This window comes from Pseudomonas sp. TE3911, from assembly GCF_054062775.1.
Map to the genome: position 1 here is coordinate 5321489 of NZ_JBSSFP010000001.1, position 113962 is coordinate 5435450.

Annotated in this window: 106 protein-coding genes, 2 tRNA genes, 4 rRNA genes and 4 pseudogenes (2 of these 116 cut by a window edge); 55 read left to right on the forward strand and 61 right to left on the reverse strand. The window is 56.8% G+C overall.

What is annotated here, in order from left to right; translation table 11 throughout:
• From ACVWXD_RS24060 to ACVWXD_RS24075, 4 genes and pseudogenes are all read left to right on the forward strand, one after another.
• Positions 1-108: pseudogene (locus ACVWXD_RS24060) on the forward strand (sigma-70 family RNA polymerase sigma factor); it begins 376 nt to the left of the window's first position.
• Complete coding sequence (locus ACVWXD_RS24065; RefSeq protein ID WP_457371410.1) at positions 101-1075, forward strand: FecR domain-containing protein; 975 nt, start codon at positions 101-103, stop codon at positions 1073-1075. Before ACVWXD_RS24060 ends, ACVWXD_RS24065 begins: the two are co-directional and overlap by 8 nt.
• Positions 1076-1158: 83 nt before the next feature.
• Entirely contained in the window at positions 1159-1461 is a 303-nt protein-coding gene (locus ACVWXD_RS24070) for a hypothetical protein (protein WP_457371411.1), read from the forward strand.
• A pseudogene (locus tag ACVWXD_RS24075) lies at positions 1427-1868 on the forward strand (TonB-dependent receptor plug domain-containing protein); the annotation flags it as partial. The gene ACVWXD_RS24070 and the pseudogene ACVWXD_RS24075, both read left to right, overlap by 35 nt.
• Before the next feature lie 355 nt (positions 1869-2223).
• On the opposite strand, the gene rrf (ACVWXD_RS24080) reads toward ACVWXD_RS24075, so the two are convergent.
• The 8 genes from rrf (ACVWXD_RS24080) to ACVWXD_RS24115 all read right to left on the reverse strand — a co-directional run bounded on the left by rrf (ACVWXD_RS24080) (position 2224) and on the right by ACVWXD_RS24115 (position 10653).
• Positions 2224-2339, reverse strand: a 5S ribosomal RNA gene (gene rrf, locus ACVWXD_RS24080).
• A 108-nt stretch (positions 2340-2447) separates the two neighbouring features.
• Positions 2448-2563 (reverse strand): 5S ribosomal RNA (gene rrf, locus ACVWXD_RS24085).
• 169 nt (positions 2564-2732) lie between these two features.
• Positions 2733-5624 (reverse strand): 23S ribosomal RNA (locus ACVWXD_RS24090).
• A 247-nt stretch (positions 5625-5871) separates the two neighbouring features.
• A tRNA-Ala gene (locus tag ACVWXD_RS24095) sits at positions 5872-5947 on the reverse strand.
• Positions 5948-5977: 30 nt separating this feature from the next.
• A tRNA-Ile gene (locus ACVWXD_RS24100) sits at positions 5978-6054 on the reverse strand.
• 83 nt (positions 6055-6137) lie between these two features.
• Positions 6138-7674, reverse strand: a 16S ribosomal RNA gene (locus ACVWXD_RS24105).
• The 16S, 23S and 5S rRNA genes sit together here with 2 tRNA genes alongside, the layout of an rRNA operon.
• A 564-nt stretch (positions 7675-8238) precedes the next feature.
• On the reverse strand, positions 8239-9459 hold the full coding sequence (locus tag ACVWXD_RS24110; RefSeq protein WP_032885010.1) for a CaiB/BaiF CoA transferase family protein: 1221 nt from the start codon (positions 9457-9459) through the stop codon (positions 8239-8241).
• Positions 9460-9471: 12 nt separating this feature from the next.
• Positions 9472-10653 (reverse strand): acyl-CoA dehydrogenase, encoded by a 1182-nt coding sequence (locus tag ACVWXD_RS24115; protein WP_003187423.1) that lies wholly within the window; start codon positions 10651-10653, stop codon positions 9472-9474.
• A gap of 156 nt (positions 10654-10809) precedes the next feature.
• Here ACVWXD_RS24115 and ACVWXD_RS24120 point away from each other — a divergent pair, with 156 nt between their 5' ends.
• The 19 genes from ACVWXD_RS24120 (at position 10810) to ACVWXD_RS24210 (ending at position 31089) form a co-directional block, all read left to right on the forward strand.
• A complete protein-coding gene (locus ACVWXD_RS24120) occupies positions 10810-11709 on the forward strand; it encodes a LysR family transcriptional regulator (protein ID WP_181644023.1) in 900 nt (299 codons plus the stop codon).
• Positions 11710-12161: 452 nt separating this feature from the next.
• Positions 12162-13283, forward strand: a complete 1122-nt coding sequence (locus ACVWXD_RS24125) for a Re/Si-specific NAD(P)(+) transhydrogenase subunit alpha (RefSeq protein ID WP_032885012.1) — start codon at positions 12162-12164, stop codon at positions 13281-13283.
• A 15-nt stretch (positions 13284-13298) separates the two neighbouring features.
• Complete coding sequence (locus ACVWXD_RS24130; protein WP_005783507.1) at positions 13299-13622, forward strand: NAD(P) transhydrogenase subunit alpha; 324 nt, start codon at positions 13299-13301, stop codon at positions 13620-13622.
• Positions 13622-15058, forward strand: a complete 1437-nt coding sequence (locus ACVWXD_RS24135) for an NAD(P)(+) transhydrogenase (Re/Si-specific) subunit beta (protein ID WP_095185312.1) — start codon at positions 13622-13624, stop codon at positions 15056-15058. Before ACVWXD_RS24130 ends, ACVWXD_RS24135 begins: the two co-directional genes overlap by 1 nt.
• Positions 15059-15237: 179 nt before the next feature.
• Positions 15238-16731, forward strand: a complete 1494-nt coding sequence (locus tag ACVWXD_RS24140; RefSeq protein WP_099601843.1) for an acetyl-CoA hydrolase/transferase family protein — start codon at positions 15238-15240, stop codon at positions 16729-16731.
• A gap of 318 nt (positions 16732-17049) precedes the next feature.
• Positions 17050-17265 carry a DUF1127 domain-containing protein gene (locus tag ACVWXD_RS24145; protein WP_032885015.1) on the forward strand — a complete coding sequence of 72 codons (216 nt, stop codon included), beginning with the start codon at positions 17050-17052 and terminating at the stop codon, positions 17263-17265.
• A 283-nt stretch (positions 17266-17548) separates the two neighbouring features.
• Positions 17549-17869 carry a DUF2388 domain-containing protein gene (locus ACVWXD_RS24150; RefSeq protein ID WP_032885017.1) on the forward strand — a complete coding sequence of 107 codons (321 nt, stop codon included), beginning with the start codon at positions 17549-17551 and terminating at the stop codon, positions 17867-17869.
• A 105-nt stretch (positions 17870-17974) separates the two neighbouring features.
• The gene (locus ACVWXD_RS24155) at positions 17975-18283 is read left to right on the forward strand and encodes a DUF2388 domain-containing protein (protein WP_032885019.1); all 309 of its coding nucleotides are present in this window, start codon (positions 17975-17977) and stop codon (positions 18281-18283) included.
• 39 nt (positions 18284-18322) lie between these two features.
• Positions 18323-18643 carry a DUF2388 domain-containing protein gene (locus ACVWXD_RS24160; protein ID WP_027608008.1) on the forward strand — a complete coding sequence of 107 codons (321 nt, stop codon included), beginning with the start codon at positions 18323-18325 and terminating at the stop codon, positions 18641-18643.
• A complete protein-coding gene (locus tag ACVWXD_RS24165) occupies positions 18640-20601 on the forward strand; it encodes a DUF7844 domain-containing protein (RefSeq protein ID WP_095185310.1) in 1962 nt (653 codons plus the stop codon). The genes ACVWXD_RS24160 and ACVWXD_RS24165 overlap by 4 nt, the downstream gene beginning before the upstream one ends.
• A 379-nt stretch (positions 20602-20980) precedes the next feature.
• A complete protein-coding gene (locus ACVWXD_RS24170) occupies positions 20981-22288 on the forward strand; it encodes a CitMHS family transporter (protein ID WP_032885023.1) in 1308 nt (435 codons plus the stop codon).
• Between the two features lie 64 nt (positions 22289-22352).
• Positions 22353-23120 carry a TerC family protein gene (locus ACVWXD_RS24175; RefSeq protein ID WP_032885024.1) on the forward strand — a complete coding sequence of 256 codons (768 nt, stop codon included), beginning with the start codon at positions 22353-22355 and terminating at the stop codon, positions 23118-23120.
• A gap of 214 nt (positions 23121-23334) precedes the next feature.
• Complete coding sequence (locus ACVWXD_RS24180) at positions 23335-24993, forward strand: Na/Pi cotransporter family protein (protein WP_095185309.1); 1659 nt, start codon at positions 23335-23337, stop codon at positions 24991-24993.
• Positions 24994-25050: 57 nt separating this feature from the next.
• Positions 25051-26433: a M16 family metallopeptidase gene (locus tag ACVWXD_RS24185; RefSeq protein WP_286819276.1), complete on the forward strand. Its 1383-nt coding sequence runs from the start codon at positions 25051-25053 to the stop codon at positions 26431-26433.
• A gap of 72 nt (positions 26434-26505) precedes the next feature.
• Positions 26506-27537: a DUF5924 family protein gene (locus ACVWXD_RS24190; protein WP_032885028.1), complete on the forward strand. Its 1032-nt coding sequence runs from the start codon at positions 26506-26508 to the stop codon at positions 27535-27537.
• Positions 27538-27592: 55 nt separating this feature from the next.
• Positions 27593-28741: an ABC transporter permease gene (locus ACVWXD_RS24195; protein WP_260366933.1), complete on the forward strand. Its 1149-nt coding sequence runs from the start codon at positions 27593-27595 to the stop codon at positions 28739-28741.
• The gene (locus ACVWXD_RS24200) at positions 28738-29541 is read left to right on the forward strand and encodes an ABC transporter ATP-binding protein (RefSeq protein WP_095185306.1); all 804 of its coding nucleotides are present in this window, start codon (positions 28738-28740) and stop codon (positions 29539-29541) included. Before ACVWXD_RS24195 ends, ACVWXD_RS24200 begins: the two co-directional genes overlap by 4 nt.
• A gap of 1 nt (position 29542) precedes the next feature.
• The gene (locus ACVWXD_RS24205; RefSeq protein ID WP_032885033.1) at positions 29543-30481 is read left to right on the forward strand and encodes an MlaD family protein; all 939 of its coding nucleotides are present in this window, start codon (positions 29543-29545) and stop codon (positions 30479-30481) included.
• The gene (locus ACVWXD_RS24210; protein ID WP_095185305.1) at positions 30478-31089 is read left to right on the forward strand and encodes an ABC-type transport auxiliary lipoprotein family protein; all 612 of its coding nucleotides are present in this window, start codon (positions 30478-30480) and stop codon (positions 31087-31089) included. Before ACVWXD_RS24205 ends, ACVWXD_RS24210 begins: the two co-directional genes overlap by 4 nt.
• Positions 31090-31182: 93 nt before the next feature.
• Here the strand turns inward: ACVWXD_RS24210 and ACVWXD_RS24215 are convergent, their stop codons facing one another.
• From ACVWXD_RS24215 to ACVWXD_RS24235, 5 genes are all read right to left on the reverse strand, one after another.
• Positions 31183-32412 (reverse strand): nucleoside recognition domain-containing protein, encoded by a 1230-nt coding sequence (locus ACVWXD_RS24215; protein ID WP_048721443.1) that lies wholly within the window; start codon positions 32410-32412, stop codon positions 31183-31185.
• Between the two features lie 97 nt (positions 32413-32509).
• Positions 32510-33841, reverse strand: a complete 1332-nt coding sequence (gene gltP, locus ACVWXD_RS24220) for a glutamate/aspartate:proton symporter GltP (protein ID WP_032885038.1) — start codon at positions 33839-33841, stop codon at positions 32510-32512.
• Positions 33842-34553: 712 nt separating this feature from the next.
• The gene (locus ACVWXD_RS24225) at positions 34554-35021 is read right to left on the reverse strand and encodes an inhibitor of vertebrate lysozyme family protein (protein WP_032885040.1); all 468 of its coding nucleotides are present in this window, start codon (positions 35019-35021) and stop codon (positions 34554-34556) included.
• A gap of 2 nt (positions 35022-35023) precedes the next feature.
• A complete protein-coding gene (locus ACVWXD_RS24230) occupies positions 35024-35188 on the reverse strand; it encodes a DUF1328 domain-containing protein (RefSeq protein ID WP_003170804.1) in 165 nt (54 codons plus the stop codon).
• A gap of 85 nt (positions 35189-35273) precedes the next feature.
• Positions 35274-35573, reverse strand: coding sequence for a hypothetical protein (locus ACVWXD_RS24235; protein ID WP_032885189.1), 300 nt, complete (start codon positions 35571-35573; stop codon positions 35274-35276).
• Positions 35574-35950: 377 nt separating this feature from the next.
• Here ACVWXD_RS24235 and algB point away from each other — a divergent pair, with 377 nt between their 5' ends.
• Complete coding sequence (gene algB / locus ACVWXD_RS24240) at positions 35951-37297, forward strand: sigma-54-dependent response regulator transcription factor AlgB (RefSeq protein WP_032885041.1); 1347 nt, start codon at positions 35951-35953, stop codon at positions 37295-37297.
• A gap of 10 nt (positions 37298-37307) precedes the next feature.
• On the forward strand, positions 37308-39095 hold the full coding sequence (locus tag ACVWXD_RS24245; protein WP_032885043.1) for an ATP-binding protein: 1788 nt from the start codon (positions 37308-37310) through the stop codon (positions 39093-39095).
• Positions 39096-39098: 3 nt separating this feature from the next.
• Here ACVWXD_RS24245 and ACVWXD_RS24250 read toward each other — a convergent pair whose 3' ends face one another.
• The 6 genes from ACVWXD_RS24250 to ACVWXD_RS24275 form a co-directional block, all read right to left on the reverse strand.
• Complete coding sequence (locus ACVWXD_RS24250; protein ID WP_181644027.1) at positions 39099-39875, reverse strand: N-acetylmuramoyl-L-alanine amidase; 777 nt, start codon at positions 39873-39875, stop codon at positions 39099-39101.
• A gap of 88 nt (positions 39876-39963) precedes the next feature.
• On the reverse strand, positions 39964-42003 hold the full coding sequence (locus ACVWXD_RS24255) for a diguanylate cyclase (protein WP_181644028.1): 2040 nt from the start codon (positions 42001-42003) through the stop codon (positions 39964-39966).
• Entirely contained in the window at positions 42000-42881 is an 882-nt protein-coding gene (locus ACVWXD_RS24260; protein WP_032885046.1) for an endonuclease/exonuclease/phosphatase family protein, read from the reverse strand. The genes ACVWXD_RS24255 and ACVWXD_RS24260 overlap by 4 nt, the downstream gene beginning before the upstream one ends.
• A 10-nt stretch (positions 42882-42891) precedes the next feature.
• Entirely contained in the window at positions 42892-43527 is a 636-nt protein-coding gene (gene dsbA, locus ACVWXD_RS24265) for a thiol:disulfide interchange protein DsbA (RefSeq protein WP_032885047.1), read from the reverse strand.
• A gap of 168 nt (positions 43528-43695) precedes the next feature.
• Positions 43696-44322 (reverse strand): c-type cytochrome, encoded by a 627-nt coding sequence (locus ACVWXD_RS24270; protein WP_095185302.1) that lies wholly within the window; start codon positions 44320-44322, stop codon positions 43696-43698.
• A 33-nt stretch (positions 44323-44355) separates the two neighbouring features.
• Positions 44356-44565 carry a cytochrome gene (locus ACVWXD_RS24275; RefSeq protein ID WP_242460938.1) on the reverse strand — a complete coding sequence of 70 codons (210 nt, stop codon included), beginning with the start codon at positions 44563-44565 and terminating at the stop codon, positions 44356-44358.
• 204 nt (positions 44566-44769) lie between these two features.
• Here ACVWXD_RS24275 and yihA point away from each other — a divergent pair, with 204 nt between their 5' ends.
• Entirely contained in the window at positions 44770-45411 is a 642-nt protein-coding gene (yihA, locus tag ACVWXD_RS24280; protein WP_032885049.1) for a ribosome biogenesis GTP-binding protein YihA/YsxC, read from the forward strand.
• Between the two features lie 269 nt (positions 45412-45680).
• On the opposite strand, the gene polA is transcribed toward yihA, so the two are convergent.
• A complete protein-coding gene (polA, locus tag ACVWXD_RS24285; RefSeq protein WP_260366935.1) occupies positions 45681-48458 on the reverse strand; it encodes a DNA polymerase I in 2778 nt (925 codons plus the stop codon).
• A 74-nt stretch (positions 48459-48532) separates the two neighbouring features.
• Between polA and ACVWXD_RS24290 the strand changes: the two genes are divergently transcribed.
• Together ACVWXD_RS24290 and ACVWXD_RS24295 are read left to right on the forward strand one after the other, a co-directional pair.
• Positions 48533-48823 carry a DUF2782 domain-containing protein gene (locus tag ACVWXD_RS24290; RefSeq protein WP_032885051.1) on the forward strand — a complete coding sequence of 97 codons (291 nt, stop codon included), beginning with the start codon at positions 48533-48535 and terminating at the stop codon, positions 48821-48823.
• A 56-nt stretch (positions 48824-48879) separates the two neighbouring features.
• Positions 48880-49833, forward strand: a complete 954-nt coding sequence (locus ACVWXD_RS24295) for a homoserine kinase (RefSeq protein ID WP_122754125.1) — start codon at positions 48880-48882, stop codon at positions 49831-49833.
• A gap of 128 nt (positions 49834-49961) precedes the next feature.
• Here ACVWXD_RS24295 and ACVWXD_RS24300 read toward each other — a convergent pair whose 3' ends face one another.
• Positions 49962-50891, reverse strand: a complete 930-nt coding sequence (locus ACVWXD_RS24300) for a zinc ABC transporter substrate-binding protein (protein ID WP_260366936.1) — start codon at positions 50889-50891, stop codon at positions 49962-49964.
• A gap of 58 nt (positions 50892-50949) precedes the next feature.
• On the opposite strand from ACVWXD_RS24300, the gene zur reads away from it, so the two are divergent.
• From zur to ACVWXD_RS24320, 4 genes are read left to right on the forward strand one after another with little or no spacing between them, the layout of a single operon-like run.
• Entirely contained in the window at positions 50950-51432 is a 483-nt protein-coding gene (gene zur / locus ACVWXD_RS24305; protein WP_032885055.1) for a zinc uptake transcriptional repressor Zur, read from the forward strand.
• A complete protein-coding gene (znuC, locus tag ACVWXD_RS24310; protein ID WP_032885056.1) occupies positions 51432-52217 on the forward strand; it encodes a zinc ABC transporter ATP-binding protein ZnuC in 786 nt (261 codons plus the stop codon). Before zur ends, znuC begins: the two co-directional genes overlap by 1 nt.
• Entirely contained in the window at positions 52210-52998 is a 789-nt protein-coding gene (gene znuB / locus ACVWXD_RS24315; RefSeq protein ID WP_032885058.1) for a zinc ABC transporter permease subunit ZnuB, read from the forward strand. Before znuC ends, znuB begins: the two co-directional genes overlap by 8 nt.
• Before the next feature lie 37 nt (positions 52999-53035).
• Positions 53036-53755, forward strand: coding sequence for a PA5502 family lipoprotein (locus ACVWXD_RS24320; RefSeq protein WP_032885060.1), 720 nt, complete (start codon positions 53036-53038; stop codon positions 53753-53755).
• 102 nt (positions 53756-53857) lie between these two features.
• On the opposite strand, the gene katE is transcribed toward ACVWXD_RS24320, so the two are convergent.
• Positions 53858-55999, reverse strand: a complete 2142-nt coding sequence (gene katE, locus ACVWXD_RS24325) for a catalase HPII (RefSeq protein ID WP_099601834.1) — start codon at positions 55997-55999, stop codon at positions 53858-53860.
• Between the two features lie 265 nt (positions 56000-56264).
• Here katE and ACVWXD_RS24330 point away from each other — a divergent pair, with 265 nt between their 5' ends.
• The 3 genes from ACVWXD_RS24330 to ACVWXD_RS24340 are packed head-to-tail and all read left to right on the forward strand — an operon-like array spanning position 56265 to position 58768.
• Positions 56265-57272 (forward strand): methionine ABC transporter ATP-binding protein, encoded by a 1008-nt coding sequence (locus ACVWXD_RS24330; RefSeq protein ID WP_032885062.1) that lies wholly within the window; start codon positions 56265-56267, stop codon positions 57270-57272.
• A complete protein-coding gene (locus ACVWXD_RS24335; protein ID WP_032885064.1) occupies positions 57272-57946 on the forward strand; it encodes a methionine ABC transporter permease in 675 nt (224 codons plus the stop codon). The genes ACVWXD_RS24330 and ACVWXD_RS24335 overlap by 1 nt, the downstream gene beginning before the upstream one ends.
• 51 nt (positions 57947-57997) lie before the next feature.
• Positions 57998-58768, forward strand: coding sequence for a MetQ/NlpA family ABC transporter substrate-binding protein (locus ACVWXD_RS24340; RefSeq protein WP_457371412.1), 771 nt, complete (start codon positions 57998-58000; stop codon positions 58766-58768).
• Positions 58769-58911: 143 nt separating this feature from the next.
• On the opposite strand, the gene ACVWXD_RS24345 is transcribed toward ACVWXD_RS24340, so the two are convergent.
• Genes ACVWXD_RS24345 through ACVWXD_RS24365 form a run of 5 tightly spaced genes read right to left on the reverse strand, consistent with a single transcriptional unit; the run spans position 58912 to position 62835 of the window.
• Positions 58912-59547 (reverse strand): SCO family protein, encoded by a 636-nt coding sequence (locus ACVWXD_RS24345; protein ID WP_032885068.1) that lies wholly within the window; start codon positions 59545-59547, stop codon positions 58912-58914.
• On the reverse strand, positions 59544-60443 hold the full coding sequence (gene cyoE / locus ACVWXD_RS24350) for a heme o synthase (protein WP_032885070.1): 900 nt from the start codon (positions 60441-60443) through the stop codon (positions 59544-59546). Before cyoE ends, ACVWXD_RS24345 begins: the two co-directional genes overlap by 4 nt.
• Positions 60431-61510, reverse strand: a complete 1080-nt coding sequence (locus ACVWXD_RS24355; protein ID WP_032885071.1) for a COX15/CtaA family protein — start codon at positions 61508-61510, stop codon at positions 60431-60433. The genes cyoE and ACVWXD_RS24355 overlap by 13 nt, the downstream gene beginning before the upstream one ends.
• Positions 61511-61520: 10 nt before the next feature.
• Positions 61521-62105, reverse strand: a complete 585-nt coding sequence (locus ACVWXD_RS24360) for a hypothetical protein (RefSeq protein WP_032885072.1) — start codon at positions 62103-62105, stop codon at positions 61521-61523.
• On the reverse strand, positions 62071-62835 hold the full coding sequence (locus ACVWXD_RS24365; RefSeq protein ID WP_095185321.1) for an SURF1 family protein: 765 nt from the start codon (positions 62833-62835) through the stop codon (positions 62071-62073). Before ACVWXD_RS24365 ends, ACVWXD_RS24360 begins: the two co-directional genes overlap by 35 nt.
• Before the next feature lie 47 nt (positions 62836-62882).
• Here ACVWXD_RS24365 and ACVWXD_RS24370 point away from each other — a divergent pair, with 47 nt between their 5' ends.
• Entirely contained in the window at positions 62883-63086 is a 204-nt protein-coding gene (locus ACVWXD_RS24370; protein WP_032885073.1) for a twin transmembrane helix small protein, read from the forward strand.
• Positions 63087-63092: 6 nt separating this feature from the next.
• Here ACVWXD_RS24370 and ACVWXD_RS24375 read toward each other — a convergent pair whose 3' ends face one another.
• From ACVWXD_RS24375 to coxB, 4 genes are all read right to left on the reverse strand, one after another.
• The gene (locus ACVWXD_RS24375) at positions 63093-63980 is read right to left on the reverse strand and encodes a cytochrome c oxidase subunit 3 (RefSeq protein WP_095185294.1); all 888 of its coding nucleotides are present in this window, start codon (positions 63978-63980) and stop codon (positions 63093-63095) included.
• Between the two features lie 35 nt (positions 63981-64015).
• Positions 64016-64567 carry a cytochrome c oxidase assembly protein gene (locus ACVWXD_RS24380; RefSeq protein WP_032885075.1) on the reverse strand — a complete coding sequence of 184 codons (552 nt, stop codon included), beginning with the start codon at positions 64565-64567 and terminating at the stop codon, positions 64016-64018.
• A gap of 75 nt (positions 64568-64642) precedes the next feature.
• Positions 64643-66232, reverse strand: a complete 1590-nt coding sequence (gene ctaD / locus ACVWXD_RS24385) for a cytochrome c oxidase subunit I (RefSeq protein WP_032885076.1) — start codon at positions 66230-66232, stop codon at positions 64643-64645.
• A gap of 58 nt (positions 66233-66290) precedes the next feature.
• Complete coding sequence (gene coxB / locus ACVWXD_RS24390; protein WP_032885077.1) at positions 66291-67418, reverse strand: cytochrome c oxidase subunit II; 1128 nt, start codon at positions 67416-67418, stop codon at positions 66291-66293.
• 368 nt (positions 67419-67786) lie between these two features.
• Between coxB and ACVWXD_RS24395 the strand changes: the two genes are divergently transcribed.
• Entirely contained in the window at positions 67787-68434 is a 648-nt protein-coding gene (locus tag ACVWXD_RS24395; RefSeq protein WP_260366940.1) for a hypothetical protein, read from the forward strand.
• 129 nt (positions 68435-68563) lie between these two features.
• On the opposite strand, the gene ACVWXD_RS24400 is transcribed toward ACVWXD_RS24395, so the two are convergent.
• From ACVWXD_RS24400 to ACVWXD_RS24410, 3 genes and pseudogenes are all read right to left on the reverse strand, one after another.
• Positions 68564-70111 (reverse strand): SulP family inorganic anion transporter, encoded by a 1548-nt coding sequence (locus tag ACVWXD_RS24400; protein ID WP_181644035.1) that lies wholly within the window; start codon positions 70109-70111, stop codon positions 68564-68566.
• 85 nt (positions 70112-70196) lie between these two features.
• Positions 70197-70928, reverse strand: coding sequence for a carbonic anhydrase (locus ACVWXD_RS24405; RefSeq protein ID WP_095185291.1), 732 nt, complete (start codon positions 70926-70928; stop codon positions 70197-70199).
• A 228-nt stretch (positions 70929-71156) separates the two neighbouring features.
• Positions 71157-71993, reverse strand: a pseudogene (locus ACVWXD_RS24410) (PA0069 family radical SAM protein); the annotation flags it as partial.
• A gap of 36 nt (positions 71994-72029) precedes the next feature.
• On the opposite strand from ACVWXD_RS24410, the gene ACVWXD_RS24415 reads away from it, so the two are divergent.
• From ACVWXD_RS24415 to ACVWXD_RS24430, 4 genes are all read left to right on the forward strand, one after another.
• On the forward strand, positions 72030-73658 hold the full coding sequence (locus tag ACVWXD_RS24415) for a recombinase family protein (RefSeq protein ID WP_074980547.1): 1629 nt from the start codon (positions 72030-72032) through the stop codon (positions 73656-73658).
• Between the two features lie 281 nt (positions 73659-73939).
• Complete coding sequence (locus ACVWXD_RS24420; RefSeq protein ID WP_457371413.1) at positions 73940-74629, forward strand: hypothetical protein; 690 nt, start codon at positions 73940-73942, stop codon at positions 74627-74629.
• 62 nt (positions 74630-74691) lie between these two features.
• Positions 74692-75096, forward strand: a complete 405-nt coding sequence (gene mobC, locus ACVWXD_RS24425; protein WP_457371414.1) for a plasmid mobilization relaxosome protein MobC — start codon at positions 74692-74694, stop codon at positions 75094-75096.
• Positions 75093-76643 carry a relaxase/mobilization nuclease domain-containing protein gene (locus tag ACVWXD_RS24430; protein WP_457371415.1) on the forward strand — a complete coding sequence of 517 codons (1551 nt, stop codon included), beginning with the start codon at positions 75093-75095 and terminating at the stop codon, positions 76641-76643. The genes mobC and ACVWXD_RS24430 overlap by 4 nt, the downstream gene beginning before the upstream one ends.
• A gap of 24 nt (positions 76644-76667) precedes the next feature.
• Here ACVWXD_RS24430 and ACVWXD_RS24435 read toward each other — a convergent pair whose 3' ends face one another.
• From ACVWXD_RS24435 to ACVWXD_RS24460, 6 genes are all read right to left on the reverse strand, one after another.
• Positions 76668-77201: a hypothetical protein gene (locus tag ACVWXD_RS24435; protein ID WP_457371416.1), complete on the reverse strand. Its 534-nt coding sequence runs from the start codon at positions 77199-77201 to the stop codon at positions 76668-76670.
• A gap of 298 nt (positions 77202-77499) precedes the next feature.
• Complete coding sequence (locus ACVWXD_RS24440) at positions 77500-77694, reverse strand: hypothetical protein (protein WP_135499880.1); 195 nt, start codon at positions 77692-77694, stop codon at positions 77500-77502.
• Positions 77691-78338, reverse strand: coding sequence for a hypothetical protein (locus ACVWXD_RS24445; RefSeq protein ID WP_135499879.1), 648 nt, complete (start codon positions 78336-78338; stop codon positions 77691-77693). The genes ACVWXD_RS24440 and ACVWXD_RS24445 overlap by 4 nt, the downstream gene beginning before the upstream one ends.
• A gap of 19 nt (positions 78339-78357) precedes the next feature.
• A complete protein-coding gene (locus ACVWXD_RS24450) occupies positions 78358-79011 on the reverse strand; it encodes a hypothetical protein (protein ID WP_457371417.1) in 654 nt (217 codons plus the stop codon).
• A gap of 17 nt (positions 79012-79028) precedes the next feature.
• Complete coding sequence (locus tag ACVWXD_RS24455; protein ID WP_457371418.1) at positions 79029-79424, reverse strand: hypothetical protein; 396 nt, start codon at positions 79422-79424, stop codon at positions 79029-79031.
• The gene (locus tag ACVWXD_RS24460; RefSeq protein ID WP_074980553.1) at positions 79424-80437 is read right to left on the reverse strand and encodes a hypothetical protein; all 1014 of its coding nucleotides are present in this window, start codon (positions 80435-80437) and stop codon (positions 79424-79426) included. The genes ACVWXD_RS24455 and ACVWXD_RS24460 overlap by 1 nt, the downstream gene beginning before the upstream one ends.
• A gap of 419 nt (positions 80438-80856) precedes the next feature.
• Here ACVWXD_RS24460 and ACVWXD_RS24465 point away from each other — a divergent pair, with 419 nt between their 5' ends.
• Entirely contained in the window at positions 80857-81294 is a 438-nt protein-coding gene (locus ACVWXD_RS24465) for a hypothetical protein (protein WP_074980554.1), read from the forward strand.
• Positions 81295-81634: 340 nt separating this feature from the next.
• Positions 81635-82345: a hypothetical protein gene (locus ACVWXD_RS24470; RefSeq protein ID WP_074980555.1), complete on the forward strand. Its 711-nt coding sequence runs from the start codon at positions 81635-81637 to the stop codon at positions 82343-82345.
• A 307-nt stretch (positions 82346-82652) separates the two neighbouring features.
• Here the strand turns inward: ACVWXD_RS24470 and ACVWXD_RS24475 are convergent, their stop codons facing one another.
• The 7 genes and pseudogenes from ACVWXD_RS24475 to prlC form a co-directional block, all read right to left on the reverse strand.
• Positions 82653-83675, reverse strand: coding sequence for a hypothetical protein (locus ACVWXD_RS24475; protein WP_135499878.1), 1023 nt, complete (start codon positions 83673-83675; stop codon positions 82653-82655).
• A gap of 159 nt (positions 83676-83834) precedes the next feature.
• Positions 83835-84068, reverse strand: a pseudogene (locus ACVWXD_RS24480) (PA0069 family radical SAM protein); the annotation flags it as partial.
• Positions 84069-84138: 70 nt separating this feature from the next.
• On the reverse strand, positions 84139-85437 hold the full coding sequence (locus ACVWXD_RS24485; RefSeq protein WP_401381774.1) for a c-type cytochrome: 1299 nt from the start codon (positions 85435-85437) through the stop codon (positions 84139-84141).
• A 12-nt stretch (positions 85438-85449) separates the two neighbouring features.
• Complete coding sequence (locus ACVWXD_RS24490; protein ID WP_032885087.1) at positions 85450-87234, reverse strand: GMC family oxidoreductase; 1785 nt, start codon at positions 87232-87234, stop codon at positions 85450-85452.
• A gap of 2 nt (positions 87235-87236) precedes the next feature.
• Positions 87237-87989 (reverse strand): gluconate 2-dehydrogenase subunit 3 family protein, encoded by a 753-nt coding sequence (locus tag ACVWXD_RS24495; protein WP_260366942.1) that lies wholly within the window; start codon positions 87987-87989, stop codon positions 87237-87239.
• Positions 87990-88250: 261 nt separating this feature from the next.
• Positions 88251-88526: a YheV family putative zinc ribbon protein gene (locus tag ACVWXD_RS24500; RefSeq protein ID WP_032885090.1), complete on the reverse strand. Its 276-nt coding sequence runs from the start codon at positions 88524-88526 to the stop codon at positions 88251-88253.
• Positions 88523-90574, reverse strand: a complete 2052-nt coding sequence (prlC, locus tag ACVWXD_RS24505) for an oligopeptidase A (RefSeq protein ID WP_457371419.1) — start codon at positions 90572-90574, stop codon at positions 88523-88525. The genes ACVWXD_RS24500 and prlC overlap by 4 nt, the downstream gene beginning before the upstream one ends.
• Positions 90575-90676: 102 nt before the next feature.
• Between prlC and ACVWXD_RS24510 the strand changes: the two genes are divergently transcribed.
• Positions 90677-91219, forward strand: coding sequence for a gamma carbonic anhydrase family protein (locus ACVWXD_RS24510; RefSeq protein ID WP_099601826.1), 543 nt, complete (start codon positions 90677-90679; stop codon positions 91217-91219).
• Positions 91216-91875, forward strand: a complete 660-nt coding sequence (locus tag ACVWXD_RS24515) for an HAD family hydrolase (RefSeq protein WP_122681854.1) — start codon at positions 91216-91218, stop codon at positions 91873-91875. Before ACVWXD_RS24510 ends, ACVWXD_RS24515 begins: the two co-directional genes overlap by 4 nt.
• 76 nt (positions 91876-91951) lie before the next feature.
• On the opposite strand, the gene ACVWXD_RS24520 is transcribed toward ACVWXD_RS24515, so the two are convergent.
• Complete coding sequence (locus ACVWXD_RS24520) at positions 91952-92989, reverse strand: aminopeptidase (RefSeq protein WP_457371420.1); 1038 nt, start codon at positions 92987-92989, stop codon at positions 91952-91954.
• Positions 92990-93063: 74 nt separating this feature from the next.
• Between ACVWXD_RS24520 and ACVWXD_RS24525 the strand changes: the two genes are divergently transcribed.
• Positions 93064-93486, forward strand: a complete 423-nt coding sequence (locus ACVWXD_RS24525; RefSeq protein ID WP_032885099.1) for a PA0061/PA0062 family lipoprotein — start codon at positions 93064-93066, stop codon at positions 93484-93486.
• Here the strand turns inward: ACVWXD_RS24525 and ACVWXD_RS24530 are convergent, their stop codons facing one another.
• Both ACVWXD_RS24530 and ACVWXD_RS24535 read right to left on the reverse strand, forming a co-directional pair.
• The gene (locus tag ACVWXD_RS24530) at positions 93487-93726 is read right to left on the reverse strand and encodes a DUF1161 domain-containing protein (RefSeq protein WP_032885100.1); all 240 of its coding nucleotides are present in this window, start codon (positions 93724-93726) and stop codon (positions 93487-93489) included.
• Positions 93727-93934: 208 nt separating this feature from the next.
• Positions 93935-94366 (reverse strand): OsmC family protein, encoded by a 432-nt coding sequence (locus tag ACVWXD_RS24535; RefSeq protein WP_010207768.1) that lies wholly within the window; start codon positions 94364-94366, stop codon positions 93935-93937.
• A 218-nt stretch (positions 94367-94584) separates the two neighbouring features.
• On the opposite strand from ACVWXD_RS24535, the gene ACVWXD_RS24540 reads away from it, so the two are divergent.
• On the forward strand, positions 94585-95586 hold the full coding sequence (locus ACVWXD_RS24540; RefSeq protein ID WP_032885102.1) for an LLM class flavin-dependent oxidoreductase: 1002 nt from the start codon (positions 94585-94587) through the stop codon (positions 95584-95586).
• A gap of 59 nt (positions 95587-95645) precedes the next feature.
• Here ACVWXD_RS24540 and ACVWXD_RS24545 read toward each other — a convergent pair whose 3' ends face one another.
• Together ACVWXD_RS24545 and ACVWXD_RS24550 are read right to left on the reverse strand one after the other, a co-directional pair.
• A complete protein-coding gene (locus tag ACVWXD_RS24545; protein ID WP_032885104.1) occupies positions 95646-95870 on the reverse strand; it encodes a DUF1161 domain-containing protein in 225 nt (74 codons plus the stop codon).
• Positions 95871-95986: 116 nt separating this feature from the next.
• Positions 95987-96202, reverse strand: a complete 216-nt coding sequence (locus tag ACVWXD_RS24550; RefSeq protein WP_032885105.1) for a dodecin — start codon at positions 96200-96202, stop codon at positions 95987-95989.
• Between the two features lie 156 nt (positions 96203-96358).
• Here ACVWXD_RS24550 and ACVWXD_RS24555 point away from each other — a divergent pair, with 156 nt between their 5' ends.
• Positions 96359-96685, forward strand: coding sequence for a DUF883 family protein (locus tag ACVWXD_RS24555; RefSeq protein WP_457371421.1), 327 nt, complete (start codon positions 96359-96361; stop codon positions 96683-96685).
• A gap of 8 nt (positions 96686-96693) precedes the next feature.
• Here ACVWXD_RS24555 and ACVWXD_RS24560 read toward each other — a convergent pair whose 3' ends face one another.
• The gene (locus ACVWXD_RS24560; protein ID WP_181644039.1) at positions 96694-97590 is read right to left on the reverse strand and encodes a LysR family transcriptional regulator; all 897 of its coding nucleotides are present in this window, start codon (positions 97588-97590) and stop codon (positions 96694-96696) included.
• 110 nt (positions 97591-97700) lie between these two features.
• On the opposite strand from ACVWXD_RS24560, the gene trpB reads away from it, so the two are divergent.
• From trpB to ACVWXD_RS24580, 4 genes are all read left to right on the forward strand, one after another.
• Positions 97701-98927 carry a tryptophan synthase subunit beta gene (trpB, locus tag ACVWXD_RS24565; RefSeq protein WP_181644040.1) on the forward strand — a complete coding sequence of 409 codons (1227 nt, stop codon included), beginning with the start codon at positions 97701-97703 and terminating at the stop codon, positions 98925-98927.
• Positions 98927-99736 carry a tryptophan synthase subunit alpha gene (gene trpA, locus ACVWXD_RS24570; RefSeq protein ID WP_032885112.1) on the forward strand — a complete coding sequence of 270 codons (810 nt, stop codon included), beginning with the start codon at positions 98927-98929 and terminating at the stop codon, positions 99734-99736. Before trpB ends, trpA begins: the two co-directional genes overlap by 1 nt.
• Before the next feature lie 135 nt (positions 99737-99871).
• Positions 99872-100312 (forward strand): anti-virulence regulator CigR family protein, encoded by a 441-nt coding sequence (locus tag ACVWXD_RS24575; RefSeq protein WP_032885113.1) that lies wholly within the window; start codon positions 99872-99874, stop codon positions 100310-100312.
• Between the two features lie 180 nt (positions 100313-100492).
• Positions 100493-102145, forward strand: a complete 1653-nt coding sequence (locus ACVWXD_RS24580; protein ID WP_457371422.1) for an FAD-binding protein — start codon at positions 100493-100495, stop codon at positions 102143-102145.
• A 36-nt stretch (positions 102146-102181) separates the two neighbouring features.
• On the opposite strand, the gene ACVWXD_RS24585 is transcribed toward ACVWXD_RS24580, so the two are convergent.
• The 6 genes from ACVWXD_RS24585 to ACVWXD_RS24610 all read right to left on the reverse strand — a co-directional run bounded on the left by ACVWXD_RS24585 (position 102182) and on the right by ACVWXD_RS24610 (position 107949).
• The gene (locus ACVWXD_RS24585; protein ID WP_179179711.1) at positions 102182-103492 is read right to left on the reverse strand and encodes an MFS transporter; all 1311 of its coding nucleotides are present in this window, start codon (positions 103490-103492) and stop codon (positions 102182-102184) included.
• A gap of 187 nt (positions 103493-103679) precedes the next feature.
• Positions 103680-104828 (reverse strand): galactonate dehydratase, encoded by a 1149-nt coding sequence (gene dgoD, locus ACVWXD_RS24590; RefSeq protein ID WP_003170741.1) that lies wholly within the window; start codon positions 104826-104828, stop codon positions 103680-103682.
• Between the two features lie 47 nt (positions 104829-104875).
• Positions 104876-105496, reverse strand: a complete 621-nt coding sequence (locus tag ACVWXD_RS24595; RefSeq protein WP_181644042.1) for a 2-dehydro-3-deoxy-6-phosphogalactonate aldolase — start codon at positions 105494-105496, stop codon at positions 104876-104878.
• A gap of 1 nt (position 105497) precedes the next feature.
• The gene (locus ACVWXD_RS24600; protein WP_032885118.1) at positions 105498-106463 is read right to left on the reverse strand and encodes a 2-dehydro-3-deoxygalactonokinase; all 966 of its coding nucleotides are present in this window, start codon (positions 106461-106463) and stop codon (positions 105498-105500) included.
• Between the two features lie 177 nt (positions 106464-106640).
• A complete protein-coding gene (locus ACVWXD_RS24605; protein ID WP_032885120.1) occupies positions 106641-106967 on the reverse strand; it encodes a DOPA 4,5-dioxygenase family protein in 327 nt (108 codons plus the stop codon).
• Between the two features lie 31 nt (positions 106968-106998).
• A complete protein-coding gene (locus ACVWXD_RS24610; RefSeq protein ID WP_122754138.1) occupies positions 106999-107949 on the reverse strand; it encodes a choline sulfate utilization transcriptional regulator in 951 nt (316 codons plus the stop codon).
• A 103-nt stretch (positions 107950-108052) separates the two neighbouring features.
• On the opposite strand from ACVWXD_RS24610, the gene betC reads away from it, so the two are divergent.
• From betC to ACVWXD_RS24625, 3 genes are all read left to right on the forward strand, one after another.
• The gene (gene betC / locus ACVWXD_RS24615) at positions 108053-109567 is read left to right on the forward strand and encodes a choline-sulfatase (protein WP_181644043.1); all 1515 of its coding nucleotides are present in this window, start codon (positions 108053-108055) and stop codon (positions 109565-109567) included.
• A 16-nt stretch (positions 109568-109583) separates the two neighbouring features.
• Complete coding sequence (gene choX / locus ACVWXD_RS24620; protein ID WP_032885123.1) at positions 109584-110498, forward strand: choline ABC transporter substrate-binding protein; 915 nt, start codon at positions 109584-109586, stop codon at positions 110496-110498.
• A 159-nt stretch (positions 110499-110657) separates the two neighbouring features.
• Entirely contained in the window at positions 110658-112226 is a 1569-nt protein-coding gene (locus tag ACVWXD_RS24625; RefSeq protein WP_181644044.1) for a SulP family inorganic anion transporter, read from the forward strand.
• On the opposite strand, the gene aroE is transcribed toward ACVWXD_RS24625, so the two are convergent.
• Both aroE and hemF read right to left on the reverse strand, forming a co-directional pair.
• Positions 112227-113048, reverse strand: a complete 822-nt coding sequence (gene aroE, locus ACVWXD_RS24630) for a shikimate dehydrogenase (protein WP_032885125.1) — start codon at positions 113046-113048, stop codon at positions 112227-112229. It abuts the gene before it with no gap.
• A protein-coding gene (gene hemF / locus ACVWXD_RS24635; RefSeq protein WP_032885127.1) for an oxygen-dependent coproporphyrinogen oxidase crosses the window boundary here: on the reverse strand, positions 113048-113962 show its 3' portion. It continues 18 nt past the right edge of the window; 915 of the gene's 933 nt are visible here — the last part of the coding sequence; its start codon lies off the right edge, out of view; the stop codon is at positions 113048-113050. Before hemF ends, aroE begins: the two co-directional genes overlap by 1 nt.

Sequence of the window (113962 nt, forward strand, 5' to 3'; positions counted from 1 at the left end):
TACAAGCTGATCACAAAACAGATGGGTATATCACTGAGGTCAGTTGAGCGTTATGTCGCCGAGGCGCTTTACTACTGCTCCGTCCTGCGTTACGGCGCCAATGAATAACACCACACGCTCCGCGCCAGACTCTAGGGTGGTCAAGCAGGCCATCAGTTGGATGCTGCGCTTACGTCACAACCCCGCCAATACACGGCTGCGCCTGCAATGCGAGCAATGGCGCGAAGCTCATCATGATCACGAACTGGCCTGGCAACGGGTACTGGCGCTACAACAGGAGCTCAATAGCCATCTGACCGCGATCCCCGGGGTACATAAAGCACTGGAAAACAGTACACAAGGCCTGGGACGGCGGCAGGCACTGAAGTTATTGGCCGGCGTACTGCTGGTGGGCTCAACAGTATGGCTAAGCCGGGACCTGACCGGTTTGCAGCGCTGGACTTCTGACCTCGCAACAGCCCCCGGCGAGCGCCGCAGCATGCAATTGCCCGATGGCACTCGCCTGCAACTCAACACAGACAGCGCGGTAGACCTGGACTTCAATCCGCAGCAGCATCTGATCACATTGGTGCGTGGGGAAATCCTAGTGACCTGCAGTGCTGCTTCCTCTGCCCCATTGTTGGTTCAAGCTCAACACGGCTTGCTGGAAGGTATCGAAGGGCGTTTTACAGTTCGCCAGTACAGTGACTGCACACGCTTGAATGTGGTCAGCGGTACTGTAGCGATTCACTCACCGCACAGGCCGGATGGACTTTCGACGCGCGTTCACGCAGGTGAGAGTTACGTCGTGCGTCAGACCGAAGCCATGCTTGCTCCGCCGCCAGATATGGACATTGCTGCTTGGTCAGATGGGCTGCTAGTGACCCGAAATATGCGGTTGATCGACTTCCTTGCAGAAGTTAGGCGTTATCGCCCTGGTTATCTGGGCTGCTCAATGGATATTGCAGATTTAAGGCTGTCGGGTGCATTCCGCCTGGAGGACACCGATAAATTGCTAGCGATACTGCCACGCATACTGCCGGTACACGTGCGCTATCGCACGCGTTGGTGGGTGAGCCTGGAGCGAAGGGTCTAATTTTTCACTTTTTTGGCGGCTTTTTTCCGTGAGTCCGGCTTAGACAGTGAGCCAGTCAATCTGCGCTCACCAGGCATCTACAGATGCTGAACATGCCAGCGTGTTTTCCCCGCAACACGCTCGACTCTTCCTACACGCTATTGGGTCAAGCCATACGCGCAGCATTGCTGTTGACGGCGCTGGGTAGCGGTACGGTACTCATCAGTGTCTCAGCGGCAGAAGCCCGCACCGAGCAGGTCAATCAACCCTACAAGATAGCTGCAGGCCCACTGAGCCAGGTACTCAATCAGTTCTCACGACCGATAGGCGTCACTATGTCCAGCATGCCAGAGCAAACTCAGGACCGGCACTCGGTGGGGTTACAGTGCGATGCGCTGCTTAAATGATCGCTCGGTGGATAACATTTACCTTGATGGCTTGAAGTCCATGAGGGACAGAGGCACCTATAGCACGATGTAAGTTGCATCCGTACTTCCTGGAGCGCGTGGACATTCTCAAGGGTCCTTCCTCACTACTCTATGGGCGCAGATGTCCCGTCTGAGCATCGACTTTACCGATGACACTTCACTGACGTTACAGGCCTATCTCCACTAGGGCGACCAAGCAAACCATGCTGATAGGTGCGGGCTATCAAGGGCGTAAAACAGTGGTGGATTGGACAAGTGGGTCGCTTGAGCCAATCAATGCGTTTAACCCAGCCTATGGTAACTCTGCTATCAGCTATTACAGCCCTACCAGCTTCTTGCGCCGGGTGGAGCAAACCGGGTTTTATCTGCAAGACCTGATCGAATTGATCAGGAAAATCTGGCAACCAAGCTACCGCAGGAAAGCTTTTATCGTGCTGTCGGCGCTGTACGCTCGCTGGGGCTGGAATTGGAAGCATATATGGAGCTAAGTTCCTGAGCAGCTATACCTTTAAGGTAACGTCGACTTGAAGGGCGTGGATGTGAGGCTGAATGCTAACAATCTGACCAATGAAACTTATGTAGCGTCCTATGCCAGTCTGAACTTCTGCTATCTGGGTGAAGAGCGCAGCGTAAGCGCAAGGTAAGTTACCAGTTCTGAGCCACTAGTGCGGCCCCCACCCACCAGCGCCTCTAAACGACAAAACCCCTGTCTGTATAACAGACAGGGGTTTTGGAATTTAATCTTGACGATGACCTACTCTCACATGGGGAAACCCCACACTACCATCGGCGATGCATCGTTTCACTACTGAGTTCGGGATGGGATCAGGTGGTTCCAATGCTCTATGGTCGTCAAGAAATTCTGTGTATCGGATCGTTGCATTCGCATCGCGCCGATGAAATTCATGAGTTTCTACATAAAACAAAACCCCATCTGCTTTCGCAAATGGGGTTTCGGAATTTAATCTTGACGATGACCTACTCTCACATGGGGAAACCCCACACTACCATCGGCGATGCATCGTTTCACTACTGAGTTCGGGATGGGATCAGGTGGTTCCAATGCTCTATGGTCGTCAAGAAATTCGGGTACTGAGTCGTGACCAGTTGGCCTCGCTTCAGCAAATTGGGTATGTGATAGCTTTCGGTGTTTGCAAGAGTCGAACTTTCGGTTCATTTCGTCTTCACACACCGCAATCTGGTGCTCTTTCGCTTTTAAGCTCGAAGCAAGCAAATTGCTTGGGTGTTATATGGTCAAGCCTCACGGGCAATTAGTATTGGTTAGCTCAACGCCTCACAGCGCTTACACACCCAACCTATCAACGTCGTAGTCTTCGACGGCCCTTCAGGGAACTCAAGGTTCCAGTGAGATCTCATCTTGAGGCTAGTTTCCCGCTTAGATGCTTTCAGCGGTTATCTATTCCGAACATAGCTACCCGGCAATGCCACTGGCGTGACAACCGGAACACCAGAGGTTCGTCCACTCCGGTCCTCTCGTACTAGGAGCAGCCCCTCTCAAATCTCAAACGTCCACGGCAGATAGGGACCGAACTGTCTCACGACGTTCTAAACCCAGCTCGCGTACCACTTTAAATGGCGAACAGCCATACCCTTGGGACCGGCTTCAGCCCCAGGATGTGATGAGCCGACATCGAGGTGCCAAACACCGCCGTCGATATGAACTCTTGGGCGGTATCAGCCTGTTATCCCCGGAGTACCTTTTATCCGTTGAGCGATGGCCCTTCCATACAGAACCACCGGATCACTAAGACCTACTTTCGTACCTGCTCGACGTGTCTGTCTCGCAGTCAAGCGCGCTTTTGCCTTTATACTCTACGACCGATTTCCGACCGGTCTGAGCGCACCTTCGTACTCCTCCGTTACTCTTTAGGAGGAGACCGCCCCAGTCAAACTACCCACCATACACTGTCCTCGATCCGGATAACGGACCTGAGTTAGAACCTCAAAGTTGCCAGGGTGGTATTTCAAGGTTGGCTCCACGCAGACTGGCGTCCACGCTTCAAAGCCTCCCACCTATCCTACACAAGCAAATTCAAAGTCCAGTGCAAAGCTATAGTAAAGGTTCACGGGGTCTTTCCGTCTAGCCGCGGATACACTGCATCTTCACAGCGATTTCAATTTCACTGAGTCTCGGGTGGAGACAGCGCCGCCATCGTTACGCCATTCGTGCAGGTCGGAACTTACCCGACAAGGAATTTCGCTACCTTAGGACCGTTATAGTTACGGCCGCCGTTTACCGGGGCTTCGATCAAGAGCTTCGCGTTAGCTAACCCCATCAATTAACCTTCCGGCACCGGGCAGGCGTCACACCCTATACGTCCACTTTCGTGTTTGCAGAGTGCTGTGTTTTTAATAAACAGTCGCAGCGGCCTGGTATCTTCGACCGGCATGAGCTTACGGAGCAAGTCCTTCACCCTCACCGGCGCACCTTCTCCCGAAGTTACGGTGCCATTTTGCCTAGTTCCTTCACCCGAGTTCTCTCAAGCGCCTTGGTATTCTCTACCCAACCACCTGTGTCGGTTTGGGGTACGGTTCCTGGTTACCTGAAGCTTAGAAGCTTTTCTTGGAAGCATGGCATCAACCACTTCGTTAACTAAAAGTTAACTCGTCATCAGCTCTCGGCCTTAAGATCCCGGATTTACCTAAGATCTCAGCCTACCACCTTAAACTTGGACAACCAACGCCAAGCTGGCCTAGCCTTCTCCGTCCCTCCATCGCAATAACCAGAAGTACAGGAATATTAACCTGTTTTCCATCGACTACGCTTTTCAGCCTCGCCTTAGGGACCGACTAACCCTGCGTCGATTAACGTTGCGCAGGAAACCTTGGTCTTTCGGCGTGGGTGTTTTTCACACCCATTGTCGTTACTCATGTCAGCATTCGCACTTCTGATACCTCCAGCAAGCTTCTCAACTCACCTTCACAGGCTTACAGAACGCTCCTCTACCGCATCACTTACGTGATACCCGTAGCTTCGGTGTATGGTTTGAGCCCCGTTACATCTTCCGCGCAGGCCGACTCGACTAGTGAGCTATTACGCTTTCTTTAAAGGGTGGCTGCTTCTAAGCCAACCTCCTAGCTGTCTAAGCCTTCCCACATCGTTTCCCACTTAACCATAACTTTGGGACCTTAGCTGACGGTCTGGGTTGTTTCCCTTTTCACGACGGACGTTAGCACCCGCCGTGTGTCTCCCATGCTCGGCACTTGTAGGTATTCGGAGTTTGCATCGGTTTGGTAAGTCGGGATGACCCCCTAGCCGAAACAGTGCTCTACCCCCTACAGTGATACATGAGGCGCTACCTAAATAGCTTTCGAGGAGAACCAGCTATCTCCGAGCTTGATTAGCCTTTCACTCCGATCCACAGGTCATCCGCTAACTTTTCAACGGTAGTCGGTTCGGTCCTCCAGTTAGTGTTACCCAACCTTCAACCTGCCCATGGATAGATCGCCCGGTTTCGGGTCTATTCCCAGCGACTAGACGCCCTATTAAGACTCGCTTTCGCTACGCCTCCCCTATTCGGTTAAGCTCGCCACTGAAAATAAGTCGCTGACCCATTATACAAAAGGTACGCAGTCACCCAACAAAGTGGGCTCCCACTGCTTGTACGCATACGGTTTCAGGATCTATTTCACTCCCCTCTCCGGGGTTCTTTTCGCCTTTCCCTCACGGTACTAGTTCACTATCGGTCAGTCAGTAGTATTTAGCCTTGGAGGATGGTCCCCCCATATTCAGACAAAGTTTCTCGTGCTCCGTCCTACTCGATTTCATGACTAAGAGATTTTCGCGTACAGGGCTATCACCCACTATGGCCGCACTTTCCAGAGCGTTCCGCTAATCTCAAAGCCACTTAAGGGCTAGTCCCCGTTCGCTCGCCACTACTAAGGGAATCTCGGTTGATTTCTTTTCCTCAGGGTACTTAGATGTTTCAGTTCCCCTGGTTCGCCTCTTACGCCTATGTATTCAGCGTAAGATAACCATCTTATGATGGCTGGGTTCCCCCATTCAGACATCTCCGGATCAAAGTCTGTTTGCCGACTCCCCGAAGCTTTTCGCAGGCTACCACGTCTTTCATCGCCTCTGACTGCCAAGGCATCCACCGTATGCGCTTCTTCACTTGACCATATAACCCCAAGCAATCTGGTTATACTGTGAAGACAACATTCGCCGAAAATTCGATTTGGCTCTTTCGAGCCACTCACAAATTTTACCTTAGCCTGATCCGTTACCAGTGAAAGTAACGTTCAGTCTATCTTTCTATCACATACCCAAATTTTTAAAGAACGATCTAATCAAAGACTAGAAATCAACATTCACCATCATCACAATGGAATGCTCATTTCTAAGCTTTCAACAAACAGAAGCAGTAGTGGTGGAGCCAAACGGGATCGAACCGTTGACCTCCTGCGTGCAAGGCAGGCGCTCTCCCAGCTGAGCTATGGCCCCGTATTTCTACAGGCGTTTCCCACACAAAATTGGTGGGTCTGGGCAGATTCGAACTGCCGACCTCACCCTTATCAGGGGTGCGCTCTAACCAACTGAGCTACAGACCCAATTTCGGGCTGCTTCTTTATCGTCTTCTTCAATGAATCAAGCAATTCGTGTGGGAACTTATGGAGCAGCTGATGTCGTCGATTAAGGAGGTGATCCAGCCGCAGGTTCCCCTACGGCTACCTTGTTACGACTTCACCCCAGTCATGAATCACACCGTGGTAACCGTCCTCCCGAAGGTTAGACTAGCTACTTCTGGTGCAACCCACTCCCATGGTGTGACGGGCGGTGTGTACAAGGCCCGGGAACGTATTCACCGCGACATTCTGATTCGCGATTACTAGCGATTCCGACTTCACGCAGTCGAGTTGCAGACTGCGATCCGGACTACGATCGGTTTTATGGGATTAGCTCCACCTCGCGGCTTGGCAACCCTCTGTACCGACCATTGTAGCACGTGTGTAGCCCAGGCCGTAAGGGCCATGATGACTTGACGTCATCCCCACCTTCCTCCGGTTTGTCACCGGCAGTCTCCTTAGAGTGCCCACCATTACGTGCTGGTAACTAAGGACAAGGGTTGCGCTCGTTACGGGACTTAACCCAACATCTCACGACACGAGCTGACGACAGCCATGCAGCACCTGTCTCAATGTTCCCGAAGGCACCAATCTATCTCTAGAAAGTTCATTGGATGTCAAGGCCTGGTAAGGTTCTTCGCGTTGCTTCGAATTAAACCACATGCTCCACCGCTTGTGCGGGCCCCCGTCAATTCATTTGAGTTTTAACCTTGCGGCCGTACTCCCCAGGCGGTCAACTTAATGCGTTAGCTGCGCCACTAAGAGCTCAAGGCTCCCAACGGCTAGTTGACATCGTTTACGGCGTGGACTACCAGGGTATCTAATCCTGTTTGCTCCCCACGCTTTCGCACCTCAGTGTCAGTATCAGTCCAGGTGGTCGCCTTCGCCACTGGTGTTCCTTCCTATATCTACGCATTTCACCGCTACACAGGAAATTCCACCACCCTCTACCATACTCTAGTCAGTCAGTTTTGAATGCAGTTCCCAGGTTGAGCCCGGGGATTTCACATCCAACTTAACAAACCACCTACGCGCGCTTTACGCCCAGTAATTCCGATTAACGCTTGCACCCTCTGTATTACCGCGGCTGCTGGCACAGAGTTAGCCGGTGCTTATTCTGTCGGTAACGTCAAAACAATCACGTATTAGGTAACTGCCCTTCCTCCCAACTTAAAGTGCTTTACAATCCGAAGACCTTCTTCACACACGCGGCATGGCTGGATCAGGCTTTCGCCCATTGTCCAATATTCCCCACTGCTGCCTCCCGTAGGAGTCTGGACCGTGTCTCAGTTCCAGTGTGACTGATCATCCTCTCAGACCAGTTACGGATCGTCGCCTTGGTGAGCCATTACCTCACCAACTAGCTAATCCGACCTAGGCTCATCTGATAGCGCAAGGCCCGAAGGTCCCCTGCTTTCTCCCGTAGGACGTATGCGGTATTAGCGTCCGTTTCCGAACGTTATCCCCCACTACCAGGCAGATTCCTAGGCATTACTCACCCGTCCGCCGCTCTCAAGAGAAGCAAGCTTCTCTCTACCGCTCGACTTGCATGTGTTAGGCCTGCCGCCAGCGTTCAATCTGAGCCATGATCAAACTCTTCAGTTCAAACATCTTTGGGTTTTTAAGAAACCCTAAACTTGGCTCAGCAATCGTTGGTTACATCTTTGATTTCTCGCGGAGTAACTTGTGATGCTGATAATCTTGTTGACTATCAGTCTGACTCCACAAGCACCCACACGAATTGCTTGATTCAGTTGTTAAAGAGCGGTTGGTTAAGATCTTTCGTCTCAACCGAGGCGCGCATTCTACAGCAGCCTCATTTGCTGTCAAGTGATTATTTTCAGAAGCTTTCGAAGATTTCTTCAACAACTTCAACCACTTGCGCTTCTGATCTCTCATCAGCGGGAGGCGAATTCTACAGCGTTACACGCTGCTGTCAACACCTCTTTTTCAACTTCCTTTTGACTTCGATGAACTGAAGCAACTTACCGCCGAAAACTGCGCAACTCATTGTTTACCAAGGAGTTTTCCGTTTCGACTGCGCCGGAAGTGGGGCGAATTATAGGCTCCCAGAATCTCACGTCAACCTTTTAATTTGCTATATCTATCAATTGGCTATGATTGATTAAAAAATGGTCAACCGAGCGCATTATATATAGAACAGAACATCTAGATGACACCTGCCCCCCTTAAAGCAGCCACATTCGCAGCCCCCAACCCGAGCACACGCTGTAGTACCTGAGCTGTATGCTCACCCAACAGCGGAGGCGCACTGCGGTACTCCACAGGCGTCTTGGACAACCGAATGGGGCTGGCAACCTGAGGCACCATCCCCGCCAGCGCATGTGGTAGCTGCATAGCCAACCCACGCGCCTTGACCTGCGGATCAGCAAACACCTGCGCCAAATCATTGATCGGCCCACAAGGCACACCCACCCGCTCCAGCCGCGACACCCACTCAGCCGTCGTTTTGAAGACAGTAGCCTGGCGAATCAACGGAATCAGCTCTGCACGGTTAGCCACTCGTACCTTATTAGTAGAGAAGCGCGGATCATCCGCCCACTGCGGCTGACCAGCCACTTCGGCGAACTTGCGAAACTGGCTGTCATTTCCCACCGTCAGAATGAAATCACCATCGGCTGTAGGGAAGTCCTGATAAGGCACGATATTCGGATGAGCGTTACCCAGACGCTTTGGGGACACCCCTGTCGTTAGGTAATTCATCGCCTGATTAGCCAGACACGCCACCTGCACATCAAGCAATGCCATATCGATATGCTGACCACCACCGTCGTGATCGCGATGCGCCAGCGCAGCAAGAATCGCCACCGTCGAGTAGAGCCCAGTAAGGATGTCAGTTAACGCCACCCCAACCTTCACCGGCCCCGCACCCTCATCACCCTCCGGTCGACCGGTCAGACTCATCAGCCCGCCCAGCCCCTGGATCATGAAGTCGTAGCCCGCACGGCCGGCATACGGTCCGGTCTGGCCAAACCCAGTGATGGAGCAATAGATCAACTCCGGATTAACGGCCTTGAGTGACTCATAGTCCAGCCCATATGCCGCCAGGCCACCGACCTTGAAGTTCTCGATCAGGATGTCGGACTTGGCCGCCAGGTCCCGCACCAATTGCTGACCCTCCGGTTGCGTAAAATCGATAGTCACCGACTCTTTATTACGATTAGCGGATAGGTAGTACGCCGCCTCACTGGTGTTCTCGCCATAAGCATCCTTAAGGAAGGGCGGGCCCCAAGCACGCGTATCGTCACCGTTACCGGGACGCTCGACCTTGATCACCTCAGCCCCAAGATCCGCAAGAATCTGTCCGGACCAAGGGCCCGCCAACACTCGCGACAAATCCAGTACCCGCAGATGCGAAAGCGCGCCCATACCGCTCTCCTATTAATAGAACGCCTGAAGACCGGTTTGCGCGCGCCCCAGAATCAAGGCGTGAACGTCATGTGTGCCCTCATAGGTGTTAACCACTTCAAGATTCACCAAATGACGCGCCACCCCGAACTCGTCGGAAATCCCATTGCCACCCAACATGTCCCGCGCCATACGAGCGATATCCAAAGACTTGCCGCACGAGTTGCGCTTCATGATCGACGTAATCTCAACCGCAGCCGTTCCCTCATCCTTCATACGCCCCAGACGCAAGCAACCTTGCAGCGCCAGAGTGATCTCGGTCTGCATATCCGCCAGTTTCTTTTGGATCAGTTGGGTAGCCGCCAATGGACGACCGAACTGCTGACGATCAAGCGTGTATTGGCGAGCGGTGTGCCAGCAGAACTCGGCAGCCCCCAACGCCCCCCAGGAGATGCCATAGCGCGCCGAGTTAAGGCAGGTGAAAGGACCTTTCAAGCCACGCACATCCGGGAAAATGTTCTCTTCCGGCACAAACACGTTGTCCATCACGATCTCACCAGTAATAGAGGCGCGAAGGCCGACCTTGCCGTGAATCGCTGGCGCACTCAGGCCCTTCCAGCCTTTCTCCAAGACAAAACCACGGATATCACCGGCGTCATCCTTACCCCACACTACAAACACGTCTGCAATCGGGCTATTGGTGATCCACATCTTGGCGCCCGTAAGGCTGTAGCCGCCGTCCACTTTGCGCGCACGCGTAATCATCGCGCCTGGATCAGAGCCGTGGTTAGGCTCGGTCAAACCAAAACAGCCAATCCATTCGCCGGAGGCCAGCTTGGGCAAGTACTTCTGCTTTTGCGCTTCGGTGCCGAACTCATTGATAGGCACCATTACCAATGACGACTGAACACTCATCATGGAACGGTAACCGGAGTCGACGCGCTCAACTTCACGCGCAATCAACCCGTAACTGACATAGTTCAAGCCACTGCCACCGTACTGCTCAGGAATCATCGCCCCCAGCAAGCCGGTTTCACCCATTTCACGGAAAATCGCCGGATCTGTTTTTTCATGGCGGAAGGCTTCGAGAACACGGGGCGCCAGCTTGTCCTGGGCAAATTGCTCAGCACTGTCACGCACCATGCGCTCTTCTTCGGTGAGCTGTTGATCCAGCAGTAGCGGATCGATCCAGTTAAAGCTTGCCTTGCCAGCCATGAATAAGTCCTCGCAAAGAAATCAGATGTCGTGGGGGGAGCCTAGGCCGAGCGAGCGGGGAGAGCAAACGAGGTTTCCGCATAGCCTTGTGCTAATTTCTCACTCCGTAACACTCAGAAACTGCGCAAGCGCGCTTTATATGTGAGTACAACGTACATGCGCAGAAAAATACCAAGCACAACCGCCCTCGTCAGTTTTGAAGCGGCCGCACGCCACGAGAGCTTTACCAAGGCTGCGCACGAGCTCTCCATTACCCAGGGTGCCATTTGTCGGCAGATAGCCAGCCTTGAGGAGTTTTTGAGTGTCGAGCTATTTCGGCGATCACGGCGTGGGGTAAAGCTGACGGAAGCAGGTCTGTCCTACAGCCGCAGAGTGGCAACTCAGCTGGATGCCGTGGAACGCGACACCCTGTCAGTCATGGGCCAGCAGGGCGCCAACACTATCGAGTTGGCCGTAGTACCCACCTTTGGTACCCAATGGTTGATCCCTCGCCTCAAGGACTTTCAACGGCAGCACCCAGAGGTGACTGTAAATCTGACCAACCGCACACGCCCCTTTCTGTTCGCCGATACCGACTTCGACGCGGCGATCTACTTCGGCGACGCTGATTGGTCCGGCACCGAGTCCCACCGGCTGCTGGGAGAAAATCCCGTCCCCGTGTGCAGCCCGCGCCTTTTGGGTGACCGCAACCGTTTCACGCCACAGGAGATCGGGGAACTGCCATTGCTTCAGCAGACCACCCGTCCGTACGCCTGGCGCCAATGGTTCAACGCTCAGCAGTTGAACGTCCCGCGCGACATGACAGGCCCGCGTTACGAGCTATTCTCGATGCTGTCCCAAGCAGCCATGCACGACATGGGCATTGCGCTGATCCCACCGTTCCTGATCCAGCGAGAACTGGACGAGCATCAACTGGTGATCGCCAACCCTGACGCGCTAACAAGCACCAAGGCTTATTACCTGATGATTCCTGACAGGAAAGTCGAATCAGCCTCATTGCAGGCGTTTCGGGACTGGCTCATTGACCAATCCCAGCGCTATAGCCCCAGCAATTAAAGGCCAAAGCCCTCATGCTGACTTTGTAGTCAGTTAATTTTTGATCCTACAGATATACGTATATGTCGCATTTTCACAGACTGTATCTATCCATCAAAAATAGGGCTTAACACCATGATTTTAGTGGCTTGCAGCGACTCCAACAGGCCAATGCCCGACTATTCACATCAATCATGGGCAAACACCAAAAAAACACCTAGGGCCCTTTAATTACCTGTATTTAAAGAGGTTATTTCAGCATGTTGCGACAATCAGTCACAGGGTGACTTGTAGTTAATTTTTCGTCACCCGTCATAATCCCTTGAAGGCCGTAAAGTTCGCCTGCAAAATGCCGCGCCCCGCTGTCATTTCAGCGGGATCGTGCTGATCGGCCGCCCCAGTTGCGCCACTCGCGGTGCACTGGCCTTTTTACAAAAAGATCAAAAGCAAAAAGATCATGCAGGAGATTTGACGTGCACATTGGTGTTCCTCTCGAAACCCAGACCGGTGAAACGCGGGTGGCTGCCACCCCGGAAACCATCAAGAAGCTGATCGGCCAGGGCCATAAGGTCACTGTACAAAGCGGGGCTGGCCTGAAAGCCAGTGTCGTCGACAGTGCCTATGAAACGGCAGGCGCAACCATTGGCAGTGCCAACGATGCGTTCGGCGCCGAGCTGATCCTCAAGGTGGTAGCGCCCAGCGACAGCGAACTTACGCTGATCAAAAGCGGCACCGTTTTGGTGGGCATGCTCAATCCGTTCAGCAACGAAACCATTGCCAAGCTGGCGGAGAAGGGCATCACCGCTTTCGCTCTTGAAGCCGCGCCACGCACTTCGCGGGCACAGAGCCTCGACGTGTTGTCGTCTCAGGCCAACATCGCGGGCTATAAAGCCGTACTGCTGGCTGCTCATCACTATCCGCGCTTCATGCCGATGCTGATGACCGCCGCCGGCACCGTCAAAGCCGCGCGCGTGCTGATCCTCGGCGCCGGTGTTGCTGGTCTGCAGGCGATTGCCACGGCGAAACGCCTGGGCGCAGTGATCGAAGCGTCTGACGTGCGCCCCGCCGTCAAAGAGCAAATTGAATCCCTCGGCGCCAAGTTCGTCGACGTGCCCTACGAGACTGACGAAGAACGCGAATGCGCCGTCGGCGTCGGTGGTTACGCACGCCCGATGCCAACCAGTTGGATGCAGCGCCAGGCCCTGGCCGTGCACGAGCGCGCCAAGCAAGCCGATATCGTCATCACCACCGCACTGATTCCCGGGCGTAAAGCACCCACACTGCTCAGCGCCGAGACCGTCGCGCAGATGAAGCCTGGCTCGGTGGTCATCGACCTCGCCGCCGCCCAAGGTGGCAACTGCCCGCTCACCGTGGCTGACGAAACCGTCGTGGAAAACGGCGTGATCATCTGTGGCCCGACCAATCTCGCCGGTGCTGTCGCCGCCGACGCGTCAGCCTTGTACGCGCGCAACCTGCTGGACTTCCTGAAGCTGGTCTTCAACAAGGAAGGGCAGTTTGAACTCAACCTCGAAGACGACATAGTCGCCGCGTGCCTGATGTGCCGCGACGGCCAAGTCATCCGCAAAAACGCCTAAGCAGGGATTCAGACGATGGAAGAGCTTATCTCCCCCGGTATCTACAACCTGATCATCTTTGTGCTGGCGATTTATGTCGGTTACCACGTGGTCTGGAACGTTACCCCCGCGCTGCACACGCCATTGATGGCGGTGACCAACGCCATTTCCGCGATTGTGATCGTCGGCGCCATGCTGGCCGCCGCCCTCACAGTGACACCATTGGGCAAGACCATGGGCACGCTGGCGGTCGCTTTGGCGGCAGTCAATGTGTTCGGCGGCTTCCTGGTGACTCGTAGGATGCTTGAGATGTTCAAGAAGAAAGCGCCCAAAGCTGTGAAAGAAGAGGTGCAGAAGTAATGAGCATGAATCTGGTAACGACGCTCTACCTGATCGCGTCGATCTGCTTTATCCAGGCCCTTAAGGGCCTGTCGCACCCGACCACATCGCGACGCGGCAACCTGTTCGGAATGCTTGGCATGGCGCTGGCGGTGCTCACCACTGTGGGCCTCATCTATAAGCTGGGCGCTGAGCTCGCCACCGCCGGTATCGGCTACGTAATCGTCGGCCTGTTGGTCGGTGGTACCGCAGGCTCGATCATGGCCAAGCGCGTAGAGATGACCAAGATGCCGGAGCTGGTTGCCTTCATGCACAGCATGATCGGCCTGGCTGCGGTGTTTATCGCTATCGCAGCAGTGGTTGAGCCGCAATCGTTGGGCATCGTTAAGCACCTGGGCGATTCAATCCCTGCCGGTAACCGCCTGGAACTGTTCCTCGGCGCTGCTATCGGTGCAATCACCTTCTCGGGTTCGGTGATCGCCTTCGGCAAACTGTCGGGCAAGTACAAGTTCCGCCTGTTTCAGGGCGCACCGGTACAGTTCGGCGGTCAGCACAAACTGAACCTGGTGCTGGGCCTGCTGACCCTCGGCCTGGGCCTGGCCTTTATGTTCACTGGCAACCTCACCGCCTTCGCGCTGATGCTGGCCCTGGCCTTCGTGCTGGGCGTGCTGATCATCATCCCAATCGGCGGCGCCGACATGCCGGTCGTCGTGTCGATGCTCAACAGCTACTCCGGCTGGGCAGCGGCGGGTATCGGTTTCTCGCTGAACAACTCGATGCTGATCATCGCCGGCTCCCTGGTGGGCTCCAGCGGCGCGATCCTGTCGTACATCATGTGCAAGGCGATGAACCGTTCCTTCTTTAATGTACTGCTCGGCGGTTTCGGCAATGCGCCGGATGCCGGTGCTGCGGCAGGCTCGAAAGAAGCGCGCCCGGTGAAGTCCGGCTCGGCCGACGACGCAACCTTCCTGCTGACCAACGCCGACACCGTGATCATCGTTCCAGGCTACGGCTTAGCGGTGGCACGTGCGCAACACGCGCTGAAGGAACTGACCGAGAAGCTGACTCACCGCGGCGTGACCGTGAAGTACGCGATCCACCCGGTGGCAGGCCGCATGCCTGGGCATATGAACGTCCTGCTGGCCGAGGCGGAAGTGCCTTACGACCAAGTGTTCGAAATGGAAGACATCAACTCGGAATTCGGCCAGGCCGACGTAGTCCTGGTGCTGGGCGCAAACGACGTGGTCAACCCGGCCGCGAAGAACGATCCGAACTCGCCAATTGCAGGGATGCCGATTCTGGAAGCCTTCAAGGCCAAAACCATCATCGTCAACAAGCGCTCGATGGCCAGCGGTTATGCCGGTTTGGATAACGAGTTGTTCTACTTGGACAAGACCATGATGGTCTTCGGTGACGCGAAGAAGGTCATCGAAGACATGGTCAAAGCCGTCGAGTAACACTGCTTCAGCGCAATACTCAAAACCCCGGCCTGCGATAGGCTGGGGTTTTTTATTACCGCATGAAACCCGACCAAAGGCTCTAAAACACTACTCGGCATTCGACCATGGTAGCGGGCCGAAACTTTTTGAAATCACTACACTGCCCACCTTGCTTCCGTAGCCTGAGATAACAATTCATGTACCGTGATCGTATCCGCTTGCCTTCGTTGTTGAACAAGGTCATGAGCGCGGCAGACGCCGCCGCACTGATCGAGGACGGCATGACCGTCGGCATGAGTGGCTTCACCCGAGCCGGTGAAGCCAAGGCCGTCCCCCACGCCCTGGCCGAACGCGCCAAGACGTCCCCGCTGAAAATCACCCTAATGACCGGTGCCAGCCTGGGTAATGACCTGGACAAGCAACTGACCGAAGCTGGCGTGCTGTCACGACGCATGCCGTTTCAAGTCGATAGCACGCTGCGCAAGGCAATCAATGCCGGCGAAGTCATGTTTATCGACCAGCATCTGTCGGAAACCGTCGAGCAACTGCGCAACAACCAGCTCAAGCTGCCAGACATTGCTGTGATCGAGGCCGTGGCGATCACCGAACAAGGGCATATCGTGCCCACCACCTCTGTGGGTAACTCGGCCAGCTTCGCGATTTTCGCCAAGCAGGTGATCATCGAGATCAACCTGGCACACAACCCGAATCTCGAAGGGTTGCACGACATCTATATCCCAACCTACCGCCCGACTCGCACGCCGATCCCGCTGGTAAAGGTCGATGACCGCATCGGCAGCACCGCGATTCCCATCCCGCCGGAAAAGATTGTCGCCATTGTCATCACCAACCAGGCGGACTCAGCTTCTACTGTTACACCTCCTGACAGTGACACCCAAGGGATCGCCAATCACTTGATTCACTTCCTCAAACAGGAAGTGGATGCCGGTCGCATGACCAACAAGCTCGGCCCCCTGCAGGCGGGTATCGGAAACATCGCCAACGCGGTGATGTGCGGATTGATCGATTCGCCGTTCGAAGACCTGACGATGTATTCCGAAGTGCTGCAGGACTCGACTTTCGACCTGATCGACGCCGGCAAGCTGAGCTTCGCGTCGGGCAGCTCGATCACGCTGTCGGAACGGCGCAACGCCGATGTGTTCGGCAATCTGGAACACTACAAGGACAAGCTGGTGCTGCGTCCGCAGGAAATCTCCAACCACCCCGAAGTGGTCCGTCGCCTGGGCATTATCGGCATCAACACGGCGCTGGAGTTCGACATCTACGGCAACGTCAACTCCACCCACGTCTGCGGCACGCGGATGATGAACGGCATTGGTGGCTCAGGCGATTTCGCGCGTAACGCGCACTTGGCGATCTTCGTAACCAAGTCAATTGCCAAGGGTGGCGCGATTTCCAGCGTGGTGCCGATGGTCAGTCATGTGGACCATACCGAGCATGATGTCGACATCCTTGTCACCGAAGTCGGCCTCGCTGACCTGCGCGGCCTGGCGCCACGGGAGCGCGCACGGGTGATCATCGACAACTGTGTGCACCCGGCGTACCGCGATGCGCTGAACAATTACTTCAATGCGGCCTGCGCCATCGGCGGACACACCCCACACATCCTGCGCGAAGCACTGAGTTGGCACATTAACCTGGAAGAAACCGGGCATATGCTCAAGGCTTGATTGATACAGATCCGGGCTGATGCAAACACACCTTCATCAGCTCGGCTTCCTGATCGTCACTTCTTAATAAAACTGTACTGCTGTACTGGTCTTTTCCGACAGAAAAATCTTACGCATATCCCCATAACTACCAATTTCGCACCATTAAAGTGCAGACAAGTACAGTTGCCCCATTTTCGTACCGTACAGCACCTATAAACAGTTAACTGGCCCCTCACAATACAGGTGAACTGTATCTAGAGAGTCTTGCGCCGGAGGAGGATCATTGGCATCAGTTAAACCACTACCTAATGCCGCCATAAGCGGAAGGATGTCATCATGGAACGTACACTCAGTTCCGAACTGTTCTTCGAAGAAAAAGCTGTAAACACCCAGGCTTCCATGCCTTTGCGCGTTCTGGCCAACCTGATGTTGTGGCAGCGCCGCATCTCCAGCCGCCACCAACTGGCTCGTCTGGATTCGCGTCTGCTGGCTGACGCCGGTATCAGCGAAGCTCAACGCTACGAAGAGCTGAGCAAGCCGTTCTGGCGCTAATTAGCGCTCGCTGGCCCTGACCCACCGGGTCCACTGCCAGCACTGATTTGTCAAAACAAAGCCCGCCCCGGGAGACCGGAGGCGGGCTTTGTTGTTTTAGGCGCGTGCGTTTCCAGTCATGCATTTAGAGGAACAGGTACAGTTTCATCAATCAATAATATAATAGGTACAGTTTTCAGAACTGCACAAAACCTATCCGAACTGATAAGCCGCGGCCTAATATCCAATCAACATTCGGCGAGTCTCTGCGCCACCTTTATTGCTCATCTATAGGAGTCACCCCATGTCCCGTCTTCGCCTGCTCAGCGCCGCCGCCCTGTTGGTCCTGGCTGCAAACGCCAATGCCTCCAGCTTTATAGTGACCACCGACTCCATCGTCGGCGCATTGAAGGCCACTTCAGACGCCACCTCCGATGCCACTTCGTCCCTTCGCGATAACAAAGTCGTGCGTGCCGCCCGAGACGACGCTGCCAGCTTTGTCGCCAGCGAAGGAGCCATTCGTGGTGTGAAGCTGGAAAGCGCCTTGGCCCAGATCCGCCAACAAGCACCACAACTGAATACCGCGACTGACGCACAGCTGGCTCAAGCCATCCTGGCTATCTGATCGCACCTGAAATGAGCGAGCGCCAGTTGCTCTTGAATGCCTCGGCGCTGGCTCTCGCCGGGGCATTGCGCTAGCCTTGGCGCTCGTTTTCAGTTGTCGAGTCCCATGGCTTTTTCATACCGCCTGTTAATTGTCCCTGTCGTGTTTTTCGCTGGCTGGTCGCCACTGGCTTCGGCCTTTGACCTGACCATCCAGAGCACCGTTGCGAGCGCGTATGCCACCAGCAAGGTGACCTCCGCACCGTTCGACCGCAAAGTAGTAGTGGCCGCTCAGGATGACGCCGCCGCGTTCATCGCCACTGACGGCCAATGGCGTGGAGCGCGGCTGGAATCGGCACTGGATTACCTGCGCCGGAACCAACCAAAACTTCATGCAAGCGACCTTGAACTGGCGCAGGCAATTCTCGTCCAATAATCATCTTTGTGTTTCCATCTTTGTATTCGGAGTTCTTCCATGCGTAGCCCGTTGATCGCCGCCACCCTTGGCCTGCTGTTGTTGGCCGACGTTGCCCAGGCGCATACCCTGGTGGCCACCAGTAACATCATTGTCCGCGCCTCCGGCCGCACCATTGATTTCACCTCGGACACCACCACCTCCATCCGCGACTCCAAAGTCGTGCGCGAAGCTCACGATGACGCCGCCAGTTTCGTCGCCACCAATGGCGAAATCCGAGGCGCACAGTTGGAAGCCGCCTTCGATACCCTGCGCACCCGCCTGCCGGAAGCCCGCGACGCCAGCGACCAGACCCTCGCCGAAGCCATCCTCGCTCTGTGAGGCGCCTCGCTGCCTGGCTCCTGGCCGGGACTGTGCTGCTGTGTGCCAGCGCAGCCCAGGCCAGCCTGCAACTGCGGCTCAAGACAGAAGGCTTGAGCCCGGCCGAACAGCAGGCCAGCCAGGCATTGCTCGATGAAGCGATGCGCTCACTGCCGCCGCGCTTTATCGAGCAGTTGGACCGACGCATCGATGTCGGCTGGACCGACAAGATGCCCGAAAATGCCTATGGTCAGGCCTCGTTGGTGTCCGAACTGGACCTCAACCGCAATCTGCTCGCTCCCCTGACCGATGGCAGCGCCGCCACCCAGAAAACCAATCGCCCCCACGGCACCGTGCGCCGGGAAATGCTCGCCACCGTGCTGCATGAATTGACCCATATCTATGACCGTGCGCGCCTGTGGTCCAAGGACGAGCGCGCGCTGATCCAGCGCTGCAGCCGCCAGAACAGCATCACCGGCCTGATCGGCCTGCCCGATCAATGCCGTGGCCAGAATGAACGCCGTTTCACCCTCAGCGATGACCCGCGCCTGCTGGACCTCGCCGGCTGGCCGCAGTACGTCGGCCGGCGCGGTGAGCGCGAGCAGCACAACCGCCAGATCGTGCGCAGCCCAGACATCTACGAAACCAGCAGCCCGCTGGAGTTCGTCGCGGTCAACATGGAGTACTTCCTCCTCGATCCAAGCTACGCCTGCCGACGCCCCGCACTGTTCCGCTATTACCAGCAACACTTCGGCTGGGCACCGCCTGAACAGGATGCCTGCGCCAAGGCCTACCCGTTCCTCAATGCGGGCAACGACTTTGCAAAGACGCCGTTGGGCCACGTGGACCCGGAGCGGGTCTATGAAATCGACTATCTGCTGGCCGAAGCCAACCAGAACTTGGTCAGCCGCTGGGGCCACAGCATGTTGCGCCTGGTGATCTGCGCACCGGGCCGTCCCCGCGGACCAGATTGCCGGCTGGACCTGGACCAGCATCTGGTCTTGTCCTACCGCGCGTTCGTCGGTGACGTACAACTGTCGAGTTGGGATGGCCTGGTGGGCAAGTACCCGTCACGCCTGTTTGTACTTCCGCTGGCCCAGGTGATCGACGAATACACCAAGACCGAGCTGCGCGGCCTGGCTTCCGTGCCGTTGAGACTGTCACGACAAGAGATCAACGACACCGTCGAACACGCTGCAGAGATGCACTGGAGCTACGACGGCAACTACTTCTTCCTGTCCAATAACTGCGCGGTCGAAAGCCTGAAGCTGTTACGCAGCGGCAGCGCGAACCCGCAACTCACCGGCCTGGACAACATCACCCCCAACGGCCTGCTTGAAGTGCTACAAGCCCGGGGCCTGGCCGATACCAGCGTGCTGAATGACAAACGTGAAGCCCTGCGCCTGGGCTATCACTTTGACTCGTTCCGCGAGCGTTATCAGGCGATGTTCGATGTGCTGCGCAAACACCTGCCGATCAAACAGACCCAGGTTGAAGATTGGCTATCGCTCAGCGCAGCGCAACGGCGCCCATGGTTCGACCAGGCCGATCTGCGCACCAGCGCCGCGTTGTTGCTGCTGGAACAGGCAAGCTTTCGCAAGCAGCTGATGCTGGCTCAGGATGAGGTCAAACAGCGCTATCTCGGTGCCCGCGAGCTGAAAAACGGCGGCATGGAAAAAGCCAACGCCACGCTGCAGCAGATCCTCGCCAACAGTGGGTTCCTCAGCAGGCCAGCAGAATTGCTCGGCAGCGGCGGCTACGGCCTGCCACAACCGTCGGAAGCCAAACGCCTGGAGTCGGAAAGCGCCGAACGCCAGAAACAGCTGCAATCGCTGACCGGCGAGCTGGATAAAGAGGTGAGGGCGCTGCTGGACCCTGCTCGCGCCGCAGAAATCGCCGCATGCGAAGCCAACCTCAAGCAGGTGGGCGAACACCTGCGCAAACTGCACAAAGCAGCGGGCGGCCTTGAGCTGCCCTGAAGCAGCCGAAATAAACACATATCAAATGTGGGAGGGGGCTTGCTCCCGATGGCGGTGGGTCAGCTTGCACATGCAGTGACTGACACTCTGCTATCGGGAGCAAGCCCCCTCCCACATTTTCACCTGTGCACCCTTGAAGACCGTGCGTCTTTTCCACATCACCTGTTTAGCCAGCGAAAGCTGGCTGAAAGCTTTCACGTCTAGGATCGCCCCCACTGCCGGCAAAAGACCGGCTGTTTACAACAACAATGGTGATTCCCGATGTCCGTCCGTACCCGCCTGTTCGCCCCAACTCCCCCCGTACGCCTCGTGCCTTTCGTTCTGCGCTGACCCATCCCGGTTCGCCATTCCCTAGCCGCGCTACGCCTGGAGTATTCCTATGCTGACTTTCCTTGGCTTTGCCATGGTCATCACGTTCATGTTCCTGATCATGACCAAGCGCCTGTCTGCGCTGATCGCCCTGATCATCGTGCCAATCCTGTTCGCGCTGTTCGGCGGTTTCGCACCGAAGATCGGCCCGATGATGCTCGAAGGCATCACCAAGCTCGCGCCAACCGGCGTGATGCTGATGTTCGCCATCCTCTACTTCGCCTTGATGATCGACTCCGGCCTGTTCGACCCGGCCGTGCGCAAGATCCTCAAGATGGTCAAAGGCGACCCGCTGAAGGTTTCAGTCGGCACCGCCGTACTGGCCCTGGTGGTGTCCCTGGACGGTGACGGCGCCACCACCTACATGATCTGCGTGGCCGCCATGCTGCCGCTGTACAAGCGCATCGGCATGAGCCCGCGGATCATGGCCGGCTTGATCATTCTCGCCGGTGGCGTGATGAACATGACCCCTTGGGGTGGTCCGACCGCCCGCGCCGCCAGTGCGCTGCATGTGGACCCTTCGGATATTTTCGTACCGATGATTCCGGCCATGGCCGCCGGCGTCGTCGCTATCCTCGCGATCGCCTATATGTACGGTAAGCGCGAACGTGCTCGCCTGGGCGAACTGCACCTGCAGGGCGACGAGATCGACCATAGCGAAATCAGCGTGTCGCAATTTCCAGACGCCCGCCGTCCGAAGCTGATCTGGTTCAACGGCGCACTGACCCTGGCCCTGATGTGCACACTGATCGCCGGCCTGTTGCCGCTGCCGGTGCTGTTCATGGTGGCGTTCAGTATCGCGATGATCGTGAACTACCCGTGCCTGCAACAGCAGAAAGACCGCGTCGCCGCCCATGCTGGCAGCGTACTGGCGGTGGTAGGGCTGATCTTCGCCGCGGGTATTTTTACCGGCATCCTGTCGGGCACCGGCATGGTCGATGCCATGTCCAAGAGCCTGCTGGCGGTCATCCCTGACGCCTTGGGCCCGTACCTGGCCGTTATCACCGCACTGGTGAGCATGCCGTTCACCTTCTTCATGTCCAACGATGCGTTCTACTACGGCGTACTGCCAGTACTGGCCGAAGCCGCCAGCCACTACGGCATCACCGCAGTGGAAATGGCCCGCGCCTCCATCGTTGGCCAACCGGTGCACTTGCTCAGCCCGCTGGTACCGTCGACCTACTTGCTGGTCGCCCTGGCCGGTATCGAATTTGGCGATCATCAGCGCTTCACCCTGAAGTGGGCAGTGCTGGTGTGCCTGTGCATAATGTTCGCCGCATTGCTGATGGGGATTTTTCCGCTGTTCAGCACTCTATAATCGTACAACCCAGCTGCGCCGGCCCTACGCCGGTGCGGCCTAACACACGCTCAAAGGAATACACATGGAATGGCTGACCAATCCGGAAATCTGGATTGCCTTCTTCACCCTGACGGCCCTAGAGATCGTCCTGGGCATCGATAACATCATCATGATTTCGATCCTGGTCAGCCGCATGCCTAAGCATATGCAGGCTCGCACCCGGATATTCGGCCTGGCGCTGGCCATGGTCACGCGCATCCTGTTGCTGCTGTCGATCACCTGGGTCATGCAACTGACTGCCGACCTGTTTGTGGTGTTTGGCCAAGGCATTTCCGGTCGCGATCTGATTCTGTTCTTCGGTGGCCTGTTCCTGCTGTGGAAAAGCTCCCAAGAGATGTACCACGCACTGGAAGGTGAAGACGAAACCCAGGACGAGCCGAAAGGCGCCGGTGGCAAGTTCATCTACACCATCATCCAGATCGCGATCATCGACATCGTGTTCTCCCTGGACTCGGTGATCACCGCCGTCGGCATGGTCTCCCACGTACCGGTCATGGTTGCCGCGATTGTGGTTGCCGTATTGGTGATGATGCTGGCTGCCGGCACCATCAGCGATTTCATCGACAAGCACCCGTCGTTGAAAATGCTGGCGCTGTCGTTCCTGCTGGTGGTGGGTACAGTGCTGATCGCCGAATCCTTCGACGTGCATGTGCCTAAAGGCTATGTCTACTTCGCCATGGCATTCTCGCTGGCGGTAGAAGCGGTGAACATCAAGATGCGCACCGCCATCGCGAAAAAGAAGAAACAGCAGGATCCTGTGAAACTGCGTAAGGACATCCCGGGTCAATAACCCGAGCCAGTCGTAAAAAACGGGGCGCTTGCGTCCCGTTTTTTTTCATCCGCAAAAAGCTGATTTCATGACAGTTTTGTTTCAATCCCCACTTTAGCTATGCGATGCTGGCGCCGAGCCCATTCGCCAACTACAGCTTAAGTACAAGACGTAGAGCGGCACGCGGCAACTTTCCTTCGCTCCTGTTGGAGCACACCTACACGGGGGGCCGAGCATGCTGACCTTGCTCAATCTGCTTTCCGCCGTGACCCTACTTATCTGGGGCACGCACATCGTCCGTACCGGGATCCTGCGGGTCTACGGTTCTAACTTGCGTCAGGTCATCGGGCATAACATGTCCAAACGCTGGCTTGCGTTTGTCGCCGGCATCCTGGTGACAGCCATGGTGCAGAGCAGCAACGCCACGGCCATGCTGGTGACCTCATTTGTGGGCCAGGGCCTGATGGGCCTGATGCCCGCACTGGCGACTATGCTCGGCGCCGACGTCGGTACCGCGCTGATGGCGCGGGTGCTGACCTTTGACTTGTCCTGGCTGTCGCCGCTGTTGATCTTTCTCGGCGTTATTTTCTTTCTGTCGCGCAAACAGACGCGGGCAGGGCAGTTGGGGCGAGTAGGAATAGGCCTCGGTCTGATCATCCTCGCGCTGCAATTGATCGTGGAAGCCGCCGGCCCGATTACCCACGCCCAGGGCGTGAAAGTGCTGTTCGCCTCGCTGACCGGCGACATTTTGCTCGACGCACTGGTCGGCGCCTTGTTTGCGATGATTTCCTACTCCAGCCTGGCCGCCGTATTGCTGACCGCCACCCTCGCCGGCGCCGGTGTGATCGGCTTGCACGTGGCCATCGGCCTGGTGATCGGCGCCAACATCGGCAGCGGCGTGCTGGCCTTCCTCAGCACCAGCATGCAGAACGCCGCCGGGCGCCAAGTGGCCCTAGGCAGTCTGTTGTACAAACTCATTGGCCTGCTGCTGATCATCCCGGTGCTCGACCCGCTGGTACTGTGGATGGACGGCCTGGACTACAACACTCAAGGCATGGTCATCACCTTCCACCTGCTCTACAACGTCAGTCGCTGCCTGATCCTGCTACCGACCATCGGCCCAATGGCGCGCCTCTGCGCGTGGTTGCTGCCCGAGCGAGAAGAGGCCAACGGCAAGGCCAAACCCCGTCATCTGGACCCCACGGCCCTCACCACGCCCAGCTTGGCACTGGCCAATGCAGCCCGCGAAACCCTGCGCCTGGGCGACCTGATCGACAACATGCTCACCGCCATGCAAGAAGTACTGCGCGGCAAGCAAACTGCGATCACCCAGGAGATGCGCAGCCTCAGTGATGACGTCGAAGCGCTCTACAGCGCAATCAAGCTCTACCTGGCGCAAATGCCCCGCGAAGACCTGAGCGAACAGGACAGTCGCCGCTGGGCCGAGATCATCGAACTGTCGATCAACCTGAAGCTCGCCGGCGACCTGATCGAACGCATGCTGCGTAAAGTCCAGCAGCAGAAAACCTCTCAGCGCCGCCAGTTTTCCGAAGTAGGCCTGGAAGAACTCACCGGCCTGCACAGCCAGTTGATAGCCAACCTGCGACTTGGCCTTTCGGTATTCCTCAGCGCCGACCCGGAAAGCGCACGCCAATTGCTACGCGAAAAGCGCCGCTTTCGCGCCCAGGAGCGCCGCTTGGCCCACGCCCATGTGAGCCGTCTGCAACGCAAAATCGTACAGAGCCTAGAGACCAGTTCCCTGCACCTGGAGCTGATTGCCGACATGAAACGCCTCAATTCGTTGTTTTGTAGCAGTGCGTATGTAGTGTTGGAAACGTCCGACACAGGCGCGCTCTCGGCCGAAGATATTGCCGACATCACGCATTCGCCCTGAACGTACGATGGCCCGTGAAGTCAGTTAGAGCTGACCTCACTCGCCAGGAAGCCAGTTATGCGTCGCCTGTTATTCGCCTGCCTGCTTATGGGTTCTGCCCACGCTTTTGCCTTTGACCGCCTGCAAGTCGAGGGCTACACCTTGCCCAACGGCCTGCAATTGCTACTCAAGCCGGGCACCGAACGTGGGCACGTGGCGATCCGTTTGGTGGTCGGTGTGGGCCTGGATGACTTCGGCTGTGAGGAAAAGGAGTTGCCGCACTTGCTCGAACACTTGCTGTTCAGTGGCATCGACGGCGGCGGCGAAGGCGACCTCGAAGAGCGCATGCAGGCCCTGGGCGGCGAGTGGAACGCCTACACCAGCAATGCCGACACCACCTTCGTAATTGAGGCTCCCGCGAAAAACCAGCGCAAGGTGCTCGACCTGTTACTGGCAATCATCACCCGCACTGAGTTGACCGACGCCAATATCAATGCGGCCAAACAAGTAGTAGAGCGCGAAGACGGCGGCCATTACTCGCACCTGCAACGCCTGCTGGACCGTCAGGACCTGGGCCACACCGCCAGCAATCAACTGGCCGTCGAGTTGGGCCTCAAATGCGCCGAACGCGCCGAGGTCGAGCAACTGACCCGCGACCAGTTGCAGACACTGCGCAAGAATTGGTACGCCCCCAACAACATGACCCTGATCGTCGTCGGCGAACTCGACAAACTGCTGCCGGCCTACCTGGAACGCACCTACGGCGAACTCGACCCGGTAGACCCCACCGAGCACAGGCCCCTGCCGGAAATCCAGCACACCGCCAACAGCCACCGCGAACTGATCCACGGCTGGGTAGGCAACAGCGCCAAACTGCACTGGCTGTTCCCAGAACCGGTATTGGACGACCAGCACGACGAAACCTACGACCTGCTTAAGGACTACCTCGACTGGGCGCTGTACCGTCAACTGCGCCTCAAGCACGGTTTGTCCTACGGCCCCTGGAGCGAACGCGAAGTGCTCGGCGGCGTAGGTTTCCTCAGCATGAATGCCGACCTTGAGCGAGAAAACCTCCCTGAGGCCGAACAGGTACTGCACGACCTCACCGCGCAGTTGCTCAAAGACGGCCTCGACCCGGCCACCTTCGCCCGCCTGCAACAGGCCGCCATCGCGCGGCAAGCCTGGGCCGTGCAGGGCAACAGCGCGTTGGCCGACTACTATTGGGCGGCGTTGGCCGACTACGACAAAGGCCGCTTCAGCGACCCGGTCAAACGCATCAAGGCCGTCAACTTGGATCAGGCGAACCAGGCCATGCGCCAGGTACTCAAGCAGCCTGGCTACTGGCGCATCGAAAAACCGCTGTTAAGTTACGACATGCTCAATTGGATCGGCGCCGGCGTGCTTGGCCTGATCGCCATTGTGTTGATCGGCGTGCGGCTTTATCGCAAACGGATCACGTAATCGGGCACCGAACGCCGGGCTAAGACGTTATTCTGTCTGGGATTTTTTCCTACAAAGACTGCGAACCGCCGAATGCAAAACGTAACCCGTTTAATCACCCGCATCCTCGAACTGATGAAGCGCTACCCAGGGGTGATTGCACTCGGCGGCTTCATCTCGGGTGTGTGCAGTTTCATTCTGGTGGACCGTCAGCAGGGCATGGCCAGTTGGATCGCGGTCATCATGCTGGTGAGCTGGTTGTGGCTGATGCTGGAGAACAGCTTTACCCAGCTGTTCACCAAGGTGTTCAAGCGGGAAATTCCCGAACCCCTGCTGCGCTACGCCACCCAGATGATCCACCAGGAAAGTCTGTTCTTCGTGCTGCCGTTCTTTTTCATCACCACCGCGTGGAACAGTGGCCAATCGATATTCACCGGCCTACTCGGCGCAGCGGCACTGGTGTCGATCATCGACCCGCTGTACTACAAATGGCTGGCGCCCAAGCGCTCGCTGTTCCTGGCGCTGCACACACTGACGCTGTTCGCCGCGCTGCTCACCGCGCTGCCGATCATCCTGCACCTGACCACCGCCGAGAGTTACAAGCTCGCCCTCGGCGTAGCCATGGCGTTGTCGATCCCGAGCCTGGCAGTGAGCATGCCGCTGCGCAGCCTCAAGGGCTGGGCGATGCTGCTGGGGGTGACCGCCGCGATTGGTTGCGCAGGCTGGTTCCTACGCAGCTGGGTACCGCCGGCCACGCTGTGGATGACCGAAGTGGCCATCAGCACCCAGTTGCAAGACCGCACGCCAGGCGATGACCTCAAGGAAGTGACCGTCGCTCAACTGCGCAGCAGCGGGCTGTATGCCTATACCGCAATCAACGCGCCACGCGGGCTGAATGAGCGGATCTACCACGTGTGGAAATTCAACGGCAAAGAGGTCGACCGCATTGCCCTGGACATCCACGGCGGGCGCAAGGAAGGCTATCGCGCCTGGACCCACAAACAGAACTTCCCGCCCGATTCGGCGGGGCGCTGGCAAGTTCAAGTGCTGACCGAAGACGGGCAGGTGATCGGCGTGCTGCGCTTCAAAGTGACTGACGCAGCACAAACGGACAACCCGAAGTAGGCTGTATCGTGCTATTACGTAGGAATTGTGGATAGCCAATACAAGCTCGGAGCTTATGACCAGTAGTCCCACGGCCGGCGCAGCCCACCTCGATACCTCCACCGCCCCTCCGTTACTGCGGATTACGGGGGACTGGACGCTGGCCCACTACGCAAACCTAAAGAAGCTGTCGGACAAACTCGACGGCCAATACGACGCCGGCGCACGCATAGACCTCAATGGGCTCGGCGCCCTGGATACCGCCGGCGCCTCGCTGCTGGTGGAACTGCTTGGGCCAACCCGTATCGAGCAATCCGCCGAGCAGACCGATTGCAGTCTGTCCGCTGCCGACCGCGCGTTGCTCAAGACCGTCTACCGCTCACTCAACGATTTTTGCGTACCGGAAAAAGCACCGGAAGAGGCTGCCGGTATCCAGGTGTTGGCACGCATCGGGCGGGCGGTGGATACCGTCTGGCAGGACAGCAAGCAATTATTGGGTTTTGTCGGCCTGATCCTCGAAACCTTTGCCCGTGGCATTTTCCGCCCCAAGCGCTGGCGCCTGACGCCGATGGTTGCCCATCTCGAACAGGTCGGCCTCGATGCTGCGCCTATCGTGGCGTTGCTGACCTTTCTAGTCGGTGCCGTGGTGGCGTTTCTTGGCGCCACGGTACTCAAAAGCTTCGGCGCGACAATTTTTACGGTGGACCTGGTGGCGTTCTCCTTCCTGCGGGAATTCGGCGTGTTGCTCACTGCGATCCTGATCGCCGGCCGCACCGCTAGTGCGTTTACCGCGCAGATCGGTTCGATGAAGGCCAACGAAGAAATCGACGCCATCCGCACACTGGGCCTGGATCCGATGGAGTTGCTGGTACTGCCCCGCGTACTCGCGCTGCTGATCGCGCTGCCGATGCTGACCTTTCTGGCGATGCTCTCGGGGATCGTCGGCGGCGCCGTGGTGTGTGCCGTGGCGCTGGATATTTCGCCCGCGATGTTCCTCTCGCTGCTGCAATCGGACATTGGCGTGCAGCACTTTTTGGTGGGCATGGTGAAAGCACCGATCTTCGCCTTTTTGATCGCAGCCATTGGCTGCCTGGAAGGCTTCAAGGTCAGCGGCAGTGCCGAATCGGTCGGCGCCCACACCACCTCCAGCGTGGTGCAATCGATCTTTGTGGTGATCGTGCTGGATGCGGTTGCCGCGCTGTTCTTCATGGAGATGGGCTGGTGAGTCGTCTACACCGTTCGCCCACCGAGGCGGTAATTGAAGTGCGTGGTCTGTGCAATCGCTTTGGCAGCCAGAGCGTGCACGAGAATCTCGACCTGGATTTGTACAAGGGCGAAATCCTTGCGGTGGTCGGCGGCTCCGGCAGTGGCAAGTCGGTGCTGTTGCGCAGCATCGTCGGCCTGCGCCGCCCCAGCGAGGGCGAAGTGCGGGTGTTCGGCAAGAATCTGCCGAGCCTGCCGGAGCATGAGCGTTCGCTGGTAGAGCGGCGCTTCGGCGTGCTGTTCCAGAAGGGCGCGCTGTTTTCCTCGCTGACCGTGACCGAGAACGTCGCGCTGCCACTGATCGAGCACGCAGGCCTCAGCCGCCGAGACGCCGAGCACTTGGCGGCCGTCAAACTCGCCCTCGCTGGGCTGCCGCTGTCGGCCGCCGACAAATACCCCGCGTCGCTCTCCGGTGGCATGATCAAGCGCGCCGCACTGGCCCGGGCCCTGGCGCTAGACCCGGACATCCTGTTCCTCGACGAGCCCACCGCCGGCCTCGACCCGATTGGCGCGGCGCAATTCGACCAACTGATCCTGACCCTGCGCGACGCGCTGGGCCTGAGCGTGTTCCTGGTCACCCATGACTTGGACACGCTGTACACCATCACCGACCGCGTGGCGGTGCTGGCGCAGAAGAAAGTGCTGGTGGCGGACGCCATCGATATCGTCTCGGAAACGGACGACGCCTGGATTCACGAATACTTCCACGGCCCCCGGGGCCGCGCGGCATTGGATGCCGCTCAACCGCTCAACGAGGTATGACATGGAAACCCGAGCCCATCATGTGATGATCGGTCTGTTCAGCGTGATCGTGGTGGTCGGCGCGATGCTGTTTGGCCTGTGGCTGGCCAAATCCAGCGTCGACAGCGCCTTCCAGGATTACGAAGTGATCTTCAACGAGGCGGTCAGCGGCTTGTCTCAAGGCAGCTCGGTGCAATACAGCGGGATCAAGGTGGGCGACGTGATCAGCCTGAGCCTGGACCCCAACGACCCGCGCCGCGTACTCGCGCGTATCCGCCTGGCCGGGCAGACGCCGATCAAGGAAGACACCCAAGCCAAACTCGCGCTGACCGGCATCACGGGCACGTCGATCATCCAACTCAGCGGCGGGACACCTCAAAGTGCGGTGCTCAAGGGCAAGGATGGCAACCTGCCGCAGATCATCGCCTCGCCATCACCCATCGCGCGGCTGCTGAACAACAGCAATGACCTGATGACCGGCATCAACCTGCTGCTGCACAACGCCAACGAGATGTTCTCCTCGGATAACGTCGAGCGACTGAGCAAGACCCTGGATAACCTGCAACAAACCACCGGCGCCATTGCCGACCAACGCGGCGATATCAAGGTGGTGATGCAACAACTGATGCAAGTCAGCAAACAAGCCACCGCTGCTCTGGAGCAGACCACGGTGCTGATGCGTAACGCTAACGGGTTGCTCAACGATCAAGGCAAACAGGCGTTCGGCAGCGCCGAACAAGCGATGAAATCCCTGGAGCAAAGCACCGCCACCATCAATACCTTGCTGACCAATAACAAAGACTCGGTGAACAGTGGCATGCAGGGCCTCAACGAACTGGCGCCGGCGGTGCGCGAACTGCGCGAAACACTCGGTTCGCTGCGCGCCATCTCCCGCCGCCTGGAAGCCAACCCCAGCGGTTACCTGCTGGGCAGTGATAAGAACAAGGAGTTCACGCCATGAAGCGTGCTTATCAAATGATCGCTCCTGTGGCGCTGGCACTGGTGAGCGCATGCTCGATCCTGCCTAAAGCCGACCCGTCGGACGTCTACCGCCTGGCCTCCGCCCAAACGACGACTCAAGGCACCCCGGTAGGTTGGTCGCTACGCCTGACCAAGCCACAAACCAGCGAGTTCCTCGACAGCCCACGCATCGCCGTGGTGCCCAATGGCGACCTGATCAGCAGCTACGCCAACTCGCGCTGGAGCGATCCCGCGCCGGTACTGTTGCGTAATCGCCTGCTGGACGGCTTCCAGCGTGACGGTCGGGTGACACTGCTGAGCACCGACGACACCAATCTGCAGGCCGACTATGAGCTAGGCGGGCAGTTGCAGGCGTTTCAGAGTGAGTACCGGGGCAGTGCGGTGGAGGTGGTGATCCGCCTCGACGCACGCCTGGTGCGTGGCAGTGATCAGCGGATTATTGCCAGCCGGCGGTTTGAAGTGCACCAAGCGGTGAGCGATACCAAGGTGCCGGCGGTGGTGGCCGGGTTTGGAGTGGCCGGGGATCAGTTGAGCAGGCAGGTGGTGGAGTGGGTTGTTCAGCAGGGCAACGGTGTTGCGAAACGCTGAGGGCCTCATCGGGGGCAAGCCCCCTCCCACATTTTGAATGTGTTCACAGATCAACATGTAGGAGGGGGCTTGCTCCCGATAGCGATCCGAGCCTCAGCCAAAGAACCAGTAGCACACCGCAATCGCCGCCACGACACCCGCAAACTCAGCCAGCAACGCACAGCCCACGGCATGCCGCGCACGCTGAATGCCCACCGAGCCGAAGTACACCGCCAACACATAAAAGGTGGTTTCCGTACTGCCCTGGATCGTCGCCGCCACCAGGGCCGGGAAGCTATCCACACCTTGAGTCTGCATGGTCTCGATCAACATCGCCCGCGCAGCGCTGCCGGAGAATGGCTTGACCATCGCCGTGGGCAATGCATCGACAAAGCGCGTGTCCATGCCGGTCCAAGCGACCAGATGGCGAATCCCCTCAAGGCCAAAGTCCAAGGCCCCGGAGGCGCGTAAAACACCTACGGCACAGAGCATCGCAACCAAGTAAGGCAACAGGTTCTTGGCCACGTCGAAGCCTTCTTTGGCCCCTTCGACAAACGCCTCGTACACCTTCACCTTGCGCAACGCGCCGATCACCAGGAACAGCATGATCAATCCAAATAACGTGAGGTTGCCGAGGATCGACGACAAACCGGCCAGCGCCGTGGCAGATAGCGTGGCCAATAACGCCATAAAGCCGCCCAGCACCAACGCACCCGGAATCAGGTAAGCCAGCACCACCGGATCCCACAGCCGCAGACGCTGCATCACCGCCACCGACAGCAGGCCCACCAGAGTAGAAGCACTGGTGGCCAACAGGATCGGCAGGAACACCAACGTCGGGTCGGCGGCGCCTTGCTGGGCGCGGTACATGAAGATGGTCACTGGCAGCAGTGTCAGAGACGAGGCGTTGAGCACCAGGAACAGAATCTGCGCGTTACTCGCCGTGTTGGGGATGGGGTTAAGTTCCTGCAACGCCTTCATGGCCTTTAGGCCGATTGGAGTGGCCGCGTTATCCAGGCCCAGGCCGTTAGCGGCGAAGTTGAGGGTGATCAGACCGATGGCAGGGTGGCCGGCCGGCACTTCCGGCATCAGGCGGCGAAACAGCGGGCCAAGGGCCTTGGCCAGCCAATCGACGATCCCGGCTTTCTCGGCGATACGCAGAAAGCCCAGCCACAGGGTCAGGGTGCCGAACAGCAGCACCATCACTTCCACCGACAATTTGGCCATGGCGAAAATGCTTTCCACCATCGCCGCAAAAATCCCGGCGTTACCCCCCACCAGCCATTGCGCCAGTGCTGACACCATCGCCACGACAAAGAAGCCAAGCCACAGGCCATTGAGCATCAGTTAAATCCCCCGAAAGATGGGGCGAATGATAGCGGGGCTGGCAGAAACGACAAACCCCGGATTTACCGGGGTTTGTCTTAGAGCCGTCGGACTATCAGCCGCGAGTGGCTTGGGCAGTCGGCAGGGCTTGCTTGGTGCGCCAGTGCGGCAGCGAATTCCAGTAGCGCTCGCCTTTGGCGTCGTCGTACATGCCTTCCCAACGGGAGATGACCAATACCGCCAGGGCATTACCGATCACGTTGAGGGCGGTACGCGCCATGTCCATGATGCGGTCCACACCGGCGATGAACGCCAGGCCTTCCAGCGGGATCCCGACGCTGCCCAAGGTGGCCAGCAGCACCACGAAGGACACGCCCGGCACGCCGGCGATGCCTTTGGAGGTGACCATCAGAGTCAGCACCAGCATCAGTTGCTGACCGATCGACAGGTCAATGCCATACAGCTGGGCGATAAAGATTGCCGCGATGCTCTGGTACAAGGTCGAACCGTCGAGGTTGAACGAGTAACCGGTCGGCACCACGAAGCTGCAGATAGCCTTTGGCGCGCCATAAGCTTCCATCTTCTCGATCACGCGCGGCAGCACGGTTTCGGAACTGGCGGTGGAGTAAGCCAGTACCAGCTCATCTTTGAAGATGCGGATCAGCTTGAGGATCGAGAAGCCGAACAGGCGGGCGATCAGGCCCAATACTGCAAAAGCGAAGAACAGGATGGCGACGTAAACCAGGATCACCAGCTTGGCCAGCGGCAGCAAGGAGGCAAAGCCAAAGTTAGCGACAGTCACTGCGATCAGTGCGAATACGCCGATCGGGGCGTACTTCATGATCATGTGGGTGACTTTGAACATGCTCTCGGACACGCCTTGGAACATGGTCACAAGCGGCTCACGCAGCTCAGGCTTGAGGCTCGACAGACCCAGGCCGAATAGCACTGAGAAGAAAATGATCGGCAGCATCTCGCCACGGGCAACAGCGGCGAAGATGTTCGACGGGATCAGGTTGAGGATGGTCTCGATAAACGCATGCTCATGCTGCACCTCGGCGGCGGTCGCCTGGTACTTGGAGATATCCACCGTACCGAGGGTACTCATGTCGATGCCCGCGCCCGGATGGAACAGGTTGGCCAGCAACAGGCCGACCACAATGGCGATGGTGGTGACGACTTCGAAGTAAAGGATGGTTTTGACGCCGATACGACCGAGCTTTTTCGCGTCACCGACACCGGCAATGCCGACTATCAACGAGGAAATCACAATCGGGATCACGATCATCTTGATCAGGCGGATAAAGATATCGCCCGCTGGCTGCAGCACGTTGCTGATCCACCAGGCCTTTTCAGCACTGAAATGGTTGAGCACTGCGCCGATTGCGATCCCCAGCACCAAACCGATGAGGATCTGCCAGGCGAGGCTTAGCTTTGCCTTCTTCATGTCATTACCCTTACTTCAAGTGAACTTAAGGCAAATGCGCCAGCTGGACCGCTCGAAAGCGAAAAAGTGTGTGCATCTGCCCCCATGAAAGGTCACCGCAGCGTGGCCGAAATGGCTTACTGGCAGGCGAAAAAAGGCGCAACTATTCCGATGCAAGGGAGCGACGTCTAATGCCGTAAACGCCTACCCTATGCCGAATCGGCATGACTTTTTTTCATAATAACTGTCCGAACGGTCAGTTCATATGCGACATATTGTCAGGTGAATATGCCGTGAACCGGCCAATTCAGGCTCGCGCAGAGATTCTGCACGTGTTTGGTGCGTTGGCAGAAATGCCTGGGAATCACGCGGCATTGCGTCAGAAATGTCCTATAGCGTCGACAAAACTTTCTCGATAGATGGTCGTCCCGACACACCAAGTAATGGTTGGGAACAAGCAAAAAGAAAATTCGCAGCTATGGACGGCATAAAAGGCAGGGATGAAAGTCATAAGCCCGCCGCAAGTTCAGCAAGCAGGGGGCTTGTGAACTTGCGTCGCAGCTTTTCGCCTGACCCGGCCCTTGCGCAGGCACTCCCTGTACCCGTAGGTCACGCCGATCCCATTTGATCAGAGCAACCCAGCCCCTTGGTCATGCACCGCTCTTGGCGAGCGGTGCAAACAGAAAGAAGCAAAGGTGCTTCTTTCTATGGACGCTGGCCCCGTAGCCGGGACCTAGTACCAATTCGGATCTTTCTTCAGCTGCTCCATCAGCAGCTTCTGCATGCCTTCATCCGGCTTACCGATAAAACGGTAATCGGCATGGCGTGTTGGGGATTTATCTGCCGGCAAACCGGCGGGCACTTCCACCAACATGGCGTAGGCATCTTCCTTGTCGAAGCTGAAGGCGACGATCAGGCGCTTGTTCTTGCACGTGTCTGCAGTTTCGCAAAGCGGCCCGACCAAGTACTTGTCACCATCTTCTTCAACGGCGTTCATCTGCTCGGCTGTGCCTGACAGGTTCATCACCCACTCCGGCAAGCGCTCTTCTTTTTTCACCACGTCTTGCCAAGTCTCGCGGTACTGCGGGTCCGCGGTCAGCAATTGGTTGGCCCGGGATTGGCCGTCATTGGCGGCCATCGCCAGGCCGCTGCCGCCCAAGAGCAGGGCGACAGCCATGGTTTTAAAGCACAGAGTGGTCATATTCAGCCTCGGCCGCGACGACCAAAGAAGAACGAAGCAATGAACATCACCAGGAAGACTACGAACAGGATCTTAGCGATCCCAGTGGCGGTGCCCGCGATACCACCAAAGCCCAGAACTGCAGCCACAATGGCGATGATCAGAAATGTGATTGCCCAACTCAACATGGTGATTCTCCTTACGCTTCGATAGAGGTAACAGCGGTAGTGCCGTGCCGTACGGCCGCCTTACACAAGCGGCCGCTTTTATTGCCTAAAACACCCAACGTTCTTGGGTTGGCAGCTCGCCCAGGGTGGAATCCTGCTCGGCCACTCTCAATTGCGGTGCGGTTACATCAGCAGAAGCAGCACCGACGGTACGGCTGCCAATGGAACTGAAATGTGTCTGCGTCATCGCCGGACGTTCGAAATGCGGGGTTTGCTGCTGACTCTGCTGCCAATGTTGCATCTGCTGGCCTGCTATCAGCGTGACCATTACGGCCAAGCTGGCAAACATGCCTTGCTGTAAGCGCAGTGGCGATACACACAATTGGCTGAGGATTTGGCGAGTCATGCTGATGTTCTCCCGCATTTTGATTATTCGTTGAGAGAGGTATTGCAGCGTGCATGCCAGCTTTTTTACAAAATAAAACCCAATAAAATCAGTAGCTTATGCATTAAAGACACAATGGCAGTGCAGCATCCTGCACGATCGCCCTTTATAGGCCGTGCGAAATGCACGACGGTCAGTGGTCGGATCAAAGGATCGAAAGCAACGGAGTAGTTGCCGAAGTGGCAAGAAGGCATGAAAACGCCATCAGGCGGGGCTCTGTAGGAAAAGATGCAGATACCTGCACGGCAATGCCTTTTATCAATCAGAATAAACCATGCAACTTGCCCGATTATTCCGGGACTAAACACCATCATTTATAGTTAAGGAGCGCGGGACAGATGGAATCAGCCAAGGAACTTCAAGGCCGCATTCTTTTAGTGGATGACGAGTCCGCGATCCTCCGCACCTTCCGTTATTGCCTGGAAGATGAAGGCTACACCGTCGCCACCGCCAATAGCGCCGCCCAGGCCGATGCCCTGATGCAACGCCAGGTGTTCGACCTGTGCTTCCTGGACCTGCGCCTGGGCGAAGACAACGGTCTGGATGTGCTGGCACACATGCGTATCCAGGCACCGTGGATGCGCGTGGTGATTGTCACCGCTCACTCCGCCGTCGATACCGCCGTGGACGCGATCCAGGCCGGTGCCGCCGATTACTTGGTCAAGCCTTGCAGCCCCGATCAACTTCGCCTCGCTACGGCCAAGCAATTGGAGGTGCGCCAACTGTCCGCGCGCTTGGAGGCTTTAGAAGGTGCAGTGCGCCAGCCCAAAGACGGCCTCGACTCTCATAGCCCGTCAATGATGGTGGTGCTGGAAACCGCGCGCCAGGTGGCGGGGACCGACGCCAACATCTTGATCCTTGGCGAGTCAGGCACCGGTAAAGGCGAACTGGCCCGCGCTATTCACGGCTGGAGCAAGCGCGCGAAGAAATCCTGCGTGACCATCAATTGCCCGTCGCTGACCGCTGAGCTGATGGAAAGCGAGCTATTCGGTCATAGCCGTGGCGCCTTCACCGGCGCCAGTGAGAGCACGCTGGGCCGCGTCAATCAGGCAGACGGTGGCACGCTGTTTCTTGATGAGATCGGCGATTTTCCCCTCACGTTGCAGCCCAAGTTACTGCGCTTTATCCAGGACAAGGAATACGAGCGCGTGGGCGACCCGGTCACCCGCCGGGCCGACGTGCGTATCCTCGCCGCCACCAACTTGAACCTGGAAGACATGGTGCGCGACGGACGTTTCCGTGAAGACTTGCTGTACCGCCTCAACGTCATCACCCTGCACTTGCCGCCGCTGCGCGAGCGCAGTGAAGACATCCTGACGCTGGCAGACCGTTTCCTGGCGCGCTTCGTCAAGGAATACGCCCGGCCGGCGCGGGGTTTCAGTGATCAAGCACGTGAAGCGCTGCTCAACTATCGCTGGCCCGGCAACATCCGTGAGCTGCGTAACGTGGTGGAGCGGGCGAGCATCATCTGCCCGCAGGAAAAGGTAGAAATCGTCCACCTAGGCATGGCCGAACAACCGACCAACAATGCACCGCGTATCGGGGCGGCGTTGAGTCTGGACGAGCTGGAGAAAGCCCATATCGGTGCTGTTCTGGCCACCAGCGACACCTTGGACCAGGCGGCACGCACCCTCGGCATCGACGCGTCGACCCTGTATCGCAAACGCAAACAGTACAACCTGTGAGCTGCACCCTATGAAGTTAGCGATGAAACTGCGCACTCGTTTATTCCTGAGCATTTCAGCGCTGATAACCGTCGCTCTGCTGGGGTTGATCCTGGGCTTAGTCAGCGTGATGCAGATGGCTAAGACCCAGGAATCGCTGATCCGCAGCAACTTTGTCACCCTGGACCTGGGCCTCAAACTGCGCCAGATCCTTGGCGACCAGTTGATCATGATGCTGGAGCAGCGCCCTGACCCCGAGGCGCTGCAAGCCTCCAAAAAACGTTACTTCGACTTGCTGGAACAGGGTATCGCCCACGAACAGCGCGACGGCCATGGCAACGGTTTCAGCCAGGCACGCCTCCAATACCAAGACTTGCTTGAAGCCTTCGACCAATCCCAGCAAGCGTCGCCGCCGCCGGGCAGCAAGGAAAAACTCACCGAAACCTTCAATGTGCTGCGCAACGGGCTGATTACCGAACATAAGCAGGCCCTGGATAACATCAGCGCCAGCGAGCATAAATCCCGTGAGCGGGCGTTGCTGATCGCTGGTTTGCTGGGGTTGGTGGGGCTCGCCGTGCTGATCATCGGATTTGTCACCGCCCATGGCATCGCCCGGCGATTCGGCGGGCCAATTGAGGCGCTGGCCAAAGCGGCGGACAAGATCGGCCAAGGTGATTTCGAGGTGACGCTGCCGATTTCTTCAGCGGCGGAAATGAACCTGTTAACCCGCCGTTTTGGCCTGATGGCCGAGGCGGTTCGCCAGCATCAAGCGACCAACGTTGACGAATTGCTGGCCGGCCAGCAGCGCCTGCAAGCTGTGTTAGACAGCATCGACGATGGCTTGCTGATGATTGACCGCCAAGGCCGCCTGGAACATCTCAACCCCGTCGCGCAGCGCCAGTTGGGCTGGGACGAGGAACGCCTCGGCCAAGGCCTGGGCGAAGCCCTGATGCGTCCCGAACTGGATGAACAGCTGCAAATGGTGCTGCGCGGCGGCAACCTGGAACGGGCGCCGGATGATCTGGAAGTGGAAGTCGAGGGCGAACTGCGCCTGCTGACCTACAGCCTCACACCTGTCAGCCATACCGAGGGGCATATTCTCGGGGCGGTCATGGTGCTGCACGACGTGACCGAACAGCGCGCCTTTGAACGGGTACGCAGCGAGTTCGTCCTGCGGGCATCCCACGAATTGCGCACGCCGGTGACTGGCATGCACATGGCGTTCGGCCTGTTCCGCGAACGTGCGAAATTCCCGGCGGACTCCCGCGAAGCGGACCTGCTGGATACGGTCAATGAAGAGATGCAGCGCCTGATGCAGTTGATCAACGACTTGCTCAATTTTTCGCGCTACCAGAACGGCCTGCAGAAACTCACCCTGGGCCCGTGCGACGTGACCGACCTGCTTGAAAACGCTCGTGCGCGCTTTGTGGAGCCCGCCAATGCGCAGAACATAGAGTTGCTGGTAGAGGTTCAATCCGACCTGCCACGCCTGTATGCCGACCAGGCGCAATTGGAGCGTGTGCTCGACAACCTTTTGGGCAACGCCCTGCGTCACACCGCCGACGGCGGGCAGATTCACCTGCAGGCTCGACGCCATGGCGAGCGGGTAATCATCAGTGTCGAGGACAATGGCGAAGGTATCGCCTATGGCCAACAAGGGCGCATCTTCGAACCCTTCGTCCAGGTGGGCCGCAAGAAAGGCGGCGCCGGCCTTGGGCTGGCGCTGTGCAAAGAGATTGTGCAACTGCACGGCGGTCGCATGGGGGTGTATTCGCGGCCGGGGCAGGGCACTCAGTTCTACATGGCGTTACCGCTTTAACCTTTAGCGCCGGTTGAGGGCACGCAAAATAGCGGCACTTTCGGCGTCCGGCTCCCCAGCAAACAGGGAAGGCCGGAAACGCATCTGGAACGCCGCGATCACATGACGCGTTGCGACATCCAACACACCGGTCTGGGGTGTCGGGTAACCAAGAAGCGCCAATTCTTCCTGGAACCAGGTGATGCTCGGCAGTTCAGCAGCATATTGCACCTGAAAGCGCGAGACCGCCTGAGCATCCGGCCATACACCCAGACCTTCATCGGCCAGGCGCTTCCAAGGAAACAACGGCCCAGGGTCCAGCTTGCGCAGCGGCGCTATATCGCTGTGACCAATGATGTTCTTGGGGTCGATGCCATTGCGCTTGCTGATGTCCTTGAGCAGCACTACCAGCGATTTTACCTGGGCCTCGGAATACGGGTACCACAGGCGACCTGTGGGCGTGTCCTTATAGCCGGGGTTCACAATTTCGATCCCGATGGAGCTGGAGTTGAGCCAGGTACGCCCCATCCACTCGCTTTCGCCCGCGTGCCAGGCGCGTTGGCTTTCATCCACCAACTTGTAGATGGTGGCAGAGGCGTCGTCGCCGATCAGGTAATGCGCACTGACCTCGCCGTGGGTCAGCAGGGCCAGTGATTGTTCAAGATTGGTGGAGGTGTAGTGGACAACCACGAACTGCACGCGATTGTCGTGGTTCGCCGAGGGGTGGCTGGTGTTCAGGCGGGGACCGCTGGCGCAGCCGGCGAGCAGAAGAAGCACAAAGGTGAAGTACAAGAATTTCATGGCGGAAGACAGCACGCTGAAGACGATAATGCAACAGTGTAACGTACGGTCCGTGGCCAAGCGGTCAAGTTACAAAATAGAACAACTTTTATGCCGCTTGCACTTGGTTACGACCTGCCGCTTTAGCCCGGTACAGCGCCTCATCCGCTCGTTTGAGCGCCAGGTCACTGCGTTCTCCCGGTTGGAATTGCGCCACCCCCATGGATACCGTAATCGTCACCGGCTCGCCCTTGAAGTGGAACGGGCAGGCCTCGATCGCCGCACGCAGCACTTCACCCACGCCCAAGGCATCCGACAGGGATGAATCAGGCATCAGCAGCACAAACTCTTCACCGCCAAACCGCGCGATGAAATCGTTGGAGCGCAGGCGCTTGCGCAGCACGTTGGCGATAATCTTCAGCACCTTGTCACCGGCCAGGTGGCCGTAGCCATCGTTGATGCGCTTGAAGTGGTCCAGGTCCAGCATCGCCAGCGACAAATTATTGCCGTGCTGGTGCCAAGCATTGACCTCATGGTCGAGGCGCTCGCTCCAGGCGGCGCGGTTGGGCAAGTCGGTGAGCGGATCGATCAGCGCCTTCTGGCGCTGCACCTCGAGGTGCTCGCGATAGCCCTGGGCCTCCTGCTCCATATTGGCAACCCGCTCGGCCAGCCCTTTCAAGCGCGCCGCCACTTCCTGCTCGCGTTGGTCACGCTGCTGCTGGTGCTCGTCCATGGTGCCCAGCAAGCCCTCAAGATGGCTTTCCAGCACCTGCTTGAGGCTGTCCAAGTCCGCGGCGTCCTGCACACTGCTTTGCAGGCCGTCGACCTGCTCGCGAATCTGCGTGTCCAGCTCCCGGGCTGCGGAGCGGCTGTCGGCATGGCCGTCGCTGGCCACTTGCAGGTGGCCCTGGAAGGCCTCAAGACGCTCGTTAAGCTGTTTCAGGTAGGCCTCGAACTCATGCTGGCCGCTGTCGGTGATCGCCAGCATCAGCACCGCCAAGTCATCAAGGATCGGCAGCAGTTCGTACCAGTTCAGACCGTGGGCCAGGCGCTCGCGCATGGCTTCGGCCTGTGGCCGATGGCGCTCGGGCAGTGACAGCTCTTCCAGCAGGCCGAGCAGGGTGTCTTCAATATGCTTGGCCACGGAGCTGTAGGACGGCTCGGGTGAGTCAGGCAGGGAATAGGGGCCGTCCGATTGCAGCTCGTTGGGGTCAGGCTCATCGACCTCCAACACAGGCGGGAGCGAGAGACTACCAATCACCGTCTCATCCGGCGTCTCGACCGCTACCGGCGGGGTCTCGATTAAGGCCGCGAGGGCGCTTTCGGCCGCTGGCTCTTCCTCCTGAGGCTGTGGCGCCTTAGGCGCTGGAGCTTCGGCGACAGGCGCAACCTCTGCCACCCTCTGCGCAGGCGCCTCGTACACAAACGCTTCGCTGACGGCCTTGGCGGGTTCAGGTTGTGCAGCAACCGGCTCCTGAGTCTGCGGCGCAAAGGCCCGCAGGGCTTGCGTCAGTTCATCGTTTTGCTCAGGTTCCTGAGGCTCGGCGGCGGCGTGGGTCACAACGGGGGACGGCGCTGGGCTGGCAACGGGCTCAGTGGCTACCGTTTCGCTCGCGGCGTCCTTGGCACCAAACAGACGCTGCAACAAACCTGGCCCAGGACGCGGAGTTTCACCCTCCGGCTCCAGGTTATTCAGCGCCTGCCCTTGCAGGCTGCTCAGCTCGCTGAGCAACAAAGGAATCTCTCGAGCCTGGCTGACGCGGCCATCCAACTGCTTGGCAAAGGTTTTCAGCGGACGGGCTACCTCACGGGGCAGCGGCAACTTTTGCAACTGCGTGACCAGAGACGTCAATGCGGTGCTCATCTGGTCAATGCGGGTTTCGCGGCGCTGCTCAGAATCGAGCACGGCTTTTTCCAGGCGCGGCAGCAAGGCCGCGAGGGCGGCGTCCATGTCGTCGGTGCGCACAACGTCGCGCATTTCCTTCATGCATTGATCAACGGCACGGTCGGTACCTTCCGCCGCCAGCGTGCTACGCACCAGCCCGCGGCGCAGCAGATCAAGGCGTGCAGCCCAACGGCGTTCGAGCTTTTCTTGTTGCTCGATACTTAGCAGGTATTTTTCTTTCCAGCGCTGGGCGTCGTCGCTCATGCAAGGGGTCCGCGAGGGCCAGGGCTCAACGCGGGTAATGCATCTGCCGTGAGCGAGCCCGGCAGACGAATCTCTACCGCGACCGGCAGGTGATCGGAAATGGGCTGTGCCAGCACCTGCACACTTTCCAGTGTGAGGCTCGGGCTGAGCAGGATATGGTCAAGACAGCGTTGCGGTCGCCAGCTCGGAAACGTGGCTTCGACTTGCGGCGCCAATAGCCCTAGGTCGCGCAACGGGGAATTCTGCAGCAGGTCGTTGGCATGGGTGTTCATATCCCCCATCAGCACCTGATGCTTGTATTTGCCAATCAAATCGCGCACGTAAGCCAACTGAAGGTTGCGCGTACGCCCCCCGAGCGCCAAGTGCATCATTACCACCACCAAGGCTTCAGGCCCTTCGCCAAAACGCACGAGGATCGCCCCACGCCCCTTTGGACCCGGCAATGGATGGTCTTCGATGGCGGTCGGCTTCAAGCGGCTGAGCACACCATTGCTGTGCTGCGCCAGGCGCCCGAGGTTGCGATTGAGTTGCTGATACCAGTAGGGGAAAGCCCCAAGATGGGCTAGATGCTCGACCTGATTGATGTAGCCCGAGCGAATGCTGCCACCATCGGCTTCCTGCAAGGCGACCAGGTCGAAGTCACTCAACAGGTCGCCGATCTTCTGCAGGTTACCGGCCCGCCCGTTGTGGGGCAGCAAATGCTGCCAACCACGGGTGATGTAGTGACGGTACTTCTCGGTGCTGTTACCCACCTGGATATTGAAACTGAGCAGACGCAGACGATTGTCCGCCGGCAAGCCTGTCGATTCCAGGTGATGCTCATTGACCTGCGGGTCATGCAGGCCAACGACACGTTCGGTGGTGCCCCAGCGGCGCATGGGAAGCCCCTTACTTGGCTGCGCGCTCTTTGGCGATCAGCTGGTCTGCAACGTTGAGGGTATTTTCAGGACCACCAGTAGTGCCCAGGTCGAAACGGTATTTGCCGTTGACGATCATGGTCGGTACGCCTTGTACGCCGTACTTCTGTGCCAGTTCCTTGGCCTGCTTGATCTGGCCTTGGATGGCGAACGAGTTGAAGGTGGCCAGGAACTTGTCTTTGTCGACACCTTGGGTCGCGACGAAGTCAGCCATTTCTTCTGGCTTGGTCAGGCGCTTGCCTTCTTTCTGGATCGCGTTGAATACCGCGTTGTGGACCTTGTGCTCCACGCCCATGGCTTCCAGGGTCAGGAACAGCTGGCCGTGGGCATCCCATGGACCGCCGAACATGGCCGGGATGCGCTTGAAGTTCACGTCTTTAGGCAGCTTCTCGACCCAAGGGTTGATGACTGGCTCAAACGCGTAGCAATGCGGGCAGCCGTACCAGAACAGCTCCACCACTTCGACCTTTCCCGGCACAGAAACAGGCACTGGGTTGGCCAATTCCACATAGGTTTTACCGGCTTCAAGCGGCACGTCGGCAGCCTGTGCGGTCATGCCGAAAAGGCTGACAGTGACGAGAGCGGCGCTGAGGATCAGATTACGCATGCTTTACTCCTGGACAAATAAAGTCGCCTTACGCGACCTTTAGGTGTGACAGGTCTACGCGGGCATGAGTTCGTTAGTGTAACGGCACCGGCCACAAAAAAGGGCGGCCTGGGCCACCCTTTTTATGCTTGCATCGCGGGATTAATCGAGCGTTAACGTTGCAGGCGCTTAGTGCAGGCCCTGGATGTAACTGGAGAGGGCTGCGATGTCTTCATCGCTCAGCTTGCGGGCGATGGTACGCATGATCGCCGCATCGCCATCGTTAGCTCGACCACCTTCTTCCTTGCGGAAATCCGTCAGCTGCTTGGCGATGTATTGAGCGTGCTGACCACTCAAGTGAGGAAAGGCCGCTGCCGCAATACCTGCGCCGTTCGGTGAATGGCAGCCGGTGCAGGCCGGCAGGCCTTTATCCAGATTGCCACCGCGAAATAGCTTCTTGCCGCGTGCCACCAATTTAGGATCAGCAGCTCCCACGCTGCCCTTCTGGCTGGCAAAATACGCCGCGATGTCTGCCAGGTCCTGATCGCTGGAGTTAGCCAGTAGGCCGGTCATTTCCAGCACAGTGCGCTTGCCGCTCTTGATATCCTGCATCTGCTTGGTCAGGTAACGCTCACCCTGGCCAGCGAGTTTGGGGAAGTTCGGCGCCGGGCTGTTGCCATCCGGTCCGTGGCAGGCACCACACACAGCGGCTTTCGCTTGACCGGCAGTGGCATCACCTTTAATGGGGCCCTCTGCAGCGACGGCAGCGCCAGTGATGCCCAAGGTCAACAGCAGACTCACGATCAATTTGTTCATCAGCTAATCCAACTACGGCTAAGGGTTTAAGAGTTATCTACCGGGTTTACTCACCATCAACTCAATGACGGCATGGTAATCCTCAGTACTGCAGTCCATGCACAAACCACGCGGCGGCATTGCCTTGAAACCCTCGCTCACGTGTCGCACTGTCGTGGCCACGCAAACTCGGTTGTACAGCGCTTCCGGTTCCTGTGTAGCCTGAGCGCCGTAAAGCGGGATCAGGGCACCAAAAGCGAGCAACCATCAGGTCATACATCGACCTTTTCAGGGTTTGAGAGCGTTTTGCGTTCTAATGCGCAATAAAGGTCTTTCGCTCCCGTGTACCTCATCCTTCGCTGGGACAAAGCACACACAAAATCTGCGGCATTATATACTGGCGCTACTGAAACGGAAACGACACCGCTTGCCGCACCCTTTCTCGGCACCGCCCACATCGGAAATCTCATGCAACTCAAGAATCCCATCCTAGGCCTGTGCCAACAGTCCACCTTTATGCTCAGCGCCGCCAAAGTAGACCAATGCCCTGATGACGAGGGCTTTGAAGTCGCCTTTGCCGGCCGTTCCAACGCCGGTAAGTCCAGCGCGCTGAACACCCTGACCCACGCCAGCCTCGCGCGCACCTCGAAAACACCGGGCCGCACGCAACTGCTCAATTTCTTCAAGCTAGACGATGATCGGCGTCTGGTCGACCTTCCGGGCTATGGTTATGCAAAAGTACCTATCCCGCTGAAGCTGCACTGGCAGCGTCACCTGGAGGCTTACCTGGGTGGCCGGGAGAGTTTGAAGGGTTTGATTCTGATGATGGACATCCGTCATCCAATGACTGACTTCGACCTGCTGATGCTCGACTGGGCCGTCGCCAGCGGCATGCCCATGCATATCCTACTGACCAAAGCCGACAAGCTGACCTACGGCGCCGCCAAGAACACTCTGCTCAAAGTGCAGGCCGAAATCCGCAAAGGTTGGGGTGACACAATCACCATCCAGCTGTTCTCGGCGCCTAAGCGCATGGGCCTGGAAGAGGCCTACACCGTACTGGCCGGCTGGATGGAATTAGCAGACAAGGGCGCGGAAATCGCCGAGTAACTTTTCTGCGGGCAAAAAAAACCCCGGACTTCGTATGGGGAGGGGAAGTTCGGGGTTCAAGTTCTGGACCGCTAGGGCGGGGCCCAGATATCTGCCAACACTTAACACAACATAGGAGCATTGAAGGGCTTCACCACCCATTCAGTAACTCTGAGTAGCAGTTCACGGGTTAAGTTCCGGCGGTATCAGAAAACTATTGGAAATAACCAACGTCGACTTTTGAACTAAAGCACTCTGCCACCACGCCCGGTGGTGGCAAACGCCCGATATCAGTGTGCTTCGTCCCAGTTATCGCCAACGCCCACGTCGACCACCAACGGCACATCCAACTGTGCCGCCGCGCTCATGTGTTCGCGAATCTTCTCACTGACCTGCTCGACCAGGTCCTCACGCACCTCAAGCACCAATTCGTCGTGTACCTGCAGGATCACCTTGGCATCGAGGCCCGAGTCGGTCAGCCAGTTATCCACCAGCACCATGGCTTTCTTGATGATGTCCGCCGCCGTGCCCTGCATAGGCGCGTTGATCGCGGTGCGTTCTGCAGCCGCGCGCTCCTGAGGCTTATTGGAATTAATATCCGGCAAATACAGCCGGCGACCGAAGAAGGTTTCCACGTACCCCTGATCGGCAGCCTGGGCGCGGGTGCGCTCCATGTAGTCGCGAACCCCTGGGTAGCGAGCGAAGTACACGTCGATGTAAGCCTTTGCAGTCTTGGTATCGACGCCGATGTCCTTGCCGAGCTTCTGTGCCCCCATGCCGTAGATCAGACCAAAGTTGATTGCCTTGGCACTGCGACGCTGATTGGACGTGACCTCAGCCAATTCGACCTTGAATACCTCAGCCGCCGTCGCGGTATGCACATCCAGGTCGTTGCGGAACGCGTTCATAAGCCCCTCATCCTTGGACAAGTGCGCCATGATCCGCAGTTCGATCTGCGAATAGTCCGCCGCCAGCAGTTTGTAGCCCTTGGGCGCCACGAATGCCTGACGAATCCGCCGCCCTTCGGCGGTACGCACGGGGATGTTCTGCAGGTTCGGGTCACTGGAAGACAAGCGCCCGGTTGCCGCCACGGCCTGATGATATGACGTGTGAACACGCCCGGTGCGCGGGTTAATCTGCTCCGGCAGGCGATCGGTGTAAGTGCTTTTGAGCTTGCTCATGCTGCGGTACTGCATGAGTACCTTAGGCAGCGGATAGTCATCTTCGGCCAGCTTGGCGAGCACTTCTTCGGCGGTAGACGCCTGTCCTTTGCCTGTCTTCTTCAGCACCGGCAGACCCAGCTTTTCGTAGAGAATCGCCCCGAGTTGCTTAGGTGAACCCAGGTTGAATTCCTCACCAGCGATCTCGAAGGCCTGGCGTTCCAGCTCAACCATCTTGTTGCCCAACTCAATACTCTGAACGCCGAGCAACTTCGCATCGACCAAAGCGCCCTGGCGTTCGATGCGGGCCAGCACGGGTACCAAAGGTATTTCGATGTCCGTCAGCACACTGGCCAGGCTCGGGATAGCAGCGAGTTGCGCATGCAGTTCCTGATGCAACCGCAAGGTTACATCTGCGTCTTCGGCCGCATAGGGACCCGCTTGTTCAAGCGCAATCTGGTCAAACGTCAACTGCTTGGCGCCTTTGCCAGCGATGTCCTGGAAGCTGACAGTGTCGTAGTCCAGGTACTTCTTGGCCAGGCTGTCCATATCATGGCGCGTCGCGGTGGAGTTCAGCACGTAGGACTCAAGCATTGTGTCGAACGCGATGCCACGCACGGTGATGCCGTTTGCCGGGTCGCCGCCAATGGCGCAGTTGGCCAAGATATTCATGTCGAATTTGGCGTGTTGGCCTACCTTGAGCTTGGACGGATCTTCCAGCAACGGCTTCAAGGCCAGCAGTACGGTGTCACGATCCAGCTGTTCCGGCGCGCCAATGTAGGAGTGGGTCAGCGGGATGTACGCAGCTTCATGGGGCTGCACAGCGAAGGAAACCCCGACCAGTTGCGCCTGTTGGGCGTCGATCCCGGTAGTTTCAGTGTCGAAAGCGAACAACTTCGCGTCGTTTAGCTTCTTCAGCCAAAGATCGAACGTGGCCTGGTCGAGGATTGTGGTGTACGAGGCTTCTACGGGCGCTTGGAGTTCAACAGCTTTCTCAGCCACCGGCACCGCCTTCAGTTCAACACGCTTGGCATCGCGCTGAATCTCATCAATCCAGCTCTTGAACTCCAACAGCGTGTAAAGCTCCAGCAGCTTCTCGCGGTCTGGTTCAATCAGGTGCAGATCGTCCAATCCCACGTCCAGCGGCACATCAATCTTGATCGTCGCCAGTTGGTAGGAAAGAAACGCCATCTCCCGGTGCTCTTCAAGCTTGGCCGGCAGCGTCTTGGCACCACGGATCGGCAGAGTCGGCACAATATCCAACTGTTCATAAAGCTCTTTGAGGCCGCCATTCACACCCACCAGCAAGCCGGAAGCGGTCTTAGGACCAATCCCCGGAACGCCCGGGATGTTGTCGGACGAATCACCCATCAACGCCAGATAGTCGATGATCTGCTCCGGAGCGACGCCAAATTTCTCCTTTACGCCGTCCACGTCCATGGCGCTACCGGTCATGGTATTGACCAAGGTAATGTGCCCGTCGACCAACTGCGCCATGTCCTTATCGCCGGTGGAGATCACCACCGGACGGTCAGCCGCCGCACTGCTGCGGGCCAGGGTGCCGATCACATCATCGGCCTCAACGCCTTCAACGCACAGCAGCGGGAAGCCCAAGGCGATCACACTCTGATGCAGCGGCTCAATCTGCACGCGCATGTCATCGGGCATGCTCGGACGGTTAGCCTTGTATTCGGCGTACATGTCATCACGAAAAGTCCCACCCTTGGCGTCGAACACCACCGCAAAGGGGCTGTCCGGGTACTGCTTGCGCAGGCTTTTGAGCATGTTCAACACGCCCTTGACCGCACCGGTCGGCAGGCCTTTGGAGGTGGTCAGCGGTGGCAGCGCGTGGAAGGCGCGGTACAGGTAAGAAGAACCGTCCACCAGGACGAGGGGCGCTTGGCTCATGAGCAGGATCAACCTTTTCGGCGGGTCTGGCGCTAGAATAGCCGGACCAATGAAAACAAAGGGACAAGGTTATCATGCGTACATTCAATCGCCTGCTGTTGACTGGCTTGATTGCACTCGCTCCGATGGCTGCCATGGCGGCAGACGATGCGCCTTCGGGCGACCCGGAAGTGACCATTCGCACGGAAGGCAACAGGACTATTCAGGAGTACCGTCAAAACGGCTTCCTGTATGCAATCAAGGTGACCGTTAAAGGTGCTCCTCCCTATTTCCTGGTGCGCGCGGACGGAACCGACGCAAACTTCATCCGCTCTGACCAGCCGGATATGCTGATCCCGTCATGGAAGATCTTCGAATGGAAATGATTTCTTAACTTCAATTGGCGCCGCCCACAGCGGCGCCCGTAATGGCAGTTTTAACCATGTCTGTGTTCACCCCCCTGGCTCGGCCCGAGCTGGAAACCTTTCTCGCCCCTTACGGGCTCGGCCGCCTGCTTGATTTCCAGGGGATTGCTGCCGGCAGCGAAAACACCAATTTCTTTATCAGCCTGGAGCAGGGCGAATTCGTCCTGACCCTCGTTGAGCGCGGCCCTGTCGCGGAGATGCCGTTCTTCATCGAACTGCTCGACGTGCTCCACGACGCCGATCTGCCTGTGCCATACGCCCTGCGGACCACCGATGGCATGGCTTTGCGCGAATTGAAGGGTAAACCGGCACTGCTGCAACCACGCCTGGCCGGCAAGCACATCAAAGACGCCAACGCACAGCATTGCGCCCAAGTAGGTGAGTTGCTTGGTCACCTGCACTTGGCGACGCAAGGCGAGAAGGTGCTGGAACGCAAAACTGATCGCGGCCTGGACTGGATGCTCAGCGAAGGTGCGCAGCTAATTTCGCATTTGAACGATGCACAGCAAAGCCTGCTGAACGCTGCATTGACTGAAATCGAAGCCCATAAGGCCGAGATTCTCGCCCTGCCGCGCGCCAACGTGCACGCTGACCTGTTCCGCGACAATGCAATGTTCGAAGGTACACACCTGACGGGCTTGATCGACTTCTACAATGCCTGCTCGGGCCCGATGCTCTACGACGTGGCAATCGCGCTGAATGACTGGTGTTCGGATGACGATGGTGTGATCGACGGACAACGCGCTCGTGCGTTGTTGGGCGCTTATGCTGGACTGCGACCGTTTACAGCGAAGGAAGCGGAGCTCTGGCCGACCATGTTGCGAGTGGCATGCGTGCGGTTCTGGCTGTCACGGCTGATTGCCGCTGAGTCATTTGCCGGCCAGGACGTGTTGATTCACGATCCCGCCGAGTTCGAACATCGATTGGCGCAGCGCCAGCAGGTCAACGTCCACCTGCCATTCGCGCTCTAAGGACCAACCCGGTCAAAAATGTGGGAGGGGGCTTGCCCCCGATGGCGATGCATCAGTCAAATTATCATCGACTGAAGCGCCTTCATCGGGGGCAAGCCCCCTCCCACATTTGATCTTCGTTGTGAGGCTTACAACGACTCCAGGCAACCGGCCAAGTCATTTCCCAGCTTCTCCAGCACCTGCTCATAACCCTGAGCCGTCGCCGGTGTATACCCGCCCAACGCATCCAATTCAGCCAGTTTCACCGGCAGCCCGGCCACCAGCGTCTCTGCCAAGCGCGGGCGCAACGGCGGTTCACTGAACACGCAGGTCTTGCCCACTTCCTGCAAGCGAGTACGCATTGCCGCTACATGCTGGGCGCCTGGCTGTACTTCGGAGGCGACGCTGAACACGCCGGTGTGCTTAAGCCCGTAAGCATCTTCGAAGTAATCAAAGGCTTCGTGGAACACGAAGTAAGGCTTGTCGCCGATGCTCGCCATGCGTTTTTTCAGGCGTTCATCCAGGGCGTCCAGACGGCCGGCAAACGCCTTTGCGTTGCTCTGGTAACGCTCGGCATTCACTGGGTCAGCGGCGCTCAGGTCGGCTGCCATACGTGCAGCAATCACCCGGGCGTTTACCGTGGACAACCACAGATGCGCATCCAGGCTGCCCGGGCGGTGATCGTGGTCATGTTCGTCGGCATCGTCAGCGTGAGAATGGCTATCTTCACCGAAACGACGCAGTTTCATTCCCGGCAAGTCTTGCACCGCTACCGTCGTCGCTGTACGACCTTTCAACACGCGAGGCAGGAAACTCTCCATATCCGGCCCAATCCAGTACAGCAGATCCACCGACTGCACACGCCGTACGTCGGATGGGCGCAACGCGAAGTTATGCGGCGATGCGCCGGGGGGCAACAACACCTCCGGCACGGCCACGCCGTCCTGCACAGCCGCGGCTATCAACTGCAGAGGCTTGATGCTGGTGAGTACCCGTACCTCGGCCTGAACTGTGCCTGCGATGAACAAACTGGTGATGAAAACGACAAAAACGGGAAAAAGTCGGGACACGATGACCACTCAATGACGTAGGAACGGGTAACATAATAACGTCTCTATCAAATATCTGTCGCCGCTCATGCCTAAAACACCGCTTGCCAGCCGTCCCCACGACCACTCTCACTGCGTGCACACCGCGCTGTCGGAAGCCGACACCCTGTGTGCGCAGAAAGGCCTGCGCCTGACCGCCTTGCGTCGCCGGGTGCTGGAGCTCGTGTGGCAGAGCCACAAGCCGCTGGGCGCCTATGACATTCTGGGCGTGCTCAGCGAGCAGGACGGCCGCCGCGCCGCGCCTCCAACCGTGTACCGCGCGCTGGACTTCCTGTTGGAAAACGGCCTGGTACACCGCATCGCATCGCTCAACGCCTTTGTCGGCTGCAACCACCCAGAGCACGCACACCAGGGTCAGTTCCTCATCTGTCGCGAGTGCCACGCCGCCATCGAACTTGAACAAAAAAGCATCAGTGACGCCATTATCACAAGCTCCGCCGACGTTGGCTTCAGGGTCGAAGGGCAAACGGTCGAAGTGGTCGGCCTGTGCGCGGGCTGCCAGGGGGCTTGATGAGCAACGCGTTAATCCGACTGGAGCAGGTTGGGGTCACGTTCGCCGGGCAAAGCGTGCTGGATAACATCGCACTGAGCGTAGAGCCGGGGCAGATCGTTACCCTGATCGGCCCAAATGGCGCCGGCAAGACCACCCTGGTGCGTGCCGTGCTTGGCCTGCTCAAGCCCGACAGCGGCAGCGTATGGCGCAAGCCCAAGCTGCGCGTCGGTTACATGCCGCAGAAGCTGCACGTCGACCCGACCTTGCCCCTCTCTGTACTTCGCTTCCTGCGCCTGGTGCCTGGCGTAGACCGTGTCCGCGCACAGGCTGCACTTAAGGAAGTTGGCGCCGAACAAGTGATCGACAGCCCGGTGCAGAGCATCTCCGGCGGCGAAATGCAGCGCGTACTGCTGGCCCGCGCCCTGCTGCGCGAGCCCGAGTTGCTGGTGCTAGATGAGCCCGTGCAGGGCGTCGATGTCGCCGGCCAGGCCGAGTTGTACAGCCTGATCACACGCCTGCGCGACCGCCACGGCTGCGGCGTGCTGATGGTCTCTCACGACCTGCACCTGGTCATGAGCACCACTGACCAAGTGGTGTGCCTCAACCGCCACGTGTGCTGCTCCGGCCACCCGGAACAGGTCAGCGGCGACCCGGCGTTTGTCGAGTTGTTCGGCAAAAATGCCCAGAGCCTGGCGATCTACCACCACCATCACGACCACGCCCATGACCTGCATGGCGCTGTGGTTGACGATCCGGCCACACCTCATACCCACGTTCATGGAGATAGCTGCAAGCATGGCTGATTTTCTGCTTTACGCCCTGCTGGCAGGCTTGGCTTTGGCGCTAGTGGCTGGCCCGCTGGGCTCATTCGTGGTCTGGCGTCGCATGGCGTACTTTGGCGACACCTTGTCCCACGCCGCGCTGCTGGGCGTGGCGATGGGTTTCCTGCTGGATGTAAGCCCGACCATCGCCGTGACCGTGGGCTGCCTGCTGCTGGCGGTGCTGCTGGTAACCCTGCAACAGCGCCAGCCGCTGGCCTCGGACACCCTGCTGGGCATTCTGGCGCCGAGCACGTTGTCACTAGGCCTGGTCGTACTGAGCTTTATGCATGAAGTCCGCATCGACCTGATGGCCTATCTGTTCGGCGATCTGTTGGCGATCAGCCCAACGGACCTGGCCTGGATCCTCGGCGGCAGTGCTGCTGTTCTGGTGCTTCTGGTAGTCCTGTGGCGCCCACTGCTGGCAATCACGGTGCATGAAGAACTGGCCAGGGTCGAAGGCTTGCCCGTATCGGCTTTGCGCATGGCCCTAATGTTGTTGATCGCCGTGGTGATCGCTGTCGCGATGAAGATTGTCGGCGTATTGTTGATCACGTCGCTGCTGATCATCCCCGCCGCCGCCGCCCAACGCCACGCCCGCTCACCCGAGCAGATGGCCATCGGTGCAAGCCTTCTGGGGATGCTGGCAGTGTGCGGAGGCCTGGCGCTGTCCTGGTTCAAGGACACGCCAGCCGGACCATCGATTGTGGTCGCGGCCGCCGCCCTGTTTCTGCTGAGTTTTGTCCTGCCCCGTCGAGGGGTGTAGACTTGCTCGCTTTTTGCGCAAATAGAGAGTCGCAGGAATGAAGCCGTTCACCTCCCGTTATCTGCTCCTTGCCGCATTTTCCCTGCTGCTGGGCGCCTGCCAAAGCACACCGCCCGCCGCCCCCGAGGCTCCGGACCCACGTGCTGCGGCCATCGCGCAGCTGGAGCAAAACCTCGCCAGCAGCGAGCTTGCCACTGCCGAAGACCAGTTGGCAGCGTTGCAGGCCCAGTCGCCTAACGACCCGACACTAGAGCCTTATCAGCGCCAATTGGCCGAAGCCTACCTGCAGCGCAGCCAGATCGTGCTGCAAAAAGGTGACGTCAATGCCGCCGCCACCGCCCTGAGCCGCGCCCGCGCGCTGATGCCCAAGGCGCCAGCCCTGACCGGCGGCGTCAACAGCGCTATTACCCACGCCCGCAAGGTCGAACTGGATAAAGCCGAAGAGGCGCTCAAGGCCGCCGAGGCCAAGCCCGCCGCCAAGGTCATCGACCCGGCGGCGCCCAGCACCACGGTGGCCTTGAACCTCACCAATATCGAAGAATTGCGCCATCAACTGGATGCGATTGCCACCGACGTGGTGAATTACCAGTGCGACGTGAGCATTCAGGCGCCACGCACCGAGGATTACCCGTGGTTGGCTACGCTGCTGACCAAACGGGTGAAACGCATTGATTCGGCGTATGAGCTGAAGATTCACAGGCAGATTCTGAAACACATCCCGGCGCAGGTTGTGTTGATTCCGCGCAAGGCGCAATAAACGCATCGGGAGCAAGCCCCCTCCCACATTTTGAGTGTATTCACAGTTCAAAATGTGGGAGGGGGCTTGCTCCCGATAGCGGTCTAACAGACACCCAATTAGTTAAGCCGGAATCGCTTTGGCCTTAGGCTCACGATCCCATACCCGATGCTGCCCAATCGCGGCAAAGAACGCTTTGAACGCCTTCGCATCCGACCCCACGATCAGCCCCGCATCCACCTCAAGCTTCAACAGATCCAACAGCGACTTGGCATCAGTGGCGACGGTAATAGCCTTCAAGTGCTTGTAAGCCTCCAGCACGTAGTGCAACGCCACACCATCCGCGCTCAACGCCTTCACTGACTCTTTACCGCCAGGCACAAAGACCGCATCAAACGCGATGGACGGCATTCCTTCCATCGTCGCGTCCACCGGCAGGCTCTTGCCATCCGCCGTGGTGACCGGTGCCGAGGTTGGACCCAGCAATTTGGCGTGCGCACCCTCGGCTTCCAAGGCCTTCTTCAATGCCGCAATCGCCACGCCGTCCACGCCATTCGCCGCCAAGATCGCCACCTTGCGCGTCTTGATATCCGCAGGCAGCAAGTTCGCCTGGCTCAAAGCAGGCGAGCGTGCCAACGCGGTCTCGCGCTCTTCCACTGTGCCCTTTTTCGGTACCGGCAGGCCGAGGTTCTGCGCCACGCGCTTGGCCAGTTCCAGGTCAATATTGGCCAGGATCTCGTTGACCTGCCGCGCACGAATAAACTCACGCTCGACCTTGCCCAGCTCAAAGCTGTACGCCGCAATGATGTGCTCTTGCTCATGCTTGCTCATGCTGCGGAAAAACAGGCGCGCCTGAGAGAAGTGGTCGCCGAACGATTCACTGCGCTCACGCACTTTATTGGCATCAACACGCTCGTAGTACGACTCGAAACCACCGTCCTGCGCCGCAGGTGGCGTTTCTTTCGGCCAACCGCCATCGATCGAATTGGGCTCGTAGGCAGCACGCCCCTTGTCAATCACCGTGCGGTGCATAGCATCGCGCTGGCCGTTATGAAATGGCGCTACCGGCCGATTGATCGGCAACTCATGAAAGTTCGGGCCGCCCAGGCGACTGATCTGCGTGTCGGTGTAGGAAAACAGGCGCCCCTGCAGCAGTGGGTCATTGGAGAAGTCGATGCCCGGAACGATATGCCCAGGGCAGAACGCCACCTGCTCAACTTCAGCAAAGAAGTTATCCGGGTTGCGGTTCAGCACCATTTTGCCCAGCGGCGTAATCGGCACCAATTCCTCCGGAATCAGCTTCGTCGGGTCGAGAATGTCGAAGTCGAAGGCGTGTTCCTTGTCTTCAGGGATTACCTGTACGCCCAGTTCCCACTCAGGGTAATCACCGGTTTCAATGGACTCCCACAGGTCGCGACGGTGGTAGTCGGTGTCTTTACCTGCGAGTTTTTGTGCTTCGTCCCACACCAACGAACAGGTACCGGCGGTAGGGCGCCAGTGAAACTTAACGAAATTGGAGACGCCTTCGGCATTGATAAAGCGGAACGTATGTACGCCAAAACCCTGCATGCTCCGTAGGCTTTTAGGAATAGCCCGGTCGGACATGGCCCAGATCACCATGTGTGCCGACTCCGGTTGCAGAGAGACGAAATCCCAGAAGGTGTCGTGCGCCGAGCCGCCGGTAGGAATCTCGTTGTGCGGCTCAGGTTTTACCGCGTGCACAAAGTCCGGAAATTTGATCGCGTCCTGAATGAAGAACACTGGCATGTTGTTGCCCACCAGGTCGAAGTTGCCTTCATCAGTGAAGAACTTCACGGCAAAGCCACGCACGTCACGCACCGTATCGCCGGAACCACGTGGGCCTTGCACGGTGGAAAAACGCACGAACACCGGGGTTTTATGCCCAGGGTCGCGTAGGAAGCCGGCCTTGGTCAGCGCCGAATGGTTCTCATAGGATTGGAAATAACCATGGGCGCCCGTACCCCGGGCATGCACGATGCGCTCGGGGATGCGTTCATGGTCAAAATGCGTGATCTTTTCACGCATGATGAAATCTTCCAGCAGCGAAGGCCCTCGCGCGCCGACCTTCAAGCTGTTCTGGTTGTCGGAAATCTTCACACCTTGGTTGGTGCGCAAGGCTTGGCCAGTGGCGTCTGAGCGAAACTGTTCCAGGCTGTGTAATTTGGCGTTGGTGTTACCACGATCCAGGGTATCGGTGCCCGCAAGGTCACTCTTCGGCGGTGTGGCTGGCTTCTTGGTACTCATCAGTCAAAACTCCTTATTCAAAGTGGCCAGAGCGGTGCCCGGCTCGTTTGAGCAAAACCCCAGGCACGGCACCTGGGAAATCGAGTTGCTTAAGTAGTGACTGATGGGGTTTTGGGCCGTTCCTTTTTTATGACCTTTGATCGCGTTATTGCCAAATCGCAGGTTGAATGCGAAATAAATGCTAAGAAACACTAGATGGACAGGCTAAAATGCGCGCCCGGCTAACCGCTGATCCCTTTTCAATGCGCCCCACAAGGTTCGCTACGTGATCGAGTTTCAAAACGTCCATAAAACCTACCGCGTCGCCGGTAAGGATATCCCCGCACTGCACCCCACCAGTCTGCGCGTCGAAAACGGCCAGGTGTTTGGCCTGATTGGCCACTCGGGTGCGGGTAAAAGCACCTTGCTGCGCCTGATCAACCGCCTGGAAGAGCCCAGTGGCGGCCAGATCACGGTCGACGGCGAAGAAGTCACCGCCCTGGACGCCAACGGCCTGCGCCGCTTCCGCCAGCAGGTCGGGATGATCTTCCAGCACTTCAACCTGCTGGCGTCCAAGACCGTCGCCGATAACGTGGCATTGCCACTGACCCTGGCCGGAGAACTGTCGCGTAAAGACATCGACCTGCGCGTGGCTGAACTGCTCGCCCGCGTCGGCTTGTCGGACCACGCCAAAAAGTACCCCGCGCAATTGTCCGGCGGCCAGAAGCAGCGCGTCGGCATCGCCCGCGCCCTGGCGACCAAGCCAAAGATCTTGCTGTGCGACGAAGCCACCAGCGCCCTTGACCCACAGACCACCGCGTCGGTCCTGCAACTGTTGGCTGAGATCAACCGCGAGCTGAAGCTGACCATCGTGCTGATCACCCATGAAATGGACGTGATCCGCCGCGTATGCGACCAGGTGGCCGTGATGGACGCCGGCGTGATCGTCGAGCAAGGTTCGGTAGCCGACGTTTTCCTGCATCCCAAGCACCCGACCACCAAACGTTTTGTACAAGAAGCCGAACAGGTCGACGAAGGCGAGCAGCGCGATGACTTCGCCCACGTACCGGGCCGCATCGTACGTCTGACGTTCCAGGGCGACGCAACCTACGCGCCGCTGCTGGGCACCGTCGCCCGCGAAACGGGTGTGGACTACAGCATCCTCGCCGGCCGTATCGACCGCATCAAAGACATCCCTTATGGGCAACTGACCCTCGCGGTCACCGGCGGTGACATGGAAGCGGCCTTTGCCCGCTTCACCGCCGCAGACGTCCACATGGAGGTGCTGCGCTAATGGAAATCTTCCTGAGTTTCTTCGCCAATATCGACTGGTCCGAAATCTGGCTCGCCACCGGCGACACCATGATCATGCTGTTCGGTTCGCTGTTTTTTACCGTGCTACTAGGCCTGCCGTTGGGCGTGCTGCTGTTCCTGACCAGCCCGCGCCAGCTGTTCGAGCAAAAAGGCCTGTACGCGCTGCTGTCGCTGATCGTGAATATCCTGCGCTCGCTGCCGTTCATCATCCTGCTGATTGTGATGATCCCGTTCACCGTACTGATCACCGGCACCTCGCTGGGCGTGGCCGGTGCGATTCCGCCGCTGGTGGTGGGCGCCACGCCATTCTTCGCGCGTCTGGTGGAAACCGCCTTGCGTGAAGTGGACCGCGGCATTATCGAAGCCACCCAGTCCATGGGCGCAACCACTCGCCAGATCATCACCAATGCACTGTTGCCCGAAGCACGCCCCGGCATCTTCGCGGCAATTACGGTGACGGCGATTACGCTGGTGTCCTACACGGCCATGGCCGGTGTGGTCGGCGCTGGCGGCCTGGGCGACCTGGCGATCCGTTTCGGTTACCAGCGTTTCCAGACCGATGTGATGGTGGTCACCGTGGTGATGCTGTTGATCCTGGTGCAAATTCTGCAAACCGTCGGCGACAGGCTGGTGGTGCACTTTTCTCGAAAATAACGGCCATTGCCGGCCAAAAGCCGGCACATGCCCGAACAAGGAGCTTGTTGGATGAAAAAACTACTGGTTGCTTTCGCCGCCGTTGCCGCGTTTTCCGCCCATGCCGAGACCCTGACGGTCGCTGCTTCGCCGGTACCCCACGAGGAAATCCTGGAATTCGTGAAACCTGCCCTCGCCAAAGAAGGCGTGGACCTGCAGGTCAAAGTCTTCACCGACTACGTACAGCCCAACGTACAGGTAGCGGAAAAACGCCTGGACGCTAATTTCTTCCAGCACCAGCCGTACCTGGATGAATTCAACAAAGCCAAGGGCACTCACCTGGTGAGCGTCGGCGCGGTGCATTTGGAGCCTCTGGGCGCCTACTCCAGCAAGTACAAAAAGCTGGACGAGCTGCCAAGCGGTGCCAACGTCGTGATCCCTAACGACGCCACCAACGGCGGCCGCGCGCTGTTGCTGCTGGATAAAGCCGGCGTGATCAAATTGAAGGACTCGACCAACATCCTGTCGACCATCAAAGACATCACCGAAAACCCGAAAAACCTGAAGTTCCGCGAACTGGAAGCCGCCACCCTGCCGCGCGTGCTGACCCAGGTCGACCTGGCGTTGATCAACACCAACTACGCCTTGGAAGCCAAGCTGGACCCGTCCAAGGATGCATTGGTGATCGAAGGCAGCGACTCGCCTTACGTGAACATCCTGGTCACCCGCGAAGACAACAAGGATTCGTACGCGGTGAAGAAGCTGGTAGCCGCCCTGCACACGCCTGAAGTGAAGCAATTCATCGAAGAGAAGTACAAAGGCGCGATCAAGCCGGCGTTCTGATCTACCCGATCTCCAATACACCAGAGATCAAACAATGTGGGAGGGGGCTTGCCCCCGATAGCAGTGGGTCAGTCACCAGATGCAGTGACTGGCACTCAGCAATCGGGAGCAAGCCACCTCCCACATTTGTTTTGGGGGTGCATCTAATTGCGCTGCAACAACCCCGGCAACTGCGCCACCAATTTCTGGTTGTTCAACGGCGAACGAATAAACCCACGCTGCGTGCCATCCGGGCCGATGAGCGCCAGGTTACCGCTGTGATCGACGGTGTAGTTCGGCTTGCTGGTATCTGCCGGAATAAACGGGATGCTCACCGCATTCGACACCTTCTGCACATCCTCCACATTCGCGCCGGTCAGGCCCACAAATTGCGGATCGAAGTAGCCCAAGTACTGCTTGAGCTGAGTCGGGGTATCGCGATGCGGGTCGACGCTGACCAGGATCACTTGCAACTTATCCACAGCCTCTTTCGGCAGTTCGCTTTTGATCTGGCGCAATTGGGCGAGGGTGGTCGGGCAGATATCCGGGCAGAACGTGTAGCCGAAGAACAACAGGCTCCACTTCCCCTTCAACTCATTGAACGCCACCGGCTGGCCGTCCTGATTTGTCATGGTCACAGGCGGTAGCTGACGGCTTTGCGGCAGCAGGATGATGCCGGCGTCGATCAGCGCGGTGGGGTCACCCTGGCCTTTTCCGCTAAGCACTTTGTTGACGGTCAGGCCCATGATCAACGCGACGATGGCCACCAGGATGAAGACGGTTTTTTGAGTTCGAGTCATAGGTTCAACAGTAGGTAGTGGTCTACGAGCAGGGCGATAAACAGCAGGAACAAGTACCAGATAGAGTACTTGAAGGTGTTGATCGCCGCGTGCGGCCGACCGCCACGGTACAACACCCAGGCCCATTGCAGAAAGCGTGCGCCCAATACCAGCGCGCACGCCAGGTACAGTGGGCCGCTCATATGGATCACGTAGGGCATCAAGCTCACCGCCAGTAGGGCAAAGGTGTAGAGCAGGATATGCACCTTGGTGTAGTGCTCGCCGTGAGTCACTGGCAGCATGGGGATGTCGGCCTTGGCGTATTCCTCTTTGCGGTGGATGGCCAGGGCCCAAAAGTGCGGCGGGGTCCAAGCGAAGATGATCAGCACCAGCAGCAGCGGTTCAGCGCTGATGTGACCGGTGACGGCGACCCAACCCAACAGCGGCGGTGCAGCGCCAGCCAACCCGCCGATGACAATATTCTGCGGCGTCGCGCGCTTTAGGAATCCGGTGTAGATCACGGCGTAGCCGAGCAGCGAGGCCAAGGTCAGCCACGCCGCCAGGGCATTGGTGAACGCCAGCAACAGGCCCAGCCCTGCAACAGCCAAAAACAATGCAAAGGCCAGCGCCGCAACCGGCGACACCCGACCCTCCGCCAGGGGCCGCTTGTGAGTGCGTGCCATCACCGCATCGATCCGCCGATCCACGACATGGTTGACGGCCGCCGCGCCGCCCGCGCACAGGGCAATGCCCAAGTTGCCAAAAATCAGCACCGTCCACGGTACGCCCGCGCGGGTGGCGAGGAACATTCCCACCAGGGACGTGATGAGCATCAGCACCACTACTTTCGGCTTGGTCAGCTCTAGATAGTCACGCCAGATCGCCTGATCGTGACGCGCGCCGATCAAGGTCGCCATGGCATCTCTCCTTTAAGGGTGATGAGGCCTGATACGTGTTTGCGCGGGATGAAGCGCCAGCCGAACGGCAACTGATTGCGCACCCGAACCAGGCTGGTGCGGGCGTGGTAATTGACCAGCACCAGGGTCAGCAGCAACCCGGCACCGCCCGCGTTATGCCCGACCGCTACTGCCAGCGGCAGGCCGAACATCACATTGCTCAACCCCAGGCAGATTTGCACGCCGAGGGCGATCAGCAACAAGCCCGACAGACGCGTCATGCCCACCGCGCGCAGTTGCCAGGCCAGGCCGAGCAGGACCAGGGTCACGAGTACTGCGCCTATACGATGGGTCAGGTGAATGGCCGTGCGCGCCTCGCTGTCGAGCTGGCCGCCCAAATAATTTGGGCCTATGTGTTGGGTCAGGTGAAAGCCATTGGCAAAGTCTGCCGCCGGCCACCACTGTCCATGGCACGTGGGCAAGTCGACACAGGCCACGGCCGCGTAATTGGAGCTGACCCAACCACCGAGCGCAATCTGTCCGATCACCAGCACCAAACCAGCCGTCGCCCAATATTGCAGGCGCTTGGGCACGATTAGCGCGGGCAGTACACCGGACAGGCGCAAGGTCAGCAAAAACAGCAGACTCAAGGTGGCAAAGCCGCCAAGCAGATGGCCTGTCACCACCTGCGGCCACAGCTTCAAGGTCACCGTCCACATCCCAAACGCCGCCTGGGCAAACACCACCGCCAGCAGAAACAACGGCAACTTGACCGGCTGGCCTGGGTCACGCCGATGACTCCAAGAGCGCGCCGCCAACAACGCAATCAAAAGACCCAGAGTGCCAGCGAAGTAGCGATGGGTCATTTCGGCCCAGCCTTTGTCGGCCTCCACTGGCGTGTCAGGAAAATGCAATTCGGCATGGGCCAACTGGGCTTCACTTTGCGGCACGCTGATAAAACCATAACAACCCGGCCAGTCCGGGCAACCGAGGCCGGCGTGAGTCAGGCGGGTATAGGCGCCGAGCAGCACGACGATCAGCGCCAGCAAGGTGGCAAACAACGCGAGGCGAAATCCAGGTTTGGCCATGACGATGCCCTTATCCGATGTTCGACAATTTCAGCAGGTGGCGCAGGTCGTTGAGCAGGTCCTTGCCCTTGACCTTGGCGTCGTAGCGCAGCACCAGGTTGCCGTGGGGGTCGACGATCCACAGTTGCGCATCGCCCGGCGCGGCAGCGTTTTTGTTAAACGTCGAAAGGTCCAGTTGATAGCGCTGCAATTGCGGGTATTCGGCTTTCAGCTTGGCTTCGTAATCGGCACCGACCGGTTGCGCACCGGCCAACGCGTGACTGGCGCGCGAGGCATCGCGCCCCAGGCCGATCTGCAATTGCCGCGCGAGGTACACCAACTGCTGGCAATCGGCGGCGCAGGCGGCGGGCGCAGTCACCAGCAGTTGCCAGCGCTGTTCATCCGCCTGCACGCCGATATCGGCGCGGGTCTGGCCATTGCCGATCATCTCGCCGTGATAACTGCGGCTGTCCGGCACCCAGAACTGCAGCTTGTACATAAACGTGGCCAGCACCATCGGGCCGATCACCATCAGCAGGATCAGCAGCAGTTGCCAGCGGCCTTTGCGCCGATCGGGCAGGTCAGACATGTTGAGTGGATTCGTGGCCGCTCCCATGGGGCTTCTCCTTCTTGTTATGCGATCCGAGATAGAGGTAAAGAACCAGCAGCGCCAGCGCCATGGCGAACCACTGCACGGCATAGGCCAGGTGTTTCTCCGGGCCCATGGCGACCACCGGCCAAGTCGTTTCGTAGGTACCGGGGCCGGCTTCAGCGCGCAGTTCGTAGGCAAAGCCACTGCGGCCCAACTCTGTCCAAAGCGCTGCGGGATGCAGCGCCGTGAGTAATCGCGGCCATTGCGTGGCTGCGGGGTCGGCATGCAGTTGGAAGGTTTCGCCAGGGGCGACGTACACCCACGCATCAATATTCAACGGCTGCTCTGGTGTGGTGAAGGCGGGCGGTGTGCGGCGGTCCGGCCAGGGCAGCCAGCCGCGATTGAGCAGTAGCCACAGGCCGCTGGCCTGATCGTGGAAGGGTTGCAGCAACTCGACACCGGCCTTGCCATTGCGCATGCGATTGTCGAGCAAGACGCTATGGTCGGCGTCGAATTGACCACGCAGATGCACACGGCGAAACGCCGGGTCTGCCGTGTCATTGAGTTGTTCACTGCTCATCGGCTCAGCCGCGCGGCGCTCGGCATAGCTGTCGAGCAACAGCTGCTTTTCATGCCCGCGCGACAGCTGCCAGCAACCCAATCCCACCATCAACGGCAGCAGCACCAACACCACCAATGTTGGCGCAATACCGGGGCGAAACTGTTTTATGGCGCTGGCTATACTTGTTTTCATTGCCCGCCGCTCTTCATCAATGCCCATCAAAATCCAGGAGCCAGACCATGCTCAAAGCAGCCATTGCCCTGATGCTGATCGCGACTGTTGTGAGCCTGTTCAGTGGCCTGTTCTTTCTGGTCAAGGACGAAGGCAACTCCAACCGCCTCGTCACTGCCTTGACCGTGCGTGTCGTACTGGCCGTGATCACCCTCATGCTGATCACTTGGGGATTTTTCAGCGGCCAGCTGGTTTCTCACGCGCCGTGGTAAGACGCCTCACAGTACGTAGACGAAGAAAAACAGCCCGATCCACACCACATCCACAAAGTGCCAATACCAACTGGCTGCCTCGAAACCAAACTGGTGCTCGGCGTTGAAGTGGCCACGCAGGATGCGCATCAGCATCACAAACAAAATGATCGTGCCGATGGTCACGTGGGCACCGTGGAATCCGGTGAGCATAAAGAACGTCGCGCCATACACACCGGAGCCCAGCGTCAGGCCCAGCTCTTTATAGGCGTGGATGTATTCCTCGGCCTGGAACCCGAGAAACGCCAGGCCCAGCAGCACGGTAAGCGCCAACCAGATTTTCAGCGCGCCACGATGGCCTTTGCGCAAGGCATGGTGGGCGATGGTGATGGTCACGCTGGAGCTCACCAGCAGGATGGTGTTGACCAGCGGCAAGCCCCACGGGCTGATGGTGCCCTCGGGGGCGGGATAGAGTTTCGGGTCAGGGTTGTTGAGCAATGGCCAGGCAAATTCGAAATTCGGCCACAGCATGTGCGCGACGCCCTTTGAGCCTTCACCGGCCAGCCAGGGCGCGGACATGTGCCGCACATAAAACAGCGCACCGAAGAAGGCGATGAAGAACATCACTTCGGAAAAGATGAACCAGCTCATCCCCCAGCGAAACGAGCGGTCCATCTGCGGACTGTACAAACCCGCGCGGCTTTCTTTGATCACCGCACCGAACCAGCCGAACAACATATAGGCCAGCAGCAGCCCACCAACGAAAAAGATCCACGGGCCGTGGGATTCCGGGCGAGCGGCCTTGAGATCGTTGAACCACACGCCCAGGCCATACACGGTGATCAGCAGGCCAAACGTGGCAATTATCGGCCACTTGCTTTGTGCCGGTACGTAGTACGTATCATGATTCGACATGTATTCACTCTCCCGATTGAGGGGGCAAACAGTAGCTAGCCGCCGGTATGCAAAGCCACGGGCGGTTGGCGCGCAGTGATATCAAATAGCGTGTACGCCAGGGTCAAATGCTTCACATCCTTGGGCATGTCTCGATCGACGATGAAACGCACGGGCATCTCGATACGCTGGCCTGGCTGCAGCACTTGCTGGGTGAAGCAAAAACACTCGGTCTTGTGGAAGTACATCGCCGCTTCGGCCGGGGAAATACTTGGCACGGCCTGGGCGGTCATCGGCTTGTCAGTGGGGTTGTGGGCCACGAACAGCATCTCGGTCACAGCGCCTGGGTTGACCACCACCTCGTCCGCCTTGGCGTAGAAGTCCCAGACCATGTCGATGGCGTTTGTAGACAGGAACTGCACCCGCACCTGGCGCGTCGGGTCGACGATCTGCTCGCCTTCATACTGCCCGGCAGTCTTGCCGTTGATGCCAAACGCCTTGCACATCACGTCGTAGATCGGCACCAGGGCGAAACCAAAGGCGAACATCGCCACGACCATGACCAGCAGGCGAGTGACCAACCGTTTGAGGGGCAGGGATTCAGCCATGACACACCCCTGAAGCGAATGCGATCAATGCGTGAGGGGGCTTGCCGCCCTCACAGTTGCTGTGTGGCAACCGGTTCATTTGACCTCCGGCGGCGTGGTGAACGTGTGGTACGGCGCAGGCGAAGGAATGCTCCACTCCAGGCCTTCTGCGCCATCCCACGGCTTGGCCGGCGCCGGCGGTCCACCTCGAATGCACTTGATCACGATGAACAAAAAGAAGATCTGCGTGGCGCCAAACATAAACGCGCCAATCGACGAGACCATGTTGAAGTCGGCGAACTGCAGGTTGTAGTCCGGCACCCGACGCGGCATACCGGCCAGCCCCACAAAGTGCATCGGGAAGAACGCCATGTTCATGCCCACGAAAGACAGCCAGAAGTGCAGCTTGCCCAGGGTTTCGTCGTACATGTGGCCGGTCCATTTCGGCAACCAGTAGTAGGCCGACGCGAAGATCCCGAAGATCGCGCCGGGCACCAGTACGTAATGGAAGTGCGCCACCACAAAGTAGGTGTCGTGGTACTGGAAGTCAGCCGGAGCAATCGCCAGCATCAACCCGGAGAAGCCGCCGATGGTGAACAGGATCACGAAGGCCACCGCAAACAACATCGGCGTCTCGAACGTGAGCGAGCCTTGCCACATGGTGCTGACCCAGTTGAACACCTTTACCCCGGTCGGCACGGCGATCAGCAACGTGGCGTACATGAAGAACAATTCGCCCACCAGCGGGATACCGACCACGAACATATGGTGCGCCCACACGATAAACGACAGGAACGCGATGCTTGCCGTGGCGTAGACCATCGAGGTGTAGCCGAACAGCGGCTTGCGCGAGAAGGTCGGAATGATCGAACTGACGGCGCCGAAGGCCGGCAGGATCATGATGTACACCTCCGGATGACCAAAGAACCAGAACACGTGCTGGAACAGCACCGGATCACCACCGCCAGCCGCACTAAAGAAGCTCGTGCCGAAGTGAATGTCCATCAGCATCATGGTCACGCAACCAGCCAGCACCGGCATCACCGCAATCAGCAGGAAAGCGGTAATCAGCCAGGTCCACACGAACAGCGGCATCTTCATCAACGTCATGCCCGGCGCGCGCAGGTTGAGGATGGTAGCGACCACGTTGATCGCACCCATGATCGAACTGATGCCCATCAGGTGGATGGCGAAAATGAAGAACGTCACGCTTTCCGGCGCGTAGGTGGTGGAGAGCGGGGCGTAGAAGGTCCAGCCGAAGTTCGGTCCGCCGCCGGGGGTGAACAGCGTCGAGACCAGCAACAGGAAAGCCGCTGGCAACAGCCAGAAGCTGAAGTTGTTCATGCGCGGCAAGGCCATGTCGGGCGCGCCGATCATCAGCGGGATCATCCAGTTGGCCAGGCCGACAAATGCCGGCATCACCGCGCCGAACACCATGATCAGGCCGTGCATGGTGGTCATCTGGTTGAAAAATGCCGGTTCGACGATCTGCAACCCGGGCTGGAACAGTTCGGCACGGATCACCATGGCGAACGAACCGCCCAGCAGGAACATCGTGAAGGCGAACCACAGGTACATCGTGCCGATGTCTTTGTGGTTGGTGGTCAGCACCCAACGCATCAACCCCTTGGCGGGGCCGTGGGCATGGTCACTGGTGTGTCCATGGTCATCGATCACAGCGCTCATGGCCGTTCTCCTGCAAACGAATGGGCGGGGCGGGGCGGCGCAAATGTAATGAGGGCTGTCATTTGCTTTCCGCCTGTTTGATGGCCAGCACGTCTTTTGGCGTGACCATGTCGCCTTTGTTGTTGCCCCAGGCGTTGCGCTCGTAGGTCACCACGGCGGCGATATCCACTTCCGAGAGCTGCTTGCCGAACGCGGCCATCGCAGTGCCCGGCTTGCCGTGATAGACGATGCTCAGGTGGTCGGCGGCCGGTCCGGTAGCGATTTTCGAGCCCTTGAGCGCCGGGAACATCGGCGGCAGGCCCTGGCCCTCGGCCTGGTGACAGGCCACGCAGGTGGTGTGATAAACCTTGTCACCACGGGCCACCAACTCTTCAAGGGTCCACTCTTTGGAGGTCAGTTCCTTGAGCTTGGCGGCCTCGGCCTTGCGTTCACCCAGCCAGGTTTCGTAGTCAGCCTTGGATTTGACCTCGACGACGATGGGCATGAAACCGTGGTCTTTACCGCACAATTCGGCGCACTGCCCACGGTAGATGCCGGGCTTCTCGACCCGAGTCCAGGCCTCGTTGACGAAGCCGGGAATAGCGTCGCGCTTGACCGCAAAAGCCGGCACCCACCAAGAGTGGATCACGTCAGCGGCGGTAACCAGAAAGCGCACTTTGGCGCCCACCGGCAGCACCAACGGCTGGTCGACTTCCAGCAGATAGTGCTCGCCCTTGGTGGCCTGGTTATGGATCTGCTCGGCGGGTGTGGCCAGGTTGCTGAAGAACTCCACATCCTGGCCCAGGTATTTGTAATGCCACTTCCACTGGTAGCCAGTGACCTGGATATCGATATCCGACTCACTGCTGTCGTAGATGTTGATCAAGGTCTTGGTTGCGGGAATAGCCATCGCGATCAGGATCAGCAAGGGCACGACGGTCCAGAGGATTTCCACGGTGGTGCTCTCGTGGAACTTGGCTGCGACCTGGCCGGTGGAGCGCCGGTGGACCATCATCGACCAAAACATGGCGCCAAACACGATGATGCCGATCACCACACAGATCCAGAAAATGGTCATGTGCAGATCGAACACAGCGTGACTGACTTCTGTTGCACCTGGCGCCATATTCGTTGTCCAGGCGGCGTGCGCCTGGCCGAATACTGACCACAACAGGAGGCCCATCCAAACGTGTGGATGTCGCATCATTGCGGGTTCCCCTTATCGTTCTTGTTATCCCGCCGGTTTGCACCTGCGTCGAAGGGAGCGGCTTCCATACTGCTTACAACCGCTTAGCCTTGCCTGCTTATGCAGTCTGGCGTCATCAGCTAATCGCGTACAAATCCGAGTATAGACAGGGTATGCAACCCCGCAATGTGTAGGGACAAATGAGGCAAAATGGCACGGCCGAAGCCAATGAAACCGGGAGCGGAATCGATTTTCCGACGAACGATGGCAATTCAATATAACGCCTGCGCATAACCATGAAATAATTATGACAAATGCGTCTTAGGCGCTCGTATAAACGAGCTAACTTAACCTCTCCCTTTTCCTACGCCTGCATCACTGGAGCCTTCATGAACACCGCCGCATTGCGCGAGCAGATTTCCCGTGCCCATCAACACGAAGCCACTACGGGCCAGCTTGCCCAGCAACTGGAAAAACAATTGCCGCACCTGCATTCGGCCATTGCTCTGGCTGAAGGTGATCGCAACGTTGTCATGGCGCGTTTTGTCACCGCCTACATCGAATTGGTCCCGGATTTGCTCGACGCGGCCAATGAAGTTGCCCGCGAGGCCGGTATCGAAAGCCAGATAAAGCCGGTGCTGAAGATTGCCGAGCATTTCTTCCTGCAACCGCCAGCTATTCTGGCAGGCCACGAAGGCCTGGACGGGCTGCTGGACGAGGCCTACCTGGCTCATCGTCTGGTGGAGGAAGTAAACGATCTGTATATCAAGCACTTCGGTCGGCCGTTGATTCCGGCGGATACCACCGTGGCTAACTTGATTGCCCATCAGTTGATCGGCGAAGCGTTTGCCAACCAACTGGATGAAGCCGTCCACCTGGCGGTGGATGAGATGCTCAACGAAGACAGCTTTGCGCTGGAGTCCGTCGAGGCGTACCGCGAGCAGTTGAAAAGCCCTGACACAGACGCCGCGTGGAAGCGCTGGCCGTGCCTGTCTCGGCAACTGGGGGTTGAATTGGCGCTGGATCAACCCGCCTGAATCCTGAGGTAGACGCAGAAAAAATGTGGGAGGGGGCTTGCTCCCGATAGCGGTGGCTCAGTCACATATGCTTAGACTGACACTCTGCTATCGGGAGCAAGCCCCCTCCCACATTTTGATCCGGCTTCATCAGCCGATTGATGGCGCCGAGCCGATTCCCGTCGTCGTCCTAACCCGGCCTTCGAGCCGGCGCTTCAACCCGCGCGCCTCAATCACCAACTTCGAGCCCTTCGCCGCATTCGCCCTACCCCATTCCTCCAGTAACTCCAGGCAGGAATGGTCGATATAGGTGAGGTTGTTGAGCGGCACATGCACCGTGGTCCCCGCAGGTACCGTCGACAGCACTTGGGTCAGCGCAGGCACTTTGAGAAAGGTCGCCGCTCCGGTCAGCCGTAGCTCCATCTCTCCATCCTGAGGCAGGTCAATCAGGCTGACTTTCAGCCGGGACGCCTTGAGCGCCAGTTTGACCAACGTGAGGCCAAAGCCCACCAGCACACCCGTCAGCAGGTCAGTAAAGATGATCGCCAAGGCCGTGGCCGCATAGGTAAACATCGGCATCCGCCCGTAGCGCCCCAAGGCCTTGAACGCCTTGACGTCTACCAGCTTGATCCCGGTGTACACCAACACACCGGCCAGGCTTGCCACTGGAATGCTTTGCAGCACGCTCGACAACAGCAACACGAAACCCAGCAACCACACGCCATGGAACATGGCAGACAGACGAGTGGTTGCACCCGCCTGGACGTTGGCTGAGCTGCGTACGATCACGCCGGTCATCGGCAAAGCACCGACCAGGCCGCAGAGCATGTTGCCGACACCTTGGGCGGACAGCTCTTTGTCGAAATCGGAACGCTGGCCATCATGCATGCGGTCGACAGCCGCGGCGGAAAGCAGGGTTTCGGCGCTGGCGATAAATGCCACTGCGAAGGCAGCGATCAGCAGTTGAGGATCGGCCAGGTTCAGCAGGTCGCTGGGGCGCAGCCAGTCGATGGCGTCAGCCAGGTTTTCCGGGACTTCCACGCGTTTGACCTGCAACGCCAGCACCAGGCTGGTGACCGTAGCCAGGCCGACGCCAAGCAAAGCGCCCGGCACAAACCGCAGCGGTTGCGGACGGAATTTATCCCAAAGGTACATCACCAGCATCGTCGACAGCCCAAGCAAACCCGCTTGCCAGCCAAGCCCGCCGCCAAGGGTCGGTATGGCTTCAGCCAGTGCAGCCGGGAAACCCGCCAGGTTGTCCAGCCCCGAAGGCTTGGGCGCACCGTCGAGCATCACATGAATCTGCGACAGCACAATCAACACGCCAATGCCCGCCAGCATGCCGTACACCACTGCGGGCGCTGTCACGCGGAACCAGCAGCCCAGGCGCAAACGTCCGGCCACCAGTTGCAGAAAGCCCGCCAGCAGCAGGATCGGGCCCAGCATCAACATGCCGTGCTGGCGCACCAATTCAAACACCAGCACAGCCAGACCCGCCGCCGGACCGCTGACCTGCAGCGGCGACCCCGCCAGCCACCCCACCACCAGGCCACCGATAATCCCGGTGATCAGGCCCTTGGCCGGCGGCATGCCGGACGCAATCGCGATCCCCATGCACAGCGGCAGGGCGACCAGAAACACAACCACCGAGGCGAGCAGCTCCCGTGGCAATACAGCTTTCAATTGAGCAGCACGCATGATGACTCTCCCGAGGCATTCGCCGGGCGCGGTAAAGCCTGGCTGCATCCATGGCAGCCACCGCATTACCCGGCAGGGAAGTGTTTTAGAAGCGCGCTTTAGGCGTCGCTGAAGGGATCGGCCCGTCACCGCCCAACGGTCTGAACGCCGACTGGTCGGCATCGTAGGCGCGGATTTCGCTGGTCTCGATGTTGTAGATCCAACCGTGGATGAACAGCTGACCGTTAGCCATGCGCGAAGCCACGGAAGGGTGGGTGCGCAAATGTTGCAACTGGGCGATGACGTTTTCTTCGGTGAGCACCTTCATGCTCTCGCCTTCGCTGGCGCAATCGCAGTTGTCATGGACCATGGTCTTGGCGACCTCGGCATGCCGCAACCAGGCTTTTACCGTCGGCATTTTTTCCAGGCTGTCGGGGTTGAGTACCGCCCGCATGGCGCCGCAATCGGAGTGTCCGCACACGATGATGTGCTGCACACCGAGGGCAAGTACCGCGTACTCGATGGCCGTGGAAACACCACCGTTCATTTGGCCGTAGGGCGGCACTACGTTGCCTACGTTACGGGTCACGAACAGGTCGCCAGGCGAGCTTTGGGTGATCAGCTCGGGGACGATGCGCGAGTCGGCGCAGGTGATGAACATCGCTCGCGGGCTCTGGGCCGTGGCGAGTTTCTTGAAGAGTTCTTCCTGCTGTGGGAAGACGTCGTGATGGAAATGCAAAAAACCGTCAACGATATGCTTTAGCGCTGCATCGGCGGACTCCGCCATTTGAGAGGCTGAAGCCGACGCAGCCAACGGCTGTTTATCCTTATCACTCATGATTCATCCTCTTGATTAGTGCAGGGGGCGTGTTCAGGACAGTTCGACGCCCGGCCAGTGGAATAGTTGTAAAACTCCAATAACCCGGGTGTCGACTCATCAGTCACTCGCTGAGCAAGGTAACCGCCGAAACTTAACTCAAACTGAATGAACCGCTCTAGATCGCGGGTTTCAGTGATGTCAAAACGCGACTATTCCTACAAGAAAGGTGCGTTCTTCCTGATAAGTCTACAACAATGCCATCTGTCTGCCCGGCGGACAGAACGCCGTGCAATCCAGATTGAATCCTTCACGGCGATTGAGCCCCAGGCGTTTGATTGCCTTGCTGAAACGCTGGGCCAACAAATCAGCAAAAGGTCCTTCGCCCCGCATACGCACACCGAAGCGGCTGTCATACACCTCGCCACCTCGCACCTGCCGCACCAGACTCATTACGTGGGCCGCACGCTGCGGGTAATGCGCCGTCAGCCACTCTTCGAACAACGGCGCCACTTCCAGGGGCAGGCGCAGCATCATGTACGCTGCGCTCTGCGCACCGGCAGCGTGCGCCTCGGTCAGCAGGCTCTCCAACTCACTGTCGTTGATCATCGGAATCATCGGCGAACACAGCACACCCACGGGAATCCCCGCCTCTCGCATCACACGGATCGCTCGCAACCGCGCCTTAGGCGCTGCCGTGCGCGGCTCCAGGATGCGCTTGAGCTCGTCGTCCAGACTGGTGAGGCTGATCATCACCGCCACCAGACGCTGGCGGGCCAACTCGGTGAGCAGGTCGAGGTCACGCAGGATCAGCGAACCTTTGGTAATGATGGTCACCGGATGTCGGTAGCGCAGCAGCACTTCGAGGGTCTGACGCGTGATCTTGTATTCACGCTCGATGGGCTGGTACGGATCGGTGTTGGAACCCAGGTTGATCGGCGCACACACATAGCCCGGCTTGGACAGCTGCTGCTCCAGCACGTCGGCCGCATTGCTCTTGGCGATCAGCTTGGTCTCGAAATCCAGCCCCGGTGACATGTCCCAATAGGCGTGGCTGGGCCGCGCATAGCAGTAGATGCAGACATGTTAGGCTATACGTTCCATCGCACGGGGTGACTAAAAATGACCAAAAAATGCTTTCCTTACGTTCGATTCTCATCGACCCGCCAAGAGGACGGCAGCACCCGTGCCCGCCAAAACGAGCTTATAGACGCTTTCGTCACTAAGCATGGTCTAGACGTTGATCGACACCTTGAAGACGCTGGTACGTCAGCACACAGGGGTAAAAACGCAGGGGCCGAAGGTGTGCTTGGTCAATTCCTGCGGCAAGTCCGCATGGGTGAAATCGACAAGGGTTCATATCTGTTGATCGAAAACTTCGACCGGCTTTCGCGGGACAAAATTGTTCGCAGTAATAAGATTTTTACCGATCTGCTTTACGCCGGTATCAAGATTGTCATTCTTGATAAAAACAAAATCTATGACGCTGAAAATCTCGATTTTGGAGACTGGATCAGTGCCCTTGTAGAGTTTGAACGTGCGAACGCAGAGAGCGAGCGGAAAAGCGATTTTTCAAGCAAAGCATGGCGATTTAATCGCGAGAAAATGCGGGCCGGTGAAATCGTTACTAAAAAGGTGCCAACGTGGCTAAAAGTCGAAAATAACGCCTTTGTCATTGATCATGCAAAAGTCGAACGAATTAACACGCTTTTCAAGCTTTCACTGTCGAAAGGTCTACAAGAAGCTACGCGAGAATATAACGAACTATATAGTGAAAAGCTCGCCATTCACCAGACACAATACCTATTGAGTAATCGAAAGCTTATTGGCGAACATTCGCCGCAAAAAATCCATTATGACGAATCTGGACAACTGAAACGGAAAGACGAAGGCGAAGCCATACCAAATTATTACCCGGCTGTTGTCGATGAAAAACTTTTCTATCAAGTTCAAGAAGTCATCAAATCCCGTAGACCTTTTGCCGGTAGATACTCTAATCAACGATATAACGTCTTTCGTGACCTGATTTATTGCAAGTGGTGTGGTGGCACCATCCGCTATATGAATAAGGGTGAAAGAGATTATTTTATTTGCACAAATTCGATGACTGGCAAATGCGATCTAAATAGTCATTTTGGTCAATTGTCGATTCGTGGCAAAAAACTGTTTTCGATGTTCTTTGCTTTCACAGATGGTTTGAATGTTTCTGCCTTGCTAGAAGAAAACACACAGGCCGAGGAACTGAAAACAAAAATCATGAAAATGAAAGCGAACAGAGATCAAATAACTAGCAGGCTTGACGACTTCAAGATTGACGTTAAAAACATGATTATGAGTGGTAAAACCATACCATCTACTTACAACGAGTTGATCGCAGAACTAGAAAGCAACCGCACACACATAGATCAAGAAATCGAAAGCGAAAGTAAAAAGCTTGATCAAATATACATGTCCGAAAAATCGTTCTCTGGTTTGAAATCAAATGACATTAGCGAAATAATTTATGATCGCTCTGATGAATCCATTGAAAAACGTGTGAGATACAACAGCGAACTTAAAAAGATCATTAAGCATATTCGTATTGACTATCTCGAAACCGGCCTTGAAATCGAATTCTTTAACGGCGTCCAGCGATTTATAGATCAAGATGGCAACACCGGAGATCAGATCATAGGATTTGAGCCGCCTGAATTTGAGCCAGAGGACGAAGAACGGTTTGATCTTAAAGCAGGTTATCAATCACAAGAATAAAGCACCGCAATAAGTCTAACCATCAAACTTATTAAAGAGGCTGTCTATTTATAGATGGCCTTTTTTTATGCGGTCTAAAAATCAAACGGTTAAATGTCGGACGTTTTGTCATACGTTTTCAAAAATGTCGGACGCTTTCTATGTCGGACAAAAATGTCGGACGCTATTGAAAACATTAAAATATATGATACAACATTTATATGAAGTCTAGAAAGAACAGGCAAGCAATGGAAACGTCCGACATTTAACTTCGTTAAATTGCCGGTCATAAAAAACACTCCGTGCTTTTTTATTCCGTTTCCTACTTGATTTTCTACACTTCGTTTGAAAATGGTAAAGCAAAAGCAAGTCCCTGTAATGCTTTCGGACATTACAGGAAATCAAAAGCAAGACCCGAACAATTAGCTGATGCTCATTGTTCAAAAACCAACGTAAAAATGAGGAAAATTATGACGGACAAAAAAGACACTAACGATTTCGATTTTGAAGATAGCAATGACTTTGACTTTGGTGATGAAATTGTTACACCAATAGGTGAAACGGTTATCAAAAAACAAAACACTATTAATGAAAAAGATGCTGAAAGTCGTGCAGCCGCTCAGATGGAAGCGATTAAGATCTCAAATGCTTATGAGCATATTATCGGCAGATTTAAAGCAGCACCAAGAAACGACCAAGCACTTTACTTTGAATTTAAAACCGAAAGGCTTGAAAGGTTCAAGGCTCTAAATATAGTAGTTAATGATATTTGTAATCGTCATCTAGGATATGACTCATATTCTTATAATCGCTTTATGAGTGGCATGTTCAGCGAGCACGCCACAAGCCAATTAATCACAACTCTATGCGATATTATCGAACGCCTTGCAGATGGTGATCGTGAAGGTTACACAGATTTAACGGAAAGCGAACAGTCAGCTATAAAGGCTCTTTCAATCGCAATCATTGATTTAGCAGAAGGAAACATTTGATGTAAACGAACAACAGGCCCCGGCCTTTGTTCACCAAATAAAACACATCGATCAGGAGAAACATGGCACAAGACAAAATATCAATCCGCGTTAGAAGAGAAGACATAGAAAAACTAAACACCCTCGCTTCTAGTCTATCAATGACTAAAACAGCAATAATCAAAAAAGTCATTAACGATGGCTTTGCTCAAACAGTCGAGTTCAATAATCCTGCGTTAATTGCTTCTGCTGAAAAAATTCAAGAAACCTTAAAAGACATTGAAAGTCAGTTGGAAAGCATCGGCAACAACATTAACCAAATTGCTACTAAATTGAATTCCGATGAACAACTTACAGAAAAAAATAGACAGACAATCGTCGCGGCTTTGAGAGTCATCGAAAAATCAACATCACGTTTTGATTATCTATCTGATTGGATTTCTACAAGAACAAAAAAAACAGTAATCAAGAAGAGAGGTAAAAAATGATCAGGAAAAAATTAAGCAAATTACCTGACAGTGCAGCCATAGGCCGTTCAATGAATTATGCACTATCAAAAGCCGCATTGGTTGGCGGTAGTGAAGTAAAATTTGAAAGCACCAGTATCAAAGATTATGTGAAGCTGGGCGTTAAGAAGTGCGATCAGGTTAACAATAAACACGATGGTAAAACGGGAAGAAAACAAGAAGTTCAAGGCTTGCACGAAATGATCAGCTTTGACGCTTCCGATAAAATCACACCCGAAAAAGCGGCTGAATTAGCCTTGGGCGTATGGCGTGAGGTTCTTAATATAGACAAACACAGGCACCGCTGGGCCGTTCACACTGATACGGATAAAATCCATGTTCACTTGATCTGGAATAAAAGAGATAACAGCGGCAAAGTATACGAACAGCTTTACGATTATGCTTTGTTTGAAAAAGCTCTTCACAAAACAGAAATCGAAAATGGTTTGAAAGTCGTTGAAAACAGAAAATTCCTAAAACCCGAAATGCCTACAAATCCCCAACCATCGAACGAATACAGGCTTGAAAATCGCGGTATCAAGTCTGAAAAGTCAAAATTTAAAGAAGCTGTAAATGCTTCGACTGACAAAGCTATGACCGCTGGCGAGTTCCTCGAATTCCTTGATGCCGATGGCTACACCCTGATCCTCAACGGCAACACTGGCTATTCCCTGGAGAAAGACGGCCAGATCTTCAAGGCTTCCGATGTCGGTGCATCGTATAAAGCTCTAAAAGCCCGTTTTGGCGACGATCCCCAGTTCTCCGACACACTTGCACGTCTTGGCGTGAAAACGGCCCCTGTGCGTGATTTTGGAAGCATTGGCGGTGATTTTCATGATCAACAATCAGCCATTACCGAACGCAGGATTAAATCTAACCGCGTCCTTGATACTCGTTTCGATACTGATGATGGTCATTCATACCGTTTCAAAGGCTCGCACCGCAAAGCGTTCAGCTATGCAAACGGCACCGCTCATTTCAATAGCATTAGCCCAATGGTGATCAAAGCGGGCTTGCAAAAGCTCACTGAGAGCGGCAAATCAGACACCTTGCATATCAAAGGTGATGAAGCATTCAAGCGTGTGGTATGGCTTCAATTTCACATGATGAATCTTGATAAAAAAGGTTATTCACTCAAAGGCTATGAGCCGACTGCACAAGACAAAGCACAGCTTGAAAAAATGAAGCTTGAAAACCAAGCGTTCAAGAAGCCAACTGAGCAAAATAACACTAAGTCTTTACCAACTAGAAAACCGGTCGAAAAAACCAAAGATCCAAAAAACGAAAACGGCATTGGCGGTGCAGCAAAAGCTGTCGGGAGTAAAACCGTAGAAATCGCTGCTAGTTTGCTTGATGGTGCATTAGATAAAATGAGTGATATGACAAACAGCTTTTCAGCGGGAACTATGGAAGAAAAGCTTTCTGAAATGCGTGCTCTTGACGCAGGAATTCAAACTCAAAAAAATGAAGCGGAAGATGTACATTATCAAAACGAAAGGAGAAGACGAAACATGCCAAGACCCGATTAAAAAACGCCTTTTTAGGCGTTCTTTTTATTTCTTGTCTGTTTGGTATCGTGACCAAATTTTATCAGCTTGTGTGCTTACGTCAGTCGTTACAGAGCTTATAAACATATCTACTGTCGTGCTGCTGTATCTTTCAATTCCAATTGAATAATTTTCAATATTCAATCTTGCAACTGAGTTGCCAAAATTTACTAATGCCGCTTTATCTGTAAATTTCCCAATAGACATAACCATTAAAACGCATTTGTCAGCCGGTAACGGCGAAATGTATTTAACGGTTACGCCTAAATTTTGTGATGCTGCGATGCTGATAACATTTTGCTTCGCAGAAGCACAAACGCTTTCCCTTGATGGTTCTTCTGGTTTTTGCTCTGGTTCTTCTGGTTTTGGATCTGGCGTTACTGGTGAAGCAGAACCCCCACCGATTCCACCAACGAAGGCGATTGAACTGGTTGGCAATGAACCACCTAGATTTTGCTCCATAGGGATTTTTATGACATAAGCCGCTTGAACGGAAATTGAAGAAAATAATGCGATGGTTAAAAGTGAAAGCTTGATCATTGTGATACCTCGTTATTGTTGTTTGTTTGTTCTCCTTTCTTGGCAATGCAGTGCAATTTGTATAAACAAAAAACTGCGAATACTTGAATGCCGATTAAAAATATCAAGTGGTGCGTTGGTATGGCTTCTGGCATTGAAGACAAAACTGAAAGTAAAAAGGCACTTGACGCAATCACTGCGAAGTGAGAATAGAAAAGAATTTTTGAATTTTTCATGTTGGAAATGATGTTGTTAATATTATTATATATAATAATATTAAAAAATCAAATACGAGAAAAAAGCCCGGTTGGGGCTTCTGTTATTTTATGAAAAACGTGATGTAAAAAATTTCAGCTTCTAACGATTTGATGTAGTGCAAACGTTCGTTAATTAGCTTTTTCTTTTCTTCGTTGGTGTAACCGGCATTATTTTTGTAGTATTCAATTTCTTGCTTTTTAGTAACGATACGAATACCTAAATATTCAATTACATCAACCCAACTTTCTTTGTTCATAGTGCCCCCCCTTTTTTGTTTTTTTGTTTTTCCTGCTCAATCCATTTATCTACATTTTCCTTGTGTTTCAGCTCGATAGGTTTCAATTTATTCAAATATTCAAGCTCAACGCTATGCGTCCATGCTGGCGTATAAACTACATCTCTATACTGTTCGTATAACCTCCACTTTTCTTTCTCATATCTACATGTTTCTTCTTGATAACTCATCATTCTCGCCATTCCTGACAGTGCTGAAAGATTTTCGCAAGCATGACTTTGATCATCAAATCTAGTGACGATGAAACTACATTTTTCACTAGTGTCTTGACTGACTGAAATTTGAGTATTTGCATCTTCACCAAGGAAGCCAGCGGCTTGCTCATAAACGTCTTGCACACACGTCCTGTATTGCGTGCCGGGGACGTAAACAGATTTAGGCAAAGCATCTGCCCTAGCTTGTGCTTCACGGTGTTCTTGAACCCACTGGCGATATTCCTCGGCTTCAAGTGCTTCATTATGAATTACCCATTGTTCATGGGTTTTGTAATTCGCTTTGTTTTTCGCCTCGATTTCTTTAAGTGTGCAACCGTCTTCACAAAAATCATTAACAGCAAAAGCATTGACTGAGTATAAAAGCGTTAAAAGCAACATCGTTTTTTTCATAATTTCCTCCTTGGTTAATTTAAAAGTTGATTCCGATTTTTTCGAGCGTATTGATCGCCATCATTGCAGTGTGTGGAATATCAACAATCAAAGCAGATGCAAACATCGTGATTATGGGTTTTCCATAGCCATTTTCTTTTGATGATCCGTTTGAAACTTGTGCAATCCCGTAACTCCCGACAGCGAAATAAATCAATCCGATAACTTGAAAAATACCGATGATGATTTGAAAATTTTGCAAAAATTCTTCGGCAGTGCTACCGCTTGAAAGCTTTTCAATTCGTGCTTTTACTTCACCTGTAAGGCCCGATACTTCCGTATTCATACAAGCGTTATTTATCGCGTCATCTGATACGACAAAACAGAAATCACCGGCTTTAAAATAGGTATTACCGAATACACCAATGGCAAGCGTAATATTCATAAGAACAGCACCAACAATTAGGAAAACGAGCGGGACACTTTTTCCCATTTTATTACCTTGTTCGGTAATCAAAGTGAGCTTGTACGCACCCGAAATAAATACGATAAATCCGATCAAGAAAATAACACGCTTGATTAGCACGATGTTGGCCGAAATGAGTTCAACACGGGCGGCGGTTGCATCATCAGCGAATGCGACGATTGGAAGGAGAAGCAGCGTTAAAAAAGTGATTACATTTCTTACATTCATCTTGCTCCTGATCGATGTTAAACCGCTGTCGGTTTTTGGTTGTTTTTTGGTCCTTTGCTTTTCAATGAATCTTCCACTTCTTTTTTCACTTTTATGATTTGATTCATCGCAGGGATACAGTCAATTTCACTTAGTATTTCCCCAGTAATAATATTGTATTGAAGATCATTCGTGTCCATTTTGTGTTCTATGAGTTCACTGCTTTCGATTGCTGTAACAGCTAAAAGCAAAATCTGACGCAACATAGCCTCATTACCACCTTGGCTAATGGCAGTGCTTAATTTCATCGCTACGAGCGTTTTAACGCGGTCACTAGGGATCTTTGGCAATATGCTTTCAATGTGCGTAATCAACGCCTGAGCGGCAACGCTGACGTGCTTTAAGTCGATTTCTTTGATTTCTTGTTCTTCCATTATTCCACCTCTTTATTTATGTTGTTTTGGCGTTCAATTTCTTCTTTGAATGCGTCATCTAGATCATCATTAAAAGCGTCTAAATTCAGTTTTTTAACAGCTTTCTTTTGTCTCTTTTGAGCTTTAAGTATTTCAGCCTTTTCTTTTAATTTTTCAAGTTCTTCTACTTTTGGATAAAGTGATTTGTACGAGTAATCAACCTCAAACTTTTCGGTCGGCTTTTTCGGGCTGTTGTTTTTTCCTTGATTATCTAATTCTTTAATTTCTTGAAAGCCGGTAATCAAACCAAGGAACACAAGATCATTATTTGCATCTCGAATGCTTTTAATGAATGTTTTGTCAGGCATTTTTTCACTGTTGATGTTGAATCTTTCTTTGAGCATATCAACGCTAAAATGGTTTGTTGTGCTCATTCTGTTGCACACATACAAGACGTACAAAATACGTTGGTACTTTGTTAATGCACTTAAAATTTCAGGGTTTAACTCATAAAGCTCTTTAAGGCTTCCAAAAAACTGAATGAAAAATTTTGAAACTTCAATCACGCCTTTTGTTTTTGTAAGTTTTCCGTCAATAAAACTGAAAAAATTACGTTCCCATTCGCCGTTGACATAATCAATATACCTGACGTGTATTTTGCTTAGTCGTTCAACCGACTTAATAAAAGTCTTTAAGTACTGTGCTCTATTAACTTTGTCGATTTTTAATTCATCCATCATTTCGCTGGTCGTGAACTCAATTGATGTATTATTGCTATTCAAAACCCTTCTTAATATAAATAGAAAAACGTCAAAGTCATTGTCTATCGTTAGCTGTACGTTTGTGAACTCTATATTTCTAGCATTTTGATGCTTATCAATTTTGATAGTATCGCCAAAACCTTCGCTACTATTGATGATATTGAAAAGCGGCAGAACTAGAAAAATTCTAGGTACTGAAATAAACGTAGTTAATGCTCGTACTCTACGAGGCTTGCCGTTTTTCCCAATGATTTCTTTTAATTTATATTCCACGGTTAATTTTTCCTTGTTAACACTTATATTGAACCATTAAAAAAAGAAATTACAAGGATAAAAACAGGAAAAAGTTTATAAATTGCTTTAACCATACTTTAATGCTTTTGAAAAACTCAATATTCTAAGTATAAACCCCTAAAAAAAATAAAATGCTTTAACCCAAAATCGAATAAAAATAAAATGCTATAACCCAAATTTTTAGATTTCTCTTATTCTTGCGGGCTTTTTTGAATGTTGTAAGGGGGTATAAGATATTTACTACGTAAATCTATATATAATATGAGGGCAGAACGTCAAAAGCCATTCTGGTGGATCTAAAATCTTAAACCCTTAACTGCTTTATCCTTGGCGGTTTATTTTGACAAGCTAATTTTTTGAAATTATGATCCTGAAAAACCCAACCATGGATCGTTGAAATGTCTAAATTGCTTGATCTACTTGCACAGCAAAAATCGCTAGAAGCACAGATCGAAAGTCTTAAAGCTGATGCAAACGAAGCCAAAGTGCTTGATCTGGTTGAAGAGCTGGATGCTTTGCGGGAGAAACACGGCTATAACGAGGCTGATTTTGTTAGTGTGGTGCTTTCCTACTATCACTTAGAAACCCCGGCTAAAACACGCAAAAGCGTGAGCGAGAACGTACCGAAGACTCCTAAAGAGCCTAGCGATAAGTGGAAAGTTACGATTGATGGCGTTGAGTTCATTTTGAAGAAAGCTAAGCAAGGCATTGCTAGTCAAGCAATGAAAGACAAAGGATTTAAGACTTATGCTTTGTTCTTAGCTGACTTGATGAAGAAAAACGAGGTTGATACGTTTGAAGCTTTGATCGACAAACTGAAAGCCGAAAAGATCTAAAATCTAGCGACACCATGAAGCCCCTTCACCGGGGCTTTTTTTATGCCAGTGAGTTCTTGGCGGTTTATTCCGCAAAAATATTTTTATGAAAATATCGCCAAAATTATTTTAAGAAATTTCCGATATTTTTCGAAGTTACCATTTTTACGACAGTCGATTTATGGCTTAAATAAGCCATTAACTTCGTGTCAATAGCAGGTTGAAAATATATTTAACGTTGAACCTTAATTTCAAATAGGGTTTGACAATAACCATTTAACTATCAAAAAGTTTGGCGGTTTAATTTGACAAGGTTTTTTAATATGATTTAATAAAAGTATGAAATCAAAAAAGGAGATTTATGCTAAATACAATTATCACTAAACCAAAGAAATTCGACGTTAGACAATTAGCTTACGATGCTTTTCGTTCTGCTGCCGTGCTCAGCAAAGACACAACATACACAAACCACAGATCAAACAAGTATTTCATTGTGAGCAATTACGCGACTGGTATAAATGTCGCAAATGCTGTATTTAAGGACTATTTCAAGTCCGATGAATACACAGAGGCGAGATCTAAAAAGATCCATATTATTGACCTTGATGAGCATGACTATGATTTTGCGGCGATAAAACTTTGCGTTGCGAAAACATACAAATCAGTTTCTTCGCTTTCTCAAATAAAAAAATATACTGATTATCTCGCCTCTGACGTTGAGAAGAAAGCGACCAATAAAGTTGATTTTGACCCGGCAGTGTGGGAAGTATTTATAGAAAAACCTGAAACTGACTTTTTCAAATTTCAAGAAGTTAGAAAAGAATACGTTGTAAGAATATCACTTGTAAAAAACGGACGAGTTTTTAAAAAAATAAAATGCAACATTGGTTACTTTACTTTGATTGCTGGTAGCAAGCCTTATGACTATCAAGAGCTAGAAAGTGAAGAAAAGAAAGCAACAAGGCAATCACTTTTTCACCCATGCTTTGAGTTCGGCGGCGTTGAGTTTATGGCCGTATTTAATGAAAAAATACCGCATTATAAAGTTTTAGTTGATATGCTCAAATATTAAAGCTAGTCAAAAACAAAAGGCCCAATAAAGGGCTTTTTTCGTTTCTTGTGTCAATTTTCCGTTTTATCCACAAGCGGAATAATCTTGATACCTTGGCGGTTTATTTCGCCTTTGAACTTTCTTTTTAGGAAGCGAAGCGACCACCAGAATAGCGGGGCCACTGCACCGCACCGCGTAGCGGCCATACACCGCGTATCCGGTGATTTTTCGCACAGGTACAAGTCCCTGCACTCAAAACCACCTCGATCTAAAACGCACCGTTTGCCGGGCGTATAGCAACCGGTAAACCCCGCTTTTATCCATAAGGTCATTTACCACACGTTCCGCATTTCGGTTTCGGCGGTTTGCTAGGAATCGGGTTACAGGCAAAATATTGTAGAGCACCGACCCATTTAGGATTTATTTCATAACCTTCGAAAATTGGTACCGAAATCTCTGAGGGCTGCCATGTAGGTCTTGAAATGCTCTCAAACACACTCTTGGCGTCTTTGTATTGAGTCCATTTGTGGAAAATATTTTTACCATATTGAGCTTCTAGCAAAATATGAATGGCAGCAATCGCGTCAAGTAAATTCTTGAAGTTGGCATTTTTCAGGCTTCCACCTCGATTATGCTTCACTGAGTTATATGCGTCATACCATTCAAGCGTTTGCGTCGGTGATTGCTTGTTCCAGTTCGCAAATGGCTGGAAAACTTTTAAATTCGGATATTGACCCAATACCACCTTGTATTCATTTAGCTTGAGTATTGGTAAGCAGTGAATGTAGTCGGTAGTTTTATAGGTTTTCTGTTGCGGGTATCCATTTTCCATCAATACCCTAAGCAAAAGGTATTCGACCTCAGTACATGCCAAAATCAAAAGCTCACGTATCTTATGGCCGTAAGAATCGAAATTTGTTTCTGACGGTTCAACGACGTAAAGGAGTGAATCTAGTGAATCCTGAATCGCTTGGTAGGCTCTAATTTCTTGGTAGTAGCTATCGCCCACGTAATTGAATTGAAAATTTCCTCTGCTGATTCGCGAGAAGAAAAATCCGGGATTGGCGACTTCAACCAAGTCGAGCACGTCGATATTAATACCTTCGCAAAATCTAAGTAGATAAAAATAAATTGACTTTTCTGTTGGTTTTGAAGTGTCACCACCGGCAAATCTTTTATCGTAATCACTTTCAGCTTGTTGAGTCCATTCCTTCCAATTTCGGCATTCGTATGTGTAGAACTGGCTATCAACATACAGGTGAACTATGTCGTCCTCTTTTTGAAAAATCCCTAATAGACCATCGCGATTACGGAAAGCATAGCTTTGTAGCATCGTCGAATCCTTGAGCATTTTGATCGTTTACCCGGTGGTCAGGTCGCCGGGAATGTAGGCATCATCCATGCTTCGAGGGATTTAGCCAATGGCTCCGAAAGTCGACTTAAACGCACCGTTTGCCGGGCGTCTAGCAACCGGAAACCCGCTTTTGACGTTGGCACCTATCGCTGAACATATCCAGCCATGCTCGCAACCGCGATACGGGTTGATCGAGCGATCAAACGGCAGGTCCGGTGAGTTGTTGCGGGTGATGATGGTTTTAGCCGTCTCAATACGCACCTCGGTGCCTTGGGTCGGCGGTACTTCCTGATACCAGCCATCGTCCTCGGCCACGCTGACCGAGGGCGCAAAGCGGTTGTGCAGGTTAGTGGCCGTGCCCCGGCCACGGGGCGGCAACGGAGTAGACATGAATACGCCTCGATACTGTTTTTATATACAGTATCGAGGCGCGACGTTTCTGACCAGTGCCGTTTGGCGGTCAGTGTTTTTGTGTGACCTGCCCCAGGTCATCGCCCGAGGTGGTGCGCATATCGTTTTTACGCATATCAGCCACGTCGCTGGCTTTCACCGGCGCACCTTTATTGCCCCAACTGCCACGGATGAAACTGACTACGTCCGCCACTTCCTGGTCCGACAGGCGCCAGGCAAATGCCGGCATGGTGAAGGTCGATGGCGCCGCGTGAGTGGACGGCAAGGTGCCGCCGTTCAACACGATGTTGATCAGCGAGGTGGCATCCGCCGTCTGCAATACCGGGTTGCCCGCCAGCGCCGGGAACACGCGTGTATAGCCATGGCCGTCGGTGCGGTGGCAGGCCGCACAGTTGTCGATGTACACCGACGCACCCGGCTGGCTGTCATCGCCTTTCCACAGCGCCTGTGCTACCTGCTTGTCGTACACATGCGGCTGGTCCTTGGGATCGACTGCAGGCAGGCTCTTGAGGTAACGGGCGATAGCGGTCAAATCGTCTTCCGACATGTACTGCATGCTGTGGACTACAACGTCGCTCATACCACCAAACACCGCGCTGCGATCACTGCGACCGGTCTTGAGGAATTGCACCAGTTGCTCCTCGCTCCAACTGCCAAGGCCGTCCTTGTGGTCGCCGCGCAGGCTCTTGGCGATCCAACCTTCCAACGGCGCGCTGCCGGACAGGAAGGCATCGCCATCTGTGGCACTCAGGGCTTTTTCCTGCATGGTCAACGCACGGGGGGTGTGGCACGCGCCGCAGTGACCGAGGCCTTCCACTAGGTAAGCGCCACGACTTGTCACCGGGTCGGCACCTGCTACCGCTGGTGTGTCAGCCACTTCAGGGGCAAACATCCAACGCCACGCCGCCAACGGCCAACGCATGCTCAAGGGCCAGGGAATGTCGCTGTCCTTATTTGCTTGGGCGACGGGCTCCACGCCCTTCATGAAGTACGCATACAACGCCTGCATATCGCTGTCGCTGACACGCGCGTAAGACGGGTACGGCATCGCTGGGTAAAGCGTACTACCGCTCTTGGCGACGCCATGGCGCACGGCCTTGTCGAAGTCTTCGAAGCTATAGTCGCCAAGGCCGGTCTTGTCCGGGGTGATGTTGGTGGAATAGATCACGCCAATCGGGGTTTCCATCGGCAGCCCGCCTGCGAAGGGTTTGCCGCCCTTGGCGGTGTGGCAAGCCACGCAGTCACCGGCGCGGGCCAGGTATTCGCCCTGTCTGATCAGGTCGGTTTCGGCGGCGCTTATCGAGCAACTGCTGAGCAGCGCAAACGTGGCGATAACAAGTGCTTTCATGGTCATCGCTCCTTATGCCTGAACCAGTGGGCCGGGGTTTTTCAGGTACTGCTCACGGATCGCCCGGGCCGACCAGTAGGTCAGCGCCGCCACCAGGCCGGTAGGGTTGTAGCCCAGGCCCTGTGGGAAAGCGGACGCGCCAGGGACAAAAACGTTGTGTACGTCCCAGCTCTGCAGGTAACGGTTCAACGCACTGGTTTTCGGGTCGGTGCCCATGATCGCGCCACCATTGAGGTGGGTGGTCTGGTAAGACGCAGTGTTGAAATGCTCACCGACTTTTTTACCAAGTACAGCGATGGCCTTGGGGTTCATCGCTTCGGCAACCTTGCCCATTTTCTCGACCATGAAACGGTTCATCTTGATGTCGTTCTCCTGCCAATCGAACGTCATACGCAGCAGCGGCAGGCCGTAGGCATCGCGGTACACCGGGTCCAGATCAAGGTAGTTGCCTCGGTAGGATTGATGGGCACCGTGGGCGTCCATCGACACCTGATGGGTGTAGTAATCGGCAGTGGCGCGCTTCCACGCACTGCCCCAGGCCGGGGTGCCGGGCGGGTTGGACGTACCCGCAATCGGCCGACTGCCGGCCTGGTTGACCCACATCGGCGAGCCGCCCACAAAGCCGTGTGGGCCGTGGTCGAAGTTGTCCGCATTGAAGTCGTCCATCGCCACGCCATTACCGCCCGCGCCGATGAAGTTGTTGGTGTGGGTGTCCTTATCGAAGAAGGCCTTGATGGTTGCCATGTTCTGGTAAGCGAAGTTCCGGCCCACCACGCCTTCATTGGTAATCGGGTCGTACGGCTTGCCGATGCCCGACAGCAGCATCAGGCGCACGTTGTGAAACTGGAACGCGCCGAGGATTACCAAGTCCGCCGGCTGCTCGATTTCACGGCCCTGGGCGTCGATATAGGTCACGCCCGTGGCTTTCTTCTTGGTGCTGTCTAGGTTGACCTTGAGCACGTGGGAATTGGGGCGCAGTTCGAAATTCGGCACCTGACGCAGCGCCGGCAGGATGTTCACATTCGGCGAGGCCTTGGAGTACATGTAGCACACGTAGCCACTGCAAAAACCGCAGAAGTTGCACGGGCCCATCTGCGCGCCATAGGGGTTGGTGTAAGGCCCCGAGGTGTTGGCGGATGGCAAGTTGTAGGGTTTGTAACCCACATCGGCAGCCGCTTTCTGAAACAGCTGTGCGGAGACCGTATTTTTCTGCGCTTCCAACGGAAACGGGTTGGAACGATCCGGCGCGTAAGGGTTGCCGCCACGGCCTTCACCCACCAGCTGACCTTTAACGGTCCAAGCTTGGCCGGAGGTGCCGAAGACTTTTTCCGCATAGTCGAAGAACGGCTCCAGTTCTTCATAGCTGACGCCGAAGTCCTGGATAGTCATGTCCTTCGGAATGAAGTTTTTCCCGTAGCGTTCTTCGTAGTGGCTGCGCATGCGCAACTCGATCGGGTCGACACGAAAGTGCACACCTGACCAGTGAAGGCCCGCGCCACCCACGCCATTGCCCGGCAAAAAAGCGCCGAGCTGACGGTTAGGCAGGGCGACATCATTCACGCTATGGCGAATGGTCACCGTCTCTTTGGAAATGTCCTGGAAGAGTTTCTTACGCACGCTGTAGGTCAATTCGTCGATGACCTGGGGATAGTTACCGTCAGGGTACGTGTCCTGCATCGGGCCGCGCTCCAGCGCCAGCACGTTGAGGCCCGCTTCTGTCAGCTCCTTTGCCATGATCGCGCCGGTCCAGCCGAAGCCGACGATCACTGCATCCACTTTCTTCATGATGGTCGCCACGTTTATGCCCTCTCGCCACGGATGGAAACAGCCGGGAAGGGGTATTGCTCGTTGCGTTCCACCCAATCCATAAAGTCGGCGCGCGCGCCGGGGAAGCCGATCATGGTCCAGCCGACCATGCCCTTATTGCCACCGTGAATCGGGTCGCAAAAGAAGCCTTCCTTGGTGTTTTGCAGTAACAGGTTGAAGAAGATTTTCGGCGGTACCGCGTCGAAATGCGCCGCCACTTCGCCGCCACCAGCCTCCAGACGGCGCAGCATATCGTCTCGGGTAGCGCTGTCTTGCGCAGCAAAAGCTTTACCGTTGAAGGCTTTCGACCACGCATCCGTCGCGGCAATGCCCAGGCGATAAATTTCTTTGGGGACCAACTTGCTCTGCCAGCCCATCTCCGGCGGGGCGTCCGCGTTGAACGGACCTTGCATGTACCACAGCGCGCCGCTGGCGTACGGCGTGTTCATCTGACGGTCGATGTATTCCGGCACGCCTGCTTCCAGGGCACCTGGGCCTTGAGCATCTGCGGGGATCAAACGCTCGACGGCGGCGTTGATGAACGCCCATTCCTCAGCGGTGAAATAGCTCGGTTCGTAGGCTTTGTCGTTCTTCGCAGCTTTGGCCGGCGCGGCGTGGGCAGGCTCAGGCGTGGCCATCAGTATCGAGCCACCGAGGCCGGTACTCGCAACCGTGACCACCGGGATCAAGGTCAAGGATTTGCGCAAAAAATCACGCCGGGGGTTGTCTTGATCTTGATCAGACATGGGTGCACCTCATCATGTGGTCACGGGTTTATTCGGCCACTTCTGGGGAGCGGCTCGTCGGTATTTGGGCAATCAATAGTTACAAATGATAGCAGGCTAAGGATGTAGATTATGGATTCAGCGACCTAAGTCGAATAATTGCAGGCAAAAAAATGCGGGAGGGGACTTGCTCCCGATAGCGGCGGGTCAGCCAATCCAGAGGCTGGCTGACCTTGCACTATCGGGGGCAAGCCCCCTCCCACATTGGCCCGGGTAGGGCCGTTAGTCTTTTTTCAATTTCGGATTCGGGAAGAATTGCACTGCCTGAACCTTGGGGTCGGCTGGCGCTTTAAGCGCAGACGTATTCACCCGCGTACCCAACTCCTTGGGCACCGACAGCCCTTGGTCATTGAGCGTATCGGTATACCCGCAGGCCACGCACTCGCGGTGCGGTACGTTGTCCTCGGTCCACATTTTCAGCTTGTCCGGCTCGCTGCACGCCGGGCAGACAGCCCCGGCGATGAATTGTTTTTTGGTGATCACAGGCCCGTCATTCATGCTGCCGCGTCCTCACTCAGGCCGCTGTGGCGCAAGAGCGCGTCAATCGACGGTTCGCGTCCGCGGAAGTCGACGAACAGCACCATCGGCGCCTGGGAACCACCACGCGCCAGGATCGCCTCGCGGAATGCGCGACCGGTCTCAGCGTTAAGTACGCCGTCCTCTTCGAACTTGGAGAAGGCATCCGCCGACAGCACTTCAGCCCACTTATAGCTGTAATAACCCGCCGCATAACCGCCCGCGAAGATGTGCGCAAAACTGTTAGGGAAGCGGTTGTAGGCTGGCGGACGCATGACCGACACCTCGTCGCGTACGCCTTCCAACACTTGCGCCACGCTGCGGCCATCACCGTGGGTGGCGTGCATCTCAAAGTCAAACAGCGAGAATTCCAACTGGCGGACCATCATCAAGCCGGATTGGAAATTCTTCGCCGCGAGCATTTTTTGCAGCAAATCCTGAGGCAGCGGCTCACCGCTTTCATAGTGGCCGGAGATCAGCGCCAGGCCTTCGGGCTCCCAGCACCAGTTCTCCATAAACTGGCTCGGTAACTCCACCGCATCCCAGGCGACACCGTTGATGCCGGACACGCCAGCGTGCTCGACGCGGGTCAACAGGTGATGCAGGCCGTGGCCGAATTCGTGGAACAACGTGGTGACTTCATCGTGGGTCAGCAGGGCAGGCTTGCCACTGTCAGCCGGGGTGAAGTTGCACACCAGGTTGGCCACCGGGCTTTGCAGCACGCCGTCAGCGGTGCGGCGACGGTCACGGGCGCCGTCCATCCAGGCACCGCCACGCTTGTTGGCGCGGGCGTAGAGGTCGAAAAAGAAGCGGCCGACGTGCTGGCCGTTTTCCTTGATCTCAAACAGGCGAACATCCGGGTGCCAGGTGTCGAAGCCTTTCTGCTCGGCGATCTCGATGCCATACAGGCGCTGCACAATGGCAAACAGGCCGCCCAACACTTTGTCGATGGGGAAGTAAGCGCGCAGGGCTTCCTGGGACACGCTGTAGCGCTGCTCGCGCAGTTTTTCGCCGTAGAAACCGCTGTCCCAGCTTTGCAGGTCGGCGCAGCCTTGTTCGGCGGCATAGGCCTTGAGTTGCTGCAGATCCTGGGCGGCAAACGGCTTGCTGCGTTTGGCCAGGTCGCGCAGGAAACTCAGGACCTGATCGCTGGATTCAGCCATTTTGGTGGCGAGGCTCAGTTCGGAGAACGATGCGAAACCGAGCAGTTGCGCCAATTCCTGACGCAGGTCGAGGATCTGTTCCATCACCGGGCCGTTATCGTTCTGACCGGCATTCGGGCCTTGGTCCGACGCGCGGGTGCAGTAGGCCGCGTAAATTTCCTCACGCAGGGCGCGGTCGTGGGCGTAGGTCATCACCGCGTAGTAGCTGGGGAATTCCAGGGTGATCAGCCAGCCGTCGAGGCCTTTGGCTTGGGCAGCCGCTGCCATTTGCGCCTTGGCCGAGTCGGTCAGGCCAGCGAGGGTTGCCTCGTCGGTGACGTGTTTGGTCCAGGCCTGGGTCGCGTCCAACAGCTGGTTGGAGAACTTGCTGCCCAGCTCAGAGAGTTTGCTCTGCACTTCGGCATAACGCTTCTGCTGCTCGGGCGGCAGGTCGATACCCGACAGACGGAAGTCACGCAGAGAGTGCTCAAGGATGGTTTTTTGCGCCACGTCGAAGCCGGCGGCTTCAGGGCTGTTGGCCAGGGCTTCGAAGGCCTGGAACAGTTCGCGGTTCTGGCCCATCTCCGTGGAGTAGGCACTCAATGCCGGCAGGCAGCTTTCATAGGCCTCACGCAATTCGGCGCTGTTGCACACGGCGTTGAGGTGGCTAACGGGGCTCCAGGCGGCGCCCAGTCGGTCATTCAGTTCGTCCATGGCCAGCACCAGCCCGGCCCATGTCGGATTTTTACCCTGGCTTTGCAGGATGCCTTCGATGGCAACGCGGTTATCGGCGAGGATCTGTTCGATGGCCGGCTGCACGTGCTCGGCACGGATCGCCGAGAACGGCGGCAGGTCGTAGGACTGCAGAAGAGGGTTGTTCGCGCTCACGGTTGGCACCTTGGCTGAAGAAACATGTAAGAACAAAGATGGGGCCATCTTAATTACAATCAACGCCCACCGCAGCTATCAGCAGAAGAGAGAGAGGCTATCGTGACCCTTCGCACCTATCAGAACCACACGCCAACCCTGGGCGCCGGGGCTTTTGTCGATATTTCGGCGGTGGTGATCGGCGATGTCGAAATCGGCACCGACAGCTCGGTTTGGCCGCTGACCGTGATTCGCGGCGACATGCACCGCATCCGCATCGGTGCGCGCACCAGCGTGCAGGATGGCTGCGTGCTGCACATCACCCACGCGGGCCCCTTCAACCCGGACGGTTTCCCACTGCTGATCGGCGACGACGTGACCATCGCTCACAAAGTCATGCTGCACGGCTGCACCGTGGGCAACCGCATCCTGATCGGCATGGGCAGCATCGTGATGGACGGCGCCGTGGTGGAGGACGACGTGATTATCGGCGCCGGCAGCCTGGTGCCACCGGGCAAGAAACTCGACAGCGGCTTCTTGTATGTCGGCAGTCCGGTTAAACAAATCCGCGCGCTGACTGACAAGGAGCGCGCATTTTTCACCTACAGCGCCGCGAACTACGTGAAGCTCAAAGACCTGCACTTGGCTGAAGGATTTGACCAATGAGCCTGCATTACCAAACCGTTTTGTTCGACCTGGACGGCACCCTCACCGATCCACGCGAGGGCATTACCCGCTCGATCCAATACGCCCTCGGCAAACTGGGCATCGATGAACCGGACCTGACCAAACTCGAACACTTCATCGGCCCGCCGTTGCTGCAAGCATTCATGCAGTTCTACGACTTCGATGAAGCCAAGGCGTGGGAGGCGGTGAATTTCTATCGCGAGCGCTTCAAGGTCACGGGGCTGTATGAAAACCGTGTGTTCGACGGCGTGATGCCGCTGCTGGAAGACTTGAACAGCCAAGGTCGCCAGCTGTATGTAGCCACCTCAAAGCCGTGGGAATTCGCCCGTGAAATCGCTAGGCATTTCGACTTTGCCAAGCACTTCAAGGTGATCTACGGCAGCGAACTTGATGGGACGCGGACCAACAAGGTCGAGCTGATCGCCCATCTGATGCGCGAGGAAGGCCTAGAACCGGCGAACACCTTGATGATTGGTGATCGCAAGCACGACCTGATCGGCGCGCGTAGCAACGGGCTGGATTCGGCAGCCGTCGGTTATGGGTTTGGTAGTTTCGAAGAGTTGAACGCCGAGGCGCCGACCTGGCACTTCGAGACGTTGGCGCAGATGCATCAGGCGTTTTTGCAGCGCCCTTGAAGCCGCCATTGGGGGCAAGCGTCTTCCCGCATGTTGAAAAACTGTGGGGGACTTGCCCCCGATGAGTCCCTAGAGCTCAACCTCCCTCCAACTGCCTCAACGCAGCCTTGCGCTGCACTACAGGCAACCCACCCAACTTCTCCACCGCAGCATAGAACTTCAGCCAATCCCCACCTTCCTGCCGGAACAACGCCGCAAATGCCGGCACCCACTGGTCATACAGCCCGAACGGTAGCAACCGCGCGTTGTTCATCGGCTGGTTGATCCAAGCGTCATAGCGCTTGTCCCCACCCCATTGGTTGTCGCGCATCTTCCCGTACTCACGGCGCAAGTACTCGAATTCGGCCGCCTTGGCCTGGCGCATCTGCGCGGCGGCCAAAGGCTGGGCGTAGAGCTTTTCCAGGCGCTTTCGAGTATCGAGGATCAGTTGGATAAATTGGTCACGCTGCTTTAACGTCGCATCGCTCAGCGGCGCCAGGCCACGGGCGGCGCGCCATTGGCGAGTGCCTTCCTGCTCGACAAAGTTGGCAAATGACTCGTTGAACTCGGTGTCGTCCTTCACATAAAAACGCTGATGCGCCAACTCATGGAAGATCAGCGTGGCCAGACGTTCATCGCCCCAGTTCATCATTGAACTGATGATCGGGTCATTAAACCAACCCAGCGTGGAATAGGCCTCAACACCGCCAATCGATACATCCATGCCTCGCTGGCGCAACAACGCAGCCTCACCCCGCGCGGCACCTTGGCTGTAATAGCCGCGATAAGCCACGCAACCGGCGATGGGGAAGCAGTGGTTTTCGGGAGACAGGGAAAATTCCTGCGTGGCGAACACATTCCAGACTACATAAGGCCGACCAATATCGGCGTACAGCCGGTAACTCTGGTTGTCAGGCAGGTGCAGGTGTTCACTGGCGAAGGTTCGCGCTTTCTGGGACTGCGCCAAATGGTCACGTAGCTGCTGCGGGCGGGACGAGTCAGCGACGACCGCTGAAACCGGCTGCCGAGCCTGCAAAAGCTGCCATTGGCCACCCGCCAGTTGGCCGTAATAGCTAATGCTGGAACAACCGCTGAGCAGCACAACCATCAACCCCGGAAGAAAACGCCTGACCATGCCCTCACTGCTCCTGGGTGATAGGTTCGTGTTTATACTGACCGCGATACCCGTCCTATCACCGAGTGCCTGTCATGCGTCAGCTCTTGCTTTGTGTCGCCGCCGTGTTCATCAGCGCCTGTACGTCGACCCCGATGCCTGCCGCCGATCCGCAACAAGCCTGGATTGATTTTGCCACGCCGACGCCGGGTGCCAAGCTGGTGATGGCGCAGCGCCTGGACGGCAAGAACCTTAACGATGGACGTTACTTCCAATTCCCGCCTGGCAGCCACGAGTTGATGGTTCGTTTCGATTTTGAAGTGCCTACGGGCGGAAATTTCAGCAGCTTTGGCCAAACGACCGAGCGAACCTGCTTCATAACCCTGCAGTACGACCATTTCGAAGCTGGCCAACGCTATCGCCTGGAAGGGCGCTCACTGGGCTACACGCCGAATATCCGCCTGTATAACGCTGCCCGCCAATTACTGGCTGAAGAACGCAGCGTGAACTGCCTCTGATCAGTCGTTGTTTTTTTGGTAAACGATTGCTTTGGTGCCGTTCTCACAACTGCCGACGACCATGGCCACGTCGTGCTTCTCAGCTTCTTCCTTGCTAACGATCTCAAGCGTGTAGGACGGCACAGCGTTAGCCTGGATCTTGACCTCGATCTCTTTCCTAAGCTCTTCACAATCTTTCGGCGCGGCCACGGCCGAAGTGGCCAACACACCGCAGATGATCGCCAAGGCAAAACGTTTCATGTGTGAAGCTCCCTGAATACAGTGCGCACGGGTGTGCGCCTAGGCTGCATATGGCTATTCGACCACAGTTTGGAAACCCGAGTTCTGATTTAACTCAGAATTGAACGTGAAAGGGGGCTTGCTCCCGATAGCGGCGCATCAGTCAACATTTCTGTAACTGACCGACCGCTATCGGGAGCAAACCCCCTCCCACAGTGGACCTGCTGTGTTAGTTAACCAGCGTGGCATCCAGGCTGATTTTCGCATTCAGCACTTTGGACACCGGGCAGCCTTCTTTCGCCTTCTTGCTCAGCTCATCAAACTGCGCCTGGCTCGCACCGGGAATTTTGGCCTTGAGGATCAGATGCACCGCAGTGATCGCGAAGCCGCCATCCACTTGGTCCAACGTCACTTCGGCCTGGGTGTCGATGCTGTCAGCCTTAAGCCCCGCATCGCCCAGAATCATGGAAAACGCCATGGAGAAGCAGCCGGCATGGGCCGCGCCGATCAGTTCTTCTGGGTTGGTACCCTTGCCACCCTCGAAACGGGCCTTGAAGCCGTAAGGCGCTTCGCGCAGCACGCCGGTTTCCGTGGAGATGGAACCCAGGCCAGTCTTAAGGTCGCCTTCCCAATGCGCGGATGCTTTTTTAACGATACTCATAGCTTTCTCCTCGAACGGTGGTTTTGCGTCAGTAAGGGTTCTGAGGATAGTCAGCATGGCAAAGTTCATCTTGTCGGAGAAACCTAGCAATTCAGTAGGAAATTTCCACCCTCGCTATTGAATCTCGGGTATATGCCCTCATTGCATAGAACATGCACATGAAGCGGCAGGTTTTGGATCGTCTAAAAAGCCTGCGCCCCAATTGGAGAAGCAGGCTTATGAAATCGCTGTCCGACGTGAAGTTCTCGACCCTCGACCTGGTGCCCGTACGGGCCAACGGCAGTGTGGCGCAGTCGTTGCGCAATTCCCTGGATTTGGCCCAGCACGTGGAAAAGTTTGGCTACAACCGTTTTTGGGTGGCTGAACACCACAACATGGACGGCATCGCCAGCTCGGCCACCTCGGTATTGCTGGGTTACCTGGCCGGCGGCACGTCGACTATCCGCGTCGGCTCCGGCGGCGTGATGCTGCCCAACCACGCACCGCTGGTGATCGCCGAACAGTTCGGCACCCTGGAAAGCCTCTACCCCGGACGTATCGACCTGGGCCTTGGCCGCGCGCCAGGTTCCGACCAGATGACCGCCCGTGCCCTGCGCCGTGAGCGCTCCGGCAGCGCGGATGACTTCCCGCAAGACGTGGCCGAACTGATGGCCTACTTGGGCCCACGCACGCCGGACCAACGGGTGATCGCCGTACCCGGCACCGGCACCAACGTGCCGGTCTGGTTGCTCGGTTCCAGCCTGTTCAGCGCACAGCTGGCAGGCGAACGCGGTTTGCCCTACGCCTTCGCCTCGCATTTCGCACCGCGTCTGATGCACGAGGCGATTCGCGTCTACCGCAATCACTTCAAGCCGTCTGCTGTGCTGGACAAGCCCTACGTGATGCTCGGCATTCCGCTGGTGGCGGCCGACACCGACGAACAGGCCGACTACCTGGCCACCTCGGTTTACCAACGCATCCTTGCGCTAATGCGCGGGCAAAGCCTGGTGCAGCGACCGCCGGTCGATACCATGGATGGCCTGTGGCTGCCCCATGAAAAAGACGCTGTGGGCAGCTTCCTCGGCCTGGCGATGGTGGGTAGCCCGGCGAAGATCCGCGCCAAGCTGGAGGTGTTGGTCGAGCAGACCGGCGCCGATGAGTTGATCTTCACCAGCGACTTGTATGAACACGCCGACCGGATTCATTCCTACGAGCTGCTGGCGCAAGTGATGAAGGGCTAACATCCAGGCGAAAAAAAACCGACGCACCTGCGTCGGTTTTTTATGTCTGCAACACAGGATTAACCGCGCTTGTAGACGATTTCCTTGGTGCCACCTTCACAGCTACCGACCACTTTAGCGTCGGTTGAGGCGCCTTTATCTACCACTTCCAGCGAATAACCCGAAGCGCCCTTGGCGTCGATTTTCGCTGCAATTTCGCTTTTCAGTTCGTCACAAGGCTTGCCCGCCGCCAGGGCTGTGCCCGCAATGCTCAACAAACCTACCGCTAACAGGAACTTCTTCATCCGTTACTTTCCTTGCGCTGATCGAAAAGAGTGTGCCGACGCTCATCACGTCGGCACCCATTGTTTGTAGCGCAGGTTATGGCAATCGGCCAGCCAGCAAAGTTCAACTCGCCCTATCAACTACTGGCAATTCGGAACCCCACCTTGAGGGTGACCTGGTAGTGGGCGACCTTGCCATTTTCGATATGCCCACGAGTTTCAGTCACCTCAAACCACTCCAAGTGCTTGATGCTTTTGTTGGCTTCAGCAATGGCGTTGTTGATGGCGTCTTCGATGCTCGTGGTCGACGAGCCAACCAATTCGACTTTCTTGTAGGTGTGATGATCACTCATGGCGTTTCTCCTAGGGGTCGTCAATCAAGACTAGCAGTGAATATTCGTACTGCTTCTGGCGGTCATTCCCACTCGAAAGTTCAGATTTACTGCACTTTCTGAAACCGCTGGAGTCGGTATCTACACACGCCACTCAATCACTTCAGGAGAGTCCAAATGGCCAACACTTCTTTACGTAAAGCGTCGCTGGAAAGCATGGAAGCCGAGATTTCGAGCCTGCTCAAGTCCCTTGAAAGCCTCAAGGACGATGCGTCCGATGAGTCGCGCAAAACGTTGAAGGCCCTGAAAAGTAACGCCGAGAATGCTCTCAAGCAATCCCGCCACCTGATCAGCGACGCCTATGAAGAAAGCAAAGTCAAAATCCGCGAAACCAGCGTTGCTACCCGCGACTACGCCCAAGAGCACCCATGGACTACAGCCGGTGTGGCGGTAGGCGCATTGGGCCTGCTGGCGGCGTACCTGCTCTGCAAACGCGGTGACTGATTGACCGGCTAAACAGGCTGGCGCATCAGCTCAGCTTTGAGCCACTGCGCCAGTTGCCCGGCGCGCCCGTCTGCGGCGCGCTTGGGTAGCCACAATGCCAGGTGCGCCGGGGTTTCACTGAAACCCCACGGCGCCACCAGGCGACCTGCACGCAAGTCCTCCGCCACCAACGGCTCCGGAGCGATCGCTACACCCAGCCCGGCCACCGCCGCTTCCAGCAAATAATACAAATGCTCAAAACCCTGGCCGTGTTTCAACGCGCCAGACGCGATGCCGTATTGCTGCGCCCAACTGGGCCAGGCTTGCGGACGCGATGTGGTGTGCAGCAGCGCTTCGCCACATAAAGCCGAGGCGGGCGCGAGCCGCAGACGCTCGTAACCGATAAAGCGCGGGCTCATCACCGGGCCGATGCGTTCGCTGGCCAGCTCATACACCTGCATGTCCGCCGGCCAAGGTGGCTCGGCGAATAGCAGCAGGGCATCGAGACCGGGACGCCGAGGATCAAGGTCGCCGTCACCCGCCGACAAGTGCAGGCGCAAGTCCGGCAAGTCTGAGTTCAGACGCCCCAAGCGCGGGATCAACCAACGCGCCAGCAAACTCCCCGAGCAGCCGAGCACGAAGGGCGCATCGGCGCTGGCATGAGTCAATTCGGCGCAGACATCCCTTAAACGTTCGAACGCCTCGAAACTGGCATCCCGAAGTCGAACGCCGGAATCTGTGAGTTTAAGGCCGCGCCCATCTTTGGCGAAAAGGCTCACCCCCAGGTGCTCCTCCAGCACCTTCAACTGCCGGCTGACTGCACCGTGGGTCACGTGTAATTGCTCAGCAGCTTGGCTGACGCTATTAAGCCGAGCGGTGGCTTCAAAGGCGCGCAGGGCATTGAGGGGCGGAAGGTCTCGACTCATCTGTGAGTTTTCCTGACAGGTTGCGGCAATCTTATCGGTTTTCAGCCTGGGGCGTGAGGGGTAGAGTGGCCCTCATTGTTTCTTACACATCTTCTTTCCTGGAGCGTCCCATGACTCAGTCCCAGACCGATCTGCGCAACGGCCCTGACGCCAGCGGCTTGTTTGGCGCGTTCGGCGGCCGCTACGTCGCCGAAACCCTGATGCCGTTGATCCTCGACTTGGCCCGCGAATACGAAGCGGCGAAGATTGATCCGGCGTTCAATGAAGAATTGGCCTACTTCCAGCGCGACTACGTCGGCCGCCCAAGCCCACTCTATTTCGCCGAACGCCTGACCGAGTTCTGCGGCGGCGCCAAGATCTACCTCAAGCGTGAAGAGCTGAACCACACCGGCGCGCACAAGATCAACAACTGCATCGGCCAGATCCTGCTGGCACGGCGCATGGGCAAAAAACGCATCATCGCCGAGACCGGCGCCGGCATGCACGGTGTGGCCACTGCCACCGTCGCAGCGCGTTTCGGCCTGCAGTGCGTGATCTACATGGGCACTACCGACATCGAGCGCCAGCAGGCCAACGTATTCCGCATGAAACTGTTGGGCGCTGAAGTAATCCCCGTGATCGCCGGCACCGGCACCCTGAAAGACGCCATGAACGAAGCCCTGCGTGACTGGGTAACCAACGTCGACGACACCTTCTACCTGATCGGCACCGTGGCCGGCCCACACCCGTACCCGGCGATGGTGCGCGACTTCCAGGCCGTGATCGGCAAGGAAACCCGCACTCAGCTGCAAGCCCAGGAAGGCCGCCTGCCGGACAGCCTGGTGGCGTGCATCGGCGGCGGGTCTAACGCCATGGGCCTGTTCCACCCCTTCCTGGACGACACCAGCGTCGAGATCATCGGCGTTGAAGCCGCCGGCCATGGCATCGAAACCGGCAAGCACGCCGCCAGCCTCAACGGCGGCGTACCGGGCGTGCTGCACGGCAACCGTACCTTCCTGCTGCAGGACGACGATGGCCAGATCATCGACGCCCACTCGATTTCCGCCGGTCTCGACTACCCCGGCATCGGCCCGGAACACGCCTGGTTGCACGATATCGGCCGCGTCCAGTACACCTCGGTGACTGACCACGAAGCCCTCGAGGCCTTCCACAAATGCTGCCGCTTGGAAGGGATCATTCCTGCCCTGGAAAGCGCCCACGCGCTGGCCGAAGTGTTCAAGCGCGCACCGTCCTTGCCAAAGGATCACCTGATGGTGGTCAACTTGTCCGGACGTGGCGACAAAGACATGCAGACCGTCATGCATCACATGGAAACCGCCCAGCAGGAGAAACACTGATGAGCCGCCTGCAAACCCGCTTTGCGCAACTGAAAGAACAAAACCGCGCCGCCTTGGTGACCTTCGTCACTGCCGGTGACCCCGGTTATGACACCTCGCTGGCGATCCTCAAAGGCTTGCCTGCTGCTGGCGCCGATGTGATCGAACTGGGCATGCCCTTCACCGATCCGATGGCCGACGGTCCAGCCATCCAACTGGCAAACATCCGCGCCCTGGAAGCCAAGCAGAACCTGCTGAAAACCCTGCAGATGGTTCGCGAGTTCCGTAAAGACAACAACGACACTCCGCTGGTGTTGATGGGTTACTTCAACCCGATCCACAAATACGGCGTGCCTAAGTTCATCGCCGACGCCAAAGAGGCCGGTGTAGATGGCCTGATCGTGGTCGACATGCCACCTGAGCATAACGGCGAGCTGTGCGACCCGGCGCAAGCGGCGGGTATCGACTTTATCCGCCTGACCACGCCGACCACCGACGACGTTCGTCTGCCAACCGTCCTCAACGGCAGCTCAGGCTTTGTGTACTACGTTTCGGTAGCCGGCGTGACCGGTGCCGGTGCCGCCACTCTGGAGCATGTCGAAGAGGCCGTGACCCGCCTGCGTCGCCATACCGACCTGCCGATCAGCATCGGTTTTGGTATCCGCACGCCGGAACAAGCCGCCGCTATCGCGCGCTTGGCGGACGGTGTGGTGGTGGGGTCGGCGTTGATCGATCACATCGCCAATGCCAGCAACGACCAACAAGCCATCGACGGGGTGTTGAGCCATTGCGCGGCGCTGTCGGAAGGTGTGCGTAACGCCCGTAAGTAAGCGCCATGTAGCGAGAGGTAAAGTTCCTGATACAGAGGAATCAACTCGCAGCTTCACGGCCTAAACAGCAAGACCAAGGGATTTCGAACCTCGTTCGAAATCCCTTTTTTGTTTGTGTGCCCTGAGGAATACCCGATGAAAATGCCCAAATCCGTGATTGCAGGTCTAGGCGTACTGGTGCTTGGCGCCAGCGCCCTGGTGCAAGCCGCACCGCCTGACCAGCGAGGTGATGACCGTGGCGGCCCGCAGGGTCAGCACGAGCAACGTGGCGACGACCATCGCGGTCCGCAGGCCAACCGTCGCGGCGGCCCACCTCAGGACTTCGGCCCGGTGCGCCAGATCATCCACGATAACCACGGCCAGTTCTCCCGTGGCGCGCCGCCGCCGCCGAATGTGCGCCTGGTACGCGGCCAGCCGCTACCGCGCGGTTACTACGGCGAACGCCTGGACAACCGCGCCCTCGCACGCTTGCCGGTGTACCCAGGTTATGAATGGCGCCGGTCGGGGCCGGATGTGGTGTTGATCGCGGTGGGCACCGGTATCGTCTACGAGATTCTGGACGGCGTGCTGAACTGACCGTCTCACCCTGACGCCTTCTTTTTTACGCTAGGCTTGAGGGGGTGGGCACACCGCCCCTCCCTCAACGCACTTCGTGCCTATTGCCGTCTAACCACCTACGCAAGCCACATAGTGCTTGCCCTCCCGGTCGTTAAGTTAGCCGCATCAGAAGTCATCCTTGGCTCTTAGGAGTACATCATGGCATTTGATCTCATCACCGCTTCAGACCACCGTCACTCAACCTTGCAAAAGGGTTTCAACCTGCGCTGGCCATTGGGTAACGTCCATGCACAGTCCTCGCCCAATGGCGCCAACCTGATTTACCTCTGCCGCAGCCCGCAAGACATTATCGACGCCGCCGCCGAGGCCCTGGCTGTGCCCAATGGCCGTATCACGGTACGCAGTGGCGGGCATTGTTACGAAGGGTTTGTCTCCAACAAAATGCCGAATGCCCCAGGCGAGGTCTTGTCGATTCTGGATATCGGGCAAATGAACCAACTGGCCTACGACCCCAACGGGCAGATCGGCTCAGTGCTGGTACCGGGTGCACCCCACCAATACACCTTCCGCCTGGAACCTGGCTGCCAGAACTGGGACACCAGCGTCGCGTTGTACAAACTGGCGGGCAAAACCCTGCCGAGCGGCTCTTGCTATTCAGTAGGACTGGGCGGGCATATCTGCGGTGGCGGCTATGGGCTGCTGTCGCGTAAATACGGGCTGGTCTGCGATTGGCTGGACGGCGTCGACTTGCTGGTCGCCAATGCCTCCGGCTCGGGTCTTGAACCGATTCACGTGTCCCGTAACAGCATCGATGCCGACGAACTGGATCTGTTCGCCGCCTGTTGCGGTGCCGGTGGCGGGCAGTTCGGCATCATCACCGGTTACTACTTCAAGACGCTGCCGCAAGCCCCGAAAGAAGTGCTCTGGCTGTCCTTGGAGTGGGATTGGTCAGATCTCAGACGCACCGCCCTCGAACGCTTGCTGCACGCCTATCAAAAATGGTTCGTGGATCATCAGGCCGACTCGGCAACCTGGGGCCTGGCAACCAAACTGGAAATGCGTCATCTGAACACCGGCAATGTGACACTTGGCATTCACTACGTTGACAAGGATGGGCAGCTCGACGACCTGGCGCCGTTCGATGACTTTGTCTGCAGCATGCAGGAGGCGGTGGGCGTCAGTGCGACGGAGTCACTCCTACCGTTCTACGTCGTGCATCAGCCACGCAGCCGGCAAAAGGGCCGCCGCATCGACTCTCTGCAAGCCGCCCATGAGGCCGCCAGGCGTTTGGACTGGTTGTACGCGACCCAATCGCTCAACGGTTCCGGCGACAATCAGCGCGGGCGTTATAAATCGGCGTATCAAAAAGGCGGGTTTACGCAGCGCGTGCTGGACGCGATCTGGACGACGCTGACCTTGCCGGACGATCAGCAATACCTGACCCAGAGCCTGATTCAGATCCAGTCGTTCGGCGGGCGCATCAACCAGATGGACGGCCCGATCCTGGCGCAGACGTCAGCCGCGCAACGCTCCTCGTACCTCAAATGGCAACCGCAGTGTTACTGGCACGCAGACGATGACACCATCGACCGCGCCCATGCCGACTGGATCCGAGGACTCTATTACGCTGCATTCACCAACGGCGTTCCCAATGACCCGGAGTTCGAGGGCTGCTACATCAACTACCCCGACCTGGACATGACCCACCTCGGTGGCAATCCCGCGAACCCCAGGAACCCTCTGTGGTATGGAGTTTTCTTCCCCAACACAATCATCGAAAACCGTCTGCGCCGAACCAAGCAACGTTGGGATCCGCTAAACGTGTTCCGCAACGAAATGTCGGTGCCCTAAGCCCAGCAAACGGGCGGCCCGCAGGCCGCCCACTGCTTACAACTCGATCCGCTCGACCTTGCCCACCAACAGCACGTAGGACAGTGCGCCCAACAGCGCCAGCACGGCGATGTAAGTGATCGCCGGCGCAAACGAATCGCCGCTGGCCAGGAAACCGATGACGATTGGCGTGGTAATCGCCGCCAGGTTGCCGATGAAGTTGAACACACCGCCGGTCAGTCCCAGCAGACGTGCAGGGGCAAGGGTCGAAACCAGCGACCACGTGATTGAGGCCAGACCGTTGCCGAAGAACGCCAAAGCCAGGAAGGCGATGACCAACGGTGTCGATTCGACAAAGTTGGCGCCAATGATCGCCGTAGATATCAGCAGGCCGCTGATGATCGGCAGCTTGCGGGCGAACCCCACCGAGGCACCGCGACGGATCAGCCAGTCGGAAAACAACCCCGAGCACAACACGCCAACGAAGGCCGCGAGGAAGGGCAGTGATGCGAGCATGCCGGACTTGATGAAGTCCATGCCGCGGTATTTCACCAGGTAGGTCGGGAACCACGTCAGGAAGAACCACAACGTGGAGTTCAGGCAGAACTGCCCCAGGTAGATGCCCCACAACTTGCGCTTGCTGAGGACAATGCCCAGGTCGACCCAGCTGAATGGCGCCTTGGTCTTGCCCGCTTGTGCGCTGAGGTCCACCAACCCGCCACCTTCGCGGATCAACTCGATTTCGGCTGCGTTGACGCCTTTGAAGTCCCGGGGCTCGCGATACACGGCATACCAGATCGCCGCCCACAGAATGCCCACTCCGCCAGTGACAATAAACACCATGTGCCAGCCGTAGTGATGCTGCAACCAGGCCAGGACCGGCGTCAGGAACGCCAGCCCGACAAACTGCCCGGAGGTGTAAAAGCCAATGGCAGTGGCGCGCTCACGCTCGGGAAACCAGCTGGTGACAACCCGGCTGTTGATGGGGTAGGCCGGTGCTTCCAGGGCGCCTACCGCCATGCGCAGCACGAACAGCGCAATAAAGCTGGCGGCGAAACCGAGCATCACGGTGGCGATGGACCAAAGCAGCAGGGCGACGGTGTAGAGGATACGCGGCGGCACTCGATCCACCAGCCAACCGCCGGGGATCTGCATGGCGGCATAGGTCCAGCCGAACGCCGAGAAAATCAGCCCGACATGTACCGGGTCGATGCCCAGCTCGCTGGTCAACGCCGGGGCGGCAATCGACAGGTTGCTGCGGTCGAGGTAGTTGATCACCACGGTGATAAACAACAGCACCATGATGAAGTAGCGCTTTCTGGTAGGCGTGACTAAAGAAGCCTGCCCGGTGAAGGATTCAGGGTGCATGGGGGTTGCCTCTTCTTATGTTTGTTGAGGACTGAAACTGAGCTGGCTGAAGAAATCGGATCAACCTGTGGGAGGGGGCTTGCCCCCGATTGCAGTCTGCCTGCTATGGATGTGCTAGCTGACACACCACTATCGGGGGCAAGCCCCCTCCCACATTTTTTGACCGCATTGATTCAGTCAGAGGCTATTACCACTCGGCAAAGCTGCCATCAGCATGACGCCAGATCGGGTTGCGCCAGCGGTGGCCAATGGCGGCGCGTTCGATCACGTATTCCTCGTTGATCTCAATGCCCAGGCCCGGCCCGTTAGGGATCTTCACGAAACCCTGGTCATAGTCGAACACGCCCGGATCACGCACATAGTCGAGCAGGTCGTTGCTCTCGTTGTAGTGAATGCCCAGGCTTTGCTCCTGGATAAACGCGTTGTAGCAAACCGCATCCAGTTGCAGGCACGCCGCCAACGCAATCGGGCCCAGCGGGCAGTGCAGGGCCAGGGCCACGTCGTAGGCTTCGGCCATGTTAGCGATCTTGCGGGTTTCGGTGATGCCGCCGGCGTGGGAGGCATCCGGCTGGATGATGTCGACGTAGCCTTCACTGAGCACGCGCTTGAAGTCCCAACGCGAGAACAGGCGCTCGCCCAGGGCAATCGGCGTGCTGGTCAGCGGTGCCAGTTCCTTGAGCGCTTCGTAGTTTTCGCTGAGCACCGGCTCTTCGATAAACATCAGTTTGTACGGGTCCAGCTCTTTCATCAGTACCTTGGCCATGGGCTTGTGCACCCGGCCATGGAAGTCGACGCCGATGCCCACGTTAGGGCCGACCGCATCACGCACGGCAGCCACGTTGGCCAGGGCCAGGTCGACTTTTTCGAAGCTGTCGACGAACTGCAATTCTTCGGTGCCGTTCATTTTCACGGCGGTAAAACCGCGAGCCACGGCCTCTTTGGCAGCGCGGGCGGTGTCGGCCGGGCGGTCGCCGCCGATCCACGAGTACACGCGAATCTTGTCGCGCACCTGGCCACCCAACAAGTCGCTGACGGACACACCGAGGGCCTTGCCCTTGATGTCCCACAACGCCTGATCGATACCCGCGAGGGCGCTCATGTGCACGGCGCCGCCACGGTAGAAGCCGCCGCGGTAGAGCACGGTCCAGATGTCTTCGATATTGCGTGGGTCTTTGCCGATCAGGTAATCGGACAGTTCCTCGACGGCAGCGGCCACAGTGTGCGCGCGGCCTTCGACTACGGGCTCACCCCAACCGGTCACGCCCTGGTCGGTTTCAACCTTGAGGAAGCACCAGCGCGGCGGGACGATAAAGGTCGTCAGTTTGGTGATTTTCATCTGTTATCTCTCTTATAGATGCAGCGCCAGGGGCGCGGAACTTGATATCAGCTCAGGGCTTTCCATGCGGCGACATACGCTTGGGCGCGGCTCGCTACCTGATCCACTGTCATACCCGGTTTGAACAACCCGGAACCCAGCCCGAACCCTTTGGCGCCGGCATCGGTAAACACCTGCATGTTGTCCGGGGTGATGCCGCCCACCGGCAGCAACAGCGTGCCGGCTGGCAATACTGCAAGCCACGCCTTGATCACCGCCGGGCCCATTTGCTCGGCCGGGAACAGCTTCAACACATCGGCGCCTTCGGCCAGTGCGGCGAACGCTTCGGTGGGCGTGGCCACCCCCGGCGACAGGTACAGGCCTACGGCTTTCGCGGCGCGCAAGACCTTGGCATCGCTGTGGGGCATAACGATCACCTGGCCGCCAGCGGCTTTGACCTGCTCGACCTGCTCCGGCGTCAACACCGTCCCGGCACCGATCAGGCAATCGGCGGGCAGGCTGTCGCGCAGGGTGCGGATGCTGGTGTAAGGGTCCGGCGAATTCAGCGGGACTTCGATCACACGAAAACCGGCGTCGTACAGCACCTGGCCGACCGCCTGGGCCTCGTCAGGGCGCAGGCCGCGCAGGATCGCGATCAAACCGTTTTGTGCGAGTGCTTGCTTGAGCATGTCAGGCCTCCGTTGCAGGTTGAGTGAGCCCGGCGGCCACTGCCAGTTGCCACAGGCCGCGCTCGGTCGCTTCCTGCGCCAGGCTGACGTGGGCGAAACCGCAGAGGGCGAGGGCGCGTTGGTAGCGCACGCACAGCGGGCCGGCGCCTACCAGGATGATGGGGATGTGCCGTGCACTGGCTGGCAAGCCGGCCAGTTCATGACCGATCAGCAGGCCGGATAAGTAATCGGGCTGCTGCTCAGGGGTGAGTTCGGCGGTCAGGCCCAGGGTGCGCGCACTGAACAAGGTCGACAGCACGCCGCGCTGGCCATCTTTTGACAGCGCCACTTGAACGCCGCGGTCGAAAGCCTCGGCCTGGAACTGCTCGGATACCTTTTGCGTACGCCCCAAGAGGCTGTGCTTGCTCAGCACCGCGAACAGTTCACCGGTCATGAAGGTATCGAAGTGGGTGATGCAACCTTCCACCACCTCGACCCATTTGGAATGACTGCCGGGCAGGCCGATCAGCAATTCACCAGCAACCGACAGGCTTTGCAGCACACCCAGCACCTGGGTTTCTTCGCCGCGCATCACGTTGGGCAAGCCGACCTGCTCGATCACGCCGGGCACGATATGCACATCGACACCGCGCAGGCTGCGTACCGTGTGCAACGCCTTGCCCAGGCTGGCGACGTCGACCGGCGTACTGCGATACGCCGCTTCGCTCCAGCCTTGGGCGCTGCCGACCATGCCGCAGGCAATCACCGCAAGATTGGGTTGGGCGTCGAGCCAATCGCCGCACGCCGTATCGAACGCCAACTCGAAGCCATCGCTGCAGCGCACACCGGCGATGTCCCGGGGCTCGCTGGGCAAATGCATGATGCCCGACGCCAGCGAGCGCTGTTCCAGCACTACGCCCGCGGGGCCGAGTTTATAAGCACGAAGGGAGCTGGTCCCCCAATCGAGCGCGATCAATTGCGCCTGCATCGCTTCACCTGAAATGAGTGGGTGCTGAAAAAAGCAGATGGGCGAATATAAACCTATGGCCAGATATATCTCAATATATAAATAACAGTCCCATATAGTGAGACGAAACAAGATAAATCCTACAACTTCCTCGCCTTATACTGCGGGAAGGAACGGGTTTCATCTGATAAAGAGAGGTTAAAAAACCGACAGGTCCAGCTCGCGCATCGCACCCATCCAGATCGCGTAGTCGGTGTGATCCTTCAAGTCATCACCGGTATCAGGGTGCAGGAACACCACCAAACCGTTGCGATGGATCACCAGCCACGGCAGCACCACGCCGATGTATTCGGGGTCGAACGCCAACTGGCAGCTCCAGTCCGGGTGTGGGCCTACGGGTTTTTCGTGCACACGTCCCATACGCAGTGGGAAGAGTTTGGCGGCGTCTTCGCACAGGGTGCGCGCCTGCTCAATGGTGCTTGCGTCAAAGTAGATATGGGCGTGATAGCCCTTGATACGTTGCATGACGGACTCCGGATCCAATGTGCGGCAAATCCTAGACCGCAATCGACGGCAGGGCCAGTCCGGTCAGGGACTGCGCGCTGCTGGCCTGTTCTGCCTGCAACCAGTCGACGAAACGTTCGACCAACTGTCCACGCCGCTTGCGCTGGGGCTGCACCACGTAATAGCCAAAGCGCGAAATCACCGTGTTGCCGATCGGTCGGCACAACCAGTTCTGTTCCAGCAGGTTATCCACCAAATGGCGCCAGCCGATCGCCACCCCTTGGCCGGCAATCGCTGCCTGGATCAATAAGGTGTAGTTGTCGAATCGCAGCTGGCCGGGCGTGGGCGCGGCGGTGATACCCAGCTCGCGGAATACGCCACTCCAGTCGAACCACTGGCTGTTGTTTTCCTGGCGCAAGTGCAGCAAAGGCACATCGTGCAGATTCTGTAACGTCAGCGGCGCGGATTGGTCCTTGAGCCACTGCGGGCTGCACACCGGGAATACCTCCTCGTTGAACAACCACAGGCTGTCGCCCTGCTTGAAGCGGCCATCGCCAAACAGCACCGCCACGTCGATATCGCTGCGCAAGGTGGCGTGATTACGCTCGCTGGTCACCAAGCTCACATCGACCTGAGGGTTGGCCTGATGGAAACGGTGCAGGCGCGGCATCAGCCAGTAGGCCGCGAAGGCGAAGTCGGTGGCCACTTGCAGGACTTCGTGCTGATCCTGCTGGGTGATGGCGCTGAGGCCCTGATTAATGGTTTGCAGGCCACCTTGCACATGCTCGAACAGCAAGGCGCCGGCGTCCGTCAGTTCGATGCCGCGGTAGATGCGATCAAACAGGCGGACCGCCAACTGTTCTTCCAGGCGCTTGATCTGCTGGCTGATCGCTGGTTGAGTGGTGCCCAGCTCCATCGCGGCGGCGGTAAAGCTGCGATGACGTGCCGCCGCTTCAAACGCGCGCAGCAGGTCGAGGGACAGGTCACCAAGGGATTCATACATAAGCTGTGCTTATCCTAGACATTGCTTTTCATGGGCTTTACCCCATTTTCCATGGGCCGCATGCTCAATCGCATAAACACCGCCTATGGAATGCCGAGAACCCATGAAGCGCAAGAACATTCTTTTCATCATGGCCGATCAAATGGCCGCGCCGATGCTGCCGTTCTACGGTTCCTCCCCGATCAAGCTGCCGAATCTGAGCCGCCTCGCCGAGCAAGGCGTGGTGTTCGACGCCGCCTATTGCAACAGCCCGCTGTGCGCACCCTCGCGCTTTACCTTGGTCAGCGGCCAATTGCCGAGCAAGATTGGCGCCTACGACAACGCGGCTGATTTCCCCGCCGATGTACCGACCTACGCTCACTACCTGCGTCGTCTCGGTTACCGCACTGCGCTGTCGGGCAAGATGCATTTCTGCGGCCCCGACCAACTGCACGGCTACGAGGAACGCCTGACCAGCGACATCTACCCCGCCGACTACGGCTGGGCAGTGAACTGGGACGAGCCGGACGTGCGCCCCAGCTGGTACCACAACATGTCCTCGGTGCTGCAAGCAGGTCCTTGCGTGCGCACCAATCAGTTGGATTTTGACGAAGAGGTGGTGTTCAAGGCCCAGCAGTACCTGTTCGACCATATTCGTGAGGACGGCGACCAGCCGTTCTGCCTGACCGTATCCATGACCCATCCCCACGACCCGTACACCATTCCCAAGCCGCTCTGGGATCTGTACGACGACAACGACATTCCTTTGCCTGCAACGCCCGCGCAAAGTGATCTCGACCCGCATTCCCAGCGCCTGCTCAAGGTCTATGATCTGTGGGACAAGCCGCTGCCTGTGGATAAGATCCGCGATGCGCGCCGGGCTTACTTTGGCGCCTGCAGTTACATCGACAGCAATGTCGGCAAGCTGCTGCAAACCCTGGAAGACACCGGCCTGGCCGACGACACGGTTATCGTGTTCTCCGGCGACCACGGCGACATGCTCGGCGAGCGCGGCCTCTGGTACAAAATGCACTGGTTTGAAATGGCAGCCCGCGTGCCGCTGCTGATCTGCGCTCCGGGGCAGTTTGCGGCGGGCCGCGTGTCCAACGCCGTGTCCACCGCCGACCTGCTGCCGACCCTGGTGGAACTGGCCGGCGGTCAACTCGACCCACACCTGCCACTCGATGGCCGCTCGCTGATCCCGCACTTGCAAGGGCAGGGCGGGCACGACGAAGTGTTCGGCGAATACATGGCCGAAGGCACCATCAGCCCGCTGATGATGATTCGCCGTGGCGCCTACAAATTCATCTACAGCGAAGACGACCCTTGTCTACTGTTCGATGTGCACAACGACCCGCACGAGCGGGAAGAGCTCAGCCAGTCACCGGAACACCGGCCACTGTTCGAGGCGTTTTTGAATGAAGCGCGGGCCAAATGGGACATCCCGGCGATCCACCAGCAGGTGCTCGCCAGCCAACGCCGTCGACGCCTGGTGTTTGAGGCGCTGACCCAAGGCAAGCTGAAGAGCTGGGATCACCAGCCACTGGTCGACGCCAGTCAGCAATACATGCGCAACCATATCGACCTCGATGACCTGGAGCGCAAGGCACGTTATCCACAACCCTGCCAAAACCAATAAATACAGAGGGAAGGCCATGCAAAAGTTATCTGTGATAGTGGGCATGCTGGTGCTGGGCAGCGCCAATGTGTATGCAGACACCAGCTGTGAAACCGTAAAAATGGCCGATCCGGGCTGGAGCGATATCGCGGCCACCAATGCCATCACCGGTTTTCTGCTGACGGGCATGGGCTACAAACCCAAGGTCGACACCCTGGCGGTGCCGATTACCTTTGGCGGGCTCAAAGACGGCCAGGTTGATGTGTTCCTCGGCAACTGGATGCCCGCGCAGCAGGGTTTTTACGACAAGTTCGTGGCCAATGGCGATGTGGTGCAACTGGCGAAAAACCTCGACGGCACCGAGTTCACCCTCGCCGTGCCGGACTACGTGTGGGACGCGGGTGTGCATGACTTCGCCGACCTGAACAAATTTGCCGACAAGTTCGACAAGAAGATCTACGGCATCGGCTCCGGCGCGCCGGCGAATATCTCGTTGCAGGAGATCATCAAGAAGAATGACTTTGATCTGGGCCAATGGAAGCTGGTCGAGTCCAGCGAACAAGCGATGCTCGCGGAAGTGTCGCGGGCGGTGAAGAAACAGCGCTTCGTCACCTTCCTCGGTTGGACCCCGCACCCGATGAACGTGCAGTTGAAAATGCACTACCTCAAAGGTGGGGAAAAGTATTTTGGTGACACCGGCAGCGTTTATACCTTGACCCGCAAAGGTTATGCACAAGCCTGCCCGAACGTAGGAAAACTGCTGACCAACCTGAGTTTCACCCAGGAGATGGAGAACAGCATCATGGCCGAAGTGGCCAACAACAAGGTCAGCAACGCCGATGCGGCGAAGGCATGGATCAAGGCCAATCCGGCAGTATTGGATAAGTGGCTGGATGGGGTGAAAACCGTGGATGGCAAGGACGCGTTGCCGGCAGTAAAGGCCAAACTCTAGGGCCTTGCGCTATTCCAATGTGGGAGGGGGCTTGCTCCCGATAGCGGAGTGCCAGTCAGAGAGATTTAGACGGGTCCACCTATATCGGGAGCAAGCCCCCTCCCACAAGGACCAGTGTGTACTGATACCCTGAGTCAAACCTTTTCAGCCGAGTTATAAATGCCCCGGCCCAACCGCCATACACTCTTCCCCTTCCTCAGCTGGCTCCCGCGTCAAACCCGAGCCACTGTGGGCCGGGACGCGCTGGTCGGCCTCAGCGGCGCCGTGCTCGCACTGCCCCAATCGATTGCCTACGCGCTGATCGCCGGTCTTCCACCGGAGTACGGTCTGTACGCCGCCATCATCCCGGTGCTGATCGCGTGCCTGTGGGGTTCATCCTGGCACCTGATCTGTGGCCCCACGGCGGCGATTTCCATCGTGCTCTATGCCAGCGTGAGCCCATTGGCCGTGCCGGGGTCGCAGGACTACATCACCTTGATCCTGTTGCTCACCTTTCTCGCCGGCGTATTCCAGTGGCTGCTGGGCATGCTGCGCTTTGGCGCACTGGTGAACTTTGTCTCCCATTCGGTGGTGTTGGGTTTCACCTTGGGCGCCGCCGTAGTGATTGCCCTGGGGCAGTTGCCGAACCTGTTGGGGCTGGATTTGCCGAGCCAGGCCACCGCAATCAATAGCCTGCTGGCGCTGATCCACCATGCTGGCGAGTGGGACCACGCGTCCCTTGTCCTGGGGATCGGGACGTTGCTGGTGGGTGCTTTGCTCAAATACCTCGTGCCTCGCTGGCCAACGCTACTGATCGCACTGACCCTGGGTAGCCTGGCAACGTGGCTATGGCCGTCGATGTTCGGGCATGTGGCGTTGGTCAGTTCGTTTATCGGCAAACTGCCGCCGTTCAGCCCGTTACCGTTGGACCTGGACATGATCCTGCGCCTGCTGCCCAGTGCCGTGGCGGTGGGCATGCTGGGACTGGTGACCAGCCTGTCGATTGCCCGCTCGCTGTCGGCTCGTTCCCAACAGTTGCTCGACGCGAATCAGGAAGTTCGCGCGCAGGGTTTATCCAATATCGTCGGCGGATTTTTCTCCGGCTATCTGTCGGCCGGTTCCTTTACCCGCTCAGGCCTCAGCTACGAGGCAGGCGCCTGCTCGCCGTTGGCCGGGGTGTTTTCCGCGTTATGGGTGGCGCTGTTTGCGTTATTTGGTGCGGCATTGATCGCGCATATTCCAATTCCGAGCATGGCGGCGAGCATCCTGCTGATTTGCTGGGGCTTGGTGGATCATCGTGCTATTCGCGCGCTGTTTCGCGTCAGCCGTGCAGAGTTTGTGGTGATGAGCCTGACCTGTGTCGCCACGTTATTACTGGAGCTGCAAACGGCGATCTATGCGGGGGTGCTGGCGTCGCTGTTTTTCTATCTCAAACGCACGTCGCAGCCACGGGTTCAACAATGGCGAGACGGTGACGAAGATATATTGCGAGTCGGCGGCTCGATCTTTTTTGGCGCCAGCCATTACCTGCAAGTGCGCCTGCAAAGTTTGCAGGGCAAGCGGGTGGTGATCGAGGCGCAGCAGATCAACTTTATCGACTATTCCGGGGTAGAGATGCTGCACCAGGAGGCGCGGAGATTGAAGGGGTTGGGGCGTAGCCTGACATTGCGCGGGGCACGGCCGCAGGTGGTTGAAGAGCTGAAGAAACTGGAAGGGGCCGATACCTGCCCCATCCAGTTTGAAGATTGATTACTGCGCCAACTGACGGCGCAGTTCAGCCAACACCGGCGCCGAATCCGGGCGCACACCGCGCCATAGAAAGAACGCTTCAGCGGCCTGTTCAACCAGCATGCCCAGGCCATCCATTGCCACAGCTGCACCTTGCTCAGCCGCCCAACGGCAAAACGCGGTCGGCTCCTTGGCATACATCATGTCGTAGCAAAAGGTCTTGCCCGGTTCTATCAAGCTGCCGGCAATCGGCGGTAAATCGCCTGACAGGCTGGCAGACGTGGCATTGATGATTACGTCCACCGGCTCACGCAGCCAGTCGAAACCACTGGCCGACACCGGGCCCAAGTCGTCGAACAACTCGGCGAGCAATTCAGCCTTTTCCACAGTGCGATTGGCGATGATCAATGAAGCAGGACGCTCAGCCAGCAACGGTTCCAACGCCCCGCGTACCGCGCCACCGGCACCCAGCAACAGGATGCGTTTGCCTTGCAGGCTCAACCCGGCGTTTACCGTCAGGTCGCGCACCAGGCCCGCGCCGTCGGTGTTATCACCCAGCAGCGTGCCATCGGCCAACTTGCTCAGGGTGTTCACCGCACCGGCGCGTTGGGCGCGCTCGGTGAGGCTATTGGCCAGACGGTAAGCGTCTTCCTTGAACGGTACGGTGACGTTAGCGCCACGGCCTTGCTGGAAAAACTCACGGGCACAACCGGTGAAATCCTCCAAGGGCGCAAGCAAAGTGCTGTAGTCCAATTGTTCGCCGGTCTGCTCGGCGAACATGCGGTGAATCAGCGGCGACTTGCTGTGACCGATGGGGTTGCCGAAGACAACATAACGATCCATCAGACCGCCGCCTTAGGCGCGACAACGCCAAGCCAGTCGCGGTCTTGCAGGAAGTAATCAGTGAGCCGCGCCTCTTCGCTGCCGGCCTCGGCCTTCCAGTCATAGCTCCAGCGCACTTGCGGCGGCAGCGACATCAGGATCGATTCGGTACGCCCGCCCGATTGCAGACCAAACAGGGTGCCACGGTCGTAGACCAGGTTGAATTCAACATAGCGGCCGCGACGGAATTCCTGAAACTGGCGCTGCTGCTCGGTATAGGCCATGGCTTTGCGACGCTGCACGATCGGCAGGTAGGCATCGATATAGGCATCGCCGATGGCGCGGATGAAGGCGAAGCAGGTGTCGAAGTCCCACTCGTTCAAGTCATCGAAAAACAGGCCGCCGATACCACGGGGTTCGTTGCGATGCTTGATATGGAAGTAGGTGTCACACCAGGCCTTGTAGCGCGAGTACACGTCCGGGCCAAAAGGTGCGCAGGCCTGCTCGGCCACACGGTGCCAGTGGATGCAGTCTTCTTCGTTGCCGTAATACGGAGTGAGGTCAAAGCCACCACCGAACCACCACACCGGCTCTTCGCCTTCTTTTTCAGCGATGAAAAAACGCACGTTGGCGTGGGACGTCGGCACATGAGGGTTGTGCGGGTGGATCACCAGCGACACGCCGAGGGCTTCAAAGCCACGACCGGCCAGCTCTGGGCGGTGTGCGCTGGCGGATGGTGGCAGGCCGCTGCCGAATACGTGAGAAAAGTTAACGCCGCCTTTTTCGATCACCGAACCGTTTTCGATCACACGGGTGCGACCGCCACCGCCGGCAGGCCGGGTCCAGGCGTCTTCGATAAAGCGAGTGTCCGTCTCAAAGGTTTCCAGGGCGCTGCAAATGCGGTCTTGCAGGTCAAGCAGGTAGGCCTTTACAGC

Bases quoted from the DNA above. Each gene is read 5' to 3' on its own strand.
- ACVWXD_RS24545 (WP_032885104.1), bottom strand. From the start codon at position 95,870: ATGAAGAAGTTCCTGTTAGCGGTAGGTTTGTTGAGCATTGCGGGCACA.
- ACVWXD_RS24355 (WP_032885071.1), bottom strand. From the start codon at position 61,510: ATGGCCAAACCTGGATTTCGCCTCGCGTTGTTTGCCACCTTGCTGGCG.
- zur (WP_032885055.1), top strand. From the start codon at position 50,950: ATGCCTAAAACACCGCTTGCCAGCCGTCCCCACGACCACTCTCACTGC.
- ACVWXD_RS24395 (WP_260366940.1), top strand. From the start codon at position 67,787: ATGAACACCGCCGCATTGCGCGAGCAGATTTCCCGTGCCCATCAACAC.
- ACVWXD_RS24540 (WP_032885102.1), top strand. From the start codon at position 94,585: ATGAAATCGCTGTCCGACGTGAAGTTCTCGACCCTCGACCTGGTGCCC.
- ACVWXD_RS24185 (WP_286819276.1), top strand. From the start codon at position 25,051: ATGCGTCGCCTGTTATTCGCCTGCCTGCTTATGGGTTCTGCCCACGCT.
- dgoD (WP_003170741.1), bottom strand. From the start codon at position 104,828: ATGAAAATCACCAAACTGACGACCTTTATCGTCCCGCCGCGCTGGTGC.
- ACVWXD_RS24365 (WP_095185321.1), bottom strand. From the start codon at position 62,835: ATGAAAACAAGTATAGCCAGCGCCATAAAACAGTTTCGCCCCGGTATT.
- ACVWXD_RS24450 (WP_457371417.1), bottom strand. From the start codon at position 79,011: ATGAATGTAAGAAATGTAATCACTTTTTTAACGCTGCTTCTCCTTCCA.
- ACVWXD_RS24345 (WP_032885068.1), bottom strand. From the start codon at position 59,547: ATGACTCGAACTCAAAAAACCGTCTTCATCCTGGTGGCCATCGTCGCG.
- ACVWXD_RS24585 (WP_179179711.1), bottom strand. From the start codon at position 103,492: ATGCACCCTGAATCCTTCACCGGGCAGGCTTCTTTAGTCACGCCTACC.
- ACVWXD_RS24215 (WP_048721443.1), bottom strand. From the start codon at position 32,412: ATGCTCAATGGCCTGTGGCTTGGCTTCTTTGTCGTGGCGATGGTGTCA.
- ACVWXD_RS24070 (WP_457371411.1), top strand. From the start codon at position 1,159: ATGCTGAACATGCCAGCGTGTTTTCCCCGCAACACGCTCGACTCTTCC.
- ACVWXD_RS24595 (WP_181644042.1), bottom strand. From the start codon at position 105,496: ATGCTCAAGCAAGCACTCGCACAAAACGGTTTGATCGCGATCCTGCGC.
- ACVWXD_RS24295 (WP_122754125.1), top strand. From the start codon at position 48,880: ATGTCTGTGTTCACCCCCCTGGCTCGGCCCGAGCTGGAAACCTTTCTC.
- ACVWXD_RS24605 (WP_032885120.1), bottom strand. From the start codon at position 106,967: ATGCAACGTATCAAGGGCTATCACGCCCATATCTACTTTGACGCAAGC.
- ctaD (WP_032885076.1), bottom strand. From the start codon at position 66,232: ATGAGCGCTGTGATCGATGACCATGGACACACCAGTGACCATGCCCAC.
- ACVWXD_RS24500 (WP_032885090.1), bottom strand. From the start codon at position 88,526: ATGAATGACGGGCCTGTGATCACCAAAAAACAATTCATCGCCGGGGCT.
- ACVWXD_RS24190 (WP_032885028.1), top strand. From the start codon at position 26,506: ATGCAAAACGTAACCCGTTTAATCACCCGCATCCTCGAACTGATGAAG.
- ACVWXD_RS24515 (WP_122681854.1), top strand. From the start codon at position 91,216: ATGAGCCTGCATTACCAAACCGTTTTGTTCGACCTGGACGGCACCCTC.
- choX (WP_032885123.1), top strand. From the start codon at position 109,584: ATGCAAAAGTTATCTGTGATAGTGGGCATGCTGGTGCTGGGCAGCGCC.
- znuC (WP_032885056.1), top strand. From the start codon at position 51,432: ATGAGCAACGCGTTAATCCGACTGGAGCAGGTTGGGGTCACGTTCGCC.
- ACVWXD_RS24530 (WP_032885100.1), bottom strand. From the start codon at position 93,726: ATGAAACGTTTTGCCTTGGCGATCATCTGCGGTGTGTTGGCCACTTCG.
- ACVWXD_RS24455 (WP_457371418.1), bottom strand. From the start codon at position 79,424: ATGGAAGAACAAGAAATCAAAGAAATCGACTTAAAGCACGTCAGCGTT.
- ACVWXD_RS24470 (WP_074980555.1), top strand. From the start codon at position 81,635: ATGCTAAATACAATTATCACTAAACCAAAGAAATTCGACGTTAGACAA.
- znuB (WP_032885058.1), top strand. From the start codon at position 52,210: ATGGCTGATTTTCTGCTTTACGCCCTGCTGGCAGGCTTGGCTTTGGCG.
- ACVWXD_RS24465 (WP_074980554.1), top strand. From the start codon at position 80,857: ATGTCTAAATTGCTTGATCTACTTGCACAGCAAAAATCGCTAGAAGCA.
- ACVWXD_RS24245 (WP_032885043.1), top strand. From the start codon at position 37,308: ATGAAGTTAGCGATGAAACTGCGCACTCGTTTATTCCTGAGCATTTCA.
- ACVWXD_RS24360 (WP_032885072.1), bottom strand. From the start codon at position 62,105: ATGGGAGCGGCCACGAATCCACTCAACATGTCTGACCTGCCCGATCGG.
- ACVWXD_RS24555 (WP_457371421.1), top strand. From the start codon at position 96,359: ATGGCCAACACTTCTTTACGTAAAGCGTCGCTGGAAAGCATGGAAGCC.
- ACVWXD_RS24065 (WP_457371410.1), top strand. From the start codon at position 101: ATGAATAACACCACACGCTCCGCGCCAGACTCTAGGGTGGTCAAGCAG.
- yihA (WP_032885049.1), top strand. From the start codon at position 44,770: ATGCAACTCAAGAATCCCATCCTAGGCCTGTGCCAACAGTCCACCTTT.
- ACVWXD_RS24130 (WP_005783507.1), top strand. From the start codon at position 13,299: ATGGAAGAGCTTATCTCCCCCGGTATCTACAACCTGATCATCTTTGTG.
- ACVWXD_RS24135 (WP_095185312.1), top strand. From the start codon at position 13,622: ATGAGCATGAATCTGGTAACGACGCTCTACCTGATCGCGTCGATCTGC.
- ACVWXD_RS24140 (WP_099601843.1), top strand. From the start codon at position 15,238: ATGTACCGTGATCGTATCCGCTTGCCTTCGTTGTTGAACAAGGTCATG.
- ACVWXD_RS24580 (WP_457371422.1), top strand. From the start codon at position 100,493: ATGGCATTTGATCTCATCACCGCTTCAGACCACCGTCACTCAACCTTG.
- ACVWXD_RS24380 (WP_032885075.1), bottom strand. From the start codon at position 64,567: ATGGCTGAATCCCTGCCCCTCAAACGGTTGGTCACTCGCCTGCTGGTC.
- ACVWXD_RS24235 (WP_032885189.1), bottom strand. From the start codon at position 35,573: ATGACTCGCCAAATCCTCAGCCAATTGTGTGTATCGCCACTGCGCTTA.
- ACVWXD_RS24290 (WP_032885051.1), top strand. From the start codon at position 48,533: ATGCGTACATTCAATCGCCTGCTGTTGACTGGCTTGATTGCACTCGCT.
- ACVWXD_RS24475 (WP_135499878.1), bottom strand. From the start codon at position 83,675: ATGCTCAAGGATTCGACGATGCTACAAAGCTATGCTTTCCGTAATCGC.
- ACVWXD_RS24255 (WP_181644028.1), bottom strand. From the start codon at position 42,003: ATGAGCGACGACGCCCAGCGCTGGAAAGAAAAATACCTGCTAAGTATC.
- ACVWXD_RS24205 (WP_032885033.1), top strand. From the start codon at position 29,543: ATGGAAACCCGAGCCCATCATGTGATGATCGGTCTGTTCAGCGTGATC.
- ACVWXD_RS24270 (WP_095185302.1), bottom strand. From the start codon at position 44,322: ATGAACAAATTGATCGTGAGTCTGCTGTTGACCTTGGGCATCACTGGC.
- ACVWXD_RS24435 (WP_457371416.1), bottom strand. From the start codon at position 77,201: ATGATCAAGCTTTCACTTTTAACCATCGCATTATTTTCTTCAATTTCC.
- trpB (WP_181644040.1), top strand. From the start codon at position 97,701: ATGACTCAGTCCCAGACCGATCTGCGCAACGGCCCTGACGCCAGCGGC.
- polA (WP_260366935.1), bottom strand. From the start codon at position 48,458: ATGAGCCAAGCGCCCCTCGTCCTGGTGGACGGTTCTTCTTACCTGTAC.
- ACVWXD_RS24560 (WP_181644039.1), bottom strand. From the start codon at position 97,590: ATGAGTCGAGACCTTCCGCCCCTCAATGCCCTGCGCGCCTTTGAAGCC.
- ACVWXD_RS24210 (WP_095185305.1), top strand. From the start codon at position 30,478: ATGAAGCGTGCTTATCAAATGATCGCTCCTGTGGCGCTGGCACTGGTG.
- coxB (WP_032885077.1), bottom strand. From the start codon at position 67,418: ATGATGCGACATCCACACGTTTGGATGGGCCTCCTGTTGTGGTCAGTA.
- ACVWXD_RS24370 (WP_032885073.1), top strand. From the start codon at position 62,883: ATGCTCAAAGCAGCCATTGCCCTGATGCTGATCGCGACTGTTGTGAGC.
- ACVWXD_RS24110 (WP_032885010.1), bottom strand. From the start codon at position 9,459: ATGGGCGCGCTTTCGCATCTGCGGGTACTGGATTTGTCGCGAGTGTTG.
- ACVWXD_RS24260 (WP_032885046.1), bottom strand. From the start codon at position 42,881: ATGCGCCGCTGGGGCACCACCGAACGTGTCGTTGGCCTGCATGACCCG.
- ACVWXD_RS24335 (WP_032885064.1), top strand. From the start codon at position 57,272: ATGGAAATCTTCCTGAGTTTCTTCGCCAATATCGACTGGTCCGAAATC.
- ACVWXD_RS24405 (WP_095185291.1), bottom strand. From the start codon at position 70,928: ATGAGTGATAAGGATAAACAGCCGTTGGCTGCGTCGGCTTCAGCCTCT.
- ACVWXD_RS24175 (WP_032885024.1), top strand. From the start codon at position 22,353: ATGGAATGGCTGACCAATCCGGAAATCTGGATTGCCTTCTTCACCCTG.
- ACVWXD_RS24575 (WP_032885113.1), top strand. From the start codon at position 99,872: ATGAAAATGCCCAAATCCGTGATTGCAGGTCTAGGCGTACTGGTGCTT.
- ACVWXD_RS24550 (WP_032885105.1), bottom strand. From the start codon at position 96,202: ATGAGTGATCATCACACCTACAAGAAAGTCGAATTGGTTGGCTCGTCG.
- ACVWXD_RS24525 (WP_032885099.1), top strand. From the start codon at position 93,064: ATGCGTCAGCTCTTGCTTTGTGTCGCCGCCGTGTTCATCAGCGCCTGT.
- ACVWXD_RS24230 (WP_003170804.1), bottom strand. From the start codon at position 35,188: ATGTTGAGTTGGGCAATCACATTTCTGATCATCGCCATTGTGGCTGCA.
- ACVWXD_RS24400 (WP_181644035.1), bottom strand. From the start codon at position 70,111: ATGCGTGCTGCTCAATTGAAAGCTGTATTGCCACGGGAGCTGCTCGCC.
- ACVWXD_RS24445 (WP_135499879.1), bottom strand. From the start codon at position 78,338: ATGAAAAAAACGATGTTGCTTTTAACGCTTTTATACTCAGTCAATGCT.
- ACVWXD_RS24610 (WP_122754138.1), bottom strand. From the start codon at position 107,949: ATGTATGAATCCCTTGGTGACCTGTCCCTCGACCTGCTGCGCGCGTTT.
- ACVWXD_RS24340 (WP_457371412.1), top strand. From the start codon at position 57,998: ATGAAAAAACTACTGGTTGCTTTCGCCGCCGTTGCCGCGTTTTCCGCC.
- ACVWXD_RS24150 (WP_032885017.1), top strand. From the start codon at position 17,549: ATGTCCCGTCTTCGCCTGCTCAGCGCCGCCGCCCTGTTGGTCCTGGCT.
- dsbA (WP_032885047.1), bottom strand. From the start codon at position 43,527: ATGCGTAATCTGATCCTCAGCGCCGCTCTCGTCACTGTCAGCCTTTTC.
- ACVWXD_RS24320 (WP_032885060.1), top strand. From the start codon at position 53,036: ATGAAGCCGTTCACCTCCCGTTATCTGCTCCTTGCCGCATTTTCCCTG.
- algB (WP_032885041.1), top strand. From the start codon at position 35,951: ATGGAATCAGCCAAGGAACTTCAAGGCCGCATTCTTTTAGTGGATGAC.
- ACVWXD_RS24160 (WP_027608008.1), top strand. From the start codon at position 18,323: ATGCGTAGCCCGTTGATCGCCGCCACCCTTGGCCTGCTGTTGTTGGCC.
- ACVWXD_RS24520 (WP_457371420.1), bottom strand. From the start codon at position 92,989: ATGGTCAGGCGTTTTCTTCCGGGGTTGATGGTTGTGCTGCTCAGCGGT.
- ACVWXD_RS24495 (WP_260366942.1), bottom strand. From the start codon at position 87,989: ATGTCTGATCAAGATCAAGACAACCCCCGGCGTGATTTTTTGCGCAAA.
- ACVWXD_RS24120 (WP_181644023.1), top strand. From the start codon at position 10,810: ATGCGCAGAAAAATACCAAGCACAACCGCCCTCGTCAGTTTTGAAGCG.
- ACVWXD_RS24225 (WP_032885040.1), bottom strand. From the start codon at position 35,021: ATGACCACTCTGTGCTTTAAAACCATGGCTGTCGCCCTGCTCTTGGGC.
- ACVWXD_RS24375 (WP_095185294.1), bottom strand. From the start codon at position 63,980: ATGTCGAATCATGATACGTACTACGTACCGGCACAAAGCAAGTGGCCG.
- mobC (WP_457371414.1), top strand. From the start codon at position 74,692: ATGGCACAAGACAAAATATCAATCCGCGTTAGAAGAGAAGACATAGAA.
- ACVWXD_RS24485 (WP_401381774.1), bottom strand. From the start codon at position 85,437: ATGAAAGCACTTGTTATCGCCACGTTTGCGCTGCTCAGCAGTTGCTCG.
- ACVWXD_RS24145 (WP_032885015.1), top strand. From the start codon at position 17,050: ATGGAACGTACACTCAGTTCCGAACTGTTCTTCGAAGAAAAAGCTGTA.
- ACVWXD_RS24250 (WP_181644027.1), bottom strand. From the start codon at position 39,875: ATGAAATTCTTGTACTTCACCTTTGTGCTTCTTCTGCTCGCCGGCTGC.
- aroE (WP_032885125.1), bottom strand. From the start codon at position 113,048: ATGGATCGTTATGTTGTCTTCGGCAACCCCATCGGTCACAGCAAGTCG.
- ACVWXD_RS24195 (WP_260366933.1), top strand. From the start codon at position 27,593: ATGACCAGTAGTCCCACGGCCGGCGCAGCCCACCTCGATACCTCCACC.
- cyoE (WP_032885070.1), bottom strand. From the start codon at position 60,443: ATGGCGACCTTGATCGGCGCGCGTCACGATCAGGCGATCTGGCGTGAC.
- gltP (WP_032885038.1), bottom strand. From the start codon at position 33,841: ATGAAGAAGGCAAAGCTAAGCCTCGCCTGGCAGATCCTCATCGGTTTG.
- katE (WP_099601834.1), bottom strand. From the start codon at position 55,999: ATGAGTACCAAGAAGCCAGCCACACCGCCGAAGAGTGACCTTGCGGGC.
- ACVWXD_RS24535 (WP_010207768.1), bottom strand. From the start codon at position 94,366: ATGAGTATCGTTAAAAAAGCATCCGCGCATTGGGAAGGCGACCTTAAG.
- ACVWXD_RS24440 (WP_135499880.1), bottom strand. From the start codon at position 77,694: ATGAACAAAGAAAGTTGGGTTGATGTAATTGAATATTTAGGTATTCGT.
- ACVWXD_RS24170 (WP_032885023.1), top strand. From the start codon at position 20,981: ATGCTGACTTTCCTTGGCTTTGCCATGGTCATCACGTTCATGTTCCTG.
- ACVWXD_RS24625 (WP_181644044.1), top strand. From the start codon at position 110,658: ATGCCCCGGCCCAACCGCCATACACTCTTCCCCTTCCTCAGCTGGCTC.
- betC (WP_181644043.1), top strand. From the start codon at position 108,053: ATGAAGCGCAAGAACATTCTTTTCATCATGGCCGATCAAATGGCCGCG.
- ACVWXD_RS24115 (WP_003187423.1), bottom strand. From the start codon at position 10,653: ATGGCTGGCAAGGCAAGCTTTAACTGGATCGATCCGCTACTGCTGGAT.
- ACVWXD_RS24430 (WP_457371415.1), top strand. From the start codon at position 75,093: ATGATCAGGAAAAAATTAAGCAAATTACCTGACAGTGCAGCCATAGGC.
- trpA (WP_032885112.1), top strand. From the start codon at position 98,927: ATGAGCCGCCTGCAAACCCGCTTTGCGCAACTGAAAGAACAAAACCGC.
- ACVWXD_RS24155 (WP_032885019.1), top strand. From the start codon at position 17,975: ATGGCTTTTTCATACCGCCTGTTAATTGTCCCTGTCGTGTTTTTCGCT.
- ACVWXD_RS24180 (WP_095185309.1), top strand. From the start codon at position 23,335: ATGCTGACCTTGCTCAATCTGCTTTCCGCCGTGACCCTACTTATCTGG.
- ACVWXD_RS24415 (WP_074980547.1), top strand. From the start codon at position 72,030: ATGACCAAAAAATGCTTTCCTTACGTTCGATTCTCATCGACCCGCCAA.
- ACVWXD_RS24600 (WP_032885118.1), bottom strand. From the start codon at position 106,463: ATGCAGGCGCAATTGATCGCGCTCGATTGGGGGACCAGCTCCCTTCGT.